Here is a 114,462-nt window from a genome sequence, read left to right as displayed (position 1 = left end):
CGAACGGTTCGAAGGCGTTAGTATCGGCGGCGGCGATATCAAGAACATTGAAGAGGCGCGGGAATCGCTTGGCTTGTTCCTGGCTACACTCATTTTTGCTGGTTTAGCCCTGTCTGGCAATTACAAGTCTCGCCGCACCTCCACCCAGACACAACACCAGAAAACAAAATGAGCTAACCGATCTGAGATCCGCTAGCCCACCTGCTTATACTTTATACTTCTCTACAGTTGCACGGCCTCAAAGCCTGCTCTTTCCACAGTGCTTTTGATTGTCGCAGCATCAGCGGAGTCAGCTTTTACCTCCAGCACTTTGTCCGGGTTATCGGTATCCACTTTCCACTCCTGTACACCCTCCAGTTTGTTAAGGTGAGGGGTTACGGCACGTACACAGTTTCCGCAGTTAATGTTGGTTTTAAACTTATAGGTTTCCATACTATTCTCGATTTATTTATTTAACATATTAATTAAACTTTTAACTTCTTAGACCTTAAACGCAGGCTGTTGGTCACAACCGATACTGAGCTTAGGGCCATGGCAGCGCCCGCTATCATAGGGTTCAGCAGGAAGCCCGTGAACGGGAACAGGACGCCAGCTGCTATCGGAATACAGATCACGTTGTAGAAAAAAGCCCAGAACAGGTTCTGGTGTATCGTCTGCACAGTGGCCCGCGACAGTTTTACGGCCCTGGCAACCTGTGTGAGGTCAGAGCGCATCAGCGTGATGCCAGCCACCTCCATGGCCACATCAGTGCCCTGGCCCATGGCTATACTTACATCGGCAGTGGCAAGCGCCTGTGCATCGTTTATACCATCGCCTACCATGGCCACTACTTTGCCTTCCGCCTGTAGCTTCTTCACAAAGTCCGCTTTATCAGTAGGCAGCAACTCTGCCTGGTAATGCTCTACCCCAACCTGGCGCGCCACGGCTGATGCAGTCTGGCTGTTATCACCGGTGAGCATGTATACTTCTAACCCAGCCTCGTGCAAGGCTTTTATACCTTCGGCAGCAGCGGGCTTTATCGGATCGCTCACAGCGAACACAGCCAGTGCCTGGGTGGCATTAGCAAAGAAGATAACGGTTTTAGCGTCTTCCTGCAGCTGCCTTGCGGCCTGCAACAAATGCTCCGGCAGTTCTACGCCTTGCTGGCGTAGCAGTTTCTCGTTACCGGCCAGGTAGCGGGTGTTATGATATGTTGCCTCAATACCCAGCCCGGTAAGGCTGTTAAACGTGTCTGGCTGTAAGGCCCTTTGCCCTTTCTCTTTGTAAAAGGTGTAGATGGCCTGCGCGATCGGGTGCTCCGACTGAGCCTCCATGGAGAAGAACAAGGTTTCGAGCTGCTCCTGCTCAGTGGTATCCAGCGCCCACACTACATCCGTTACAGAGGGCTTACCCAGCGTGATGGTTCCAGTCTTATCCAGTATAACGGCGTTTACCTTATGTGCGTGCTCCAGGCTTTCGGCATCTTTTATTAGGATTCCGTTTTCCGCGCCCCGGCCCACACCCACCATAATGGCGGTTGGCGTGGCCAGACCAAGCGCACAAGGGCAGGCGATAACCAGCACCGAGATAGTAGACAGCAGCGCCTCCGTCAGGTAAGCCTGCCCGCCGAAGACGAACCAGGCAGCGAAGGTAAGTACAGCAATCACCAGCACCACCGGCACAAAAATCCCCGCTATCTTATCCACCAGCTTCTGTACCGGGGCCTTGCTGCCCTGCGCCTCCTGCACCAGCTTAATAATGTGCGCCAGCATGGTCTCGCCACCGGTTTTCTGGGCAATTACCTGCACGCTGCCCTTCTGGTTAATAGTACCGGCATACAGGGCGTCGCCCGGTCTTTTCTGCACTGGCAGCGGCTCGCCACTCAGCATACTTTCGTCTACGTAAGTAGTGCCTGCGGCCACTTCCCCGTCCACCGGTACGCGCTCACCAGGCAGCAGCACAACCCTATCGCCTATCTGTACTTCCTCGATCTTGATTTGAAGCTCGGTACCATCGCGCAGCACACGCACTGTTTTCGGCTGCAGGCCCATCAGCTTTTTAATAGCCGACGAGCTGCGGTCTTTGGCGCCCTCCTCCAGGTACTTGCCCAGAAGTATAAACGCGATGATCACGGCCACAGCCTCATAGTACACATGCGGCATCAGGCCACGGTTCAGGAAGAACTCCGGGTACACGGTATTAAAGACGCTGAATACAAAGGCGATGCCCGTGCTGAGCGCCACCAGCGTATCCATATTGGCGCGCCCATGCTTGGCCTGTGCCCAGGCTCCCACAAAAAATCGCTGCCCTGCCCAAAGCAGCACCGGCGCAGTAAGTATAAGCATCGCCCAATTGCCCCAGATAAATGTATCGTGGAAGAACATGCCAAGTATAAACACCGGCAGTGCCAGCACACCCGCAATAATGGTTCTGCGTTTCAGGTTAGCCAGGGCTTTTGCCTGCCGCTCTTCCAGTTCCTCCTGTGTTGTTTGCTCAACAAGTATGTCAAAGCCAATCTCCTGCACTGTTTCGCGCAGCTGAACTGGTGTTACCTCGTTCTCATCGTAGGCCACCTGCAGGGTTTTGCCGGCAAAGTTCACGTTGGCCTCCGCTACTCCCTCACGCGCCATCAGCATGCTCTGTATGCTGTTGGCACAGGAGGCGCAGGTCATACCCTCCACCGGGAAGGAGGCTTTGGTAAGTTTTCTATTTTGTACGGTTGCCATCTTTTTCATTGTTTTATCTGATACAAAGATACGGTGCCTTTGCCCCTTATGTCTTACACAATTTCGGATAAGGGTTATATGTTTTACAGACAACCTTGGTTCACGCGGCCTGCTTCCCGAGTGCCACAGGTGCAGTTAAGGTGAATTTTGCAGCGTCCTTACAGGTGTCCTTCCTTGCGGATAGTTCAATTATACTTCAAGGGGAAAAACATTAAATAATAAGGGTTTCTCAGAACTAATATTGTTATTTATCTGTCAGTCTTTATTTTTAGAGGATTAAGAATTCAATATCCAGTTAAAATAAATCTATAAGAGACGTTTTTTACCCCGGTTAAGCCAGCCGTATACACCTTGCCAGACCAGGAAGCCCACCTATGACAGAGAAGAAGATAAATCAGGGGTATGAGCGCATCATACGGTACATTGGAATCTCCTTCTTAAGTATGCTGGCAGCCATACTGCTGGTTTGTGTATTTTTTTATGTACAGGCCAGGGAGGTACAGGACAAGTACAACACAAGCGTACAGCGTAATTTTAAGCAGCTGGAACTGGTAAACCAACTTTTCGAGAACAAGGAGCTCTCCCGTAACCTGCTAAGGGCGCATGTGCTGGCCAGCACCACCGCCGCCCAGGATAGTGTAAGAAAGGAGCTTGCAAGGGCCTTCAAAGCGAATGAGGTCATTATTGGTGAGCTGCACCAGCTTCTGAGGCGACCGGAACAACTTCATAGACTCCATAGCCTGAGCGATGACCTGAAAACTTACCACACCCATATAGATAGTGTGCTCCAGCTGTCTTATGGGCAGCAGCAGGAGGCGGCAATGGCTTATACTACGGCTTACCTAGCCCCCTTTTACTTGCGGCACCAGGCCAATCTTATCAGCCTCAACAACGAACTGACCAACTCCGCCCGCAGGAATACCAACGGTATCTTCCCGGCTTTCACAAACCTGGTGGATGAATACCTTTTCCTTCTCCTGCTGGTTGTCCCGTTCATTCTATGGGCTGCATTTGCATTTAACAGAATAACAAAGCGTCTGCAGCGCGAGAATCAGAGGTTAAATAAGGAGGTAAGAGAGCGGGAGCAGCTGCAGGCGACCTTGGAGGAGGCCCAGCTGCACTTTAAGCGGCTATTTGACGGAAACCCCATCCCAATGTGGGTGTATGACCAGCATTCCCTCAAGTTTTTGGAAATAAATGAGGCTGCCATACAAGAGTATGGCTTCTCGCGCGAGGAGTTTCTGCTGATGACCGTACTGGACATCAGGCCTCAACCTGAGATGAAAAAGACCAAAGAACACCTCAGGCAGCTGAATAAAGCCTCTGATGCAACCACCGATGGGGCTTTACACCAGCGTAAAGACGGCACTGTGTTCCGGGTGAAGCTCCGCTCGCATGCCATACAGGAGAAAGATGGTGTTTACCCAAGGTTGGTGACTTCTGAGAACATACAGGAGCGGGAGGAATTTATAGAGCAGTTGGCAAAGCGCGAGAAGCAACTGCGCGAGATAAGCTCCAGCATACCCGGTGCCGTTTACCAGTTTCAGGTAGATAGCCGCAAAAACATGGCATTCCCTTTCCTGAGCGATGGTATAAATAGCCTTTTCGGGGTAACGCCGGAGGATGTGTATAACAACCCGAACGTACTTTTTGAAGCGGTACACCCTCACGATATAGGTGATGCAGGCAAAAGCATTGAGGAGTCGACCCGCAATATCCTGCCCTGGGTGCAGGACCTGAGGATCTGGAATAAGAAACAGCGAAAATGGACCTGGGTACGCGGTCATGGCCTTCCTTCATTACAAAAAGACGGCACCCTGCTCTACAATGGTACTTTTATCGATATCACAGACCAGAAAGAAGCACAGGCAAAGCTTGTGACAAGCGAAGCTAACCTGCGCGCCCTCCTCGACAGCTCATCCCAGTCTATCTACTTGCTCGACAAAGAGATGAACATCCTGCTATTCAACGCAGTAGCCGCCTCCGAGGTAAGAGAACTGGCACTAAACGAGCTGCAGGCAGGGCAAAGCATATTGCACTACACAGCTGAGGACCAGAAGGTTATTTTAAGGGAAAGCCATGCGCGTGCACTGCAGGGTAAGCCAACTGTCTACGAAACCGGCAACAGCGGACTTTGGTTTGAGGTAGCATTCAGGCCTGTGTTCACCTACGAAAAGGAAATAATTGCCGTTGCCCTGAGTATACATGATATCTCGGAGCAGCGCAATACGGTGGTAGCCATAAAAGACAGCCAAATGAAACTGACCAGGGCACAGAACCTGGCTAAGATCGGTAACTGGGAGTACGACCTGCAGAAGGACACCTTGACTCTCTCAGAGTATATTTATACCATCTATGGGCTCTCCCCGGCAACGTTCACGGCCACCTTCAACAACCTGTCAGCCTTCTTCCACCCAGACGACAAGGAACGGGTGCTTGAGGATTACAAAAAAGTGGTGGAGACAAAGCGGAAGGTCGTGACAGAGCATCGTGTGGTATTGGAGAGCGGAAAGCAAAAGTACCTGCACCAGATCATGGAGCCGGTGGTAAACTATGAAGGCCAGGTGCTGAGAATAATAGGTACAACACAAGACATAACACAGCAGAAGGAGAAGGAGCAGGAGATTAGTGAAACAAAGGACCGTTTTCTTTCTACTATCGAGAACATACCGGAAATCATACTTTCAGCAGACACGCAGCTCCGGATCTTCTATATCAGCCCGCAATGCAGGGAAATCACGGGGTACACCGAGCAAGAGTTTATGCAGGACCACCTGTGGCCTGCCATCATCTACCCGGATGACCTGCCGCTGCTACAGGAGAAGCTGAAGCAGCAAGTGCTCACGGGGCAAAAAGTGCTGCACGAAACACGCATTCTAGCCCGAGACGGCAAAGTTAAGTGGGTACTGCTGCGCCTGTCGCCTATGCTGAATGCGAATGGCGACGTGATCAGGGTGGACGGATCGGTGGCGGACATTACCGAGCGCAAAATGGTGGAAGCAAAGCGTACAGTGTTAACCGAGCAACTACAGGTTCAGAACCAAAACCTGCAGCAATTTGCCTACATCGTGTCGCATAACCTGCGTGCCCCTATTGCCAACATACTGGGTCTTACCTCCATCTATGACCGTGACCGTCCGCAGGCGGCGCTGAACAAGCATGTTATCGAGAACCTGGCCAGATCGGCACAGCACCTGGATAACACGATCCGTGACTTGAACGATATCCTGACGGTGCGCGGGCAGATACTGAATATTTCAGAGGAGATTTTTTTTCAGGACCTGCTGAAGGACATCCTCAAAAGTATATCCATGGAAGTAGAAAACGCCAAGGCTACCATTGATTGGGACTTTAGCGAAGTTCCTTCTACCGTTTCTCTTCGGAGTTATGTGCACAGTATCCTGCAAAATCTGGTTACAAATGCATTAAAGTACAGGTCCCCTGAAAGGAAGCCGCACATTAGTATAAGGAGTTATAAACAAAAGGATTATATTTGTATCAAAATTTCCGATAATGGCCTTGGCATAGACCTTTCCAAAGAAAAAGGCAACCTGTTTGGTCTCTACAAACGCTTCCATCACCATGTAGAGGGCAGAGGCTTAGGTTTGCATCTGGTAAAGACTCAGGTGGATCTTCTGGAAGGGAAAATTGAGGTAGATAGCCAGGTTGGAGAAGGCACTACATTTAAAGTGTACATATAACAGACTTAGTCAATGGATGTGTTAAAAAAGGTAGTTCTTATTGATGATGATCAGATCAATAACTTTGTGTGTGAGACGATCATCAAAAGTGAAAACTTCGCGGAACGGGTAATAAGCTTTGAGTGGGCTGAGGACGCGCTAAACAACCTGAAGCAGGTGGCAGAGGAGAGTCCTGAGGACTTTCCAGATCTTATATTCCTGGATATTAACATGCCCGGCATGGATGGCTGGAGGTTTCTGGAGGAATACAGAAAGCTGCCCGAGGCTGCCACCCGAAAGTGCTGCCTGTTTATGCTGTCTTCGGCCGTGGACAGGGAGGATATTATCTGCGCCAAAACACACGCTGAAGTACGCGACTTCTTCTCAAAGCCGCTATCCCCCGAGATTCTGAACCTGATCCGGGAAGACTATATTGTCTCCTAGCCTTCCCGCTGCTCATAACTTTATACTTAGCCACTGCAAAACAGTGGCTTTTTTAATTCTCACCCTCACCTAAAATGCCTTACCTCCGTATTAAGGAAAGAGAAAAATCTCTATATATTAAAATATAAATATTAAAATAATAAATTTACTTTTCCTGAATATATTTTATATTTAAAATAAATAATACATAACATATCCTTTATAGGGCGCGTAAAGTTAAATATCTTCCTTGGGAGCTATATAGCTATATAGTATAACACAGGAGGCTAACCATTTAACTTATAATTTAGCTTACAAACCCTATGAAAAACGTTTTACTAGTTATTGCCGCTTTCCTAATAAGTACAGCATCCTTTGCACAGTCTCCATTTAAGCTTAGCCGCGAGGCAGAGGAGCGCTGCACCCAGATTACCCGCGAAATGGCCCAGGAGCTTCGCCTGAACGAGCTTGGTTATATAAAGCTGAAAGAGCTGAACCGCGAACGCATGCTTACCACACAGAACATACTGAGCAACTACAGCAACGATGCACACCTTCTGGAACAGAAACTGGAAGAAGCAGCACAGGCGTATGACCAACAGGTTACCGCTTTCCTGAACCCAAACCAGTTGCAGGCCTATGCCAACTTTAAGAGCCAGCCAACGCCTAAGGTTCGTTTCGTAGCCGTTGGCAGCGAAGAATAACCCCGGACACCCAAGATGAAGAAGGCCGTCACACCTGCCGGCCTTCTTCGAACGGAACAGTCATAAAACAGAAGAGGGAGCCAGCTTTGGCTCCCTCTTCTGTTTTATGTATTTATACTTTGTTTACCTGCGGCTATAGTCCGCGTCGTCCGGTCTCTTTTCATCTTTACCCAAGGGCTGGTCCCCTCTTCTGATCCCGGCCACATCATCATCCATACCGGTATCGCTGCCTTCCGATGCAAACCCGGGGCCCGGAGCGAACGACTCCATGTTGGTGGGGTCATTGGCGCCATAGCCGGTTGATTCGTTTCCCTCGATGTGCAGGTTTTTCAACTTGTCTTTCTGGCCTGCACGTTCGGTATAGCCTTCAGGGCCAATGTTTCGCTTGGCCGATGGGTCTGGTTTGTTCCCCATCGTCATACGCTTGTTGTATTCGTTATTTAAATTATTCTCCTCTGATGGAGCTTTCTTTTTATCTTCTTCTTTGCTCATGGTTTCAGTTTGTTAGTTATACCAGGGTATACGCTCCGCAAGTACTCTTGTTTGATCCGCCCTTCTTATACTTAACATAATTTACCAACTGAAGCCATGCTTACTCCTGCAGCTGGTTTAGCCGCCAGTCATAAGTATAGTAGCCTAATTTATAAGAAGCAGGTAAAGGCAGGTTGCGATACCGGTTTATGTAGGCACGTATGGAAGGGGCCGCTTTCAGGAAATCATCCTTATACCATTTAAATATCTCCGACACCAGTACGCGTTTATTTTTTGGCTGTACCCGGATGAAGGCTTGGCTTTGCAGTGTGCGCTTTGCCTGCTCCTCCAACTGCTGCTCCACCCGCTCCGGGGTATAGGCCTCGTTGAGCAGCGGCGGGCAGGATTTAGCCGCACAGACCAGGGCAAAATGGATTCGGGCATCCTGATAAGGTGCCAGCAGCTTCTGCTTCTCCAGTTGGTTAAGTGTTATACTTTGTCCCGCCACTTTATACTTCTGCCGGTCAAAAAAGCCCTCTACCTCCGTTACAGAGTGTAGCGGGTAATTAGCCAGCACCTGGTGCAGTACCAGCAGGTTATAAGCGTTCAGGTAAAAGGCCTTTTTCTCGGCAACAGAGGCCGTGCTTACATCATAAGCCGCCACCTGCCTCACCAGTTCCTCTAGCTCAGCCTGCTCCTGCCGGAGACTTTTATAGTTTACCAGCCCCTGTTGCACATGGTGCTGCAGCAGCTGCGTTACCGAAGTATAAAAACCAGGATTCTGGGCTGAAGCGGAAGTATAACTGCAAATCAGCAACATCAGCATCCCAAAGTATAAACCAAGCTTTTTCATGTTGCGCGATTGTCGGGTTTAAACTGCGGCAAGTATAGCCTTGTTCTCTTATCTTTGCCAAAAATAATCTACATGGCACCTCTCTTGCTTCTAAAGCGTTAGCAAGAAAGAAACCAAAGTATGCAGCGCATGAAGCTATCTAAAATATATGACCCACGGGAGATGAACTCCTACCAGTTTGTGGCCACTACCGGGCTGGTAATGACCATTGTAGCCAACCTGATTCTGCTGCTACTGGGGAAAACCGTGGAGAATTTTAACGCGCTGTACATCTGCTGGCTCGTGTTCTTTACCCTCGGCACCATTGCCAACTACAACAGCAAACCGGATGACCACGACCACCACCACCATCATTAACAGGCTTACTGCTTCAAAAATTGCAGCAGTGCAACATGGAACCGCTGCGTAGCCTCCAGGTGCGGTATGTGGCCTACTTTTTCCAGCTCAACTAGTTTAGCATCGGGTATGGCTTTGGCTGTTTGTTTTCCTAACTGCGGATACTGCCCGTGCTCCTCCAGTTTTTGCTTGTCATCTATAAAGCCCTTGCCCACAATGGTGCGGTCCTCCTGCCCTATCACAACCAGCATAGGCACTTTTAGCGCACCGAACTCATACACTACCGGTTGTTGGTAAATCATACTATAGGTTAAGGCCGATATCTTGGCCACTTTCGGAAAATCGGGGTGGTTGACCTGGGCGGCCGGCACTTGCACCCACTCATCGTAGGCGGGTTTCCAGGAGGTGTAGTAGGTCTGGTGATAATTTCGGATGCCCTCGGCCGTTTGCTTAAGCTCCGACTGGTACAGCTCCTGCAGGTTCTTGTAGGGCACAAACAGCCGGTAATCCTCCAGCCCGATCGGATTCTCAAGCACTAGCTTCGTAGTCATGTCAGGGTACATCAGCGCGAACCGTGTGGCCAGCATCCCACCCATAGAGTGCCCCACCACCGCCACCTGCTTTACGCCAAGCTGCTGCAAAAGCCGTTGCGTGTTCTGGGCCAGCTGATGGAAAGTGTAGTTTATCTCCGGCTTTTCTGATTTGCCAAATCCTATCTGATCCGGCACAATTACCCGAAAGCCGTTCTCTGACAGGAACCTGATGGTTTGCCGCCAGTAAGCCCCCATAAAGTTTTTGCCGTGCAATAGCAGCACCGCCTGCGGGCTCTGCACCTGCTTTGCCGGCGCCACGTCCATGTAGGCCATTTTATACTTCTGTCCTTCTACCTCCGCCTCCACATATTTCACTTCATAGGGATATTTATAGTCATCCAGCGTTGCATTTAGCCTGTTGGGTACTTCTTGCGCCTGTACGGCCCAACTGAAGGCCAGCATGATCCATAGCAGCAGGTTTGGTTTTTTCATAACGAAAGTGTTTGGTACAGCTATACTTAACTGCTTCAGCGGCTAATTGTTCCGGAGTTGCTCTTCTGTACCTACCGTTACCTTGGGTATAACTAAATTATTATTGCCTTGTGTTACTTATCAATATGTTTATTTATCTATATTTAAAGCTCAATATTATACTTCAACTTATAATTTTATTATTAAACAAACTTCTAGCCATGAGAAAACTTTACCTCTTAGCGTTCCTTTGCCTTAGCCTTGCCTTCCAGGGTTGCGGACCACAGATTTACCAGGCTGCCTCTTTTAACGAGGTAAAGCAAAACCACAAAGTACTGGCCATCCTCCCGTTTGATGTGACCATCGAGTCCAGAAGACTGCCGAAGGGTGTTACGGCTGAGATGATGCTCGACCAGCAACGCGACTACGGTTACGGCATGCAGGGTGACGTATACGGATACTTCCTGCGCCAGATGAGCAAAGACAAGTATACGGTTAACTTTCAGGATGTGAATAAGACCAATGCGCTGCTGAACGAGGCCGGCCTGACGTATGAGGACCTCCGCACAACATCTAAGGAGAAGATCTGTCAGATACTGGGTGTGGATGCTATTGTTTCCGGCAATGCCGTTATGTCCAAGCCGATGTCTGACGGAGCTGCGGTGGCTGTTGGCCTGCTGGTAGGCGCCTGGGGCCCCACCAATTCTGTGAATACTTCCATTACGGTGCACGAAGCACAGGCAGGTGACCTGATGTGGAAGTATGATTACGAGGCCTCCGGCAGCGTTTTCAGCAGCCGCCAGTCGCTTTCAAATGCCTTGATGAAAAACTCTTCTAAGAAATTCCCTTACAAGAAATCGTAAGTATAGATTTAGATCAATCACTCAAAAAGAGCCCGTTGCGAAGTATAGCGACGGGCTCTTTTTATATGCTTGGATGCTGTTATACCTGTGGTTTATACCTGATGCTGTTATTTGGCTTACCTTAAACTATAAAAAAACCCACCGCAGCTGCGGTGGGCCTTGAGTAAATTACCAAACACTAAACTTTAATCTTTATCATTAAAAAGTAAATCCAACGGATGCCTTTATCACGCGGTTAAAGGTATCGAAGTTGTTATTGCTGTCGATGGAGTTAAGGCCGTAGTCGTAGCCGGCACTGATGTTAAAACCGCTGGCGAACTTATACCCTAAACCGCCTGTCACGGCCACATCCACTTCTCTAAAACCGTTTTTCATGTCCCATTCCTGATTCAGGGCCTTGTAGCCCAGGGCGCCCGCCTCAGCAGATACTTTATTGGAGAGCAGGTACGATACCTGCGGACCAGCAAAAATATGGAAGCCCTCGCCTACGTATACTTTGGCCAGCACCGGCAGGTCCAGGTACTCAGCCTTGTTGGTGAGCGTCACGTTGGCATTCAGGAAATCAACCTCTTCAATCGGGATCTTGCCCCGCAGCACCATACCTTTCTGGGAGTACTGCAGCCCAGGCTCTATCTCAAAGCCCGGCGCCACCGGTATGCTCAGGTACGTGCCCACATGAAAACCGGTGCGCATTTCGCGGCTGGCGTATCCCCCCGACATTTCCACCAGATCCTGCACACTCTGCATGGTCTCGCCTTCCCAATCGGCCAGGTTTACGCCCGCTTTAATGCCAAAGCGCAACTGGCTCGGGTTGCTGTTTTTATAAGTAGATTGTTTGTTGTATCGAACAGGCTGCTGCTGGGCCTCAGCGCTCGCGGCGGCCAGGCCTATAGCTACAGCTATAAGTAGAAAAATCCTTTTCATGGTAGTAGTAATTAAGTTTTCTCATTCTTTTCCGTTAAGCTGGCCTGCTCAATCCGGTTGAATGAAAGAACCGTGCCAGAAAGGGAACTTTTTTAGCACATGCTGCACCACAAAACACACAACACATTAACAGTCAATAAAATAAAATTTTAATATTTTTATACTTCATACTTTAACAAGTATAAAAACGGAAAAGCCCGGGCTGGTAAAAGCAGATTTTGAAGCGGCAAAAAGCAGGTAATTGCGTAGCTTTGCCTGCTCAACCAGAAGCCAAAAGCAGAGATGAAAGACAGAACGCAGGTGCGCCTGAAAAGACTGGCCGTGCACAGGGTAGGAAACAAATCGAAGGACGAGGGGGTGGTTGCCAGCAAGGAACTGGTGGACCTGCGCGATGAGCAGCTGTACGACCTGCTGGTGAACTATTTTCTGTCGCCGTTTAAGCAGGAGGAGTTTTTTCGCTTTACCCATACTTCGGATGTGGCCCTGAACGAGATGTTTGCCTACTCGGCGCTGATATTTGCCGAGCCGCATAATTTCCAGCAGTACTCGGTGCACATCCTCAACCACCTTTACGAGCAGTCGGACCACCCGAAGGTGAAGAGCGGCGAGCTGTACGTGGTGCATTTTGAGGGCTGCGTGATGGAGGATGAGGTGGTGGAGGCCATCGGCATCTTCAAGTCCGAGAACAAGGATACGTTCCTGACTTTCCAGGATGAGGAAGATGATTTGAACGTGAACTACCACTTCGGCGTGAACCTAAAGGGCGTGGACAAGGGCTGTATGATCTTTAACACACAGGCTGAGGATGGCTTCCGGGTAAAGCTGGTGGATGTAAACGGTAACGATGCGGTGTTCTGGAAAGAGGATTTCCTGAACGTGACGGAGCTGCAGGACACTAACTATAACACCAAAACCGTTCTGAACCTGTGTAAGGATTTCTCGGAGGAAGTATACGCCCGCACCGAGAGCAAGAAGGCGCAGGTGGATTTTATCAGCCGCTCCGTGGATTACTTCTCGAAGAGCGAGACCTTTGACCTGGAGGAGTTTACCAGCAGCGTAATTGACGAGCCGGAGACAAAGGAGCGCTTTATGCACTATAGCCAGACCTTTGCCGAGGAGCGCGACATTGAGGGCTTCAATGATTTTGCCATCAACAAGAACACGGTGCGCAACATGAAGCGCAAGTTCCGTAACTTTATAAAGCTGGATACGCAGATAGAGATCAAGTTCAGCGGCTACAACCCGGAGCAGAGCGAGCAGTACGTGGAGCGGGGCTTTGACCAGGAGCGCGGTATGCACTTCTACAAAGTATATTTTTATAACGAGAGCTAACCGAAACTATAGCCGCCGGATGGCTGTTTAATTAAATCCTGTCTGAACCGGAACGATAATTGCCTGCACTACAGGAGAAAAAAATAACGACACGACCACATGAAGAAGATCGTATTTGCCATAGCTTTTGCATTTGCCGCCCCGGCTGCTTTTGCGCAAGTCCAACAGCCACAAGCCAAAGCAGCGCAGGCCCAACCAAGCCTGGAGCAGCGCGCCGAGGCCATTACCGCAGGCTTTACCAAAAACCTGCGCCTTTCGCCGCAGCAGACCCAGAAAGTATATACCATTAACCTCACCAGCCTTAAAAACGCAGAGGAGGCCAAGCTAAAGTATAAAAACAACCCCAAGAAGCTGGTAAACCAGATGGATATGATCAGCCAGACGCGCCTCTCGCAGTTGAAGGATGTGCTGACACCGCATCAGTTCCAGCAGTACCAGCAGCGCCGCGAAGAGAAAATGGGAGTGCCGAGCCAGATGCAAAGCAACCCGGCGGCAAGGCAGCAAAACGCAGCCTACCAAGACAGTTACTAAGAAAAAAGCATGGCCTATGAGCCATGCTTTTTTGTTTGGGCCCTTCTACATCACTTTCCGCCCTCCCCCCAAATACCCTTTACCCGGTAAAAATGTCCGTTCGACACTCAATCTTGCACTTTTAAAATCCAATCCACACTTTAGGTAACAAATCAAGGCGCCAACACGAAAAACAAGAACCTAACAACCAAACACTTACACCCTAAAGCATGGTTGTACAATTTTTAGAGTAAAGGCTTTGAGTACTATGGAGGCAGCGGAGGAGAAGATACTTGTTTTGAGAGAGGATGAGCTTTGCACGATAAAGGTAGACCTATCGATTTCAGTGCTGTTTGTAAACTGCAAGCAACATATGGAGCAACAGGATCTACGCGAGAGATTTTTGGAAATGCTGGTCATTGTGGATACTTACCAGGTAAAGTACCTGTTGTCGAATGTGCGTGCCATGCACTACATGAAAGTGGAGGTTACCAACTGGCTTAGTGGAACCATTATTCCTTGTATAAAGTCCTCTCCGCTCTTAAAATGGGCTCGCATAGAGCAACCAAGCTCCATGATGGAGCTTAACTCTATACAGCTAAAGAAGGAGTGCGGGAATGACTTTCAGTTCGAATCTTTTTTAGAAGAGGAAAGCGCACTGCACTGGCTGCTTTCCGCAGATTAGGTAAGGATACACAATTTGTTTATAACAAGCCAGCCGCATCTGATGATAGGCTTACCTCAGGCTCCCTTTCTGCCTTCTGCTCAACCTGTTTATGCTCCCCGTTCTTCCACTGGTGCTCTGTTACCACTGTTCCCGGTGGTTTGTAAAGAATAAGAAACTTCTCCTTCCATGTTTTCGCATGCTTCATGTCCTCCCAAATGTCCATCCATTCATGAAATACCAGATAGATCGGATTAAATGAGGTAACTGGTTTCGTTAGGCCATACTTTACCTGCTCCCGCTCCGGCTCAAAGGTTCCAAACATCCTGTCCCAGATGATAAAGGTGGATCCGTAGTTTTTATCAATGTAGCCCGGGTTGGAGCCATGGTGCACCCGGTGGTGCGATGGGGTAACAAAAATATACTCTATCGGCCTGGGTAGCTTGCGCACCAACTCTGTGTGCACAAAAAACTGGTAAAGCACCGCCACCTGGTGGCAGATAAAGAACGTGAACGGGTCGATCCCCAGAAATGGCACCGGTATAAAAAAGATAAACTTGATGTGCTGTGTCCAGCCGGTGCGAAACGACACCGAGAAATTCATGCGCTCCGAGGAGTGGTGCGTGACGTGGGTTGCCCACCAAAACCGCTGCTCGTGCGCCACCCGGTGCGCCCAGTAGCGGCAGAAATCAATGGCCACAAAGCAGATCACAAAAGCCCACCACCCTCTTGGAATAGCCCATGGCACTGCGTTGTAGACCACCAGGGCAACGCCAAACAACCATACTTTCAGTAATGCCCCCAGCACCGTGTTTACAGCCCCAATAGCCAGCGCCGACAGAAACTCAGTTTTGTGGTATGTATTCCGATTTTTATAGACACCATACAGCCACTCCCCCACCACAGACAGCACAATCACCGGAATGGCATAGTGCATAATAGTCAGGTCATCCAGCCTCTGAAGCTCCTCAAATGAGTATAACTCTTTCTCCATACAGTAAAGTTTGTAGCCTATAAGAACGTCCAAAGCTTTAAAGGGTTAAGCCGCAACAGGTGCTGGCAAGTATAAAGTTGGCTTGCAAGTGGCCAGAAAAATCAACCAGAGGGCAGAAGAAGTATAAACTCAGGTATGATTTACAGCAGTCTTCGTAAATTTGGAAAAATTACTAAACCATGAGAATTCGGAAGAAAGTTAAAGCTAGCATACCTGAGCAAGGCTCCCGCTTTGCAGCCCTCGATATTTTTGTAAAAGCCGCCGAAAAAGAAAACTGGACAGAGCAGGAAATTCAGTTTGTAATTAATGAGGTGGTAGAGGCCCGAGATGATAAAGAAGGGTTTGAGATACTGCAGGATTATACTTTGTAGCTGCTGCTGATAGTTTTCCGGCTACACTTCCGGTTGTTTCGGTTATCCTTGTCTGGAATTATAAAGAGGGTCCCTCTCCCCATTAGCCGCCGATTTCCTAATCCGCTTGTTTATACTTGTAAGCTTCTACTTCATATTCCCCTTTTTCTGACGCAAGTCCCCTCTGGCGCAAGTCTTCAGACTTGTGTCCTATAATGGGTTGAGTTTGTAACGCAACTGTAGCCATATTTTGTACTTGGGCTATCCTCTTATACCTGTCAATTTCGCTGTTCCGGACATCCCTGTCCGGAACCTTTCTGCCGCGGATTTCCCAATCCGCATACTTTATACTTCCATAGCCACTGCTTCCTGCAACTGGATGTAAGCTATCCTTACTAGCTGCTGCTGATCCTCAGTCTTACACACCTACCGTTGCACCTCCCGCCTTGGCTCCCTCAAGCCCGGGAGGGCTCGTCTTCCCACATCGCGCTGGGACCTTTTCCTTTGCTCCTGCGTCGCAATGCCTCGCTGCCGCTCGTCACCGGAAAAACTCTAAAGGCACTCTTTGTCGAGGGCCCCTACCCCCACGGAAAGACTGGGATCAGTTTTCGATAGCCACCGCTGACGGAGGTAGAACCAAGTCCCTCTTCTAAGGTAAGGCCGTTAAATTCTAAGAAAACGTGCTAAAAATTTACTGTCATTCTGTAAAGAAACTTGGTTGATGGGAGGTTAAGCCTATGCTATCTGCTACCAAGATCCTTTCAGGATGACAAAAAAAGAGAGTGAACCAAGTCCCCCTTCGAAGGGGGCAGGGGGATGTAATCGCCTGATAAAAACTCCCCTCCTTCCACAAAGAGAGACCAGGGGGCATTGGAGCCGTCTGCAAAAGAAGAGCGGCAGCTACTATACCAGCAGCTGCCGCTCTTCTTTTTATACTTTTGTTATGCCTGTGCCTCTATAGGCTGCAGCTGGGCACAGGCTACTACAAAACCTGTTATCTCATCGCAGGCCAGCAGCGCCTTGTCCAGCAGCGTATTATAAGGCACACCCCATTTCGTGTAATGTGCTGAAATGGCATGGGCAATTTCCTCCTCCCCACGTTCACGCAATTGGCTTACAATAACGTTCGGGTGTTGGTCGGGGTATGCCTCGTAGTCAGCATCGTGCAGCAGGCCCGTAATGCCCCAATACTCTTCGTTCTCCCCTAGCTTTGCGGCATAAGCGCGCATTACCAGTTCTACGGTGCGGGCGTGGCGCAACAGGCTGTCGCTTTTAGTCATGTTTTCCAGTATGGCTCTGGCTTCCTTGTGTGTTAGCATCGTCTTTTACTTCTTGTTATCTGAAGATCTAAAATAACGATAATCCCGCATGACACAAAAGCCACTGCTCTATAGCCGATAGGAAAACCATACTTTCTTATTTAAACTAATCCAGCCTGGCAATCTGTACATTATCCCAACGGCCCATAATCGGGTCCTGCCGGCCTACCAGAATATCAATTTTCTTACGCATACGGCGGTTCATGATGTCGCGCACAATGTAAAGGCCGTCCAACTCCTCTGAAATGCCTGTTACCCAGAGCGAGTCACCAAACTCCATCTGTCCGCCCCACCTGCTGTGCAGGTCGCGCGATACGGCAATCCAACGGTGTTTTTTGGGGTCTTTTTTGTTGATGCGGGAGCCATCGGCGGTGATGTATGGGGAGGCGTCGGTTTGGCCTGGCTCGGGATGGTAAATTGAAGCGGTAACAGTAAGCGTTGTGGGCGGTTCGGGAGTTGAGGTAGCTTCGGCGGCAAGTTCCTCTGTTTCCAGTGGGGGCCACTCAAGTGGCGGTTGCTGAAGCTGGTTTTCGACTTTCGTAGCGGGGGAGTCAGCCTTAAAGAAGGATAATTCTTCAGCCAGCGCTATAACAACATAGAACACGGCTGCGAGTACTTTAACCCTAAACATGAGCAGTCCTTTTCGTGAAACATCGATTTTCTAAACAATAACCCGCTTAAACGGCAGATTTTTGGAAGGGTTTTACAATGTTGCATGAAAAGTAAAGTAAGGCTGTTTTACGGCTAATTTCATGTCATTAAAATTTTACAATTAAAACTAAAATATAATCAAAATATTTTCTTCCCATTATTTTAGCACATTGGTAGTAAAAGCGACTGAATACCAGGAAGTAGAAGTATAAAATAAGGAAAGCAAGCGCTATACCTTGGAGAGGCCGCAAGAACCCTCCAACAAGAGGTAATTATTTTTTCCGGAGATACTTTTGGTAGATAACGTAGCCTATGAATACCGCCAAACTGACGGCAGAGACCCAGATAAGCCCGGACTTGAGGCGCTCGTTGTTCTCACCAAGCCAGGCAAGCAGCACCGTGAGCGGCACTATGCCCGCCAGTGTGGCGCCCATAAACTTAAAGTATCCCATCCTGGCCAGGCCCGCCACCAGGCTCACGGCATCGTTGGAGAGAAACGGTGAAATACGTGCTATAATGATGGCCCACACGCCATACTGGTCCATAAAGCCTGCCACCTTCTGCTGCGATTTCTGGCCAATCAGTTTGCTCACTCCCGCCTCACCTAAGCCGCGGCCAATCCAGTAGCCAATAGTAGAAGCCACCACCACTGCGCAAATAGCTATGATTGCCCCCCAGAAAGACCCGTATGCCAAGATAGCCACCAGCATCAGCGCCACCACGTTTATCACCAGCAAAAACATTTGGGCGACCATGGCTGCCACTATAAAGAATGGCCCCCAGAAGCCAAACTGGCTTACCCAGTCCGAAATGCGTTGTTGGTCACCGCTCGTAAGCACTTCCCAGCTTTTATCCATCTCCTGCTGAAAACCCGGAAACACAAAGTATGCCCCCACCAAGGCTGCGATAAGTATGGCTGTAATGATGAGCGGCCATTTGCTTTGCTGCACTTCTTCCTGTTGCGGACTTTCCTTATGTCGGTCTGGGTTTAACAGTTTAGGGTCCAGATGCTTCTGCCCTTCCTTCACCCGGCTGTGGTGTTGCTTTATATCTTTCTGCTTCTCGCTCATACGTCAGGCTTAGTCTTTTCTTTAGACGAGGTAGCAGTAGTCTTGGTTAATATTTTAGGGGATATATTACCGGCATCAAAAGTATAAGTATAGCTGTTATGGGGCTGGTGCGGTGTAACAGTATAGCTGATGTGCATATGCCGGTAGTGCGGCCCAGCAGTGGTGCTCATGTGCCGCTGCACCACATCCGGCTCCAGAGGTTTGGTGGTGGATTGCTGCGGATTGCCGTCGCCGTAAACGATGGCTGCCACCAGCCCGCTTAACAGGCCGGCCACATGCCCCTCCCACGACACCCGCTCCTCTCCCGGAAACAGGCCGTAAAAAAGCCCGCTGTACAGAAACAGCACCGCCAGCGACACAGCCATAGCCCCGCGGTTCTGCCGCAGGAAGCCGTTAAACAGCAGGAAGCCTGCCAGGCCGTAGACCACGCCGCTAGCCCCAATGTGGTAAGACTGCCGACCGATAAGCCAGGTAAGCAGGCCGCTCAACAAGTATACCAGCACCGTTACGCGCAGCGCCACCTTGCGGTGAATGTAAAGTATAAAACCCGAAAGCAGCACCAGCGGAAACGTGTTTGAAAGGAGGTGCAGCAGGTCACCGTGGATCAGGGGACCGAAAAAAACACCGATCAGCCCCAGGAAACTGCGCGGCATAATCCCCAGGAAAGCCAGGTTGGCCCCCGTCAGGTAGCTCAGCAGGCTGATCAGCCAGATCAGCGCCACGAATAGCAGCCCGGGCAGGAAGCTGTAGCCAAAATGGGGACCTTCCTCGGCTAAGGTATAGGCGTTATCTCTGGAGGTGAAAAAGGACATAAACAAAGGTGCGTTTCTTTAAAGATAAGGCAAAATGAACAAAAACCGCCTCAGAACCCTTTATCTAATCAGCACTTTTTAACGTAAAGAATCGCTGACGGGGCCGGTGAAAGTATAATGCTAGCTCCGACTGCAGCTATGGAGGCACCTGCCATAGGCAAGAAAGTACAAATAGGTGCGTTAATAGTTTATCATGCTACGGACTTTATATAAAGCGAAATACCTCAAAGTATACCGGTTATGGTTGCTGCCACTCCTGGCTGTAGCGCTGTACTCCTGCGAGGGCTCCGATGCCCAGCGGCAAAGTTACTCGGAGCAGCAGCGGCAGTTTTTCCCGGTAGAGCGCACCTCGGAGTATGACCGTCCTTCCTCGCTCATTGCCGCCCTCGAAGACAGCTCTTCCTATTGGGTTGATTCCGTGTTTAACACCCTCACCCCGGACGAGCGCATCGCGCAGCTGATCATTATTGAGGCCTTCTCTAACAAAGGCCCAAAGTATGAGGCCGATGTCATGCGCCTGATAAAAGAGTATAAAGTGGGCGGCATCATCTTCTTTCAGGGAGGACCGGTGCGCCAGGCAAAGCTCACAAACCAATACCAGGCAGCCTCTAAGGTTCCTTTATGGATATCGATGGATGCCGAGACCGGTGTAGGCATGCGCCTGGACTCCGCAGTGGAATACCCCTCTCAGCAAATGCTGGGAGCCCTCACAGACAACGAACTGATTTACCGCATGGGCGAAGAAGTGGCGCAGGAGTTCAAGCGCCTGGGCATGCACATCAACTTTGCACCCGTGGCCGACGTGAACAACAACCCTAAAAACCCGATCATTAGTTACCGCTCCTTTGGCGAGGATAAGTATGACGTGGCCGCCAAAAGTATTGCCTACATGCAGGGCATGCAGGATGGCGGTATTATGGCGGTGGCGAAGCACTTCCCCGGCCACGGTGATACGGATGTGGACTCGCACTACGACCTGCCCGTTATACCTTTTGGCCGCGACCGACTGGACTCGCTGGAGCTTTACCCTTTCCGGGAGATGATCAGGCATGGTTTGGGCGGCATGATGGTGGCGCACATGAACATCCCTAAACTCGACCCTACCAAAAATGTACCCTCTACCCTCTCAGAGCCAATTGTTACAGGCCTGCTAAAGCAGCAGCTCAACTATAAGGGCCTTATTTTTACGGATGCCATGGTGATGAAAGGGGTAACGAAATACTTTGAGCCAGGCGAGGCCGAGGCACGTGCCCTGATGGCTGGCAACGATGTGCTGGAGCGCCTGAATAGCGTACCCAAAGCCATCAGGGCTGTAAAGGCCGCTATCGAGAGCGGAGACCTGACGCAGGAGGAGATAGACAGGCGATGCAAACGCATACTGGCGGCCAAACAATGGCTGGGGCTGGACAAGTATAAACCTGTTCCGTTGGAGAACCTGTATGAGGACCTGAATCCGCCTATCGCAGACCTCATCAACAAAAATATTGCGGAGCATGCCATCACACTGCTCAACAACAGGAAGAAAATGCTCCCGATCCGCCCAAGCAGCCGTATGTCCATTGCCACGGTTTCTATTGGGGCCAGCCGTGTGACAGCCTTTCAGCGGCAGGTTGGCCAGCTGACGGAAAAAACCGATGATTTTTATATCTCCCGTAAGGCCGATGGCAAGGAGACCAAGAAGCTCTGGAAGAAACTGAAGAAGTATGATGTGGTACTGGTGGCTCTTTACGGCCCTTACAACCGCCCGAGCAATGATCTGGGTTATTCTGAGGGCGCCACTAAACTGGTACACCAGCTGTCAAAATCCAACAAGGCCGTGATCACACTCTTCAACAATGCCTATACTTTAAACCAGTTTCCTGATATAGAAGATAGCCGGGCACTGCTGGTGGGGTACCAGGCATACTTCCATGCGCAGGCAGCAGCGGCGGCTGTTATCTTCGGCAAAGTGCCTGCCCGGGGTAAGCTGGCTGTAACCGTAAACAAGCACTACGCCTTCGGGGATGGCATTTACCTGAATCAGCCATTCATTGCAGGGCCTTAGTAAATCCTGTAGCGGCAAGTTTCGTACTATAGCATCAAACATAAAGCTATAAGAAAAATGCTGATGAAAAAGGCCCCATATACCCTGAGAATATCCTTTGTAGTTTGCTTTGTAACCTTACTGTGGAGCTGCGATGGCCGCCGTGAGGTGGAGGGCGAAGACGAGGTTGCAGTAACCACTGTAGAGGAAGACACTGCTACGGTGGTGCGTTCCGGAGAGTCGGCTGAGGAGGAGTTGGAGGAATTCAGAGGCTGGCTCAACAAACAGGCGGCAAAAGGCGACACGGCCATCCGGCGTGAGTGGCCGGGCGTAAAGGAGGAACTGCGCCGCCGCAATGCCCGACTGGAGAGCAAGTTCGACAGCCTCTCCGAGGAATCTAAGGCGGAGTACAGGGAGTTGCAGAACCGCTACGAACAATGGGAGGAGCGCCAGAAGCAACGCATGCAGCAACCCCTCGATGCTAAACAGGTTGCGCAATGGCAGGAACAGCTACTTCGCGAGTACGATGACCTGAGCAAGTTGCAAGCTTCGCAAATGCGCGAGGCATACCTGACTTTTATGGGCACTGTGCGCACCAAACGCAGTAACTGGACACAGAACGACTGGGATTATGTGGACCACGTATACAGCCAGCTTAACCAGCGCCGCCGCCAGCTGGAGAGCCAGATCAGTACTTCCGATAAACTTAAGATCCGCACCCTACAGGCCGAATACCTGACGCTAGAAGGCGCCGCCGATACACAAGATATGTTCCGGGAGGTGGAGGAATAGAGAGGTAAAGGGTTTACGAGCCTACCAACGGCCGCTGTACCCTGGTAATCCATTTCTTACCTTCAGCATTTTTAGATTGCTCTGTTTACACCCTTAGCGCGCCGCGGAACGCCCTGGCACTATAGTAAGATTGGGCACCGTTGTGGTATATAAATACATGGCCGTAGCGGAAATCAGCAAAAAGAGCGCCACCGAGTTTTCTTATGTCAGAGGGAGTTTTCACCCAGCTCGATGTTTTTGTGTCAAAATCACCTAGTTGCTGCAAATTCCGGTATTGTTCTTCTGTTAAAAGCTCAATGCCCATGGCAGCAGCCATGTCCATAGCGTTATTCTGTGGTTTGTGTTCTTTCCTCGACTCCTGCGCTTCACGGTCGTAACAAACACTTCTGCGGCCTTTGGGGCTTTCCGCTGAGCAATCATAAAAAGTATACTCGCCTGTCTTTTCATCGTGGCCAACAACATCCGGCTCACCTCCGGTTCTTTCCATTTCGTTGAGCGACCACAGTTTTTCAGTGTTGGCTTCCAGCTTTGCCTGCACCTCTGCCCATGCAAGGTCTTTGTGGCGGCGCATGTTTTTCTCGAAACGGGCTTTTAATGCGCTAAGTAGTTCTCCACGTTGTGCTGCCGACAGTTCCTTTGTATATACCATAGTCATAGAGTGATCTTTTGGCTAGTTTTCGGTGTCTTGAGATAAGTTTTGTGCCACGTCTGGTTTAGTGCTCTTTTAAGCTTACTGTAACGGTACTCGTGCATAATGTGGGTGAGGGGTACCCGAAGCCTTAGTTATGCACCATGTTGGTTTGCTCTAAATCGGCAGCATAAAGTTGTCTCTTTCTTCTTGTAAGCAGCAACACTATCCCTAAAATAATAAAAGGGATGCTAAGTAACTGGCCCATGTTCAGAAGCATGCCCGATTCAAAATCAGATTGGTTGGCCTTAAAGAATTCTATAATAAATCTTGTTGAAAATAATAGTACGAAGAAAAGCCCAAAAATAAATCCAGGCTCTCTTTTGGCCTTTCTATCTAAGGTAAATAGCACAGCAAAAATAGCAAGATAAGTAAGGACTTCGTAAAGTTGGCCAGGATGGCGGGGAATTGAATCAACCCTCACAAAAGTAAATGCCCATGGAACATCAGCTGGCTTTCCGACGATCTCAGAATTCATAAGATTTCCAAGGCGGATGCAAGCGCCTGCTAGTGCGCCTACGACAGAAAGCTTGTCAAAAATCCACAAAGCCTTTATATCATATTTTTTGGAAAAGAGGATTACAGCAACCACAATAGCAAAAATTCCTCCATGACTTGCAAGCCCTTGGAAACCTGTGAATTCAAATTCTGGATAAAAACGAAAGGGAAGGAAAATTTCTAAAATATGACTTGAATAATAGTCCCAATCGTAAAAAAGACAATGCCCTAGTCTTGCACCAATCACTGTGGCGGCGGCGATATAGCCTGTTAGTTTATCAAGTAATCTCACACCAAACCCTGTCTCTTTAAACTGCACATTTAGAACAGTATAGCTCAGTACAAAACCTAAGGCAAAGAGAAAGGAATACCATCTAAGTTCGTAGAATCCTAAGTCTACGATTACAGGACTAGGGTTCCAATGGATATAGGTCATATTTTTTTGGGATAGGTGATGTCAAAGGGTATGTAACAAACCAATCTATTAAACCGCACAGCCGCCATCAAGGCACAGAAGCAAAAAAGTGAAGATCAGGCTATTTTGGGCTGCCCTTTTTGACAGGGACCAGAAAGGCTTACTGATATGCTCAGGCTCAATAATTGAGAGAATTTCTGCTTCTTCAATGTTATGGAGGCCATGCAGGACCTTTTGCTTCTGCCAGCCAGATTTTAGATTATCTAGATTCATATTGTTTTGTCTTAAACACTCTTTGGAGTTGGAGTTTTATCCTACTGAAGCGAGTACTGATGTTCGTTTCTGTTAAAAACAAAGTGGCTGCAATTTCCCTGTGGCTGTAGCCTTCCAAGTAAAGGATCACGATTGCTTTGTCAACATCCTGAAGTAAGTTAATAGCCTGTTGCAGTTGCTGTACTTCATCATCTGCAAAAGCTGGTGCTGCAGGAGTGTTAAAATCTGTACAAGAGAAAGGGGCTGTGGGTACGCGCCTTTTTTCCTGTTTGCTTTTTGAAAGGATGGTGTTTAGGGCAACTTTATACATCCAGGTGCTTATCTTGGATTCGTTTCTAAAGCTCGGGTAAGCCCTCCAGAGCTGCAGTATAATATCTTGTCGGCAGTCTTTTCTGTCTTCTTCGGAATGATAATAAATATTGCAAAGGCCGTTTATCAGCCCTTGATTTTGCTGGATTAGTTTAACAAACTCCTTCTTTGAAATCGGATTCATTTCTGCATAGTCTTCTTAAAGTATTAGTAGCCTGAGATGATTTTTTATCACAAAGGATTATTTTTTTTGATACTACCCAACTTCTGAATATATGTCACTATGACGTTTAGCCAACCAACAGTAGACAGCTAAACAGAACCAGCCTAACGAATATACTATATAGTAGCCTTACTAAAAAAATACCAGCCATACTTTAGGCATGGCTGGTACAAATTTTTGAATCACGTTATGCCGGGCTATCTCCTTTTCAGCTTTGCCCACTGCTGTGCAATGATGGTTTTGGCATCAGGGGTTTCGAGGGCATCCAGTTCTTCAGAGGTTAGATGCAGAATCTCGATGAACTCGTGCTCGTGTGCGTTGCCGCCGCCTTCACTATTCTGCCGCGTTACCTCGGCATAGTATAGCATCACCCGCTCTGTGGTGCCGCCCGGCGAGGAGTAAAACGTGTGCAAATGCTCCAGCTTGTCCACGTGGTAGCCGGTTTCTTCCTCGATCTCGCGTTTTATACTTTCCTCGGGCTGTTCGCCCTGGTCTACCATGCCGGCCACCACCTCTACCAGCTCCGACTCCGAACCCACCCGAAACTGCTTGGTAAGGATGTACTGCTGCTTTTCGGTGTCAAATACGAGCGCCGCAACGGCATCGCCGCGGTCAAACTGCTCTCGGGTAAAGGTATGGCCCTCCTGCTCTACGGTTAGTTTATAGATCTTGAAATAACCGTTGTAGGCCTTCTCTCTGTTTTTTATTTTCATAAGGGTGGTGTCTTTGTTGGTAAGTATAAAGATAGTGATTCTGGATATATAGCTGCAGCCATAACAGGACCAAGTATAAAATTATACTTTGCTACTCATTGTTGCGCATGGCGGCTTTCTGGGTTTTCTCCGTCCACGTTGACTGCGAAAGTGGCGTTTCGCTTTCATGGCCCGTGGCCCTATTTTTACCAATTCCGCCTTCGCCAGGCAGCAGGGCGTTTACCAGCGCCAGTATATCGGTGGTAAGGCCAGGCGAAACCCGGTGGAGCAGCTCCCCCACCGTGGCAAAAAGTGTGGTGGTTACCGCTGCATCGCCATGGCGCAAGGCATCCAGCATCTGTTTAGCAGAATCCTCTGCAGAAATAGAAGTTAACGAACTGGAGTCCATAAGCTTGAATAGCGTGTACTCCTTTTTATTTTGGCCTTTTATAATGGCATGGCGTGGGCTACCTGTCTGCATCAGGCCGGGGGTAGCAGTGGTTACCAGGATGTTATACTTCTTCAGCTCCGCCCGTAACCCTTCCGACAGCCCCACCAGTGCAAATTTACTCGCGCTATAAGGCACCAGGTGCGGCACGCTCACTACCCCACCTATGGAGGCAATATTCAGGATGCGGCCACCACCACGGGCTTTCATGGCTGGCAATACGGCCAGCGTAGTATAAACCGGCCCCCAGAAATGTGTTTTGATCGCTTCGTCAAACTCCTTTACCGTCATCTCCGCCACTGGCCCGGCATGTATAACTCCGGCATTGTTAATGAGTACATCAATTGGGTTAAACTCATTCTGCACATTCGTGATCATGTCCTCTACCTGCTGCCGGTCTGTTACATCGCATTTCTGCACCAGCACCTCGGCGCCCTTGCCTGCCAGTTCCATGCGGGCATTCTCCAGTTCGGTTTCATCGCGGGCGCACAGCACCAGCCTGGCTCCCTCCTTTGCCAGCTGTCGCGCCAGCACCAGCCCCAGGCCGCGGCTTCCTCCCGTTATCAAAATGGTCTTCCCATTAAAGTCGTAGGCATTCAGCTTTCGGCTTACCGCCCGAACCGCTGCCAGAGCACCAACGCCTGCAGCTAACCACATGAGGGTATTTTTATCTTTTGTTTTCATAGGTAGAAGTATAAAAGTAAAGGCAGGTACATTAATGCACCTGCCTTTACCTCTACGGCTGTAGAAATTAAGGGGTTAAGTATGAGATTTTGCTTAAGGCTTTTTGGAGAATATCTTGTTTTTGAGCACTGGTGTATACTGTAGTTTGATAGCCACTACGCCATACTGGTCTTTTGTTGTGGGGTTGCCTTGCCTAGGCCCAACATTATCTAAATAATCTGTATTAGTTACTCTATAAACAATTTCAGATGCAATGCTAATCTCATCATTTATATAGAACCGAAGTCCCCCGCCAAGCGGAACAACAGGAGCAATGGCAGGATACTTTCGCTCAGGATCATAAGTAACCTGAGATTCATCTAAACTACGATCACGTGGAAATGAAACCGGGTTATAGTAAACAAATCCAGCCCCTAACCTTACGTAAGGCACTACAAACCTCTTCCGCTTAGAACGGTAGTTACCTGACCCGGCATAACTGTCAAGCAAATTTAATAAAACCGAACCAGTCACCTCAATTACCTGCGACTCAAAAGCCAAGTTCAACTGAGAACGACGATCTTTGTCACTCGCACCCAATTTCACATAGTCAATCGTGCCGCTCACACCTAAGTAGGGCGAGAACTTGTAAAGTCCGCCCACACTCACATTCGGGCCAAAGTCGTTACAGCCCCAGCTACCGCAAATATCGCTTCGCACAGCGGTTACACCACCACCAAGCAAAATCACCCAGCCCCGCTCCAGCACATTACTGCTCTTGCTGTTTCGCTTAAAACGGTACTGCTGCTGTTGCGCCAGTGTATCCCAGGGGTAAAGTAAGAGAAGAGAAAAAAGTATTAATAAATAGTATGGTTTCCTGTTCATATCCTCAGACAGGTTTAACATCATTTAATGGCAGGTGAGTTTGAAAACTGTTTCTGCCGCCAAGCATTTCAAGCTGCTCTAAACTTCTTCTTCTCTACGGTTTATCTGTAAGAAAGATGATGGTTTACCGATAAATATATTGGAATATCAGAATAGTCAAAGTATAAAATATACCTTGAGCCTAGATGGTTTGTATTTTGGCTCAAGAAAAAGAAACAACCAGACTCAATTTACTCAGGTTTGGCTGCCTGATTCTTTAAGGGCAGGCGCTGTAAGTCAGTGTCTATCAACTCCAGGAAATCAATCACTAAAGCGGCCGCGTCAGGGTAAAAAGTATGGTTGATGTTCTCGAAGTCATCTGAAGGTTTGTGGTAGTGCGGGTGGTCTTCCACGCCAAAATACACATAGGGAATGCCACGCTCATGAAACCTGAAATGGTCTGATTGGTTTGTCCAGTCGTCGTGGCCCTGGTCTGGCTGGTCGTGGCCCAGCACTAAACGGGCTTTTTCCCGCGGCTTCACTTTCAGCAGGTACGGCTTCAGTTCGGGGTTATGAAACGTGCCGCTGGCGTAAAGTTCTCCTTTGCCATTGATACCCAGCATATCCATGTTCACGTTCAGGAGAATTTTGTGCAGTGGCACCGGTGGGTTATCCAGAAAAGCTTTTGCCCCCTGTAGCCCCAGTTCTTCGCCATCCAGTGCGGCAAAGATGATAGTATGCTTTGGGGGGTGTTTTGCAAAATAGGCCGCCGCCGCCAGCAGTGCCCCTACACCGGATGCATTGTCGTCGGCACCGTTATATACTTCGCCATCCCGCTGACCTATATGGTCGTAGTGGGCCGTTACAATAATGGCCTTATCCGATTTTCCGGGAATGTAACCTATAAGGTTCGTCGCCTCCGGCACCTTCGCCCGCTTTGTGTCTATCTCAAAGTGCTGCTTGTAGCTGTTGTTAAACGGCTTCAGTCCAATCTCCCGGAAACGTTTCAGGATATACTCCTGCGCCATCAGGTTACCCTCAGAACCGCTTCTACGGCCCTGCATCGAGTCGGCTGACAGCACCTTTACATCCCGCAACAGCAAGGCTGCATCAGGCTTACTTCTTTGTGCCAGCCCGAGTAAAGGTGTGGCAAGTATAAAGGCAAGGACGAGTGACTTTTTCATAGAGCAAGAAAAGCGTAATGTAGTAGATACAGGTGTTTTTAGCAAGTTTTGGGAAGGGAGCATAACCCTTTGCGACACAGGCGTTTTTTTGCGTCAGCGACACATCCAACAGTTTTAGCCTTTTTACCTCTCCCTAGCCCATTCCTTTTCTCGAGAGCCCCTACCTCTAAAACAGGAGAGGGAGTCCGGTTCAAGTGGTATAGCGATGGCTATCGAATCTGATCCCAGTCTTTCCGTGGGGGTAGGGGCCCTCGGCAAAGAGCGCCTTGTGAGATCCGGTGCCCGGCAAGGGCAGCCGCAGCGCAGCGGAGGCAGGAGGGAACACAGCGCGATGCGGGAAGACGAGCCCTCCCGGGCTGGAGGGCGCCAAGGCCGGAGGTGCAACCCTAGGTTTGTAGGACTGAGGATCAGCAGTAGCTAGAAAGGATAGCTTGTTTCAAGTTGCGAGAAGCAGCAGCCACTAAAGTATAGCCAAAGTATCAGATATGGCTTTTCAAGCCAGTCGAGTCATAGACTCGACACTATTGTTGGACACAAGTCTGAAGACTTGCGCCAGGAAGGATAAAAAGTGGATCAGCAGCGGCTAAAGTATAAACGAGGAAAGTATATACCACGCAGCAGCAACCATCAAATTTAATCTGAAAAGTATAAAACAAATCAGCTCCTGTTATACTAGCAAAAGCCGGCACAACAAGAGCTGATCCTATATTAAAATTTTACTTTACGCAAACTTAGGCCACTCAATCCAGCTGCGCTGCCTGGATGCGTACTGCACGTTTTGCTCTTGTGTTGCCGGGGCCTGGTCTCGGTCCTGTACATAGGTATCGCGGTAGCTTACTACTTCTCCACGGTTTACCCAGCCTTCCTGGCGCATATAAAATCTGATGGCGCTTGCCTCTACAAACAGTTCCTGGTCTTTTAAATCGTTGTAGTTCATCTTCTTCGTCAATAATACTTTGGCTAAAAAAATCTAACAGAAGAAGTACAAGGAACGTGCCACTACGGCAGCATTCCCTTAAAAGTTACAAACGCATCTGGATATTTTCAGAAAACTTTAAAGTCCTAAAGCAAAACAAGCCAGGTGGTGTACCTGGCTTGTTTTGTTATCCTTTGATTTTAATAAAGGAGGGCAGCTCAAAAGGCCCTACCGATGTTTGTATAGTCGGTTTTATCTGTAGCGTTACTTTTGGCCGGTTGGCGCTGTCCTTGTTCAGGAGTGTAGCCAGCCGCAGCAGTTTTTGCAGGTCAGGCTGGCTGCCATTTTCGCTGGCGAAGGTAAGTGGCGAAGCAATGGTGATCGTGTTCAGTCCGTTCTTCAGCTCCACGGGCTCGCTCACCAGACCATTTAAGGTATGCTGGTCGTCCACTAACAGTTGCCATTTCAGCTGTGTTACGGTCATGGTGCGGTCCTGGCTTCCTTCCGGCAGCTCCACCTTCAGGCCAATGGTTGATACAGCACTTAAAGCATTATCAGAAAAAGCACTGTACAGCGTGGCCGCATCGTTGAAAGAAAAGTCTTGTGGACGTTTCTTCTTCAGCAGATCAATCCCGTTCAGCTCCATCTGGTTTATACTTTCCAGGCTATACTCGGCCTCCTTAAAGGCCTCCACATCATTCTTGGTTTTACACGCAAAATTGAATACCAGCAGCATCAGCAGCAGTGTGTAGTTCCCTATTTTCCTTGTCATTGGCATATTTTATTTCTTAACTACTTTTCCGGACCCGGAGACATTGGAGTTAACGCTTGGATCACCGCTGTAGTGCACCCTCCCGCTTCCGCTTATCTCCACATCCAGCCTATCAGACACCTCTACCTCCGATTTGCCGGAACCGGAGATGCTGATCTCAGCTTCACGGCTATTCAGGTCGTAACCCAAGTACTTACCGGAACCCGAGATGGAGACATCCTGCACGTCGGCCACACCAGCTGCACGAATTGTGCCAGAGCCGCTGATTCGAGCGTTTAACTCGCGCGTGGCCAGCCGCAGCAGCACATCACCGGAGCCGGACACGCTGGTTTCAAACGAACGGCCTTTAAAAACATCCTCCAGCTCTATCAACCCGGAGCCCCCTACACTGGCTTGTTCCAGTTGTGGCACCGTAATGTATACTTCCACGGGTTCATGGTTACGCAGGCAACGGTCAAACCCAACGCTCCAGACCCCGTTCTCCATCTCCGTCTCCAGCTCGTCCAGAATATTTGCCTGTCCGCGCACCTCCACGTGCTGCTCATCGCCGCGTTTTATGTACACTTTGGTATCGCCGCTTACATCAACACCCCTCAACTTGGAGAGCTCCAGTGTACGGCTTTCTACTTCGCCCTCGCCCTCCAGGCAGTAGCCGCCTTCGTCGCAGGACGAAAATGTAGTTAAAAGAGCCACCGATGCCAGCAGCGTGGCCAGTTTCTGTACTTTCATAGTTTTACGGGTTTAGGAAGTATACTTCTGCAATATATTAAATTCATAAACAAAGGCCACACCGCCTGTTGCGATGTGGCCTTTGCTCTGCCCGCTGCTTAACTTATGACAGGTGCCCTACCTGCTGCCCCTCCCGGTTTACAAGTATGCCCCTGTCCGTGATGAACACCGTTTTCAGGTACTCGCTCTCGAAGTAGTAAGGATAGTCCGGGTTGCCGGTTTTTGCCAGCTTGCCAATTACCTTCGGACCATCTTTGGTGAGGTGCACCAGGTGCAGGCGCGATGTCAGGTAAAATTGCTCGCGCGGTGCCTGGCTGAAAACAACCTTGGAAAGCACCATGCGGCTGTTGAGGGAGCCAGTTGGGGCAACTGCGGCACGCGACTGCTGTTCCTGTTGCTGCTGCTGCACGATGCGCGGTTGCCGGCGTACAGGTTCTATTGAGCGCTGGTCAGGCTGAGGCCCGTTGGCACTAGCTAGCAACTGATCATTTGCGCTGCGCCAGCCCTTACTAATGGCGGCCAAACGGTAGCTGCGGCCAGGGTGTGAGCGGGAAGTTTCCTCCTCCGACAGTAGGTTTATGGCAGCCTGGGCCTCGGCCATACTTGCCCCCATCTTACGCAGCACAAAGCCGGAGAACTCATCGGCCTCCAGTTCATCAGCCGGGTTGCTGCCGCTGCGGCTCAGGGTATGGCCATTCAGGTGATGTCCAATTTCATGGGCAAGTATACTTACACCGGCCCAGTCGGTATGCACGGCATTATTGATGGCGGCCAGGAAACGCTCACTGTACAGGATGTAGCGTTTTCCGTTATAGACTACAGCTGCAGCATTATCGATATCGGCGGCGCGAAGCTCGAAGCGAGGTTTCAGGCCCACCACGTTAATAATCTCCTGCACAATGTCGCGGGTATCGGAAGAGGCTGTAACAGTGGCGGGAGGCGCAACCGCAGTAGCTGCCCTGGCCACCTGCCCCAGCACCGGGGCAAGTATAAGCCCCAGCGCAACAGTAAGTTTTCTGAAGTATGGCATCGTATAAATTCTTGAGGGTGATCCGGCTATACCTTATAAAACGCAGGTGCAGCGGCGGGTAGTATAATAGCAAGTACTTTGCCAAAAATGCAATTTATACTCATGAGCCTGGCAAACCCTTGTATTTGAAAATTATGCGGCTCCCATACTTTCATCAGTACAACGCAAAGCCTTATTTTAGCTGTTAAAACCGTTTGCCATGCTTATACTTTTTGTGCTGCTTTACCTCCTCTTCAATATTGGGGTGGGGTTCTGGGCCTCCAGGCGCGTCAAAAACACCACAGATTTTCTGCTGGCGGGCCGTCAGCTGCCATTTTACATTTCTACCACAGTAGTGTTCGCCACCTGGTTCGGCTCCGAAACATTGCTGGGTGCCTCTTCTGAGTTCGCCTCGCATGGGCTGCTGGGAGTGATAGAGGACCCTTTTGGCGCTGCGCTGTGCCTGGTACTGGTGGGCCTGTTTTTTGCCAAGCGCCTCTACCGCATGAACCTGCTAACCCTGGGCGATTATTACCGTTTGCGCTACAACCGCGTAACAGAACAGATTGCCGGCTTCTTTATGATCATCTCCTACTTCGGGTGGATTGCGGCGCAGATGGTGGCACTGGGCATTGTGATGAACCAGGTATTCGGCATTTCCACAGTTGCTGGGATAGTAGTAGGGAGCATGATTGTGGTGGCCTATACTTTTATGGGCGGCTTGTGGTCTGTCTCTATCACGGATTTTGTGCAGACCCTGATGATAATCGGCGGTCTTTTCTACATCACCTGGGAGCTGCTGCACCAGGTGCCGCTGCAGCAGGTAACGGCTACTTTGCCAGATGGTTTTTTCCGGTTTGTGCCACAGGAGCGGGACAGCGTGAGCTGGCTCAACTACTTCGGCCTCTGGATCACGATCGGGCTTGGCTCCATTCCGCAGCAGGACGTTTTTCAGCGGGTGATGTCGGCACGCTCGGAGCGGGTGGCGGTAGCCTCCTCGGTGGCGGCCGGCTTTTTGTACCTGACGGTGGCCTTTATGCCGCTGGTGCTGGCCCTGTATGCCAAACTCCTGCACCCCCACCTCATGCAGGAAGATGCGCAGTTGCTGGTGCCGGGCCTTATTCTTCGCTCTTCTTCGCTACTGGTGCAGGTGTTGTTTTTCGGTGCGCTGGTATCTGCCATTATCAGCACAGCCAGCGGCGGTATACTTGCGCCAGCCGCCATACTTAGCGAGAACATGCTAAAGCCCTTTATCAGGAATATCTCTGATAAAAAGCTTCTCCTACTCTCCAGGGTTAGTGTGCTGCTGGTGGCGGCAGTCTCTTTGGGTATGGCCCTGATGCGCAGCAACATTTATGAGTTGGTAAGCGAGTCGTCGGCGCTGAGCCTGGTCAGCCTGTTTGTGCCGCTGGTGGCGGGCATGTTCTGGCGCAAAACAACTTCTGCTGCCGCTATTTCCTCTATGCTGGCAGGTATGGGTGTGTGGTTGCTGGCGCTTAACCTGGGCACAGCCGTAAACCCTATGCTCTATGGCCTGGCCGGAAGTATAGCCGGTTTTTTTGTGGGGCAGCTGTTGGGCAAGGCTACAGAAACCGCAGGAGTTAAGGCAACACCAGAGAGTAATATATTAAAATCATCCGTTCACTAAAATATTTTGTGTAGCTACAGCTAAAATCGTAATTTAAGGAAACTGTCTACACAAATGGTTGCCATGCCTGCGTCTAAAGTTATACTTCTGAGCGAACCCAAGTTGATGATCTATACCGAACCGGAGCATCAGCTGATGGTGGTACAGGCAAACGGGGAAGTGCCATCCGCCACGTACCGGTCGGGCTTACAGCTAGCTACGGATGAGGCCATTGAAAAGGGGCTGCAGTACTGGCTGGTAAACAATAAAGCAGGAGGTATTATTACCCCAGCCGATCAGAATTGGGCCAATGAAGTGATAGCACCCTTACTGGCTCATAAATCCAGGATCAGGAAAATGGCTTTAATAGAGCCCGAAGACGTAGTAAGCCACCTGATATTGGAAAGCATGATGGACAGTGCCAGATCCATTTTCCCGTTCGAGATGCAGTTCTTCGGGAAAGTAGAGGATGCCTATGAGTGGTTTAGGGACTCGGAAGTATAAACCATGAAGCAGCACGAACTGTACTGTATTAATCTTACTATACAGAAAATAGAAAGCCCCCAAAGCAAACACTATGGGGGCTTTTATAATAGCAGGTTGCTTACTTCAACCTTTGCTAAACACTTCCTAATTAATGAATCTAGAAGGATATATTCACCGGAATTGTAACGCCAGCCTGCAGCACAATTTGCTTCATCGGTGTGTTGTATTTCAACTGGCCGTTTAAGTTCAGCTTCTCATTTAAAGGATACATCAAGCCAGCTCCCAGATTTAACCCGAACTCGCTGGCGGATGCATCCGCCAGGGTTCTGTTGGTTTCCTTATTGGTTACTTTAGCTGTTCCTGAAGCAAGGGAAAGCCCCAGTAAACCGTAGAAAGAAATGTTTCCTTCGCCAAAATAATACCTGCCATCAACATTAAGCTCTGAGTTTTTCACACTGCTTACATAAGTATCGTTGTTGTAACCAGACGAAAACTCAATCTCAGATTTAAAGAAGTGGGTATAGCTTGGGGCTACGCTGATATTGTCCATAAGAAAGTACTCACCACCGAAATTCAGACCAACTCCGCCGCTTTCACCATCATCAGAAATACCAGACTTTGATCCAAAAGCCAAACCGGCTCCAACCCTTATAGTACCTTTCTCAAGGCCTGTGGCAGAATCACCTTGTTCTAAAGTAGTTTCACTTTGTGAGGCAGCAGTTGTTTCTGTAGCCTGCTCCTGGGCCAAAGCTGCACCTGCAGCCATACATGCAAAAGACAAAGAGAGTAAGAGTGTTTTCATAGAATGAATTTTAAGTTAGTTAAACATTTATGGTGCAAAACTAACACATATATATAATTATCAAAATATAATAGTATTACAATATTAAGAAACCGATCTAACGTATCCTTAACCACATAAAATCAACTATTTAACTCATGCTAGCTCATCATCACAAGTATAAAGTACAATCATACATACTTTAACTATTTGATTTATTGGCTAACTACACAGGATTTACTGTGCAATAAAAAAGGCGACTCCCGCTGGTGCAGGAGCCGCCTTCTAAGTATAAAGTCATTTACTTTTACAGACTGAACAAGTATGCCAGGGAAACGCCAAACACACGGTTTCTTGTTTTAGCCTCACCATCTTCAGCTTCATAAAGACTTGTGAAGCCAAGGCCATAGCGCACATCTAAGTTAAGCTCTCCCTGGCCCATTTTATAGGCCGCGCCAATGCCAAAGCTTGCACCTAGTTCTAAACGATTATCTGTGTCATCAAATTCGTAACTTTCGCTTGCTTCAGAGTCTCCCATTTTCATGGAGTTTTCGCCGCTTGCCCAGTAACCTATACTTGGGCCGCCTGTCGCAAAACCATGCAGTTGCTCAGTTCCGAAGGATACCTTAGCCAAAACAGGCACCTCAAGGTAATTCGGGCGGCCTTTTATATGCATATCATCGTCGCCGATTTTGAAGCCCTTCTGAACGTAAAGCAACTCAGGCTGGACAGAGAACATATCATTGATCATGAAATTTGCCACAGCGCCAAACTGCATGCCGGGGTTCGATTTAATATCATCGTTTGATATGCCATCTTCCTCCTCAGACAAAGCTACCTTTGCGAAGGTAGCCCCTACTCGAGGACCGATAGAAATGGATTGTGCTACTGAAGTAAAGCCTAGAGCAACCACAAACAGCAGAGTGAGCAAAAATTTGTTTTTCATAAAAAGGGTTTTAGTGGATAATTGGATGCGGTAAATATCAGCAATAAGATTCTCAGTATACCACTATTTATATATAAATATTTTCATTTTCTCCATAATGCAGAAAGCCCCCGCTATACTCAAGCAGGGGCTTTCTGTTTTATTTATACTTGTTTATTTATACTTCAGGCTACTTAAACATGCCTTTCAGTTTGGCCAGCTTTGCCTGGAAATCATCCATTGGCTCTTCATCGCGTTTGTTGCCGCCTTTGCCACGGTTGCCGCCGCCTGCTGGCTTGGCTGCCGCTGGGTCGCCTTTCATACTTAAAGAGATGCGCTTGCGGGCCTCATCCACCTCCAGCACGGTTACCTCTACCTTCTGCCCTACTTTCACCACATCGTGCGGGTTGCTTACAAAGCGGTCAGAAAGGTGGCTTACATGCACAAGGCCATCCTGGTGCACCCCAATATCCACGAAAGCACCGAAGGCAGTGATGTTGGTTACGATACCCGGAAGCTTCATGCCGGCACGCAGGTCCTTGATCTCGTTTACGCCTTCTGTAAAGCTGAATGCCTCAAAGGTTTCGCGCGGGTCGCGGCCTGGCTTGGCCAATTCGCTTATAATGTCCTGCAAGGTCGGCAGACCAACGGTATCGGTCACATAGTTTTTCAGGTTGATCTTTTTGCGCAGTTCTTCCTTCTGCATCAGGTCCTGCACGGTTACGCCCAGGTCTTTAGCCATCTGCTCTACGATCGGATAGCTTTCCGGGTGCACGGCAGAGGCATCCAGCGGGTTTTTCGCATCCCGGATTCTCAAGAAACCTGCCGCCTGCTCAAAGGCCTTATCACCTAAACGGGCTACTTTCTTCAGCTCGGTGCGGGTTCTGAACGGTCCGTTTTGGTTTCTATACTCTACAATGTTCTGAGCCAAAGCAGGACCAAGACCGGAAACGTACGTTAGCAACTGCTTGCTGGCTGTGTTCACTTCCACGCCCACGGCGTTCACGCAGCTCATCACCACGTCATCCAAAGAGTGCTTCAGGGCAGATTGGTCCACGTCGTGCTGGTACTGGCCAACGCCTATACTTTTCGGGTCTATCTTCACGAGCTCAGCCAGCGGGTCCATCAGGCGGCGGCCGATGGAAACAGCGCCACGCACCGTCACATCCTGGTCCGGAAACTCCTCGCGGGCAACCTCTGAGGCAGAATAAATAGAAGCACCGCTTTCGTTTACCATCACCACCATCACGGAAGATGGTAGTTTCAGACTCTTCACAAAAGCTTCTGTTTCGCGGCTAGCCGTACCGTTTCCAATGGCGATGGCCTCTACCTCGAAGCGGGTTACCATATAGCGCACCGCTTGTGCCGCCTCCTGCTCTTTATGCTGTCCGGTGTGTGGGTAAATCGTTTCGTTGTGCAGCAGCTTACCTTGCTTGTCCAGCACCACCGATTTCACACCGGTTCTGAAGCCAGGATCCAGGGCCAATACCGTTTTCTGCCCTAGTGGCGACGACAACAGCAGCTGGCGCAGGTTATCGGCAAACACACGGATGGCTTCCTCGTCGGCACGCTTCTTAGAGCTCAGGCGAACTTCTGTTTCCATGCTTAGCTTGAGCAGGCGCTTGTAGCAGTCCTTGGCAGCCAATTTCACTTGCTCTGAGGCTGCGTTATTGCCCTGCACAAACATATTCTCCAGCTTTGCCAGCGCGGCCTCCTCGTCCGGCTGGGCCGTCAGCATCAGCACCATCTCGGTTTCGCCGCGGCGCATAGCCAGGATTCGGTGTGAAGGGGCTTTCTCGATCGGCTCCTCCCACTCAAAGTAATCCTTAAATTTCTGGCCTTCCTCTTCCTTGCCCATCATCACGCGGCTCTTGAACACGCCCTGCTTCTCAAATATCTGGCGCATGGTGGCGCGTGCCTCCGCGTTCTCATTCATCCACTCGGCCATAATGTCGCGGGCACCGGCAAGAGCCTCGTTCACGTCCTTCACCTCTTTCTCTTCCGAGATAAAGTTGGCGGCCTCTGCCTCCACATCGATGTTCTCCTGGGCAAAAATGCGCTCTGCCAGCGGCTCCAGCCCTTTTTCGCGGGCGATGGTGGCCTTTGTTCTGCGCTTTGGTTTGTATGGCAGGTAGATATCTTCCAGCACGGCCATGGTTTCGGCAGCCATGATCTGCGCCTCCAGCTCCGGCGTCAGCTTCTCCTGGTCGCGGATAGACTTGAGTATACTTTCGCGGCGCTTTTCCAGCTCACGCAGCTGCTCCATCCTGTCTCGGATGCCGGCAATCTGCACTTCGTCAAGCGAGCCCGTAACTTCTTTTCGGTAGCGGGATATAAACGGCACAGTAGCGCCCTCGTCTAGCAAGCGGGCGGTGGCCTCTACCTGCTTAATGGTGATAGACAGCTCCGAGGCTATCTTTAAAAGATGGTCTAAATTAGGTTCCATATAATGCTTTAATCCAATTTCTGGTTTTGCGCCCGGGCAAAAGGTGGCAAGTAAGTATAAACTGAACGTGAAAAGGCGCCTGCTCCTTCCCCCTCCTGCCAACATTGCCGGTGCGCTTACCCTAAAGTATAATCCGGGACTTTAGAAACGCCAAATTTAACCCTTATTGCCTAACCTGAAAACTTTATCTGCTGAAATGGCCGGATAGTAAAGTATAAATTTGAGGCGCATATATACTGGTCTCTAGCCTCGCGCAGGAGCCGAACAGCGCGAGGCAATGACGGACACCCCCTCTCCTACCCTTTTATTTTCTTACATTTGCACCGCGATCCATCAAACTACTCTAATCTTGTACCATGGAAACTGCCAACCACTTTTCCTCTATCAACCACTGGACATACAATCACCTTATAAGCTGGGGCGTATCGGAGGGCACGGCTGTGTACCTGAACATGCTGCTCTTACTGTCTATTGTGCTGGTGCTTATTTATGCTGCCGATGCCCTCGCAAAGCGCCTTTTGGTGGGTGCGGCGCAGAAATTCTCCACAAAAACATCTACCCAGCTCGATGACCTGCTCATCCATAACAAGGTGTTTCATTACCTGGCCAAGGTTGTACCGCTCACAATTGTAGTACAGGCTCTGCCGGTGGTTTTCTCAGACTTCCCGGCCTGGGTTAAGCCGCTCCGCACTTTAACGGATGTATACACCGTGCTACTTTCCATCTGGGTTACCCGCTCCTTTCTGCGTGCCCTGCGCGACTTTATGAAGACCACTGCCCTCTTCCGGGATAAGCCCGTGGACAGCTTCCTGCAGGTAATCTCTATCTTTTTATACTTTGTGGGCGGCCTGCTGATCTTCTCACTGCTTACCGGCAAAGAGGTATGGGCATTCATCACGGCCATGGGTGCGGCTTCGGCCATACTGCTGCTGGTTTTCAAGGATACCATACTTGGCTTTGTGGCCAGCATACAGGTTTCTACGAACGACATGGTACGCATCGGCGACTGGATTACGATGGAGAAGTATGGCGCAGACGGCGACGTGGTAGAGATAAACCTGACAACGGTAAAGGTGCAGAACTTCGATAAGACCATCACCACCATCCCAACCTATTACCTTATCTCAGACTCGTTCAAGAACTGGCGCGGCATGCAGACTGCCGGCGGGCGGCGCATCAAACGCTCCATCCTCATTAAAATATCAAGTATAAAATACCTTTCGGAGGAGGAAATAGAGCGCTTCAGTAAGATCCAGCTCATAAGCGATTACCTGCAGGAGCGGAAAGCTGAGATAGACAAGTACAATCAGGCCAAGCAGGTTGACAAAAGCCTGCTGATCAACGGGCGCAGCATGACCAACGTGGGCGTTTTCAGAAGGTACATTGATGCCTACATCGCACAGCACGAGTTTACCCATAAACACATGACCATGATGGTGCGCCAGCTGGAACCGACCACTACCGGCATGCCGATTGAGCTTTACGTGTTTACCAACGATGTGCGCTGGGAGCGCTACGAGCAGATTATGGCCGACATATTTGACCACCTGCTAGCCGCCGTGAAGTACTTTGACCTGGAGGTGTTTGAGTACCCTGCGGCAGATGACATGCGCCATATTTTACCAAAGCCCGATACTGACAGAAGCAGCCTGTACTCAGCCATGGAGGCCATGAAAAACTAAGGCAGGGAATTTGCTAATGCAGCCGCAGCTTTTGCTACCGAACCGAATGAACACGAAAAGTCCGAAACGCACCCGTCGCTATACCTACCTGTATGTGCTGCTCTTCCTGCTGCTGCTCACGGCCTGTGTGGTGCGCCCCCTCGACCACACGCCGTACCAGCAAACTGATTATTACCAGGAAACCATCAGCGACCTGAACGAGAGCCCGGCCATCATCAGCCACGGCGATACCGTGCAGGTGGGTTGGGCCAGCATTAACATAACACCACCCGTGGGCACGCCGCTGGCAGGCTACGGTAAGCGCATGGGTATGGAGTATGAGGAAGTGCACGACTCGGCCTGGGCACGCACCTTTGCCTTTAGCAATGGCCAAACGGAGGCATACTATGTGGCACTGGACTTGCTTATTGTGCCGATGCAGGTGCTGCAGGAGCTGGAGAAAGTATACCCGGAGCTGGGCCTGAAGCCGGAGCAGGTATACCTCACCGCCACTCACAGCCACACCAGCTTCGGGGGCTGGGGCAAAAAGCTGGGTGTAAGGTTTATGTCGGGCAAGTATGATCCGGAACTGGTGGAGCAGCTGGCACAGCAGATCGTGCAAAGTATAAAACTGGCCCGCCAGAACCTGCAGCCTACCAAAATCGGCTTTGGCAGCACCAGCGCCGCCAGCCTGGTAAAAAACCGCCTGCTCAAAGACCCTGACAACCCTTACTACAAAGACCGTCAGCAGAACCGGGATACGGAGTTGCGCTTCCTCAAGTTTGAGCGCAAGGATGGTACCACAGCCATACTTTCCGTTTTCTCGGCACACCCCACCATACTTCCCTCCAACGCCCCCACGCTCTCCCGCGATTACCCGGGTGTGCTGGTGGATGAGCTGGAGGAGCGCGTGGGTTTTGCGGCCTTCTCGGCGGGTGCGGTGGGCAGCCACAGCGCGGTATACTTTAAAGGAGACACTTACGAGAGCACCGAAAACGTGGGCGACCGGCTGGCCAAACTGCTGCGCGAGGAGCTGCGGCAGGTAAAAACCGACTACATGTATACTTTGGGATACGGCCGTGTGCCGCTGGAGCTGCCGGAGCCAAGCTGGCGCATCAGCAAGGGCCTGCGTTTGGCCCCCTTCCTCTTCAATAGCATTTTCGGGGAGCACCCGGCCCACATCACCAGCCTGCAACTGGGCGATGTGGTTTTCCTGGGAGCCCCGGCTGATTATTCCGGGGAGTTTGTGGCGCAGATACGGCAGCAGGCGCTGGCACAGGGGCAGCAGGCCATCGTTACGAGCTTTAACGGCGGCTACATCGGCTACATTACCCCGGATAAGTATTACAACCTGCAGGAGTATGAAACCCGCAGCATGAACTTCTTCGGCCCCTACAGCGGCAGCTACCTCACCGAGATCATGCTACGCCAGCTGCAACAGCATCTGAGCAAGTAATTATAGCCTGCGGTTGTTGCCTTTACTTCTATTCCGTAACAACGGGCAAATTTTTTCACAACGGTTTTATCCTATAAAACACACATCCAAATACCACCTCACCTAGCCTACCCCATCCGCATTCTACAGGAAAAACACAATTACAACAGCTTGCTATATTTATACTTTTTATTTGATAAAAAGCATTACCCCTCTTCTTAGCACAAAGTATAAATTATGATTTTAAACAGCTGAGCCACAAATCACACTAAAGTTTAAACACTATATTTCTGTAAGAGACAATCATTTACACCTGCCATTAAAGACTTATAAAGCAGTTTTACAACCTCTCCAAAAAGTTCTACCTATCACTTTTGCCGAACTGCAAGTATAAATCCAAATTTCACCACACCCCGTAATTATACTTTTAACAGCAGAATCGGGAACCGAAACTTGTATACTTATATGACAATCCATCCCACTCAAAGGCTGACACAACCAATCACCATACCACTAAACTACCATTTGCGCCAGACACCCACAGTTACAACCCAAAACAGAAATATTATATGTAACACTTCTAATTAAAACACCATTTATGAAACACATCTCACCTTACCAGTTGCTTTACCTCCTGAGCTTTCTGCTCTTCCTGTCCCCCGGTTACAGTCGTGCGCAATCGGCTTTAGACGTAGCCCTGCAGCACATAGACCAGACCAAAGCCGAGTATAACCTGACCCCTGCTGATATCTCAGATTATGTGGTAACCGACAAGTATACCAGCACCAACAACGGCATCACGCATATTTACCTCCGCCAGCGTCACAATGGCATAGAGGTGGTGGATGCCAACATCAACATAAACATTGATAAGGATGGCAATGTGATAAACATGGGCAACCGGTTTATACCTAACCTGCGGGCAGCTATTAAAGGCAGTGCAGCAGGAATGGCACCGGAACAGGCCGTACGGGCCGCCGCAAGCCACCTGAAACTGCAACCAAACAAACCGCTGGAGGTAAAGGAGCGCAAGAAGCCCACAGACAGGCTACCAGCAGCGGCAAAGGCAGTAGTGCTGAGCGACGGCGGCATCTCCCTCTCTCCTATCCCGGCCAAACTGGTGTTCCAGCCCATGCCCGACGGCTCCGTTCGCCTCGCCTGGGAGGTATCTATTTACCAGAAGGACGCACAAAACTACTGGAATGTGTATGTAGATGCAGCCGATGGCAAGGTGCTGAAGAAAGAAGACCTGGTGATTCATGACAACTGGGGCCTGCCAACCGTAACCGACGCCCCCGGCGAAACCATGCGCTTTACCCGAAAGGCAGCTGTTGCTCCTAATGCCGATGCTGCTGCCATCGCTGAGGCAAAGCAACTACAGCAGGAGCAGTTAGCCAAGTCCATTGCGCCGGGTAGCCTGTCGGCGGCAGCCGCCACCAGCATCGCCTCCAGTGGCACTTATAATGTATACGATGTGCCTTTTGAAACGCCAAGCCACGGCGAAAGAACCATTGTTACGGGCAAGGAGGACCTGACAGCCTCGCCGATGGGCTGGCACAACGACGGTGTAGCCACCTTCACCATCACAAAAGGCAATAACGTGCATGCCTACGAAGACCGTCTAGGAGCCAACGCAGGCATCAGCCCGGATGGTGGCCTGGGCCTTAATTTCGATTTTGAGCTGGACCTGACCAAGGAACCAACCACGTACGTGCAGGCCGCCACTACTAACCTGTTTTATTGGAACAACCTGATGCACGATGTGTTCTACAAGTATGGCTTTGATGAGGTGAGCGGAAATTTCCAGCAGACCAATTTTACAGGAGCCGGCGTGGGACTGGATGGTGTGATGGCCGAGGCGCAGGACGGCGGCGGAACCAACAATGCCAATTTCCTAACGCTACAGGACGGCGTACCGGGCCGCATGCAGATGTACCTCTGGACCTCCTCCGTGCCTGCCGAACTGCTGCACATTACGGTACCTGCTGCTGTTGCCGGTTCCTACATCGGCGTGCAGGCGGCTTTCGGACCTGAGGTCAATGAGACGGGCGTAGCTGGCAGCATTGTGCTGGCAGACCCAGCCAACGGCTGCAGCGGCACTCCTGCCCTGCCAGCTGGATCTGTTCCGGTTCCGTTTGCTAACCAGGCAGAGATCACAGGCAACATTGCCCTGGTAGACCGCGGCGAGTGCAGTTTTATAGAGAAAGCCCTGAATGCACAGGCCTCCGGTGCTACGGCAGTTATCGTGGTAAACAACGTGGATGGTCCTGCCATGGCGATGGGCGGCGATGAAACAGGAACGGCTGTACTGATTCCGGCGATCATGATCAGCAAGGCCGATGGTGAGAAATTGAAGTCGGCGCTTGGCCAGGATTTGGCAGGCACCCTGCGAAGAGAAGGCGGCGTACCACCGTTGCGCGACGGCGATCTGGATAACGGCATCATTGCCCACGAGTACGGCCACGGCATTTCTACCCGCCTGACCGGTGGCCCCAGCACACAGTGCCTGTCTGGAGCCGAGCAGGGTGGCGAAGGCTGGAGCGATTTCTTTGCCCTGTTCATGACCATGCGCCCAGGCGATACAGGCCCGCAACGCCGTGGCATTGGTACTTACGTACAGTCGCAGGGCACCGACGGCGACGGCATACGCCCCGCTCCCTACAGCACCGACATGGGCGTGAACCCCTATACCTATAGTATGATTTCAAACCCTGAGATATCTGTTCCACACGGGGTTGGTTTTGTATGGGCAACCATGCTTTGGGAAATGACCTGGAGCCTGATTGATGAGTATGGCTACGACCCTGATATCTACAATGGCAAAGGCGGCAATAACATTGCCCTGCAACTGGTGATGGATGGCCTTAAACTGCAGCCTTGCAGCCCTGGCTTTATAGATGCCCGCGATGCCATACTTGCCGCCGACAGAATCAACAACGGAGGCGCAAACCAGTGCTATATCTGGAGAGCCTTTGCCAAGCGCGGCCTGGGTTACAGCGCCACGCAGGGCAGCAACAACGACCTGACAGACGGGGTAGAAGCCTTCGACATGCCGCCATCCTGCACACCGCAATTCGCCATTTCATTAGGTGCCAACCCATCGCCGGTGGTAGACGGCGGCCAGTTGACCTACAACATTACGGTGACCAACAACACGGGCAGCAGCATGAGTGGTGTTACCATCAGTAGCCAGATTCCTGAAAACACGGCTTATATAGCTGAATCAGGCAAAGATGCACCTAAGGTAGCAGGCGGCGTGCTAACCTATAAGCCTGTGAAAATGGCAGAGGGCGAAACCATCTCCCGTTCCTTTAAAGTGAACGTGCAGAAGGGCACCGGCACCACCGTATACTTCCAGGACGATATGGAAAGCGGCGGCAGCAAATGGAAAACCTCACACGGGCTAGGCCTCAGTGACTGGAAACTCAGCACGAAGAACCCTTACAGCGGCACCACCTCCTGGTTTGCCGCAGACCCGGATGCCTTCAGCGACCAATACCTGATGACAGCCTCGCCGATTACAGTTAGAGAAAACGCCCTGCTCCGCTTCTGGCATAGTTTCGCCACAGAGGCCGGCTTTGATGGCGGTGTGGTAGAGATAAGCACCAACAGCGGCCTAACCTGGGCAAACCTGGGTGATAAGATGATCCAGAACGGCTACAATAGCACCATTCCGCTGGAAAATGCCTCCACTATCAATGGGCCTGCCTTTACCGGCAACAGCAACGGCTACATTCAGACGGTGGTGGACCTGAGCAGCTACAAGGATAAAAAAGTGCTCATCCGTTTCCGCATGGGCTCTGATGTGCTGACCGGCGCCACAGGCTGGTATGTAGATAACGTGGATATTGTCTCGAACCCGACTACGGTCGTAAATACGGCTACGGTAACCTCTAAGTGGGGCGGTGACACCACGGCTACTGCCGAAACGATGGTACTGAAAGCCGAGGCGCTATCGGCAACCGCCACCTCGGCTGCCATTGCGCCGGCAAGCCAATCCATACTTTACCCGAACCCGGCACAGCACACGGTAAACCTCCGTCTGGCGCACCAGGCTACTGGGGTAGTAGCGGTAAGCGCCGTAAACATGCTGGGGCAGCAGGTGCTGAACATGCAGTTGGAGGCAAGCGAGGCACAAGCTGGCTTAGCCATACCTGTAGGTAAGCTGCCAAACGGTATTTATTACGTCACGGTAACTGCCGGCGGCAAAACCGAAACCCACAAACTGCTGATTGAAAAGTAAAAACCATTAATTTAATAAGGAAAAGCCACCTGTAATGGGTGGCTTTTTTGTTTTTGGGAGGAAGTTGCTACACCGGCTCCAACCACCCCTGCCTCTCCTTGACTAAGGAGGGGAGTTTGTAATTACTGATGTTGAAGTGTAAGTTTCATCGTTGGGGATGGCTGTCATCAGCAAAAGTGTTAACCCACCCCTAGAGCTACGCTCGCTAGCTCAAAACTCTCGTTTTGGCTAGTCCAGAGGAGGGGAATTTTCAGCAGGCGATTACATCCCCCTGCCCCCTTCGAAGGGGGACTTAGACCTCCTTTCATAGCAAAGGCAGCAGCTATCGAAACCGATCCCAGTCTTTCCGTTGAGCGCCTTTGGAGTTTTTCCGGTGACGAGCGGCAGCGAGGCATTGCGACGTAGGAGCAAAGGAAAAGGTCCCAGCGCGATGCGGGAAGACGAGCCCTCCCGGGCTGGAGGGAGCCAAGGCGGAGATGCAACGGTAGCCTTTGTAAGACTGAGGATGAACGGCGGCTAGTAAGGATAGCTTGTTTCCAGTTGCAGGAAGCAGCGGCTAGGGAAGTATAAATCGACAAGTATAAAGTATAGCCAAGCATTTACACATGCGCCAGAAGGGGCAGGAAACCGTGCCCAAAGTATAAATAGAGATCCAACTCCAGCTAACAAACACAGCCAAAGTACAAACTGTGATTCCACAGCCTATCCTATTAAGTATAGATAAAAAATCATACCACCCAACTGCTTTACCCAAAACCTGGAAATCAACTTTTGTTTAAGCGATACAACCTCTTAAGAATAGTCCTTACTCTCTCAATATTCCACAATACAATAATCTCCTCTAAATTACCTTACAATCCTATAGTATTCTTCTTAAAGTGATAAACTATAATTCCTGAAATCGGTTTAATAAAGTATAACAGGGGCAGGTATACCTCTGAGCAAGTGCAATTTAGATATGGAGTTATGGAACTGATGATAATAGATTTAACCAATGTGCTTTTCCTGATGTTGATCGGGCTTTACCTGGTGCTGCTGGGGATGATTTTAGCATATGTATACTTTGATGCCGAGCAGCGCGGCCTGAACGGCTGGGTAATCGCCGGGATGACCTTCTTTTCGGGTACTATCGCCGGTGCCCTTGCATGGCTGCTTCTCAGACCAAAGCTGAAGCCCCAGCCTATACCGGTCAGGAATTAGCTATAAACCTCAGACGATGTAAGAAATACAGCTAACGGCATTCGGTGTTGTTAGCTGTTTTGTTTTGCACCTACTTAAGCAACCGGGAGAAGTTGAGCAGCCTATGGCAAGTAGGGCAAAGTGCTTATATTTGAGGTGTATAAATCTACCCGTGTATGAAACCTTTGCTCTTTGGCCTTTGCCTTCTTCTTAGTTTAACTGTTGTGGCGCAGCAGCAAGCGTATCGTAACCTGGTGCTGGAGGGCGGCGGGATCAGGGGCATTGCCTACGGTGGAGCCTTAAACGAGCTGGACTCGCTGGGTATACTACCACAGATTGAGCGTGTGGCCGGCACTTCGGCCGGAGCCATACAGGCGGCGTTTCTGGCCGTGGGCTATACTCCACAGGAAATAACAGAAATTACCTTTTCTACCCCGGTGCAGAAGTTTAACGACGGGCGCTTTATCTTTTTTGGCGGCACCAGCCGGCTTTTTAAGCAGTATGGCTGGTACCGGGGAGATAAATTCACAGACTGGCTTGGCCAGCAGATAAAGGCCAAAACAGGAAATGCCGACCTCACCTTCGCTGAGCTGCACAAGCTTACCCTGCAAAACAAAGCCAAAGACCTGTACGTGACCGGCACCAACCTGACAGACCAGTGCGTGATGGTGTTCTCCCACGAAACTTTCCCGAACATGCAGCTAAAGCATGCGGTGCGCATCTCCATGTCCATTCCATTATACTACCGCGCCGTACTCCTGGACCAGGAAGGGAACGTAGTGACCAACCCGCAAAAGGGGCAGCAGGTGGATGTGCTGGTTGATGGTGGTGTACTGGCAAATTTCCCTATCACGCTGTTTGATGATCCTAAATACCTGGACTCCACTGCCCTGTGTAAGGATACAGCGGAATCCTATTACAACCACCAGACGCTTGGGCTCCGGCTAGACCGCGATGAGCAGATTACGTTTGATGAGCAGCAGGCAGGGCTCGCCCCTTACAGCATCAACGGGTTCAGCGATTACATGGGCGCGTTTTATACGATTGTAAAGGAAAGCCTGAACCGGCAGCACCTGCAACCACAGGACTGGGACCGAACCATCTCGATCAGCACGGCCGGCTTCAGCCCGCGCGTACGTAAACTAAGCGAAGCGGAAAAAGGCACTTTGCTGGCGAGCGGCCGCAAAGGCGTGCAGGCGTTTATGAGCAGAATCCAACCCATCAAGCATGACTAAACACCAGGACATCCAACAGGAGTCTATATTTATACCTGTTACCCCCACCGATACCCTCCATCTCAAGCGGTTTAGCCAAGATCGGCATGGGCCGCCGGTTTTCCTGGTGCACGGCTCCATCGAAAATGGCCGCATCTTCTACTCCAACTCCGGTAAAGGCTTTGCGCCTTGGCTGGCACGGCAGGGTTACGATGTTTTTGTGGCCGACCTGAGAGGCCGTGGACAGAGCAGACCGGCCATATCAGCCAAATCCAAATTCGGGCTGAGCCATACCTTGCAGGAGGATTTCCCCGCTTTCATCCGCAAAATAAAGGAGCTGAAGGGCGATGTGCCGCAGTACTGGATAGCTCACTCCTGGGGCGGTGTGCTGATGCTGGCTTACCTAGCACGCCCTGTGCTGCCGGTGCAGGTGCAGGCGATGGCCTTTTTCGGGAGCAAGCGCCGCATCAGCATCCGCAGCCTGAAGAAGTTTATTATGGTGGATGTGATGTGGAACTGGTTTGCCAAAGCCACGGTGGCTGTATCGGGCGCTTTATATGCCAGGCAGCTGAAAATGGGCTCCGATAGCGAGACAAAGCACACACACCGGCAGACACACCAGTGGGTGGTGCAGCGCCGCTGGCTAGACTGGCACGATAAGTATGATTATGCCAAAACCCTGCAAAAAATGCAGCTGCCGCCCACTTTATACTTAACTGGCGCCAACGACGATGTGCTGGGCCACCCTGTGGATGTGAAGCAACTGATGCAGGAAACGGGCTGCAGCCGCAGCGAGTTTCGATTACTTAGCACAGACAACGGCTACCGCCACAACTATGGCCACATCAACATACTTACCCACCCCGACGCTGAGCAGGATCACTTCCCGGAGGTGGTGGCGTGGTTAAAAAATGCGGCAGCCATGCAACCCTCTCCTACCCAATAGGGGTCTGTCTGATACATATCAATTATATATTTGATAACTTACGAACACTAAACCCATTTTCCGACCACAATGAAGACTACCGTTAAATCTTTCTTTTTACTGATGTTTGCCTCCGCCACTCTGGCAGCCTGCGACAACTGCGGAGACATAAGCATTACTGAGCCTAGCACCGAAGACAGCCAGTGGCTGGTATACGGCACCGGTGATACTGCTCTGTTCCGTAACGAGGCTGGCGCCACTATTACCTATCTGCGCACCGGCATCTACGCCCAGAACGTGCCCGGCGATGGCTACTCTATCTCCGACGACTGTATCGACAAACGCAACACGCAGGTAACCAACATCATTGAAGACAAGGAAAGAAAAATGCCGTACCTAGGCACCTACATCCTGAAAAAGCCAGACTCACTGATTGTGAAAATCGGGGTGGGCAATAAAAACGCCTGGGATATTAAAGACACCGATCAGACACAGACCGTAACCGTGGGCGAGGGAGAAAGCCAGATCACGTACAACAACGCCTATGTATTCGAGGCCGACAGCACCGCCGCCGACAGCCCGAAAGAAGTATACTTTAGCAAAGACAAGGGCTTTTTGAAGGTAGAACTGTACAATGGCAAAAAGCTTGAGCTGGTAGAACTGAAAAGCAAGTAATGGAGTATAGCAACAGCCACAAAGCAAAAAAGGGGCAGCCGTAAGTATAACGGCTGCCCCTTTTTTGCTTCTGTTTAAACTAACTATGCTTTCTTAAAATGCGTCTCTTCGCTGTTGATCTCTTGCAGCACTTCCAGTGCCGTGCTAACGTGCTCCAGCGGCTTAGTCATGGAGTTGAAAACGTAGCGCACCACTCCCTCATGATCAATAATATAGGTAACACGGCCTGGCAGCAACCCTAATTTTTTAGGCACCCCGAAAAGCTTTCTGACGCGTCCGCCTTTGTCGCTTAACAGCTTGAAAGGCAGTTTATAGCTCTTCTCAAACTTCTGATGCGACTCCACGCTATCAGAACTGATGCCTACTACCTCAGCCCCATGCTCTTTAAAAACCTCGTATTGGTCGCGGAACTCGCAGGCTTGCTTGGTGCAGCCCGGAGTGCTGTCTTTCGGGTAAAAGTATAGCACAACGTTTTTCTCCCCTAACAGATCATACAGGCGAAAAAAACCACCATCCTGGCGCTCCAGCTCAAAATCAGGTGCTTTATCTCCTACCTTTATGGCTTCCTCTTTCATACTTGTTGTGTTGTTTTAAAATAACTAACCTGCTCACAGGCATAAAGTTTACCGCAAAGGTAGTGCCGCACATGCCAGAATTTCAAAGAAAAAAACCAATATTACGTAGGTGTGACGGATTTTGGGCATCTTTGTCCCCGTATGTTACCTATGCCCCGAATTAACGTCATTATTCCTGCCTACAACGAAGAACAATCCATTGCCCACGTGGTGCAGGACATCCCAAAAGATATGGTAGCCGAGGTGATTGTGGTGAACAATAACTCCACAGACCTCACCCCGCATGTTGCCGCAGATGCTGGTGCTACCGTGCTGCACGAGCCAAATCCCGGCTACGGCAACGCTTGCCTGAAAGGTATCGCCTACGCCGCCGCCAAGCCCGCCTCGTCTCGCCCCGACATCATCGTGTTCCTCGATGGCGACTACTCCGACTACCCTCAGGAGATGGTGCAGCTGGTGCAGCCCATTGTACAGGGCCAGGCTGATATGGTGATCGGCTCCAGAGCGCTGGGGAAACGGGAGAGCGGCTCCATGATGCCGCAGCAGATTTTCGGCAACTGGCTGGCCACCACCTTGATCCGCATACTTTATGGCGCCCGTTTTACCGACCTTGGGCCGTTCCGGGCCATAAAGCTGGACACGCTGCTGGCCCTGGGCATGCGCGACCGCAACTATGGCTGGACGGTGGAGATGCAGGCAAAGGCGGCAAAGCAGAAAGTAAAGTATACCGAACTGCCCGTTTCTTACCGCAGGCGCATCGGCGTTTCCAAAGTATCTGGCACGTTAAAAGGCACCGTGATGGCGGGTTATAAGATCATCCTGACTGTATTTAAATACCTGTAGGCAAAGTTTTCGTATCGGGTAAAACCAGATGAAAGCAGCATAAGCACCACCCTAGGTATGGCACCCTCAAAGCATAACATACTCAGCTACGCAGCGCTGGCTGTTTCGGCAGCGGCTTATGCAGCCTTGGCTTATGCCACGCCCCGTTCCAACTTTACGCAGCTGCTCCTACTCTACGCGGTGGTGTTTGTGGCTTACCTTTACGTAACTAACCAGCGCTTTAACCTGTGGCACGGCATAGTGGCAGCCATATTTTTCCGGCTCATTTTCCTTTTTGCCACCCCTGCCCTATCCGATGATTATTTCCGATTTGTGTGGGATGGACGGTTGCTGGCGGCGGGGCAGAATCCCTACTTATACTTGCCGCAGTATTTTATGCAGCCGGAAGCGCCGCTGGTGCCAGGCCTTACACAGGAGCTGTTTGCGCAGCTGAACTCGCAGGGCTACTACAGCGTGTATCCGCCGGTGTCGCAGGCGGTGTTCTGGCTGGCGGCACTGCCCTCGCCGCAAAGTGTAACAGGCAGTGTGGTGGTGATGCGGCTTATACTTTTGCTGGCCGAGGCAGGAAGTGTACTGCTGCTCTGGCGCCTCCTCCGCAAAATGGCCCTCCCCGAAAAGCACGTGCTGCTCTATGCCCTAAACCCGCTGGTGATCCTGGAACTGGTGGGGAACCTGCACTTTGAGGCCCTGATGATCTTTTTCCTGCTGCTGGCGCTGTACCAGCTGTTTTACCACCGGCTGGTGTGGTCGGGGTTTGCGTTCGGGCTGGCCATAGGCACCAAGCTGCTGCCGCTCATGTTCCTGCCCTTCGTGCTCCGGAGGCTGGGTTGGCGCCAGTTTATACTTTACGGCACGGTGGTCTTGATTACAGTAGTGGCCCAGTTTGCGCCGCTTATAAACCAGGATGTGCTGCAGCACATTTTCCAGAGCCTGGATCTATACTTTCAGCGTTTTGAGTTTAACGCCAGCGTTTATTACCTGCTGCGCTGGCTGGGTTTCCGGTTGGCGGGCTATAACCTCATTTCCATACTTGGCCCGTTGCTCTCGCTCGTTACACTGGTCACTATCTTAAGTATGGCCTCAGTAAAAAAGCTTGGCTCCGTAAGAAGGCTGGCTGGCTACATGGCGGCCGCCCTCACGGTATACCTGCTGCTCTCCACCACCGTGCATCCCTGGTACCTGTCCACGCTGCTGGCCCTAACCGTGATGAGCCACTTCCGCTTCGCCATCACCTGGTCCGGACTGGCCATGCTTTCGTATGCCGCCTACCGCACCCCCACCTACCACGAAGACCTGCTGCTAGTTACGCTGGAGTATACCATGGTACTGCTCTGGCTGATGGTTGAGCTGTACCTCTACCGCCAGCGCCGCCATCATGCCAACTTGAATGAGTAAAGTATAATTAGAATTTACTATATTTAGAGAAAGCTATTTCGGGTAGCTACAGAATAGGGGTGGTAGAGGGAGTAGTGTTCTTCTTGTAGCCTCGTTAGCTGCAGTCTTTAAACAAATGAATCGACTACTAAAAATTCTGTTGATAATCCTTGGAGTCTTTATAACAGTAATTGGCGGACTTTTTCTTTTTATTCACATTGCATTTAACGGAATCTTCACCGGCCCTTTTTATGACAAGCAGGATCTGATTGAGAATTTCCAAAGCAAGAAAAGTGAAATAATTGAACTTAGTAACTATATCAATTCAAAGGTGCCGGCTGATACTTACGTGGATATTGAATTCGAGAACGGAGAGCTTGGTATATTTCACGTTGAAAAGGGCGGAAAGCATGATAGCAACTGGAACTTGGATATCGATTCACAAAAAGCCGATTCCCTTCTAAACATCATTGGCTGGAACAAACAGGACTTAAAACTTCTGGAAGATAAGTTGGACAACGCAAACTGCATTTCAGTAGCAAGTGGAAACCCTGTCAGGATTGGTTGGCAGCGAAGTGGAATGGGCAAGTTCTTTTATAACATTTTTACCCAAAACTTAAATGACAGTTTAATAGCAGAGTATAATGGTGGATGCATGTACATTTTTTATAAGGACAATGTTGTTTTAGAATACGGTGGTGGTGCGATTGGCCCTCAGTGTTTTCCAGAATTCGAAAGAAAATGAGAAACTTGCATATAGCCCTGACCTACTGCATCGCAGCCGTTTGGTTAGTAAACGGATTATTTTGTAAGGTTCTTAACCTGGTTACCCGACACGAGCAAATAGTATCCGGGATTCTCGGGAGCGGTTATTCGCGGCAGCTAACCTTATTGATCGGTCTTTCAGAAATCGGTATGGCTCTATGGATTTTAATCGGTTTTAAGTCACGCCTGAATGCTATAACCCAAATCTTTATAGTAGCCACTATGAACATCCTTGAGTTCATACTTGTGCCTGATCTGTTGCTGTGGGGCAAGCTTAACTTACTTTTTGCGGTTTTGTTTATACTTATTGTATACTACAACGAGTTTGGGCTGAACAAAGAATTACCTCAGGAAGTGTAGTATGCTTGCCTCACTTAAAAATCACCCATTTGCCGTGGAAGCCTTTTTTGAAAGGTCGCTTGTCTTAACGTACGCTGTTCCCAAAAATCAGCTTCAGAGTCTTATCCCGGAGTGCCTGCAATTAGACACATTTAACGATACGTGGGCGTTTGTGGCCGTTGCGATGGTCAGGACAAATGGTCTTAGGCCGAAGGGGCTGCCGAAATTTATGGGCAACGATTTTTTCCTGATCGGCTATAGAGTGTTTGTAAAATACACCAACAAGGCTGGAAAAAGACTGCGCGGTTTATATATTCTGAAATCTGAAACAGATCAGAAGAGAATGGAGATCATGGGCAATGTTTTCACCCACTACAACTACACTACAACAGACATAGAGCAATCAGACCAGGGACATTCAACAGAAATACGCTCAAACCATTCCGGGTTTAAAGTTACAATTGACAACTCTGAAGAAGCCGCTCTCCTTCCCAAGCAATCACCGTTTGCTGACTGGAAAGAAGCAAGACGTTTTGCCGGCCCCCTGCCTTACACCTTTACCTATAGTCCTGACACAAAAGAAGTACTGATCATTGAGGGTGTAAGACAAAACTGGACTCCAAAACCGGTAAGGGTGGTAGCCCACAGTTTCCCATACCTGCATTCACTAGATCTCAGCAACCCTGTTCTGGCGAATGCTTTTATACTAGAAAACATCCCATATTACTGGAAAAAGGGCAAAATTGAGAAATGGGAGCGATGAGAAAGCCTTTTCAGGGAGTAACCAACATCATCAGGTTCAACTGGCATTTTTATGCCATCGCCCTAATGATGGTTATACTTTTAATGCTCACGGCCACTTACCTCGATAGCTCTCTACAGCCAATCATTTATACTTTTTGCGGGCTGGTTTCAGGCTCAATAGTACTTTCCCTGCTGGCATCGCTCTATGTTTATGACCTTTCGGGACTGTACAGGCTGAATTGGATAACCCCACAAAACACAGAAAGCCAGATACTAAACATCCATGCCGGGTTTGACGAGACCAGCGCCCTGCTGAAAGACAAGTTCAGGAACAGCGCACTAGAAGTGCTTGATTTTTACGATCCACAAAAGCACACGGAGGTTTCTATAAAACGGGCAAGGAAGGCCTATCCCCCTTTCTCAAAAACAAAACAGGTAGAAACCAGTGATTTGCAGCTGCAAACCTGTTCGGCTGACAAGATATTCGTAATTTTTTCGGCCCATGAGATAAGGAATATAAAGGAGCGGGCCCTGTTCTTCCAAGAATTGGCCAGAGTTCTAAAGCCGCAAGGGCAGATCTATATTACCGAACACCTGAGAGATTTGCCTAATTTCGTTGCCTACAACATTGGCTTCTGTCACTTCTATAGCAGGGGCTCCTGGCTTAAAGTGTTCCGTAACGCAAACCTTAACATCAGGCAAGAAATAAAACTCACGCCCTTTGTATCAACCTTTATACTTGACAAAAATGGAAATACACTTTAAGATAATCGGTGTACTGCTGATTCTGTTGGCACTGGCTCACGCTATATTCCCCAGGTATTTCAATTGGGGTGAAGAGCTGAAGCGTTTGAGCCTGGTAAACAGACAAATGATGACCGTGCATACTTTCTTTATTGCCCTAGTGGTTTTCCTGATGGGCGTACTCTGCCTGACTTCCTCCTATGAGCTGGTTACATCAGACCTTGGTAAAAAGGTGTCCCTGGGGCTTGGAGTATTCTGGGCAATCCGGCTTTATTTTCAGTTTTTTGGTTACTCTTCGGACCTCTGGAAAGGCAAGATATTTGAAACGGCTGTGCATGTGCTTTTCGCTTTCATGTGGTCATACTTAAGCTTTATTTTCCTGGCAACTTACTTTGTTAACATGCAAGTAACTTCCTGAACCTGAAAACCACTTCCAAAGAAGACCAGATTTAAAACTAACTTCTAGTACCCATACTTTCTCACCCCGAAAACAAAGAATAAAATGATCGACTACACCCTGCTGCTTGCCGTTATTGCTGGTATTGCCCTGCTGCTCTTCCTGATTTTATACTTTAAACTGCAGGCTTTTCTGTCGCTGCTCATAGCCAGTATTGCGGTGGGTTTGCTGGCGGGTATGCCTGCCATGGATATCATCCTGAACATCCAGAAAGGCATGGGGAGCACGCTTGGGTTTATAGCTGTGGTGGTGGGTTTGGGAGCCATGTTCGGCGCTATTTTGGAGACTTCAGGAGGAGTGCAGTCTCTGGCGGCTTTTATACTTCGTAGGACCGGCGAGAAGCGTGCTTCGTGGGCGCTGGCGGCTACGGGCTTTCTGGTCAGCATACCGGTTTTCTTTGATGTGGCCTTCGTGATTCTGGTGCCGGTGGTGTATGCCCTGCAGAAGAAAACTGGTCGCTCTCTGCTGTTTTACGGTATACCGCTGCTTACCGGTTTGGCCGTCACGCATGCATTCATCCCGCCCACGCCGGGCCCTGTGGCCGTAGCTGATATACTCGGTGCAGACCTGGGCATGGTGATTGCGGCGGGCTTTATGGCCGGTATACCCGCTACCATCGTGGGCGGGCCGCTGTTTGCCAGCTTCATCTCCAAAAGAATCCATGTCGAGACGCCTGCTTCTTTTATGGAGGCAGAGGCCACGGCGCAGAAACTTCCATCCTCAAGTATGATCCTGGGCCTGGTGGGGCTCCCGCTGCTGCTCATCCTGATGAACACGTATCTCGATAGTCCGTTGGGAGCCGGCATTCCCCTTTCTGAAAGAGCAATAAGCTGGATCAAGATGCTGGGGCACCCGTTTGTGGCGCTGATTCTGGCGAACCTGCTGGCCTGGTACCTGCTGGGCGTGAGGAGAGGCTTCAGCCGACAAGAGCTGCTTTCCATCACCTCCAGTTCGTTGGGTCCGGCTGGCCTGATCATACTTATAACCGGTGCGGGCGGGGTGTTTAAGCAGATACTCACCGAAACCGGGGCGGGCCAGATGCTGGCCGAGGTGATGACGGGTTACGGCCTCTCCGCCTTCTTCTTCGCCTTTCTCACGGCAGCCGCTATCCGCATCATGCAGGGCTCCTCCACGGTGGCCATGATCACGGCCGCCGGCATGACGGCCGCTTTCCTGGAAGGATCTGCCTTTACCGACATGCACCGCGCCCTGGTAGTGATCGCCATCGCGTCCGGGGCAAGTATACTTTCGCACGTAAACGACAGCGGCTTCTGGCTGGTGAGCAAGTACTTCGGCCTCACCGAGCGCCAGACCCTCCGCTCCTGGACCGTCATGACCACCCTGATCGCCCTCACCGGCTTCGGGATGGTGCTCCTGCTGAGTGTGGTTTTGTAAAAGGAAATTCTGAAAAAACGGGACAACAATGATTGGCATCTTAGTGACCCTGACTATCTCCTGGATATTGCTTTATCTGATTGAGAAGAGAAGTATACTGTCATTAGGGTTTTTACCACTCATCAAACGTTTAAAACAGTTTGTGATCGGATTCCTGATTACAGCTGTACTTTGTATCGGAGTACAGTCTTTAGAGGCCTTGCTGACATCTTCGCACTTGTTTCTGAATAAGAAACTGAATGCCAGTTTGCTGTTAAGTATGTTCTGGTGGGATTTTAAATCAGTACTTACTGAAGAACTGATTTTTAGAGGAGCCCTGCTGTATATTTTGTTAAGAAGATTCGGTTCCGAGAAAGGCATTGTGGTTTCTGCAGTTGCATTTGGTATTTACCATTGGTTTTCGTTCGGTATTTTCGGGAATATTATACCCATGCTGTTTGTGTTTATCGGTACAGGGTTGATGGGGTATGCATGGGCTTTAGCGTTCTCAAAAACTCACTCCATTTTCATGCCCATAGGTCTCCATCTTGGCTGGAACTTTACATTCAACACCATTTTTTCCAAAGGGCCATTGGGTGACGGATTGTTAGTCTCAAGTGGTGGAAACATGATAAGCGATTGGTTTTCTTTGATCAGTTTATGGGGCGTACCGATAACCGTACTTCTTATTGTAAAGTATTTGGTACGATTAGATAATGGCGAATTAAAGGAAACGCAACTGTCAAGGAGATATAGCCTCTGGAGGTAAAGTGGTCCAGTAAGAAGTTTACTTTGCATAAGCAGGGCGGGAGGCCTACGGCTGATGATAAAGTGCTTCAAACAGAAGTATGGCCTTTTCCAAACGAAAACTATCCCCAAAAACCGCCCTCACCTTTCAGAAAAATATCCTAAATTCGCAACCACAACCGGCAATGATGTCTGCCTGGAACCGCTCTGCCACAGAGCTGATGACGTCTACTTAACTGGCTTCCAAAAGAGGCTGAAGTAGAATCGTTTTATACTTGCTAATATGAACCTCAGGGAAATAAAAAGACATCTTGCCTCCATCGAACAAATTCCTGCATTAGTTTACCTGCTGAAGTGGCTGCTGATATGCGCCGGCCTGGGGTTATTCGTTGGCACGGCCTCGGCCTTTTTCCTGTTCTCATTGCAGTGGGCCACCGACTGGCGCGAAAGCCATATCTGGATTATTGCCCTGTTGCCGCTCGGTGGATTTATCATCGGCCTGAGCTACCATCTGTGGGGCAGCAGCGTTATAAAAGGCAATAACCTGCTGCTGGAGGAACTGCACCAACCCAAAGACATTATCCCATTCCGGATGGCCCCACTGGTGCTGTTCGGCACCATACTTACCCATTTGTTCGGAGGCTCGGCCGGTCGTGAGGGCACTGCCGTACAGGTAGGCGGCGCCATAGCCGACAGGCTCACCAAACTGCTACGCCTGAAACCCCGCGATCGCAAGGTGCTGCTGATAGCAGGTATCAGCGCCGGCTTCGCCTCTGTGTTCGGCACGCCGCTGGCCGGGGCCATCTTTGCGCTGGAGGTGTTGGTGCTGGGCCGCATCCTGCTTGATGCCGTTATCCCAAGTTTCCTGGCGGCCATACTTGCCAATTACGTCAGCCACCTCTGGCATGTGCCGCACACAGCTTATGGCATTGACCTGGTGCCTGAGCTAACGCCGGTAAACCTGCTATGGGCCCTGATGGCAGGTATACTTTTCGGGCTGGCGGCACTTACCTTCTCCAAGCTCGCCCACTTCTGGACCGACCTGTTTAAGGCTAGGATCGGCTACCCGCCGCTGCGCCCTGTGGTGGGCGGCGTGGTGCTGGCGGCGCTGGTGTTTGCCATGGGCACTACCAAGTATATCGGCCTAGGCGTGCCTACCATCGTGGCCGCCTTCAGCCAGGATCTGCCCAGCTATGATTTCTTGCTGAAAATCCTTTTCACCACGTTTACCCTGGGCGCTGGCTTTAAGGGAGGCGAGGTAACACCGCTCTTCTTTGTGGGGGCCACCCTGGGCAACGCGCTGGCCTGGTTTATGCCGCTGCCGGTGGCGCTACTGGCGGGCATGGGCTTTGTGGCGGTGTTCTCGGGAGCTACCAACACCCCTATCGCCTGCACAGTCATGGGCATTGAGCTTTTCGGGATAGAGGGCGGCGTTTTCATCGCCATCGCCTGTGTTACGGCTTACCTTTTCTCCGGGCACACAGGCATATATTCGTCCCAGATTGTGGGCAGCCCCAAGCATTTGCTGTTTGGCAGGCATAAGGGTTTGCCCCTGTCCGAAATAAAGTATAAACGGCAGCAGTAGTCTTCTAAAAAACACCCGGACTTATACTTTGTACCTGCTGCAAACGGCACCCTGACGAATAAACCCAGGCAGCTATACTTTATCCTTCCTCTCCCCCGATATCCCTGATCGGCTGCGTCAGAAAATCATTCAACGGTTTCAGTGCCTGAAAACCATCCAGCACTACCTGTAGGAAGTCCGGGCGAAGCACGGTCTCATCCGGGAGGGGCATTACGGCGTTCCAACTCTTGAAGCGCAGGTAATAGATGGCCGGGTTGTCCCTGTCGTAGCCTTTGGGCGTGGTTTTCAGCTGCTCCCCCTCTATGCCCCCGAACTTCTTCCGGAACTCCTCCGACTCCACCAGCGCCTTAAACGCATCCAGATTATAGTCGATCTCCTGCCGCACGGCCTTCAGCTCCGGAGCTGGCGGGTACCACAATCCCCCAGCCAGGAAAGACTTATTGTTACCGGCCAGGTGCAGGTAGTAGCCCGGAAGTATGGATTTTCTACCCCCCTCGGCCACATACGCCCCGAAATGGTCTTTGTAGGGCCGCTTGTCGCTGGAGAAGCGCACATCGCGGTAAATGCGGAACACCGTTTCCTTACCATGCTGGCCTCGTGCGGCAGGCTCAAAGTGCTGCATCTCCTGTAGCAGCTCATCCAGGAAACTGATGTAGTTTTTACGTGCTTTCTCGTAGCGGGGCTTGTTATCAGCGAACCACTCGCGGGTATTGTTTTGGGCCAGATCAGCCAGGAAACTCAGGGTATTCTTATCAATAGTGGATGGCATACTTGTGTGATTTATCTACAGCGATAAATGTCATTTTTTAGAGTGAACAAAGCTACTACCTTAGCCGGTGATGAAAAATAAACAGCCTACGGCTAGCAGCAGTTTTGCTTCGTATACTAGTATATATACTTTACAGTTCTCCATGCACCGCTTTGTACACATACTAGTACTCCTTTGTTTCTGGGCGATGGGGGTGTATGCGCAGGAGCAGCCAACTTACCAACCCTACAGCAAGGAGCGCCTGGAGCAGGCCGTACTTCAGTATGAGGCTATTGCCCACTCCAACCACTGGCATACTTTCCCCGCCACGCTCCTGCTCCGCCCCGGCGACAGCAGTCAGTTTGTGCCGCAACTGGAGGAAAACCTGCTTCTCACCGGCGACCTTTCGGTAGACGCCGCCACCAACGCCACCGATTATACTTTAAAAATAACTACGGCTGTACAGCGGTTCCAGGCGCGTCACGGATTATCCGCCGATGGCGTGGTTGGCCCTAATACGGTCTCTGCCCTTAACGTGTCGCCGGACAGGCGTTTGGAGCAGTTACGCATCAACCTCACCCGCTTCGACTCTGTTTTTACGGAGAAGCAGGAGCCTTACGCCATCATCAACCTTCCGGAGTTTTTGTTGCAGGTGGTGGATAGCGGCAAAACGTACCTGCGTATGCGCGTGATCGTGGGCAAGCCCGGCCTTAAGACCTACCCCATTCGCTCACGGCTCGATATGGTGGTGCTGAACCCGTACTGGTACGTACCCACCTCCATTGCCGTAAACGAGATTGTGCCTATTCTGCGCCGTAACCCGGGTTACCTTTCCAAAAAGAACATGGTGATGGAGACGTTTACGGAGCAGGGATGGGTGCGCGTCAACCCGTGGAGCGTGGACTGGCAAAGTATAAACAGATCTAATTTTAACTACCGCATTGTGCAGCTCAGCGGTCCGGAAAATGAGCTGGGACAAGTGAAGTTTCCTTTTCCAAACCACTTGCCGCAGTACCTCCACGACACGCCCTCTAAATCATTGTTTAACCACGCGAACCGTGCCTTCAGCCACGGCTGCATCCGGCTGGAGAAACCTGTAGAACTGGCATACTACCTCCTGAAAAGAGGCTCTGGCTATACTACACAACGGGTGGATGAACTTTGGCAAGCGGGCAAGCCCAATCATTACATTCGGGTAAAAAAGCCCGTACCCCTGCACATAGTATACTTTACCTCTTGGGTTACCGAGCAGATGGAGGTTCATTTCCGGGATGATGTGTATGGATACGACGCCTTGTTGGACATGACGCTGCAGCAATAGCGGAGACCACTTGCCTACCCTCTCTAAACAAAGAGGAGAAGCAATGATGACTTAACGAAGTTTATACTTTGCGGCTCCTGCTATCCCTTACTTATCGCAAACATCTTTCAGGAGGACAGGAAGAGGGGGTTGGCCTTAAGGTGATAAGTGCCAGGAGTTACAAGCTTGATTAAACCCCTGGCGCAAGTATGAATCGACTATAAACCCAAATTGCCCAGCATTTCTTCGTCTAGGTCCTCGGCGTGGTCTACGTCTGAGAGGCTGGGCAGCAGGGCATACGATAGGCGCATGCGCTTTACATCCTCCAGCGTGTCCGGAAAGACATGCTCGGTGCTCCAGCGTTTGTCCTGGAAGAGTTGGGGGTACAGGCAGTTCATCCCGATCAGGTAATAGCCCCCGTCCAGTGCCGGACCAATTACCACGTCATGCGTCTCCAGTTCCTGGTAAGCCCTCCTAATGATTTCAGGAGTGAGCTGCAGGCAGTCGCTCCCGATGATCACTACCGAAGTATAACCTTCCAGAAATGCGGCGGCGAAAGCAGCCTGCATGCGTTGGCCGAGGTCGCCGCTTATCTGCTCGCGCTTCTCATAAATATCGTTGGGCCAGATGTCATCCTTGTTCACGCCGCCCACATAGTACACCAGCTTATCTACAGGCAGCCCCTCTGTTACCTGCCTGGTGTGCCGCAGCAGGTGAAGGTATACTTCCAGGGCCACCTCTGGGCCTACTGTGGCGGCCAGCCGGGTTTTTACCTTACCCAACTCCGGGTTGCGCACAAAAAGCAGCAGTAGTTTATTCTTTGCCATATACTTTATCTCCTTTCTGTAACCACACTCCCCATGATTTGGAGTAAGCGTGCACCTTGTTCGTTTTTCCGTTGCTATCGTAAACAGGTTGTCCCTGGTTTACCCACTCAAAAATGCCCCCGTACAGGTTCCGTACGTTCGTGTAGCCGGCCTCCCGCAGTTGCTCCCCCACCCGCTCACTGCGGTAGCCCACCGAGCAGTAAAGTATGATCGGGGTATCTTTGGGTATCTCGCGCAGCTGCTCAACTTTAAAAGCTTCATACTCGACGAGCTTTGCACCGCTCAGGTGGCTGATGTTGTACTCCTCCGGTTGGCGCGTATCGAGCAGCAATGGCTGCACCGTATCAGCAGTAAGTATGGCTTTCAGTTGCGCGGGCTTTATTGTAGGCACGGTGTTTTTGTATAGCCCCTTCAGCATCAGCGCATAAGCTTTGTCTGTGGTTTGGCCACAGGCCTGTAGCAGTATGAGCCAGCAGAAGGCGCTTAAAAGCAGTAGTTTTTTCAATGTGATCGTGTATAAAAGTATACTTGGTTCTGGCGTGTCGTCTCTTAACTTACTGCCTGGAGCGCAGCAGGTTCAAACACACACCACCAAATTAAAAAATATTATAGAGAACCCATTCAAAAACCAAGCCTTAGTTTAGATTGTTTCCTTTGGGGCAGGAGAAAGCAAAACCTCCATGCATAGCCCACGTGCGGCTTGTTCCGTATATTTACAACGCAACCTGAAATCATAAAACTATGGCCATAGAAACAGTGAACCCAGCCACCGGAGAGGTGCTAAAAACCTTTACCCCGCATACCCCTAAAGAAGTAAAACAGAAAATCGAGGCTGCCGAGCAAGCCTTCCAGAGTTGGCGCGACACTAGCTTTGAAGAGCGTACCAGGTACATGAACAGGCAGGCTGAGATTCTGGAAAATGAGGCTGAGAAATATGGCCGCATTATTTCACTGGAGATGGGAAAACCGCTGAAAGATGCCATAGCCGAGGTAAAGAAGTGCGCCCTTGCCTGCCGCTACTATGCCGAGAACGCGGAAGATTTTCTGGCCGACGAAGAGGTAGAGACCAAGGCTGAGCGCAGCCTGATCGCTTTTGAGCCACTGGGTGTGGTGCTGGCCATTATGCCTTGGAACTTCCCGTTCTGGCAGGCCTACCGTTTCCTGGCCCCTGCCCTGATGGCTGGCAACGTTGGTCTGCTCAAGCATGCCTCTAACGTGCCGCAGTGCGCCCTGGCTATTGAAGAGATCGTGCGCAAGGCCGGCTTCCCTGACAATGTGTTCCAGACTTTGCTGATTGGCTCCGGTGCGGTAAATGCCGTAATAGAGCACCCGCATGTGAAGGCCGTTACTTTAACAGGAAGTGAGGGCGCAGGCTCTAAGGTAGCTGAAAAGGCCGGGCAGGAGATAAAGAAAACGGTGCTGGAGCTTGGCGGCAGCGACGCCTTTATTGTGCTGAACGATGCCGACCTGGAGAAAGCCGCCGAGACTGCGGCAAAATCGAGGATGGTGAATGTGGGCCAGAGCTGCATTGCCGCCAAGCGCTTTATAGTAGAAGAAAGTATAGCCGATGCCTTTCTACAGAAATTTAAGGCGAAAATGCAGAACCTAAAGACAGGCGACCCGCTAAAGGACAAGATCGACTACGGCCCCCTGGCACGCGTTGACCTGGCCGAGGACCTGGAGAAGCAGGTACAGGAGTCTATAAAACAAGGGGCTGAGGTGGTGCTGGAAGGTGGCCGCGAGGATAAAAACAGCGCCTACTTTAAGCCGATGATCCTCAAAAACGTGAAGCCCGGCATGCCAGCCTACGAAGAAGAGATGTTTGGCCCGGTAGCAGCCGTGATGGTGGTAAAGGACGAGGAAGAGGCCATAAAGGTAGCCAATGACTCACGCTTCGGCCTCGGTGGCGCCGTCTGGACGCAGGACAGGAAGCGTGGCCTGCGTGTGGCCCGCAAAGTAGAAACAGGCGCCATGTTCGTGAACGCTTTGGTAGCCTCCTCACCAGAGATGCCTTTCGGCGGCATCAAGAAATCCGGCTACGGCCGTGAGCTATCTTACCTGGGCATTCGTGAGTTTGTAAACCAGAAGAGTATCTGGGTGGAGTAGATTATGGTAGGCGTAAATTTTTAACCTCTTAATAGGGCGGGATTTCAGCAATATCGTATCCAATCACCCCTGCCCCTTCTTGTCCAAGAAAGGGAGTTTTGCAGATCTAAACCCACCCCAAGAGCTACGCTCGCTAGCTCAAAACTCTCGTTTTGGCTAGTCCAGAGGAGGGGAGCTTCTGCAGTTGTAAACCCACCCCTAACCCCTCCGAGGAGGGGAATCATACTTGTTCCATAGCAAAGGCAGCAGCTATTGAAACTGATCCCAGTCTTTCCGTTGAGCGCCTTGTGAGATCCGGTGCCGCGCATGCGGCAGCGCCCTGGCGCAGGAGGGAACACAGCGCGATGCGGGAAGACGAGCCCTCCCGGGCTGGAGGGAGCCAAAGCCAGAGGTGAAACTTTGAGCTCGTAAGACTGAGGATAAGCAGAGGCTAGAAAGGATAGCATGTGTCAAGTTGCGGGAAGCAGCGGCTATGGATAAGTATGCGGTTTTGGAAATCCGCGGCAGACAGGTTCCGGACAGGGATGTCCGGAACAGCGAAATTGACAGGTGCAAAGTGCAGCCCAAGTATAAAGTATGGCTACAGTTGATTTACAAACTCAACACCATAAAAAGACACAAGTCTGAAGACTTGCGCCAGAAAAGGAAGAGGGCTAGAGAAAATTATACCTCAATGTCATACTTTAAGTCTTCATCCCAACAATTTAACAATGCAGCCATTTAACAATACCCTAACACCTTATACACCACATACCCCGCTACCTCATGTATCAGGTGGTGCCAGGCCTCGAAAGCGACAGGTGTAGGCATGAAAGTATAATCAGGGGTTAAAACAGGCTCGGAGGAGTAGAAATCAGTAGGATAACTATCGAAAGTGACTCCTACTTTCCGGAAGCAGCCTTCGGAGCGGCGCATGTGGAAGGCCGAGGTAACTAGGAGCACCTTTTTCCAGCTTGGGTGCTGGCGCAGCACTTCGGCTGCGTACAGGGCATTCTCACGGGTGTTTACAGCACCGGTCTCGATGACCAAATCCTCCTCGGGCACCCCGGCCATGAGCATGATACGCTTCAGCTGCTCCGCCTCCGGTGGCATTTCGTCCAGCAGAAAACCTTTGCCTCCGGTTATCAGGATCTTTTCCACCTTCCCCATCCGGTAGAGTTGCAGCGTGTGCAGAAAACGGTCTGCGCCTTTGTTGGTGTGCACACGATCTTTAATATCAGGCTTAAAGGATGTGACCCCAGTAAGCACCACGGCCACGTCATAGTTGCCTACCTCACTCACGGGCACCGGTTTTGCCTCCCAGGCACGCCAGGCCAGGTTGCTGATGAACGGATTGGTAAAGAACAGCAGCATTGCCAGCGCACTGATCAGGCTGATGCGCCGCCACTTGGCTGACTTCAGAAAAACTGCCAGAAACAGCAGCAGCAGCACCCACACCAGGGGCATCAGCAGGAAATCGAGGGTTTTGGAAAGTATAAAGAACATGGCTCAGAACAAAAGCCAAAGCATCAGGAACACCAGCACCATTGCCAGCAAAGCATACAGGTCTTTGTGGATTTTAACTTTCATCAGGGGTTTAGACTTTGGCGGCGGCAAGTTAGGAAAGTATGGCCAAAGTATAAAAGCGGCCTAAAAGAACTTCCGCAGCAGCCACAGCACCAGCGAGAGCAGGATACTGAGCAGGATCATGCTGGTGATGGGTGCGTAGAAGCGCATGTTCTTCTTCTCCACACGTATATCGCCGGGCAGGTGGCCAAACCAGTTGAACTTATCGCCTGCCATCCACACCACCAGCCCAATCACGACAAGTATAACCCCAAGTATAACAATCGTTTTCCCGATCGGTTGCATCTGTTCTGTGTGTTGCTTATACTTTACGATATTCCTAAAAACCTGCCCGCACGCCTACGGCAAAACTCATGATATCCCAGGCAGTAAGGGTTGGGTCTTTTACGGCGGAGGTCACGATCAGGTCATAGGTACCCACTTCGCCATATAGCGTCAGCTGCTTTATACTTCGGCTGTTGGAAATGGGGCGGTGCAGCTCTGCCCCCAGCCCTCCTGTTACGCGCAGGCTGCTGGTCCACCAGTAGTAGTTTTTGGGGTAAGAGCTGTCCCAGGAGGTGGAGAACTGGTCACGGAAATAATAGCTTAGGCCCAGGTTCATGCGCAGGGGCGTGAGTTTATACTTCTCGCTCAGTTCAAGTTTCTTAACTGGCTTGTAGATACCTCGGATAGTGAGCACGTGCAGCACCTCCTCGGCATCAAACTTAGGCACGAAACCATAGAGAAGCTCCGCGTTTACCTTGTCGCGGGCAAAGCTGTAGTTGGGGCCAAATGCAAACATGCCCACGTTGCCGGCAAACTGCAGCGTTAGCCCATCAGGGGCATACCATTTGCGGTCATCGGCATCCTGCGCAAAAGTATAAAATGGCAGGCTGAGGAGGCAAAATATGGGTATCAGTAGTTTTAGCTTCATGGCTGGATTTTTACACGCTCAAAATTCACCTCATCCCTCACCACCGTAAACACGATGTACTCCAGCTTTTCGGTGGCGGCTGTCTCCAGCACCGGCACCCCCTCCCCGAAAGGAAAGTGGAATTTATGGTTGTGGTTGTGGCCGTGCAGCGAGTAAGTAACGTTATATTGGTTCATCAACTGCCCATAGCGCACCGCGTTCTCCTCCCCGAACTCGGTGTTGGTGGGCGGGATATGCGAGATCACAAAAATGTTTTCATAGCCTTCAGAAGCCTGCAGCTCCGCCTCCAACCAGCCCAGGTCGGGCACCTGCTCGTCAAACTCCAGGTAGTTGGTGTTCAGAAGTATAAACCGGGAATTGCCCACAGAAAAGCTCACGTCGTAGTCGCCGTACATGGCCGTGAACACCTGCTTGCCGTTGTTGATGGCGTCGTGGTTGCCCACCACCGCCACATACGGCACTTTAAGCGTCTTAAAATCCTCGTGCACCAGCTTAAACTCCTTGGCCAGGCCAAAATCTGTCAGGTCGCCCCCAATCAAAACAAAGGCAATGTCGTTGCGCTGGTTGATGTGCGCCACCACCTGCTCGTTCTCCTCATAAAAGCCCTGGGTGTCGGCGGTAAGTATAAAACGGAGGGTGTCTGTGGGTGAGATATTGAGGGCCTTTATCTTTTCGATGTTGCGGCTGTTGATGTTCTTTTCGTCCTCGCTCAGCCTGATCTCGTAAGGGCTGTACTCGAACTCCTCGCAAGCCTGGCTTAGCAATGCCAGCGAGCATATACCCGCAGCCAACAAGGCCCGGCTATACCATTTTTTTATAGGCAGCATGTTTTATAGTAGTCGTCTTTCTTTAGTGTTTTTTACAGCATCAACCTGCTTTATGTTTAGCACTTAATCCTTAATATTTTAGCTTATACCCTAAATATCAGAATATAATATTAATGCCATACTTGTATAGTGTTAGCCGCTATACTTATTATAAGATTGTGATAATCTAACAGGAGACTCTTATAAATGTTTCTGCTTCGCTGAGGTGAAGCGGCAAGTATAAGTATAGATTTTATTCGCAGATGAGGCGCAAAAACGTTAAATTTGAATTCTGTATCACACCCATTTAAATCCTTAAGAGCTTGAAAGTCTGCATTGCTGAGAAACCGAGCGTAGCCCGCGAGATAGCCATGGTGCTTGGTGCCAAAACCAAGAAAGACGGCTATTTTGAGGGCAATGGCTACCAGGTAACCTGGACCTTCGGCCACTTCTGCACCCTGCGTGAGCCCGATGATTACCGCCCCGAGTGGAAGCGCTGGAGCCTCTACGACCTGCCCATGCTGCCCGAGAAGTACGGCATCAAGCTGATGAAGGACAGTGGCGTGCAGAAGCAGTTCGGCATCATTAAAAAGTTGCTGGATAATGCCGAGGAGGTGATAAACTGTGGTGACGCCGGCCAGGAAGGGGAAGTGATACAGCGCTGGGTACTCACGGAGGCCAAGTATAGAAAACCCTTTAAGCGCCTCTGGATCTCCTCGCTAACTGAAGACGCTATCCGCCAGGGCTTTGCCAAGTTAAAGGAGGGCTCAGAGTTCGACTCGCTGTACCAGGCGGGCAAGAGCCGCGCCATCGGCGACTGGCTACTGGGCCTGAACGCCACGCGCCTGTTCACGCTGAAGTATGCCAATGGCAGCCGCCAGACGCTCTCCATCGGCCGGGTGCAAACGCCTACGCTGGCCATGCTGGTGAACCGCCACCACGAGATTGCCAACTTTGTGCCGCAGCCTTTCTGGGAGCTTAAAACGGTTTACCGCGACACCACCTTCTCCAGCACCAACGGCCGCTTCCAGAAAGAAGAGGAGGCGCAGAAGATCATGGAGGCCATCAAGCAGGATGAGCTGACCATTACGGACGTGGAGACGAAGAAAGGCACCGAGTCGCCGCCCAAGCTTTTCGACCTGACCTCGCTGCAGATCGAGTGCAACAACAAGCTTAGCCTCTCTGCCGACGAAACGCTGAAGACGGTGCAGAGCCTGTACGAAAAAAAGGTGGTCTCCTACCCGCGCGTAGACACTACCTTCCTACCGGATGACATCTACCCCAAGATACCTGGCATTCTGCAGGGCCTGAGCAACTATAGGCAAGAAGTAGAGCCGCTGCTGCAAAGCAAAATCCGCAAAACGAAAAAGGTCTTTAACAACAACAAAGTAACCGATCACCACGCCATCATCCCGACTGGCGCTTCGGCTGGTAATTTATATGGCCGTGAGGCAGATGTATACGACATCATCACGCGCCGTTTCATCGCCACCTTTTACCCGGACTGTATCGTGAGCAACACCACCGTAATGGCGGAGTCGGCAGGCTATACTTTCCGGGTTCGGGGCAAGCAGATCCTGGAGCCGGGCTGGCGTGTACTGTACGGGGCTGAGGATATAAAATCGTCAGATGCGCCAACTGGCAAGGATGGTAAGGAAGAGGAAGAAGCCGCCGGTGTATTACCGCACTTTGAGAAAGGAGAGCATGGTCCGCACGAGCCGCTGCTGGAGAAGAAAATGACCAACCCGCCCAAGGAGTACACCGAGGCCACGCTGCTGCGCGCCATGGAAACTGCCGGCAAGCAGGTGGACGATGAGGAACTGAAAGAAGCGCTGAAAGAAAACGGCATTGGCCGCCCCTCCACCCGTGCCGCCATCATCGAGACGCTGTTCAAGCGCCAGTATATCCGCAAGGAGAAAAAGAAGATCGTGCCGACGCAAATGGGCATAGACTTAATCGGCGTGATCAAGAACGAAACCCTGAAATCGGCGGAGATGACGGGCCAGTGGGAGCGCAAGCTGCGTCAGATAGAGGGAGGTGAGTTCAAGGCGTCCGCATTTCTGCAGGAGCTGCAGGAGTTTGTGATGAGCCTGGTGCAGGAGGTGAAGTATGACCGCGCCACCGTAACGCTGGAGCCGCAGCAGGAGGAGAAGCCAGCCGCAAAGGGCAAGAAGAAGCCTGCAAGTATAAAACCAACTGAAAAAGTAGTGGCTGCCCCAACAAAAGGCCTTGGCCCCTGCCCTGCCTGCAAAGAGGGCCACATCCTGAAAGGCTCTAAAGCCTATGGCTGCATCCGCTACAAAGAGGGGTGCCGCTTCCTGATCCCGATAGAGCAGCATGGGAAGGAACTGACTGAAAAGCAGGTGCAGGCGCTGCTAAGCAAAGGCAAGACGCCTATTATCAAAGGTTTTAAAAACGAGCAGGGCGAAAGTTTAGATGGCATACTTAAACTCGACAGCAACAACCAACTGGTAGTAGAGCAGGTGGAGAAAGTCGTTGCCAAAGACCCGTTTGCCCAATGCCCGCGCTGCAAGCAAGGTAAACTCCTAAAGGGCAAGGCTGCTTACGGCTGTAGCAGGTTTAGAGAAGGCTGCCAGTTTGTGGTGCCGTTCGAGATGGGCGGCAAGCAGCTAACAGACAAGCAGCTAGCCTCGCTGCTGCTAAAGGGTAAAACTCCGAAGATCAAAGGTTTTATTTCCCAGAAAACAGGGGAGCCTTTTGACGCTGCCCTCTCATTAAACGAGCAGTGGCAGGTGGTATACCAATTCTAACCTAAACTACCAGGCCCAAAAAAGGCGGCTATGATTCCTCATAGCCGCCCAGACAGGTAAGTATGTCTTATTAAAGCTTACTTTACGTTCACCGTCACCTCCTGAGTGCTCAGGTTAGCGCGCTTATCAGTAGCAGAGATCAGCAGTTTGTACACTCCGGGTGCTATACCGGCTACACTAAGAGTCGTATCGTACTCTACAACTTTTCTGCCGGGCTCTGTGCTGAAGTTGATTACAGCTTTTTCAGCCTCCTCTCCTTGCAAGGCTACGTTAAGTCGCTCTACGTTGTCTTTGTCAACAGCCGTAATATTCACGCGCAGTCCGCTGGTAGCAGTAACAGACTGATTTTTACTTGGGTTGTTGATGGTTAGACTAGGGTTAGAACCATCGGGCTGCAGGTCTCCACCTTCAAAGATATCCTCACAGGCTGTAAACATTACTACAGCAACCAAAGAGGCCAGCATTGTTCTAAGTTTCATAGGTAATTTAGCTAAAAGTTTATTGCAGTTATCCAGTGGCACGCAATAAGAATTGTACTTTTAAGCAAGCAATTACCGCAGCCACACATAATCAACAGCCTCAAAATTATAAAACGCAAAACAATTAACCAAGCACCTCTCTATAAAAAATCATAATCCAGCAATAAAAGATGGACAAACATCCATCTTTTCACTCAGCACAATATCAAGCAATTGCGAAATATTTAAAATATAATATATAAATAAACCCAAGGCCTTAATCACAACACGTATAAACAAAATACAATTTAATAAATAAAACTACTGAAGCATCAGCTTCAACCTGGCAGAAGTATAAATTGTACTGCCTCTAAACGCGCTGTATACAGTAATATAGTATGATGTAGTGTGTAATCCAGAAGCTAGGTGAATAGCGCAGGAAACCACGAAAACCTGCCGATATATAACATATCAGTCTTACTACCGTAAAAAAACACGTCGAAAGGATATTAAAGAACCCTTTTAACAAACGTTCTTAAATACTGTAAACATCTTTAAATTAAAAACAAATAGAACCTATGAGAAGCTATGAGAACTCGGGTTATAACCCGTACAATGAAAATGACAGGTCCCAGACAAGAGGATCTGCCAGGAATTACTATTCAGGTGATTACGATATAACTAACAGAAACCGCCGCACAGGTTACGACAACACTTCGAGTGGCTACGGCAGCCGTAACTCAAGCTTAGGCACCGGCACCGATGCCTATTCCAGTTCAGGCTATGGCAATACTTCTTCCTATGGCCGTTCTGCCGGCTCTAACTATGGCTACAGTTCAGACTATGACAGAAGCCGCCGTGGCGACCGTGATGCATGGGACCGCTCAAAAGATGAGGTAAAATCTTGGTTTGGCGATGACGACGCAGAGCGCCGCAGAAGAAGAGATGAGATGCGCGACCGCGACAGCGACCGTTGGGGTAGCAGCGGCTACGGCTCTTCAGGCTATAAGTCAGGATCTTCTTATGGCTCCGGCTCGTCTTACAGCCCAGGCTCGTCTTACAGCAGCGGGTCTTCTTATAACCCAAGCTCATCATATAGCAGCGGCTCCAACTATAGCGGAAGCTATGGAAGCGGCGGAAGCGGCAGTAGCTACGGCATGGGCACCTACGGCACTGGTTATACTACCAGCGGCTATGGTGGCACATCTGACAGAGACTCTTCTGCTTACAGATCATCAGGTTACGGCAACAGCAGCTACGACAGAGACCGTTACTCTTCGAACTACGACAGAGACAGAGACCGTGATCACGAAAGAGGCTTCTTTGACCGCGCAGGAGACGAAGTAAAATCCTGGTTCGGTGACGAAGAGGCAGAGCGCCGCAGAAGAATGGACGAGATGCGTGACCGCGACAGAGACCGTGAGCACAACTATGGATCGCGCAACCGGTATGGGAGCAGCTCTAGCTACGGAAACACCTATAGCGGACCTCCCTACTCTTACGGATCATCTTCGAGAAGAGACTATGAGTGGTAGAAACACCTATAGGCAACCGTTTTCAAGCGGCTACTATCGGTAAACCTACCTAAGGATAGTGGATGTAACTCCACACAAAAGCCCTGCTACCTAAGTAGCAGGGCTTTTTATATTTACGCTGGCTATATTCAAAGCTTTTTATACTTTTGCGGGTAGGCAGGCTGTTATCCTTACCCCTAGCCTCTTATTTAAAGCTTTAAATTTATACTTTACCATGAAGAAATTGATACTAGGCGTAGGCCTTGCCTTATTGGCCGGCACCGCCAGCGCCCAAACGATGGGCATAAAAGCCGGACTTAACTACACCACCCTCAGAGGTGCCGATGCTGACAATTACGATTACCGCCCCGGCTATACAGCAGGCATAACCGCCCGCTATGGCTTTAACGACATGATCGGCATACAAACGGAAGCGCTTTATACTTCTAAAGGATCGAAGCGCACGTACCACACCAGCGACATTGAAACAGAAGAGCGCCTGCGCCTGAACTACCTTGATATTCCCGTACTGCTGCACCTACAGGTAAGCGGCTTGTTCTTTGAAGCTGGCCCACAGGTATCTTTCCTGCTGAAGGGAAATCAAATTGTAGAGGTAAGCCGGGCTAACACCACCACTACTACCGAGCGCGATATTACGGACAATCCCTACCCTATCGACTTTGGTTACGCTGCGGGCCTGGGTTACCGTGCACCAAGTGGCATCGGCTTGGGTCTGCGCTACAACGGCGGCCTAAAGAATATCGATGATGAAGGCGGGTTTGAAGGGAGAGAGCGCCGAAACACCTCTTTCCAGCTTACCCTAAGCTATGTGCCGAACTTCTAAGGTACCAGTAACTAAAAAGTGCCTCCTGTGTTGCAGGAGGCACTTTTTAGTTAAAAGCATATAAGCAGTACTTAAGCAGTAGTCGTTGCTTCGCCGGTTACGCTGTAGATGTGGTCGAACTGTTTAAAGCTGTTCACATCCACTTTCAGGTCGCGTAGCAGTCCCTCTTTAATATCATACACCAATCCCCAAAGCCTCGGTGGCGTATCGGTAAGCATGGCATTCTGGATAATAGAGGTCTTGGACAGGTTATGCACCTGCTCAATTATGTTCAGCTCCACCAGGCGGCGCAGACGCGCCTCTTCGTTATCTATACTTGTAAACTCCCGCTCGTGCAGGCGGATCACATCTTTAATGTTGCGGAGCCAGTTGTCAAGCAGACCGAACTGGTCGTTACTAGCTGCCGCAGCCACACCGCCGCAACCGTAGTGGCCGCACACAATAATATCTTTCACTTTAAGCACCTCCACGGCATACTGCAGCACCGACAGCATGTTTATATCCGTATGCACCACCATGTTGGCGATGTTGCGGTGCACGAAAATCTCGCCCGGGCCTGTGCCTGTAATCTCATTTACCGGCACACGGCTATCGGAGCAGCCAATGTAGAGGTAACGTGGCTTTTGCCCGTTGGCCAGTTTCAGGAAGAAGTCGCTGTCTTCGGCCAGTTTATCTGACACCCACTTCTTATTGTTCTCAAATATCTTTTCCATGTACTTTTATACAATTACACTTCTTAGTCTGTACTTCTGACAAGGCCTCGCTTAGTGCAGGTCCATCACCTCTACATCCTTAATATTAACCAGCTCTACCTGAATATTGCGCTCGTGGGCAGTTTTCTTAAACTCCTGTATCGCCTCCAGCACATCGTAGTCTATAAAGGCTGAGTTCTCCCCATCTATTATGACGTGGCTATTCTCCGGCATATGGTCCAGCGTAAGCACGATGCTCGCCTTGTTCAGGAACGAAACGTGCTCGCTTAGCCTGATGCGGATAATCTCCCGCTCGCGGTGCTCCTCCTTGTGGAAGAAGTATGGCGATTTGTAGTTAGCCTTCAGGATGTAGAATACACCTACCGCAAGGCCCACGCAGATACCGATCAGCAGGTCCGTGAACATGATAGCCACTACTGTTACAATGAAAGGTATAAACTGCTCGGAGCCAAGTTTTAACTGCGACCTGTAGAGAGATGGTTTGGTAAGTTTGAAACCCACCACCAGCAGCACGGCTGCCAGGGCCGATAACGGGATTTGGTTCATCAGGGATGCCAACAGGAAGACAGAAAGCGCCAGGAACGAGCCGTGCACAAAACTTGACACCCTGGTCTGTGCGCCAGCGGCTACGTTTGTAGAGCCACGCACGATTACGGCAGTCATGGGCAGGCCGCCAACCAGGCCGGCCACCATATTTCCCACGCCCTGCGCCTTTAACTCACGGTTGGTGTTGCTGCGTCGCTTATGAGGGTCAAGCTTGTCTATCGCCTCTATACTTAGCAGCGTTTCCAGGCTGGCCACAATGGCGATGGTAAAGGCAACAATATAAACAGACGGGTTCGTGATAGCCTCCAGGTCCAGGAACTGAAGCTCGGTGCTTAAATCGCTGAAGCCATTTATGATCGGAATGCTTACCAGATGGCTGGACGCCACGGCAAGCTCAGGCATAAAACTGGCAAAAAATGCATTTATCGCGATGGAAAGCACCACGGCAACCAGCGCACCAGGTACAAGGCTAAGTATTTTATTGTTCTTGATTTTAGGGTTATCCCACAACAGCAGTATGGCCAGCGAGATAATGCCTATCAGCAGCGCGCCCACTTCTATACTTGAAAAGGCATGGCCGATCTCCGAGAACGTGTTGCGCCCGTTTGCCTGGAAAAACTCCATCTCCCCAAAAAAATCCTCATCGGCGCCCAGGAAGTGGGGTATCTGCTTGAGAATAAGTATAAGGCCGATAGCGGCAAGCATACCTTTAATAACAGAAGATGGGAAATAAAGGCCGATAACGCCTGCCTTCAGAAAGCCCAGCACCAGTTGTATAAAACCTGCGATGACCACAGCCAGCAGGAACGCCTCAAAAGTACCCAATGTCTCGATGCCGTTGAGCACGATAACGGTAAGGCCGGCTGCGGGCCCGCTTACCGCCAGTTCAGAACCGCTAAGCCACGATACAAGCACACCGGCTACTATACCTGTTACAAGCCCGGATAAAAGCGGGGCTCCCGATGCGAGGGAAATACCCAAACAAAGTGGCAGAGCCACGAAGAACACGACCAAACCTGAAGGGATATCTTTCTTAAGGTTGGCTAAATAATTTGGTTTTACTCCTGTCATATGTCGATTTAATCTTAATCTCTGTTCTCAAGCTATTACGCCTGCATCCGCCTCAGCTAAAATGCAGGCGTAGCTAAACCTGTCTCACCTAACTTCTGCAAACCTACAATGGCAAGATTAAGGTGGAATTAAAACGACATTAAAAAGAGATTAAAATTATAGTTAAGCAGGCACTGTGAGGTAAGCCTGCGGCAGCGAAATAGTAACCTCGGTGCCTTTGTTGATCTGGGAGTGTACCGCAATGCTACCTTTGTGCAACTTAAGTATACGCTCTGTAAGCGGCAAGCCTATGCCATGGCCGGTAATGTTGCGTACGTTCTCTGCCCTGAAGAAAGGTACGAAAACATGCTTCAGGTCTTCCGGGGCAATACCCAGGCCGCGGTCCTGCACGCGTAGCACCACATCATACTTTTGCACTTCTATCTGCCCCATGGCCACTTGCCCGTTCGGGGAGAACTTAAGGGCATTCTCCAGCACGTTTACCACCGCTATCAGCAGCAGGGCTTCGTTGCCGCGTACCATCAGGCGGTTCTCATCATCCGGAAAGCTGGCAAAGTCTATATCGATCCGGGCTTTCGGCTGGCGCTTCAGGGCTTGGTCGCGGGCCATCCACACCAGTTCATCAAAACGCAGCAGCGACAGCTTGACTTTAGAAGGATCTATACTTGCCTGGGCAATTTGCAGCAGGCCATTGGAGAGTTCGGTAAGCAAGCGAGCATCCTCCAAGGTGCTTTGCAGCACCCGCTGGTACTCTTCCGGTTCGCGCGGTTTCATCAGAGCCACTTCCAGTTCCCCTATCATGGTGGTGAGGGGTGTACGGAGCTCATGCGAGGCATTGGAAACAAAGGTGCTCTGCATCTCAAAAGACTGCTCCAGCCGGTCCAGCATCTTGTTAAATATTTGGGCCAGGTGTGATAGCTCGTCTTTGCCATCAGCATTGCTTAGGCGCAGGTGCAGGTCGCTGGCGCTTATCTTCTCTACCTCGCTCACCACCTTGGTAATAGGCCGCAGCGCCTGCTTGGCAAACACCCAACCAGCCAGCACCACCACTACCATAGAGCCCAGGAAGCCCACTATAAGTATGATTTTCAGGTTTTGGAGCTTGCGCAGGCTGTAGGCATCTATACTGGAGGCAAGCACCACAAATTCATGCCCGTCATCCAGGTAACGCATTCCCACCACCTGCCGCACGTCGTTGTCATACTCCATGGAGCCTTGCCGGCGTATGCGCTCCAGGGTGGCAGGGGATACCCCCAGGTCTCCCTCCCCATGCGCGAATACAAGGTCGCCGCCGCTGTTGTAGATCCGCACGGCCTCGTAAGGTAACTCATGATAAAACTCTATCAGGTTCTGCCGCCGGTTCGCCTCTCCTACTTCATCAGCCTCCAGCACATGCCGGGCAGCCACCTCCGCTCTCCGCAGAATGCGCTTGTAAAAGTCGTCCTGCCGGTAAAGGGAGGTAAAGTAGTAGACCACGAGCGAGAACAGCACCAGCAATAGGGCAAAGATGCTGGCAAACTGTAGCATCAGCTTAGAGCGTATTTTCATACTTCTTTTTGTTCTTTCAGTACATAGCCCATGCCCACTAGCGTATGGATCAGCTTAGCAGCATAGCCTTTGTCCACTTTTTTGCGGAGAAAGTTGATGTAGACGTCAATCACGTTGCTGCCGGTGTCAAAAGAGGTCTCCCACACCTGCTCTGTTATATCAACCCTGGACAAAACCCGGCCCTTGTTACGCAGCAGGTAATGCAGCAGGGCAAACTCCCGCGCAGTCAGGTTAAGGGGCTTGCCGCCGCGCGTCACGGTCTTCGCCACCACATCCATCTCCAGGTCGGCTATACTTAGTTTCTCTCCTACACTGCTCTCACTGCTCCTCCTGGATATGGCGCGGATGCGGGCCAGTAACTCCTTAAACTCAAAGGGTTTGGTCAGGTAATCATCGGCCCCGGCGTCCAGGCCTATGATCTTGTCATCGGTGGTGCCCAGCGCCGTAAGCATAAGTATGGACACGGTGGTGTTGTGTCGCCGTATCTCGCGGCAAACATCCAATCCGTTCATGTTTGGCAGGATGATGTCGAGGATGATCAGGTCATACTCCTTCTGAAGCGCCAGCCTGATGCCAAGGGTGCCATCATAGGCCTGATCCACTTCATAGCTCTGCTCCTCCAGCCCTTTCTTTATAAAAGAGGCAACCTTGGGTTCGTCCTCAATAAGCAGTATCTTCATGGGTGATTGTGTTTGCGTAATCGCTCTAAGGTAGTAGTACGTGAGCACGACTTACAAATGTACAACCTATACGCTAAACAGCAACTGCACCTCAGGCTGGTATCCTTATAACCTGTTTACCGTTCTAGATTTATACTATGGCACACGATCATAACCACCACGGCGGACATGGCCACCATCACCACGGGGCCGGCAGCAATATAAAGGTCGCATTTTTTCTGAACCTGGGGTTTACCCTGCTGGAGATAGCGGGTGGCATCTGGATTAACAGCGTTGCCATACTTTCGGATGCGCTGCACGACCTCGGCGACTCCCTCTCACTGGGTCTGGCCTGGTACTTTGAGCATGTGGCAAAACGTGGCCGCGACCAGAAGTACACGTTTGGTTACAAGCGCTTCTCACTGCTTGGAGCTGTCATCAACTCGGTGGTGCTGCTGGTAGGTTCCTTTATTATACTATCGGAGGCGGTACCCCGCATCTGGGACCCGCAGGAAGTACACGCTCCGGGCATGATAGGCTTTGCCGTGTTAGGCATACTGGTTAATGGGGCCGCTGTGCTTCGCCTCAAAAAAGGCGAATCGCTGAACGAGCGTGTCGTGCGCCTGCACCTGATGGAGGATGTGTTGGGTTGGGTAGCCGTGCTGATAGGCGGTATCATACTTTACTTCTTCGACCTGCCATGGATTGACCCGCTGCTGTCGGTGGTGATTACCCTTTACGTGCTCTACAACGTGGTACGTAACCTGCGCGAAACCATGAACATCCTGCTACAGGCCTCTCCCACCCACATTAAGCCCGAAGAGGTTGAGGCAAAGCTACAGCAGATACCGGACATCGCATCGGTGCACGACCTGCATATCTGGACATTGGATGGCACTTATAATGTACTGACCATGCATGCGGTTGTTGACACTGCGTTGCCCGTAAACCAGGCGGCGGAACTGAAGAAAAGAGTGCGCAGTGCCATGGCAGACATGGACATACAGCATGTTACCATGGAGTTGGAAAGCCCGGGCGAGGAATGTACCCACGAGGGTAGCCTGTAAGCCTTAGTTCTGGTTCAGAAGCACTGCCTCGCGTACCAGATCAGCAAAGTACGTCTCGTCAATATCAGCGATGGTACGGATCTTAACGTGCGGATACTGCCCGTTGCGGCTTACCAAACGGCGGTGCGGATCTGCCAGCTCCTTACCCCGGAAAAAACCCAAATGAATACCGCTGCGCGAGGAGGCAAAGTAGCATACCGGGCCGTAGAAGAAGTAACAGGCGCAGTCCCAGCGCACGCACTCCTCCAGGTGGGCTACGGAGGCATTAATGATGCGGCGAACTTCCTGAGCCAGTAGCTGCTTCTCCGGGGACAGCTTGTCTACATACTCATCAACTTGGTTTGTGGTTGTTTTGCTTCTCATAGGGGTCTGGTTCTCTAACTTGATTAAACTCAAGAACACTTAAATATACTGAAGTTTTAATATACGTCAAATTAAGCAAACGGGTTGTTATAGATGCTTAAAAAGGCCTATATATTGAGTAATATATATTGATAAAGTATAAAACTTCGGCAAAGTGCCTACAGAAGCTGCAGCATGCGCTGCTCTAGCTCTTCGAGGTCTACGTAGCCGGCCGTAAGGCGCTGCGGACCATCCTCGGTGTTCAGGAAAATGCTGGGGAAGGTGGTGGCTCCGATACTGTCTACGAATGCAAACTCATCCTCGAGCTGCTGCATAATCTCCTCAGACTCAAACAAGGTGAGGAAAAGATTCTCCGGAATACCAAAAAGCCCCACAAGCCGTACCAGTTCGCGGGTGTCCTTCAGGTCAATGTTATCTACGAAAAAGGCGGAGTGCATGGCCCGCAGCACCTCCAGGGTAAGCACGGGCCGCAGTAGCCGCACACAGAGCATGGCACGGCAGGCAGGTTCTGTGTTGTACACAAAGCTCCGCTGAATGAAAAAACGGTACTCAAAAGGCAGGTAAGTCCGCTCCTGCACCCGATGCCAGCTCAGGGCAAGCTGCTCTTTCTGGCCGTGCTCCAGTGGCTGTGTTTCGTGCGCCTGCAGATCGCCGAATAGCACCTGCACCTGTACCTGCCCCTGCCACAAAGCCCGCAAACGACGCACCACTGGCGTAAAACCATAGCACCAGGCACACATGGGGTTAGTTACATAAAGCAGCGAAAGGTTATTTTGCAGGTCTCTCATCTTGGTTCAACGCTATTCCTATACTTCTACGAGCGGCGGGGCATTGGTTGTTAGCTTTCGGATAGGATTAACTTTTAAGCGTTCCAGCGCTATGCATAGATCATCTTTACGGTCATGCCCCCGTCTATGGTCAGGCTCTGGCCCGTAATAAAACCAGCCTTATCGGAGCAGAGGAACAAAGCGGCTTCGGCTATATCCTGAGGTTCTCCCACCCGGCCTACGGGATGCTGCTCCTTGTCTTCCTGCGTGTGCTGTGGGGTATACTTTTCGCTTGCCCTCTTCCAGTTGCCTGTCTCGATCCAGCCGGGGGCAATGGCATTAACCCGCACCCGCTCCCTGGAAAGACTAACAGCAAGGGAGTGTGTAAGCGCCTCAAGTCCGCCTTTGGAGGCAGAGTAAGCAAATGTTTCAGGCTCCGACATAAAGGCGCGGGTGCTGGAGATATTCAGAATTGCAGGGTGCTCCGCCTCCTGCAAAAGCGGAAGGGCATACTTGGCACAAAGCAAGGGCCCGCGCAGGTTCACGGCCAGCACCTTATCAAAAGCAGCCACATCCAGCTCCTGCAGCGGCCCCTGAAACGGGTCAGCGATTCCGGCGTTGTTGATGAGTGCGTCTATACATTTATACTTCTCCCCCACCTGCTGCATCAGCGCCTGCACCTCGGTTTCCTGGCTTACATCGCAAGGTATAAATGCTACTTTCAGGCTCTGCCCCTGCAGCCACTGCTCCGCCTGCTGCCCTGCTTCTTTGTCTTTATCGGTTAGCACAACGTTGGCCCCTGCCTGTGCAAAAGCCAGCGCCATACCCAGGCCAATGCCCTGTGCCCCGCCAGTGATCAAAACAGTTTTATTATGGTAATAGAAGTTATCCATGGTTTATACTTTAGTAAATGTACTGCAGGTACTAAACTGCGTGTTTGGATTCTTAGACTCAGATCAGCGGAAGTATAAATTTGTGCTGTCGGAAAAGTACTCGGTATAAAAGAGAAAACCCACAGCCTTAGCAGGATTTCCCCTGAAAGTGCTGTGGGTTTGCCCTGCGTTTCCGCCCGGAGTTTATCGTTTCTCGAGCTGGCGCTTCAGTTTTTCCTCCACGTTTTTCAGCAGTTCGTACCAGTTGTCGCCTTCGTCCTGTGCAAACACATCGTTACCGGGTATACCCACGCGCATGTGCACGCTCTTAGATTTTGTGGCGTGGCTGGCCTCCTCCTTAAAGTATACATCCACGGAGTCTATCTTTTTGATGTGGCGTTTGATCTTGTTGATCGTGTCGCGCACGCTTTGCTGGATGGCGTCTGAAATCTCTATATCAACGGCCTGTACGTCTAATTTAATGCCTTCGTAATGCTCTGTGTAGTTCATAGTCTGTTTGTTTCTGATTAAGATGAAAGGGAAGCTATACTTTGTACTTCCCGTTTCAGGTACTGGCATTTAAACGTAAGGCGGGGGCTTTGGTTAGGCTCCCGTTTTATGAAAGCGCGCGGCTTCAACGTCATTCCCATGTCTAAACTCTGAAATGCTTGCTCAAAAATTGTCTCCATAATTTTAATCAAAACACTTGACTTTCCGTAAAGCAATATTAACTTTGAAACTCAAAGTACTTTATAAATGAATCAGCAGCACGAACAGTTAGCCGACCTACGCGAGATCCGAAACATCATGGATCGCTCTTCCCGCTTTATCTCCCTGAGCGGATTGTCCGGAGTTTTTGCAGGCCTCTCGGCGCTTGCTGGCGCAGCTGTGGTGAAGTGGTACTTTACACAACACAACATCAACTATTATAATAACCTGGGTAGCCAACTAACCCGCGATAATGTACTTTTTATGGTAGCGGTTGCGGCGGCTGTTCTTATACTTGCCTTTTGCACGGCTACGTACTTTACTGTTCGCAACACCCGCAAAAAGAACCACCGCACCTGGGACAACCAGTCGAAACGCCTGCTTGTGAACCTGGCTATACCTTTAGCCGCCGGAGGTGTTTTTTGCGCGATACTTATTTACCATAACCTTTTATACCTGGTGGCCCCTGCCATGCTCCTTTTTTACGGTCTGGCGCTGCTAAACGGCAGCAAGTATACCTTGGGCGATATTCGCTACCTGGGTATTTTTGAGATTATACTTGGTTTGCTGGCAAGCATATTTGTTGGCTATGGTTTGCTGGCCTGGACACTAGGCTTTGGAGTGCTGCACATCGTGTATGGCGCGTTGGTGTACTTTAAATACGAACGCTAGCAGACCTGTGAAAGAGTATCTTGAAAATATAAACAAAGCCTTCGAGAGCAGGGCGCGGCTTGGCATTATGTCGGTACTGATGGTGGAAGACAAGGTAGACTTTAACACCCTGAAAGAAACCCTGCAACTGACGGACGGTAACCTGGCCAGCCACCTGCGGGCACTGGAAGAAGCAGAATACCTGCGCGTAGAAAAGCAGTTTGTTGGCCGAAAACCAAACACTACGTACCATGCAACTGATGCTGGCCGCGAGGCATTTAAAAGCCATTTAGATGCCCTGGAGCAGCTAATTTTGAACAATCGGCCAAACGACTAATTTTTTTATACATACACTTTGAACTTCAAAGTACTTTAAAAAAAACCAAAAGCTATTAACCTAAAAAAATGATGATGGTACAGCAAAACGAAATACAAAACCAGCCAGTGAACATGGCTGCATCCGGGAAACGCATGTTAGCGGGCGCAGTGATAGGGGTAGTCCTGATCTCACTTTTTCTGGTCGGCGTTGGAGCACCAGACCCAGGTTGGGAAAAGTTATGGACGATAAGGCCGTTGGTCATCGTTCCCTTTGCCGGAGCAATCGGGGGCTTGTGTAATTACTTCTTTGTTCGTTTTCACCACAAGGCAGGTGTGAGCAAGGCTGTTGCTGTGATTTTAAGCGTAGTTGTATTTATCCTTGGTTTATGGCTTGGATTTGTTTTGGGTTTAGACGGCACGCTGTGGAATTAAACGGCATCGGTTTTTAATGTATTTACCACGACACTTTAAAGTATAAAACCATGCGAGAGCAAATACTTTCCCAGCTAAACAACCCCGGCCAACTCGAAAAACTGTACAGGGCGAACAAGGCACTCTTTAAACAGGAATTCAGTGGCATCTACCCACAACTTAGCGGTAATGTACTGGCTGAGTTCTGGAACGAGCGCCTGAACTACGAATCCGATGCTATTTCATGGGGCTCCAGAAGCGAGTTGCTGTTTGTAGCGTTGGCAGCTATACTTGCCGGCATACTTGCCAAACTGCCAGCCTTCTTCCATATCAGCGAGGAGTTCTTTTACCCGCGAAACATCAGCTTTCTGGTGTTCCCGTTTTTAACAGCATACTTCGCCTGGAAAAACAAATTACCGGTTACCATACTAGCCTTTATCGGTGGGATTATAGCCGTTTGCCTAGTGTACATCAACATCCTGCCAAACGACACTAGCAGCGATACCCTGCTGTTAGCCTGTATCCATTTGCCTTTGCTGCTGTGGGTTATACTTGGAGTTTCGTTTGCGGGCGATGAACTCGGCAACTACACAAAGCGCCTTGACTTCCTTCGCTTTAACGGTGACCTGGCCGTGATGTCTGCCATGTTGGTCTTAGCTGGAATACTGATGACAGGCATAACAATCGGGTTGTTTGAGCTGATCGGTTTCCAGATCGAGCAGTTTTACTTCGAGTATATAGTGGCTTTCGGTTTACCCGCAGTACCCCTGGTGGCTACTTCCCTTACCCAAACCAACCCGCAACTGGTTAACAAAGTATCGCCGGTTATTGCTAAACTCTTCAGTCCGCTGGTTCTGGTTATGCTGGTTATTTACCTGGGCGCCATCCTTTTTTCGGGCAAAGACCCCTACAACGACAGAGAGTTCCTGCTGCTTTTTAACGTGCTCCTGATCGGGGTAATGGCCCTGATTTTCTTCTCCGTTGCCGAAAGCTCTGCCAAGTCAACCGCTGCTTCTAGTGTGTGGGTGCTGCTGCTGTTATCTGTGGTTACCATTGTGGTAAATGGCATTGCACTCTCTGCTATTTCTTTCCGGATATCAGAGTGGGGAATCACGCCTAACCGCGTGGCTGTGCTCGGCGCCAATGTTTTGATCCTGATTCACCTGCTACTCGTGACAGTGATGCTGTTTAAAGCAGCCACGAAGAAAGCAGCCTTAGGTGAAGTCGGCAGGTCCATTGTACTCTACATACCTGTTTACTTTATCTGGACAATCGTGGTGGTTTTCCTCTTTCCCCTGCTGTTCGGCTTTAGATAATTCACTCTATGGGTATTCACAAATTTTAAGTTTACAAGAATAAGATCATGGAAAGAACACTCAACATCGGAAGTATCATCGGTTCACTAGTTGGCTTAATTGCTATGGCGATAGGCATCATAAACACATTCTGGGTGAATGACCCGGGTTACGGAATCTTCATCTTTTTACTTTCGCTGGTATACTTTCCCCAGGCAGCAAGCTTATTCAAAAAAGTAACTGGCAGATCCATTCCCCTGCTAGTAAAAATCCTGTTGGGCCTATTTATACTTTGGACTGCATTAGGTGTGGGTGAATTATTTGATAAGATAGACCTGATGGTGAATAGCTTTTAATTTTTCGACTACTATAATAAATCATTCATAACCAAAACACAAAACCTATGATTACGCAAAACAAAAGACTTATCGGCATTTTGCTCACAGTAGCGTTTCTTTTGCTTATACCTCTAATGGGTATGCTGTTAACTAACCAAGTAGACTGGAGTCTGTTCGACTTTATAGTGATGGGGATCCTTCTGCTAGGCACTGGTCTCACAGCTGAGTTCGTGATGAGAAGAGTAAAGAATAAGGATTACCGCTTGCTGATCATCGCAGGTATTCTGCTGGCATTCTTCCTTATTTGGGCTGAGCTTGCAGTTGGCATTTTCGGAACCCCTTTCGCCGGAAGCTAAGGAGGCATAACCATGAAAAGCCAGTTCTTACCATCGCAAATAGTCAGCTGGATATTTGGTACTGCTGTTTTTGCAATAGGGATACTGAATCTGTTTTTGGTGCATGCAGTTCCGGGTACGGTTTTTCTAATGCTCTCTCTGCTCTATGCTCCGCAGACAAATGTATTTCTCCTGAACAGGTTCGGGTTTACCGTCCCGCCAGTAGCAAAGGTTATGCTGGGCATTGCTGTAATTTGGTTCACCTTAGGTGTAAGCGATCTTGGAGATATGATTGATTAGCCGAACCGCTACCTAGAAGTTGAGCTAAAACTTAATACAGCTTAACAAAGCTGCCGGGAAACCTACCGCTTAATACCTTCAGTTTTTCCTAAACCGAACTCGAGTAACAGATGAAAGTAAAGCTCATTTTACCCGCACTCGCAGAAGCTGAGAGCCCATTTTGGAGGCCGATCAAATATTCCTTATTCCCTCCTCTTGGGCTGGCTACTTTAGCCGCTTACTTATCGCCTGATGATGAGATTGATTTACAGGACCAGCACGTAGAAGAATTAAACCTGAATGACCATCCCGATCTGGTGGTTATTCAGGTATACATCACAAATGCGTACAGGTCCTATGCGATTGCTGATCATTACAGAAAGCGAGGTGCTTACGTTCTGTTGGGCGGCCTGCATGTTACGTCTCTTCCGCATGAGGCTGCCCCACACGCAGATACCATTTTTCTTGGTCCCGGCGAAGAAACTTTTCAGCAGTTCCTGAAGGACTTTAAGAACAAAACACCGAAGAAAGTATACAGCTCCAGCATCAGAACACTTGACAAGATCCCGCCAATCAGAAGGGACCTCATCAAAAGAAGTAAATATTTGGTGCCAAACTCCATAGTTGTTACAAGGGGTTGCCCTCACCATTGTAACTTCTGTTATAAAGATGCATTTTTTGAAGGTGGAAGGGGCTTCTACACCCAAATTGTGGATGATGCCTTAGCCGAAATTGACAGACTGCCAGGCCGACACCTCTACTTCCTTGATGACCACCTGCTAGGCAACGCAAAGTTTGCTTCTGAGCTTTTTGGAGGGATGAAAGGGATGAACAGGGTATTTCAGGCTGCGGCCACCGTAGACTCTGTGCTGAGGGGGAACCTGATCGAAAAAGCGGCAGAGGCAGGACTAAGAAGCCTGTTTGTTGGCTTCGAGACCTTCTCGCCGGCTAACCTGAAACAAAGCAACAAAAAGCAAAACCTGCAAAAAGACTACGTAAAAGCTGTTAACAGGCTCCATTCGTTAGGCATCATGATCAACGGCAGTTTTGTTTTCGGACTTGATGAAGACGATAAAGATGTTTTTAAAAGAACCGTTGACTGGGGAGTGCAGAACGCCCTCACCACTTCTACCTATCATGTTTTGACTCCTTATCCAGGCACGCAGCTTTTCAAAGACATGGAGCAACAGGGGCGCATCCTGACAAGGAACTGGGACCTGTACGACACCAGAAACGTAGTTTACCAAACTACTAACCTGACTGCCGAAGAGCTAAAGAATGGATATGACTGGGCCTACAAAGAGTTTTACAGTTGGTCCAATATCTTTAAGTCTAGTCTCAACCATCAATCTCACAAACATAAGCTAAAGCACTTCTTCTATACTGGAGGCTGGAAGAAGTTTGAGCCGGTTTGGAACTTCCTGATTAAGACGAACAGTTTGAATAGTATGCTTCCTGTGCTGGAGTCCATTTTGTCGAAAGTTAAAACGGAAGGCAAAGGTGTGCCAGCAGCGGATGTAGAAGAAATTCAGTCAAATACGTTTGTGCAACAGTTGCCTATCTTACAGGACTAGAGAGCAATGTATGCAAATTTAAAAAAAAAATGAGCTTCTCCCATTATTAGCCCCAGACAAAGGCAGAGAATTCAGAAGAGGATTTTATACTTTAAATCTCTGAAATCAAATCACAACAACAGGTCAAAGAACAGAAGAGCAGATACAATATACTAAACTTTAAATTATCTTCTAAGTAATAAATTTAAATGCCAAACGAACCACTACATGCCCCTCTCTGACGATCTCAAGAAAGCCATTGGCAGCCTGTCACACAAGGAAAAGGACAAGCTGCTTTTCCGGCTGCTGCGTAAAGACCCAGACCTGTGCGAGCGGCTGCAATTTGAGCTGGTGGAGCAGGGCGATACGCTGCAGCAGCGGCGCGAGCAGGTGGCAGAGGCCATTGAGCGGCAGGTGCAGTTTGAGCCATACTCCCCGGGCTACCTTATGATGGACATGCGCGCTGTTAATGGCATGATTACGCGCCACGTGAAGTACACCAAAGATAAAGAAGGCGAAGTGCAGCTCACACTGCTGTTGCTGCGCCGCTTCCTGGAGGAGCACTTGGTATTTATAGTGGCACACCTCTTCCGAGCCGACACGCTGCAGGACTATCTGGTAAAAAGGATGCTGTTTGTGCTGCAAAAGCTGGATAAACTACACGAAGACCTCTATGTGGAGTATGAGGAGGATGTGAATTATGTGCTGCAGCAACTTCACGGGAAGGTAGCCATCGTTCAGGCACAGAAGGCGAAAATGCCCAGAAACTGGCCCAAATAACTTTAAACCTCTTAGATCAAATCACTATCCAGTAGTGGCTCTACTTAGTTGTAATAACTTTATGTCATAGGGCAAAGTCTGTATTTATATTTAGTAAAGCGTTCATTCTACAGAGACGCAAACCTACACTTTCCGTCAGTCCACATTACGCGTTTAAACCAGAAGAGGCTTCTCTCACGAAAAGCCTCTTCTGGTTTATGGGAAAATAAAGTATACTATTGCCTGCTTAACGATTTACCAACTGCAGGTATAAACCGCACCGTTTTCAGGACGTGGTTTTGACCGGTTGTGCTGCTGGTTTTTTGAAACACGAGGTACACGTCGTGCAGTTTGCTGTCCGGCAGCTTCTGGAGGGTGACAGTGCCGGTGCCCGGTTTTCTTTCGCCACTAAGGGTCAGTTTTCCCTCTCCAACCTTAGTGCCATCTGGCGCATCAAGCCGCACCTCTACCTGATAATCGGCGGCCTCACCGTTTCCGATGCCCATCAGTTCCAGGCTACCAAGGTTAGCCAAGTCCAACTGCTCAGCTTTCACCCAACCACTGGTGCCAGGGAAGATCAGGTAAGTAGCACCGCCGAACTCAACACTGTTAAAGCCCTTCAGCGAAGTAAAATCGGCCGCATCCATCGCATTGTTTCGGAGGTAAGCAACCCCGGTGCCGGCAAGCGGTTTTATACCTGTGGCGCCCTGGTCGGTGTATGTGGCAGTAAGTTTCAAAACAGTGTTGTCTTTCTGCTTTTCATCCAGCTTTGGCATAACCTCCCCACTGGCAGGCAAAGACTTCCTGGTGTTCGCGCTGTTGCCCAAAGACAGGATCCATTTTACAATCTGCCTGGCATCAGACTCCGGCATATTCGGGTGTGCAGGCATAGAGGCGGCACCCCATACGCCGCTACCACCTTTAATTATCTTGTTGGTTAGGTGGCTCGTCGCTTCACGGTCTTTCTGGTAACGCTCTGCCACTTGCATATACGTTGGCCCGATCGATTTCTCGTTGATCGCGTGGCAGGCCTTACAGTCGGAGCTCAGCATCAGGTTTTTGCCCAGCATCACCTCCGACACAATCTGGTGGCCTCTGGAAGCGCCTGCCAGGTCTGTGCCTTCCACATAATCCGCAGAAACAAAGAGGTTGGCCATATCCACCGTACCATCCTGGTCGGTTACCTTCACGTTATACTTTACGGGTTGCCCCTCAAAGTAGAAGCTGCGGTTGCCTTGCAATGCTATATTTACCTGCGGCTGCTCATTGCCTGCATACAGTGTTAGCACCTTGCTCTTGGTTGAGGCATCTTTATCATCATACACAGTAACACTGATATTCTGATCGCCTGTGCTGGTGAATGTATGCTGCAGAGTAGGTTCCGTGGTCTCCTTTGTTTTGCCGCCCACATTCCATACATAGCGCATTTTATCGTTTTCGGGGTCTTTCGCCTCTACTGTGGCCGTAACCGTAAGTGGTGTTTTACCGCTCATTTTGTCTACGGTTAGGTCTGTAACCTTTGGCGGACGGTTGCCTGCCAGGTAATCGATCCGGGCCAAGCCCGAGTCATCGTTTTTGGCAAACCAGCCGGAGCCATACTCCAGTACATACAGCCTGCCATCAGGCCCCACTTCCATATCGATGGCTCCTGTCAGCTTGATGTCAGGCATAAAAGGCTCCATCTTATCAAAACTGCCATCCTCCGTCATCGTTACAACCTTTATCCAATTACGCATCCAGTCATAGATAAAGAGTTTGCCATCGTAGTAAGAGGCGTAGCGGGTTTCCTCCGGGAACATCTCAGAATAATAGACTGGGCCAGCCATAGCATTACGCCCCCCAGTGCCTACCTGCGGAAAATCTGGCGACTCGGCGTAAGGATACCAGATCAGGGCCTGCTGCACCGGCGGCAGCTCCTGCAAGCCTGTGTTGTTGCGCGAGTCGTTTACAGGCTTTTTCGGGTCAAAAGCAGGGCCGGTGAAGCCTTTTCCGTAGTCGTAACGGTTATAGGCGTAGTTTTTACCAATAAACATCGGCCAGCCATAGTTACCTGCTTTACGCGCCTGGTTCACCTCGTCATACCCTCTGGGGCCACGCACCTCAAGGCTATCGCCTGCAGCATCCGGTCCTACCTCACCCCAGTACAGGACTCCCTTTTTCTGATCTACGGAGATGCGATAAGGGTTACGGTGGCCCATCGTGTAAATTTCAGGACGTGCCTTTGAGTTCTCGCCAGGGAATAGGTTCCCCTCCGGTATCTCGTAGGTACCGTTTTCTTTTATTTTGATGCGGAGGATTTTACCTCTCAGGTCGTTTGTGTTAGCAGAAGTTCTGCGGGCGTCATACTGCTCATGCCCCGGGCGATCATCGAGTGGTGCATAACCGTTGTTTACATAAGGCTGCCCTTTCTCGTTGAACGGTGTGGAGTTATCACCGGTGGATAGGTATAAAATGTTATCAGGGCCAAAGGCAATGGAGCCGCCGGTGTGGCAGCAGATATTACGCTGGGAGTAAAACTGCAGCACAATTTTCTCGGAAGCTTTATCCAGTTTGCCGTTCCTGAACACAAACCTTGAGAGGCGGTTTACAGAGGTATCTGCCGGGCTGTAGAACAAGTAAATAAAGTTGTTCTTGCTAAAGTCCGGATCAGTAGCCAGGCCCATCAGGCCTTCCTCTGCGTTTACATCGGGCACTGTTGTTTTATGGTACACATCCAGGGCGCCTACCTCCTTCACATCGCCAGTTTCGTGGTTATACAGCATCAGTTCGCCCCTTCGCTGGGCTACCAGGATGTCCAGGTTCGGGAGAATGGCCATTTCTGTCGGTTCAAAGAAGGCTCCGCTGTTCAGTTGTACTTTTACAAAACGGTCGGCTTCCGGCACACGCTGAACTGTTGCTTTCTCGTAATCCAGTTCCTTGTTCTCTCCTATCGCATATTTTATACCACCCAGCACATGCTTCAGGTACTGCGGGTCCTGGTAAGACTCGTCGGTATGCCCCAAAGCGGTGTAAAAAGCACGGCCACCATCATACTCCTTGTACCACGACATCGGGTGAGACGCACCATTGGTGCCGCCCTTGTAGCTTTTCTCATCAATAGTGAGCAGCACTTTGTTATCCTTGTTCAGGTTTTTAAAGTTATACCACTCGTCCTTCCTCTTCCACTCATCCGGCAGGTGCTCTGTAGCACCATGCGTTTTATCTACCACGTTTAAGGTAGCCTCCTGCGGCTCCGGATGACTTTCAAAGTAACCGCCAACCAGCCTGCCATACCAACCCCAGTCATACTCTGTATCTGAGGCAGCGTGTATGCCTACATAGCCACCACCGGCCTGTATGTAACGCTCAAAATCGGCTTCCTGATAGTTGTTGAGCACATCGCCGGTAGTGTTCAGGAAAATTACGGCCGAGTACTGCTTCAGAGAATCCTCGTGAAACATGCCGGCATTGGTCGTGGTATCCACCTCAAAGCCATTCTCCTGCCCAAGCTTTTGGAGGGCAGCGTTACCGGCTTCGATAGAATTGTGGTGAAAGCCGCTGGTCTTGCTGAACACGAGTACTTTCGGGTCGCCGGAGCGTTTGTCGCTACAGGAAAAGAACGTAAAAAGGCCCGCTGTTAACAGGAAAAAGGCCTTTTTGAAGGGAGCTTTCGATGTCATTTAGTCTTAGTAAAGGTGATTGTTAGTGTATCCATCATGGTGAAACTGTACCTTAATGCTGTGTTGTAAGGCAGTGAAAAAACAGGGGGATAGCGGTGCTTATTCTCTGTCTAATGTGCCAACAGCAATCACTAATATAAAATAAAATACTTAAACTACATTTTATTTAGACACTTATATACAAGATTTTATATCTAATCAACAGTTGAGCAAGTTACAGCACAAGTAGCAACTGGTTTCTATGCCCGGCTTTCTTGTATAGCTTATGCTGAAAGAGTTGCAAGGCCAGAGGAGCAGAACAGCCCCAAGCCCGGTTTAAGGCTAATTTCATACTTTCTTCTCCAACCCTCCCCTTCCCCTGTTTCGTTTAATACCAAAAGTATAAATCATTAGCGTTGAAGGCTTATGAACACCCTACCCGTCAACTGGCTTACCGAGGGGCTTCTGGATTTTGAGTATAAAAAATACCTCCTGCTGGCGTACCTGCAAGCTGCCAAAACTGAGTTTGGGAAGCAGCGCCTTTACCCTATCTTCTCTGATTTGATCATGCACTACCGTAACTTGATGCAGGTGAAAGAGCACAAGCAACTGGTGTACGAGTCTTTTCCGCAGCGCATCAGCCGGGCCGACTTTGAGAAACTGGAACTGGTGTATAAGAAAATCGTGCAGGACGATGAAACAATGGAGCAGATCGAAGAGATTATACAGTATGCCACGCCACTCTTCAGCCAGGCGCTGGAGGAGGGTAAGGAACTGTATGACTTTGTGGAGCGCCACCTCGAGATCAGCCCGGTGGGCATCACGCCGATTTACCATAACGAGGGCTACCTGTTTCTGGAGAGCTACCCGGGCAAGGAGACGCGCGTGTACGTTTACCACATCACCGTTTTTGAGAATACCTACGAGAAGTACCGGGGAATCAGCACCCAACACCTGCAGACGGTACGCCGCGGCCTTACCCTTACGCATGAGCACCTGAAGGCACAGCTGATAAAGGAACGGAAGGAGTTGCCAAACCCTGCCACTTTTGCCGCCGTGTCCAGCTACCCGGTGCCGCTGGAGCAGTCGCTGCTGCCCATTGCCAAGCGCTCGCTGGTAAAGTATGTCACCCGGCTGGCTGCCTGAAACGCCCTCCTTAAGAATAAATTTTACTCAAAATTTACACAACTCAGAAAAAGCTGTAATTTTGCACCGATAGTAAAAGACGGAAACGTCCGTAAAAATTTATAGAGAAGAGGCGAGAGAATAGGCTCCCTGACCCTCTGGCAACCATCTGGTTTAGAAAGGTGCCACATCCTAGCCCGGTTAGTTCGGGAGATATAAATAGACAACAACATGCAAACCTACCAACACATACCAGCACCAAGTATAGCCGGCCGTGGATTCGCCACTGCTCAGGCTACCCTTATTCTCGACAGCGCCCACACCACACACGGGTACTGTTGTTGCTGCTGTTGTATGTGCTAATCCAGCACTTCTACATTTTGCACTGTCCTGAACTTTAACTCAGGCATTGCTGCCGGTCAGCAGCATTAAAAGGGCTTTCTTTACCGCTCTACCTGCAAAAGGTGGAGCAACGGTTCTATTTTGCCAGAATCCGCTTATGGTACGCTGGCTTTACCTTGCATCACTATTTTTAGTTATATGGATTTATCACAGGAATTACTAACCAGGTTGGACTCCTTGCGTGCCTCTCTGGCTAGTTTACCGGCTGCAGCGGGGCTTCGCCGCCTGACTCAGGAATTTGAGGGAAACATTGCTTTCTCCTCTAGCCTAGGTGTGGAAGACCAGCTCATCACGCACCACATCTTTGAGCAGGACCTGCCCATCCGCGTGTTCACGCTGGACACCGGCCGCCTATTTAACGAGAGCTATACGTTGCTGCACAAGACCAACAACCACTACGGCAGGAAGATAGAGGTATACTTCCCGAGGCACGAGGCCGTGGAGCAGCTGATGAACGAGAAGGGCCCAATGAGCTTTTACAACTCCATCGACGACCGCAAAGCTTGCTGCTTCATCCGCAAGGTGGAGCCCCTGAACCGCGCCCTGCACGGTGTGCAGATCTGGGTGACCGGTATCCGCGCCGACCAATCGGGGGCGCGCCAGGACCTGCAGCTGCTGGAGTGGGACGAGGCGCACCAGCTCATCAAGTATAACCCGCTGCTGGACTATACTTTGGAACAGGTAAGAGCCGATGTAAAAGCGCTGCACATCCCCTACAACCCACTGCACGACAAAGGATTCGTAAGTATAGGATGCGCCCCTTGTACCCGGGCCATAGCCGAGGGTGAGGACTTCCGCGCCGGGCGTTGGTGGTGGGAGGATAACTCCAAGAAAGAGTGTGGGCTACACGCAAGATAAGTTAGAAAGTTAAAATTTAGAGAGTTACAAAGTGGTTCCCTCATTCGCACAATCACTCATCCACTCATTCAAAATTATATGACAAAGAGATATCTGGATTACCTTGACCAACTGGAGGCGGAAGCCATCCACATCATGCGCGAGGTGGCGGGGCAGTTCGAGAAGCCGGCCCTGCTTTTTTCAGGAGGCAAGGACTCAATCACGCTGGTGCGGCTGGCAGAGAAAGCCTTTCGTCCGGGCAAGTTCCCGTTTCCGCTCGTGCACATAGACACGGGCCACAACTTTCCGGAGGCCATCCGCTACCGCGATGAGCTGGCTGAGCGCTTGGGCGAGAAGCTGATCGTGCGCCACGTGGAGGACACCATCCTGCGCAAAAACCTGTCGGAGCCGAAGGGCCGCTACGCCAGCCGCAACGCGCTACAAACCCATACCCTGCTCGAAACGATCGAGGAGTTTGGCTTTGACGCCTGCATCGGCGGGGCCCGCCGCGACGAGGAAAAGGCGCGTGCCAAGGAGCGCATTTTCTCGGTGCGCGATGAGTTTGGCCAGTGGGACCCGAAACGCCAGCGCCCGGAGCTCTGGAACACCTTTAACGGCCGCATCAGCAAAGGCGAGAACGTGCGTGTGTTCCCGATCTCCAACTGGACAGAGCTGGATGTGTGGAACTACATCAAGCGTGAGGAAATCGCCTTACCCAACATCTACTACACCCACGAACGCGAATGCCTGGTGCGCGACGGCAAACTGATGGCCTGGTCGGACTTTATCTACCAGGAGCCAGACGATGAGGTAGTGACCAGGCAGGTACGCTTCCGCACCGTGGGCGACATGACCTGTACGGCTGCCGTGGAAAGTATAGCCCATGACATTGACGGTGTAATCGCCGAGATTCTGGAGTCTAAAATAAGTGAACGTGGCGCCACCCGCATCGATGATAAACTGTCGGAAACGGCGATGGAAGACCGCAAGAAAGGAGGATATTTTTAATGGACATACTACGATTTATCACCGCCGGCAACGTCGACGACGGCAAGAGCACCCTCATCGGCAGGCTGCTCTACGACACCAAGCAGATCTTTGCAGACCAGCTGGAAGCCATCGAGAGCTCCGGCCGCGTGAACGAGGACGGCCAGGTAGACCTGTCGCTGCTAACGGACGGTCTAAAGGCGGAGCGCGAGCAGGGCATCACCATCGATGTGGCCTACAAGTACTTCTCTACTGAGAAGCGCAAGTTCATCATCGCCGATGCGCCGGGCCACATCCAGTACACGCGCAACATGGTAACGGGTGCGTCCAACTCCAACCTGTCCATCATACTGGTGGATGCCCGCAAAGGTGTGCAGGAGCAGACGCGCCGACACTCCATCATCTCCTCGCTGCTGGGCATCCCGCACCTGGTTATCTGTATCAACAAAATGGACCTGGTGGGCTACGATGAGCAGGTGTACAACCAGATTGTGGAGGACTACAAGCAGTTCGCCAGAAAGCTGCAGGCCAAAGACGTGACCTTCATCCCTGTCAGTGCGCTGAAAGGCGACAACATTGTGGAGGGCTCTGAGCTGACGATGCCGTGGTACCAGGGGCCTAGCCTGCTGGAGCACCTTGAGCAGGTGCCGGTTTCGCAGGACTTTAACCTGGACGATTCCCGTTTTCCGGTGCAGTACGTAATTCGCCCGCTCACAGCAGAGCACCAGGATTACCGTGGCTATGCCGGCAAAGTGATCAGCGGCACCTACAAAGCAGGCGATAAAGTAACCGTACAGCCATCCGGGCAGATGACTACGGTGAAATTCGTGGAGTTAGGCGGCAAGGAGCTGGAGGAGGCGTTTGCGCCGATGTCGGTGGTGCTGCAGTTGGAAGATGAAGTGGACATTAGCAGAGGCGACGTGATTGTGAAGGCTGCTGACGGGCTGGAGGCAGCGCAGGAGTTTGAGGCCGAGATATGCTGGATGCACAACAAGGCCCTGAAGCCGGGAGCCAAGCTGCTGCTTCGACACAACTCTACCGAGACCCGCTGCGTGGTGCGCCACATCGAGTATAAGATCGACATCAACACCCTCGACCACCTGGAGGATGTGGACCAGGTACAGCTGAACGACATCTGCCGCGTGCAGATCAAAACGGCCTCCCCATTGCTGCTGGACAAGTATGCCGACAACCGTTCCAACGGCGGCTTTATACTTGTGGATGAAACCTCGTTCGCCACGGTAGGCGCGGGCATGGTAGCCGAAATCGAGTACTAGAACCCAGACGCTCACAGGCCTGGAAGACACTGTGAGGTCATTATAGCAAAGGCCGCTGCAAGTATAAACTGCAGCGGCCTTTGCTATTTCACACCTGCTTCAGGCTTTCAACATGGAGCACAGATACGGCAAGCTTTCAGCTAGCACAAGTATGACTTTTTATGTTGCCCTCTAACGCAAGCTGCAAGCTTGCCCCATGCAGCGCCACAAGCTGAAAGCTTGCGGCAGGCACCAACTACATCAGCACCACTTCGTAGCTGTAGGAAATGCTGGCCGTTTTATAAAGTATAGCTGCCACCGAGCAGTACTTATCCATCGATAACTTGATGGCCTGCTGCACCTTTAGCTCCTCCAGCGGTCCGCCAAGTATAAAGTGCACGTGTATCTGCTTAAATAAGGAAGGAATCTCCCCCTCTACCCGCTCTGCTTTGATATTGATGTTGAAGGAGTCGATCTGCTGCCGTTTCTTTTTCAGAATCTGAATCACATCAATGGCGCTGCAGCCGCCCAGGCCCATCAGCAACAACTCCATAGGGCGCGCCCCGGCGTTATGGCCTCCTATGGCTGGTGAACCGTCAATATTAATTTCTACGCCTGAGGCTCCTGCCGCCACAAAGTGGTAGTCCTGGTCTACGCGTATAAGGTTAACTTCCATGAATCATTATCTTATACTTGCAAACTACACCTGAAGGCGGTGCGAAGCAAGTTTATACTTACTGTTTATGTTAAAGCGACAGCCGAGGCTAATTGTTCAGAACACGTCATCCCCCCTTCCAAGGCCTACGGTTCGGGCAGGGCTGTTAAGTTCCTGTTAAAAACTTTAAATAACCTCTGTCATTCTGTGAGGAACCTTGGTCGAAGGGAGGTTAAGCTTATACTACCAGCCAACAAGATCCTTTCAGAATGACAAAATGAAAGTGGGCATGCCCCGAAAAAGGTGACTTGAACAGATCAAAATATTCGGCCCTAATGCAGGCTTACACCTGCAGAACCGAATACCTACACTCGCTCCAGCGCCTGTTTTATGTCTTCGATGATGTCGTTTATACTTTCCAGGCCCACCGAAACCCGTACCAGCCCCGGCGTGATGCCCGTGGCGGCACGCTCTTCCTCCGTCAATTTGGAGTGCGTGGTAGAGGCCGGGTGCGTGACGATGGTGCGGGTATCGCCGAGGTTGGCGCTGATGCTGGCCATCTGCAGGTTATCGATGAAACGCTTGGCTGCGTCATAGCCGCCCTTCACCTCCAGCGTCACGATGCCACCGCCCTGACGCATCTGCTTTTTAGCCAGCTCATATTGCGGGAACGACGGCAGGAACGGGTAATTCACCTTCTCCAGCGCCGGGTTTCCTTCCAGTGCCTCCGCCAGCTTCAGGGCATTTTCACAGTGCTTCTCCACCCGCAGGCTCAGCGTCTCGAGGCTCTTTGACAGCACCCAGGCATTAAACGGCGACATGGCCGGGCCGGTATGACGCGCAAAGTACCGTACCTGCGCGATCAGCTCCTTGCTGCCCACGGCAATTCCTCCCAGCACGCGCCCCTGCCCATCGATAAACTTCGTGGCGGAGTGCAGCACCAGTTCAGCGCCGAAATCGGTTGGGTTCTGCAGTACAGGCGTGGCAAAGCAGTTATCCACCAGTAACAGTAAATTATGTTTACGTTTCAGCTCACCCAGCCAGGCCAGGTCGATCAGCTCCAGGCCCGGGTTAGAGGGCGTTTCGATAAGTATAAGTTTGGTCTCCGGCTTGATCAGGCTCTCCCATTCCTCCGGCTTGCTAGCATCGGCGTAAGTATAGGTTACCCCCCATTTCGGGAAAATATTGGTGAGCAACTGATGGGTGGAGCCGAACAGCGAACGGCAGGCCAGCACATGGTCGCCGGACTGCAGCAGCGCCCCCAGGCTGCCGAAAATAGCGCCCATCCCGGAGGCGAAGGCAAAGCCATCCTCAGCCTTCTCGAGGTGGCACATCTTTTCCAGCAACTCGTCTACGTTCGGGTTGGCATAGCGGGAGTATACCTGGCCCTGCTCCTCCTCGGCAAACACGGCGCGCGCCTGCTCGGCATCCTCAAAAACAAAGCTGGAGGTTAAGTATAAAGGCACCGAGTGCTCCCGGTAGTGTGATCGTGGCGTCTGGAGGCGTATAGCCCCGGTGGTGTTGTCACTCATGAATTATTGGTTTTCTAGTTAGGTTAGATAATGTATTGTCTGAATCAGGATTTACAGGATTTAATGATGGACAAGATTTATAAAGAGCAAGCTAGCATTACTTAGCCGGTATTCTGATACTTTTTGGCTGTTCGCTCGGACAGGTCGCGACCTGTCCGAGCGAGCGCTATTTCATATTTATAATTCCTAATTCTTCATTCATCATTAAAAAGGCAGTGTCATCACGATCAGCCTAAGGCTCACGATGATCACCACGATGCCCACAATGATCATCATGGTTTTAACCGGCAAGCGACGCGCCATTATGGCCCCGATGGGGGCTGAGATAGAGCCGCCAAGTATGAGTCCTACTATAATCTGCCAGTGCGAGATACCTGCAAAAGCAACAAAAGTGGATGAACTGGCAATCGACACAAAAAACTCTGCCAGGTTCACCGAGCCAATGGTATACATCGGATTACGGCCTTTGGCAATCAGCGTGGATGACACGATCGGGCCCCAGCCCCCGCCGCCAATGGCATCCAGGAAACCGCCTGCCGTAGCCAGAAAGCCCAGCCGCTTCACCGGTTTTTTCTTTACTTTCTTGCGCAGCACTTTCCGCAAAATAAGTATACCCAGCACCAACGTATAAGCCGCTACAATAGGCTTGATGATGTACAGATACTCCTCAAAACTGAACAGCAGGTAGGCCCCAAGTATGGCCCCCAGAACGCCGGGCAGCACAATGTTCTTAAACAGCTTGCTGTTCACGTTACCGAACTTCAGGTGCATCCAACCCGACACGCCAGAGGTAAAGATCTCCGAAGCGTGCACGCTGGCGCTGGCCGCCACAGGGCTAACGCCAAAACTCAGCAGGAAAGTGGTCGCGCTCACCCCGTAGGCCATCCCCAGGGCACCGTCAATCAGCTGCGCCACAAAACCGGCAAGTATAAAAATCAGGATATCGGAGTCTACCTGCCCAGCAAGGTTCAGGGCGGTGTTACCAATGGTCCGGAACGGGATGTAGGTGAACAGCAGATGGCCGGTTACCATTAGCGCGATGGCGGCAAACACCATCACCAACACCGACGTCATTTTATACTTTGGTTTCTTCTGCTGTACGGGTGCCACCAAGCCTTCCGTCAGTTCATTCAGCCGCTTTACCTTTTCGGCAAAGTCGCCGTTGAGCTGCGCCCTTATCCTGCCCATTTTGCCCAGCACCTGGTCTATCTCTTCCGGGAATGCTTCGTTCAGCACCTCCTTCACGCGCTTGGCCACCGTAGGCGACTGCCCGTTGGTGGAGATACCCATTTTCAGGCTGCCTTTCTGCACCACCGATCCCAGGTAAAAATCACACTGCTCGGGCGTATCGGCCACGTTGGCAAGGATCTTCCTGGATTTTGCCAGATCTCGGATAGCCTTGTTCAGCACCTTATCGTCTGTGGCGACCAGCACCAAATCCCTATCCGCCAGATCCTCCTCCTGAAACTCGCGCACCACCAGCTCTACGTGCGGGTAGTTTGCTACCAAAGCCCAGATCTCCGTTTCTATCTGCGGGGCAACCAGCCTAACCTTTGCCCTGGGGCTGTTGGCAAGTATGGCCGATAGCTTTTCCAGCCCTACAAAGCCGCCACCCACCACCAGCGTCCGCAGTTGCTCCAGTTTCAGAAAAACCGGGAATAGCGGGTTAGCTGAGGCGGAGCGGCCCTGAGGGATGGCCTCCGAAGTATACTCTTCCCGAATGTTATCCATGTGGCTAATACTTAATTATGCGCTCAGTGCCACCAGCTCCTGCTGCTTCTGCAGACCAAGCGTGTAGCGCAAAGCCGGATGAAAATTCACCACCTCTCCTATCACGATGATGGCCGGGGCACCAACTTGCTGCGCCTCCACGCGCTCCACGATGTTGTGCACATTGCCCAAGGCAATCCGCTCGTCGGGCAGCGAGCCGTTCTGGATCACCGCTACGGGTGTGTCGGCCTTGCCTGCGGCGCTGAAGATGGCTGCTATCTGGGCCAGTTTGCTCACCCCCATTAAAATGATCACGGTGGCATTGGATTGCGCGCCCAGCACCACGTCAGAGGAAATCTCCCCGGAGCTGGTGGTACCCGTAATCACCCAGAAACTCTCGTTCACGCCCCGGATGGTAAGCGGAATCTGCTGCAGCTCGGGCACCGCAATGGAACTGGAGATGCCTGGCACCACCGCCGTCTCGATGTTGAACTTGTCGGCATGCTCCAGCTCCTCGTAGCCCCGGCCAAACACAAAGGAGTCGCCGCCTTTGAGGCGCACCACGTGCCCGTGCGAGAAGGCAAAATCCACGATCAGGTTGTTAATCTCGCCCTGCTTCAGGGAATGCGCCCCGGCGCGTTTGCCTACATAGATCTTCGGCACACCGGCCGGCGCATACTTCAGCAGCTCCGAGTTTACCAGCGCGTCATACAGCACCACGTCGGCCTGCTGCAGTGCCTTCACCCCTTTCAGGCTGATCAGGTCCTCATCGCCGGGGCCGGCGCCCACAAGCGTCAGTTTTGGCAGTTTATACTTTGTTATAGATGGCTGCTGTGCTGCAGCGGTTGTTCGTATTTCTTTTCTTCTTGATGCCATTTTTGCAAAATTTTGAATGAGTGAATGACTGAATGAGTGCGCGTGTATGGTGAATATTCTGGCTGTAGTTATTTCCTGAAAATTCACTCATTCACTCCATCACGCATTCACGACTTTCTCTTTCCTGTAGCGGTTTGCCTCCTGTAGGAACACCAGCGCCTGGCTCAGGTAGTCAGTAGCAAAAGTCTGGCTTGGCTCGTTCTGGTTTATTTGCAGCACCCTGCTCGTAAAGTCAGGCTCAAACCTGAAGATGCCCGGTGCCACGAAGTGCGCATCGAACTCCTGCAGGATGTTGTGCTGCGTGTTGGTGCTCACGTTTTTATCGAGCAGCAGGGCTTTGGCCGTGCTCACGAAGGCGGCATAGCTGTAGTAGGCAGAGTCCGCGTAGCGTTGCTCCTCCAGTGCTTCGCCGGCCCACTCCAGCTTCTCGTCGGCCTCGTAGAGCAGGGTGGCCACCAGGTCTATCATCACGCCGGCACACTCGCCCACCCCGATTTCCGGTTGGAAGCCATCTTGATGGCCCCAGTCAATGAAGTCATCCGGTGTCAGGGTGGTCAGGTCAGTGAGCGGCTTCAGCAGCTGGTAGAAATAGTCCTTGCCGTTGCGGTCGTAGTAGGCATTGAAGTGCTCGTTTTCCTGCCTGTTCGCCAGGTAATCGTTCAGCACAAAGCGCAGCACCTCCGGCCCGCGCTTGCTCGGCACCTTCAGAAGTTTCTGCGCGATGCGCCCCTGCCCGTTGCTTACCGTGCCGCCTCCTAAAAGCACCTGCAGGGCCGGAAGCACGTTCTTGCCGCTTTTCAGAGAGGACCCATGAAAGCCCAGGCTCGCCATGCCATGCTGCCCGCAGGAGTTCATACAGCCGCTGATCTTGATCTTAAAATCGGTGTTGAACAGCATTTCCGGGTACTCCTCCACGATCACCTGCTCCAGCACTTTGGTAATGTTGGTGCTGTTGGAGATGCCCAGGTTACAGGTGTCGGTGCCGGGACAGGCAGTGATGTCGGCCAGGCTATTAAAGCCCGGCTCGGCAAGGCCAATCGCATCCAGTTGAGAAAACAAGTATGGGAGTGCCTCCTGGCGCACGTACTTCAGCAGCAGGTTCTGCCCCTGCGTCACACGTATATCGTTGGCGGCAAACCCCTGCACCAGCGGCACCAGTTCCCGGGCGGTGTCGCTGCTGATGTCGCCAAGCTGCACTTTCAAGTAGATTCCGTAAAATCCTTCCTGCTTCTGCCTGAATACATTCGTCCGGAGCCATTTATCATACTTATCCGTATCCTCTATCACGTAATCCGGAATCTCCCCCGGCGCAGGCGCGGCAGGATCAAAGTTTATACTTTTGTCTATCCCGAAAGCCTGTGATTTAAGCGCCTTGTACTCCTCGTTCACCAAGCTCAGAACCTTCTCCAGGCCCAGTTTGGCGATGAGGTATTTGAACCGGGCTTTGTTGCGGTTGTTGCGCTCGCCGTGGCGGTCAAAAATCCGAAGCACGCCCTCGATGAAGGGGATTACTTTGTCCTCTTCCAGAAACTCGAAAGCCGTGTGCGCCAGGGCAGGCTGTGCGCCCAGCCCTCCACCGATCATCACTTTAAAGCCACGCTTACCGTCTTGTAACTTCGGGATAAAGCCCAGGTCGTGCATGTACGACAGGGCCGTATCCGCATCGCTGGAGGAGAAGGACATCTTAAACTTGCGCCCCATTTCCTGGCAGATCGGGTTGCGGAGAAAGTATCTAAACACCGCATCTGCATAGGGCGACACGTCGAAGGGTTCATTCGGGTTGATGCCTGCCTCCGGCGATGCCGTAACGTTACGCACCGTGTTTCCGCAGGCCTCGCGCAGGGTAATGTCGTCTTGCTCCAGCTTGGCCCAAAGCTCCGGGGTTCTGTCCAGTCTCACATAATGGACCTGGATGTCCTGGCGCGTGGTCAGGTGCAGGTTGCCGGTGGAGTACTCGTCGGAGATGGCGGCGATGCGCAGCAGTTGTTGCGTGGTCAGTTTACCGAACGGAAGCTTGATGCGCACCATCTGCACTCCCTGCTGGCGCTGCCCGTACACGCCGCGGGCCAGGCGCAAGCTCTTGAACTTATCCTCCTGGAGCTTTCCTTCGCGGTATTCCCGGATCTTCCGCTCCAGTTCAATGATATCTTTTTCTACTATGGGGTTTTCTATTTCTGTTCTGAAGCTTTGCATGTTGTTTGAAGTATGAGTAGCCGGCAAGAAGCGGCTTCGGGTAAAATAAAGTATAAGGGCGCCCGGCACGGCCAAAAGCGGCAGCGCTGAGGAAAGGCTCAAAGTATAGGCTAAACCTAACAGGCGCGCATGCCCGTGAACTGGTGCAAACAGCAACAGCAGGCACCTATCGGCATAAAAGAAGTATAGGCATTGGCAGTTGTTGTAGCCAGGTTACCGGAGAAGTATAAAGAAGGAGATTTTGCTGCTGTACGCATACTGTTGTTGCTAAGCGCTCTGCCACCAGCACAGGTATACTTTACCTTACTGATGCCTCGAACGCAAGAATTGAAACCGGGATAAAACGGCCGGATGGGCTACTCCGGGAGCAGCGACATTAGTTTAGGCCAGAAACGGGATGGGGGGCTCCCTTAGCAGGAACAACAGCAACAACAACACATCACAGCAGTAGTGGCGGCACTGTGTGGGGCAAAGCTTACGTTAGCGTTTGCAGATGCTGGGATGAGATTTGTTGTGTTCATGGTTTTGTAATTTATATTTTCCCTTCGTTGGGCAGGATGTGGCACCTTTCCATGAGGATGGTTGCCAGAGGGTCAGGGAGCCTGTTCTCTCGCCTCTTCGTCTATAAACTTCTTGCGCGTGGCAATACTATTCGCTGCAAACTTACTAAAGAACAGGAGAAAAGATACTAACCTTCCTTTATTTTTTTGATCCGCCCCTAAAACCTGTTCTGGCGCTACGGTATACACATACCTGAAAACCAGCTTAATTCTGAAGCCTGAAACGAAGTATGGACCCGCCTACAGATTATACTTTTCCATCCCCTTCTTCTAAAATTTTCTACTGTTATCTGCTTTAAAATGGCTTTTAGCTTCTTTTTTCTTGCACTGCTTCCCCCATGTTGTACGCTGTTCCCGACCAAGCCCCGGAATACACCTACCAACGGCTAATCGTCCAGCATTGCCTATTCATATAGAAATGGGGTGCATTGGTATATTCTGTTTTAGCAGTACAAAACTTCAGTATTACTTTGTAGTGTAAAGAACTCGCTAAAGCACTTATGAAGGATTCACCTAGTATAAAAATTACCGTCTACCATATCGCATAAACTATGAAGAAGCATTTACTATTGATTCTACTGGGTCTGAGCACCCAGGCAGTACTGGCGCAGGCGCCACAGCAGGCAAGTCCGCAACAGCAGCAGGCAAGCATGCCGGCTCCGAGGGGGAACGCTAAGATCAGTGGCGTGGTAGTGGACTCTGAAACGAAACAGCCTATTGAGTTTGCGACAGTGGCGCTTATTAACCTGAACACCGGCAAACCAATCGATGGGTCTATGGCCGATGACAAAGGCCGCTTTACCATCCAAAAAGTGGCGGCTGGCAAGTATAAACTCAACATTTCTTTTCTGGGATACGTGCAGCAGGCGGTGGAGAATGTAACCGTTGCCTCCGACAATGCTGAGGTGAATGTGGGTACAATTTCCCTGGCCACAGATGCCAAAAAGCTCAGCGAGGTTGTGATTACAGGCGAGAAGCCGCTGGTGGAGGAGAAGATAGACCGCACGGTATACAACGCCGAGAAAGACATTACCAATGCAGGCGGAAACGCGGCCGACGTGCTGCAGAAAGTGCCCTCACTTAGTGTAGATACGGACGGAAACGTACAACTGCGCGGCAGCAGTAACGTGCGCGTGCTAATCAACAACAAGCCCTCCTCTATCATGGCGGGCAGCGTGTCGGATGCCCTGAAGCAGATCCCTGCAGACATGATCAAGTCTGTGGAGGTGATCACGAGCCCTTCTGCCAAGTATGACGCTGAGGGAACGGCCGGCATCATCAACATCATTACCAAAAAAGACAGTGGTCTGGAGGGCGTGAGCGGCTCTGTGGCACTTACCGGCGGTACACGCGCCAGTAATGGCAATGGCAGCCTGAACGTGCGCAGGGGCAAATTGGGCATCAATGCCAGTGCCAGCACCTTCCAGTTCTACAACCACGGCGACATGTCTAACATCACCCGGTTCTATCAGCCAAACCAGGCTGTGCGCGACCAAAGCGGCAACACCGAGATCAGAGGCGGGTTCTATAACGGGCTATTGGGCTTCGACTACGAACTTTCACCGAAGAACAGCATCTCAGGCAGCGTACGACGCAACGGAGGTGAGTTTCGTATGGAGAATAACCAGCGTCAGCTTTACCTTGTAAATGGTACCGAGGATCCGCAGGGCAGCTTTAACACCGACATCGAGAACCGTAACCAGCGCGTTGGCACTGACCTGAACCTGGACTTCGTGCATACTTTCGAGAAGCCCGGGCAGGAGCTGGCCATCCTCTCGCAGTACACCATGACGGACGCCGACACCCGCAATAACCAGGACCGCTATACCCTGGGCGAGGCCCCTTTCCAGTTACAGCGAAACAACAACGATGGCGTAAACAACGAGTTTACCGTGCAGGTAGACTATGTGCATCCGTTTGAAAATAAGACAAACCTGGAACTCGGTGCCAAATCGATCCTGCGCGATGTGAAAAGCGACGGTTTATCACGTGATATTTTCGAGGACTTTCAGGAGGAGGAGGTACTCAACTTTGACTATGGCCAGGATGTGTACGCTTCTTATGCCACCTACGGCTTCGCCCTGAAGAAAGTGAACGTGAAACTGGGCGCGCGCTTCGAGCAGACGGAGATCGACGCTACCTATTACAAGGAAGATGTGGAAGGAACTCCTTCGCGCACCTCCTTCTCAGACAGCTACAACAACCTGATTCCGAGCGTGGCTTTCTCTTATACCCTGAAGGAGAAGCATACCCTGAAGGCTAACTTCACGCAGCGCATCCAGCGGCCGTCGCTTTTTTACCTGAACCCTTTTGACCAGGAGCAGGCGCCAGGCACGGTGGTACGCGGCAACCCTAAGATCGACGCGGAGCTTACCAACCTGCTGGAGCTGGGCTATAGCACGTACTTCAAAACCTCGTCCATCAGCGCCAACCTGTACATGCGCCAGACTGACAATGCCATTGAAACGGTTACCGACAACAGCCAGATCAGCGAGGGCGTTACCATTCTGACCTTCGACAACGTGGCCAAAAATAAAACCTACGGCATGAGTCTTTACGGTTCGGTGAAGCCCGTGAACAAATGGACAGTGGGCGGCTCAACCAATGTATACTTCGTAGACCTGAAAAGCGACACCGTTTCCAACAGCGGCTGGATGTACAACATCAACCTTAACTCATCTTACGACTTTGGGAAAGGTTTCAGTGCGCAGTTTAACGGCGGCTTTAACTCGCAACGCATTAACCTACTGGGCTCCTTCGCCTCTTTCTCTTACCACAACCTGGCATTTAAGAAAGAGCTGTTCGGTGGCAAGGGCGGCCTGAGCGTCGGCTTGGACAACCCGTTCCGTAAGAGCATGAAAATGAAGAACGATGTGGCGGTTTACAACAAGGAGGGCGACCTGGAGTATCAGCAGAACATCCGTATCAACAACTACAACCGCGGCGCCCGTGTTACCTTCGATTACCGCTTCGGTAAAATGGAGAAGCAGAAGCCTCGCCGCAAGCGCAGCATCCGCAACGACGATACCAAGCAAGGCGACAGCAACGGCGGTGCCGGCGGCATGTAAGTCTCAAAAGTATACACTACTACCTACTACTCTATCTACCGGAAATCCCTACCAGCTTGGCGGGGATTTCTTTTTAGCGGCAACACGTGTTTTTTAGCAAAAGGCAATGGCCGAATGGGCAGATTTGCTTAAGCTTGCAGTATGGCTTTGTCTACTAATTCTGATACCCTGCGCAACTGGGTGATTCGCTATACTTTCTTTTTCCTGGGCTTGATACTGTTTGGCCTCGGCATCGCGATTTCGGTAAAGGTACGCCACCTGGGCCTGCACCCCTGGGACGTCCTGAACGTGGCCTTCTCGGATAAGTTTGGGCTCAGCATCGGCACCTGGAGCGTTATCGTGGGTATGGTGCTCATACTTATCTCGCTCTTCATCAGCAGGAAGTACATCAACATCGGCACCTTCCTCAACGCCCTGCTCATCGGCCCCTTCATGGACTTCTTCCTGTGGCTGGATATACTTCCAGAGGCCAGCCATACCTGGTTCGATTACGTGTGGCTATTGTTAGCGATCCTGATCATCGGCATGGCAGGCGGCCTCTATGTGGCGGGTGGCATTGGCGCCGGCCCGCGCGACGGCTTTATGCTGACTATCTCCGACCGCACAAAACTATCGGTAAGCAAAGCCCGGATTGCCGTGGAAAGTATGGTTTTGGTGATCGGATTCCTGCTGGGTGGGCCGGTACATGTGGTAACGTTTCTGTACACGTTTATCCTGAGCCCTGTTTTCCAGGTGTCGCTTAATGTATTTGTGAAACTGCGGGAGGCGCTGAGCGAGGAGAAGCCGGAGAAGGTGAACGTATAAACCGCTATAAAAGCGAAAAAGCAGCCGGTGGGCTGCTTTTTTGTTACTTGAGGGTTTCGTAAAGCTTTTTCGTTTTCACGTGCAGCGAAAACCAGTCATAGTTATTGCGGAGCATATTGAAATTACTTCCCTCCACCACACCATTCATGCCCTTTTTGGTAAGCGCATCGGCAATCACATGGTCTTCGATCACAAAAGAATCTACTACCAAGCCCCCGTTCACAAAAGAGCATGCTAAGCCTTTGTCATCAGTTTTGTACAGCAATGTGTTGCTTTTCTTTAATCCTTTCTCGATTCTTTCTAATTCTTTCATAGTATTAAGCTTCTACAGGATATACATCCCGGCAGTGATTATAGTTCAAGTATAGAAAAGAATATCACAATAATTTACCTGAAAAGGGTAAATGACTCTAAAAATAATGTGAATGCAGCCTAGATAGATGCAATTAATTTTCTGCTATACCTGGTGGCTCCGGAAGAACCCATTTTCTGATCTTGTTCTGGAGCAGCAGCTTTGTTACAACGGCAGCAGCAGACCAACGCAGAATTGCACCGGTTCAGGCTACGTACTGGGCAGTCATACAGCTATTGGCAACTTTAGAAGAAATTTTCGGCGTGTTTATACCAGATCGAAGGTATAACATACAGCCTTTCAGAAATAATAATATATATTGCAGTATGTACTGCTGTAACTTTTGCTGTAAGAGCCGCAGAGGCATGAACATTCTTCTTGTAGGCTCGTAAAAGTTCAGGTAGCAGTAGAACAAAACTATATAGCGGTTTCTGCATTAATTTGTTTCAGGCTGGCAACTATTTTTTCGGTTTTCCGGGGAAGGCGCCGCTTTTAGCTATTATACCAAAGCAGAAGGCCGGATTGTCTTACTACCTTAACCCTTATACACACGTGTACCAGGCAGACATCCACGCAACAACCACCTTCCTGAAAGAACTGCTGGAGCGCAGCACCACCAAACAGGGTCTGGAGTGGCTCACGCAGAAAATGGAGCTGATAGGCTCTGAGAAAGCACAACCCAAAGATTTATACCTTGCCTTTAGTGCCGCACCGCGCTTTATCGGCAAAGAGCAGCTGCAGCTATCGCAGCAGGAGCAGGAAAAGGCTGATACCATAAGGCCGGGCTTTAACCCGGGCCATTGGAGCGCCGCCCAGGCCGCACGTACCCTGCTTCTACTTTCGCTGCCCCACCAGGATGCCCAGGCTTTCCAGAAACAGATAGAAACGCTGTTTAACACCGCCGATATGGGGGAACAGGTGGCACTGTATGCGGCCCTGCCACTGCTGCCGCACCCTGAACTTTTCAGGATGCGCGCCGCCGAGGGGTTCCGCACCAACATGGGCGATGTGTTTGAGGCCGTAGCGCTCAACAACCCCTACCCTGCCGATTACATGGAAGAGGATGCCTGGAACAACATGGTTCTTAAAACGCTGTTTGTGGGCAAGCCCATCTTCCGCATCTATGGCATAGAGAAACGCAGCAACGCCAAGCTGGCACGCATACTTTCTGACTATGCCCACGAGCGCTGGGCGGCCGGTCGGCCCGTGTCACCGGAACTTTGGCGCCCTGTCGGGCCTTTTATAGATGAGGTGCTGCTTGCCGATATTCAGAAACTTTTCTCGCAGCCTAATGAGTTGGAGCAGGAAGCAGCCGCTCTGGCCTGTGCCCAAAGCAACAGCTCCACAGCCAAAGAACTACTTAATGCGCACCCGCAGCTGAAGGCACGGGTAGAGAACGGGGAGATAACCTGGAACCACATCGGCGAAAAAAACCTGCAACTGGCTTAGAAGCCATACTTTTTCGCGCTAACTTTACTTGTAGCTCGTTATAGGTGCATGGTTAACTCCACGCATAGTATAAATCACATTCCAACCCAAACCCATTACTATATGAACACGCATAACCTGATGCTCATAGATCCGCATATCCACATGACCTCCCGCACCACCGACGATTATGAGCGTATGCGCCAGGCAGGCATTGTGGCCATAATCGAACCCGCTTTCTGGCTGGGCCAGCCACGCACCGAGGCCGGGTCTTTTAAAGATTACTTCAGCAGCCTGGTAGGTTGGGAGCGCTTCCGGGCAAGCCAGTTCGGCATTAAGCACTACTGCACCATCGGCCTGAACTCTAAAGAGGCCAACAACGAGCCGCTGGCGGAGCAGGTGATGGAGCTGCTGCCGCTGTTTGTGTGCAAAGAGGGTGTGGTAGGCGTTGGTGAGATCGGCTACGACGACCAGACGCCAATTGAGGACAAGTACTTCAGGGCTCAACTGGAATTGGCCAAGGAGGTGAACATGCCGGTGCAGGTACACACCCCGCACCGCGATAAGAAAGCCGGCACGATCAAAAGTATGGAAGTGTGCCTGGAGCACGGAATTGCCCCGGATATGGTGGTGATTGACCATAACAACGAGGAAACCGTGAAAGATGTGCTGGACAGAGGCTTCTGGGCCGCCTTCACCATCTACCCGAACTCCAAAATGGGCAACGAGCGCATGGTGGAGATCGTGAAACAATATGGCTCAGAGCGCATCATCGTGAACAGCTCTGCCGATTGGGGCGTAAGTGATCCGCTGTCGGTTCCTAAAACCGCTTCCCTGATGCTGGAGCGCGGCATCAGCCTTGAGAATGTGCGCAAAACCTGCTACCAGAACGCTCTTGACTCCTTCGGCAAAAGCGGCCAGATGCATGAGTCGGACTGGCTGCAGGGAACTACCGTAGATCAACGCGAGAAATTTTCAGATAACTCTGTGCTTAGAGGCGGCCAGACACCAGTGGTTGGCGATGTGGCAGCCTCCGGCGACCTGGAGTCTAATATTGTTCGCTAAGGCATGAGTACACTTAAAGCTTACCTGCGCCTGATGCGCCCGGCCAATATCGTGACCGCTGTGGCCGATATCATGCTGGGTTACGCTGCCTCAGGCGCTCTGCTGTCGCTGCAACTCTGGGAGAATGGGTTTGAGTCTGGCAATTTATACTTGCTGGGCTGGCTCGTACTGGCTACTATCGGCCTTTACGGGGGCGGCGTGGTTTTCAACGATGTGTTCGATGCCGACCTGGACCGCGTAGAGCGCCCGGAGCGGCCCATCCCGAGCGGAAAGGCAAGTATAACCGGCGCTGCCATACTTGGCGCTGTACTGCTGCTGGGGGGTATTTTAGCGGCCTGGCAGGTTTCGGTTGTCAGCGCCGTTATTGCGCTGGCTGTGGCCCTGCTCGCCCTTCTTTACGACTGGAAAGGCAAGCACCATACTTTACTGGGGCCGGTAAACATGGGGGCCTGCCGTGGCGGCAACCTGCTGCTGGGCGTTAGCGCCATACCCGCCGCTGTGGAGGAACTCTGGTTTATCGCCCTTATACCTATCGTGTACATCTCTGCCATTACCATGGTAAGCCGTGGGGAAGTGCACGGGGGAAACACCGCCGCTTTAAAAGGCGCCGTGCTGATGTATGTGCTGGTGTTTGCCGGCATCATGAGCCTGGCGCTGCTGCCGCAGTTTAACCTGCTGTACAGCCTGCCGTTCCTGGTGCTGTTTGCTTTCCTTATCTTTCCGCCGCTCATTAAAGCCATGCCGGCCAAAGAGCCCAGGCTTATTATCAAAGCTGTGAAGGCCGGCATCCTGGCCCTGATCGTGATGAACGCAAGTATAGCCGCTGGCTTTGCCGGTTGGCAGTACGGCCTGGTTGTACTGCTGCTGTTGCCGGTTTCCATCTACATTGCTAAAAGCTTTGCGGTTACCTGATGCGTATATAGAAATACGGCATAACACTTACACTTATTGAATAATATTTGCCCCCGGTTATGAAGACGATAGAACAGAATTTTGCAGTACCGTTCAGGTATGGGGTATACTTTACAGAAGGGCTTTTTAGCCCGGAGAACAACCTGCTACCGGAGGTGCTGGCCCAGGATAAGGCCACTTCGCCACGCAAGGCCCTGTTTGTGATAGACAGTGGCGTGGCCAAGGCTCACCCGCAGTTGCTGGAGCAGATCCATACTTTTGCCGCAGCCCATGCCGATACCCTCCAACTGGCAGAGGAACCGCTCATACTGCCCGGAGGCGAGGAATCCAAAAATAACCCGGAGCACCTGCAAACCATACTTTCCGCTGTCAATGCGTTTGGTGTTTGCCGCCACTCCTACCTGATAGCCATTGGGGGCGGTGCCATACTTGACCTGGCCGGTTTTGCCGCTGCCGTTGCCCATCGGGGGATCCGCCATATCCGCATCCCCACTACCGTACTTTCCCAGAACGATTCGGGAGTGGGTGTGAAGAACAGCGTGAATGCGTTTGGCAAAAAGAACTTTTTGGGCACGTTTGCCCCGCCGTTTGCCGTGCTAAACGACAGCGATTTTCTGCTCTCCCTGGAAGACCGCGACTGGCGCTCCGGCATCTCGGAGGCTATAAAAGTGGCCCTCATCAAAGACATCCATTTTTACCAAAGTATAAAACACGATGCCCGAAAGCTGGTTAGCCGCGACATGGCTGCCATGCAAAAACTTATCCACCGCTGCGCCGAGCTGCACGTGGAGCACATCGGCGGCCTCGACCCGTTTGAGATGGGCTCTTCCCGGCCTTTGGACTTCGGGCATTGGGCCGCACACAAGCTGGAGCAACTAACCAAGTATAGCCTGCGCCACGGAGAGGCGGTAGCCATCGGCATTGCCTTGGATGTGATTTACTCGCACCTGAAAGGAATGATCCCTGCCACGGAGCGCGATGATGTGCTCTCCCTGCTGCAGGAACTGGGCTTCCGCCTGTTTGTGCCGGAGCTGGCACAGCAGGAGGCTGATGGGCAACTATCGGTAGTGCAGGGCCTGCGGGAGTTCCGGGAGCACCTGGGCGGGCAACTCACCATCATGCTGCTGAGCAAACTAGGCGTAGGCCAGGAGGTGCACGAGATGGACGAGGAACTGGTGCGGCAGGCGGTGAGCTATCTGCAGAAAAAACACCAACCACAACCGCTCTCACAAGTATAAACATAGAGATGGCAGCTCGCTTGTGGGCTGCCGATGTCTCACCTAATACACCTGAACATGTTTCTGGACAAAGGGTATCATCTTACTTACTGCACCAACATCCATCCCGGCGAAAGCTGGAATGAGGTTTTTCAGAACCTGAAAACATACTTCCCGCCGCTAAAAAAGGAAATCTCACCGGATAAACCACTTGGAATAGGTCTGCGCCTTTCAAATAAGGCGAGCGAGGAACTACAGGAGGATACAAGCCGGCTGCAGGAGTTTAAGCGTTGGCTGCAGGATCAAGGGCTCTATGTGTTTACCATGAACGGCTTCCCGTACGGAGGCTTTCACCACCAGGCAGTGAAGGACCACGTGCACAAACCCGATTGGACGACCCAGGACCGGCTGGATTATACTTTGCGGCTGGCCCGCATCCTGGCTGAGCTGCTGCCCGAGGGCATGGAAGGCGGCATTTCCACCTCCCCTCTCTCTTATAAACCCTGGCTGCTGGAGGAGGATGAGCAGAAAGTAAAAGCTACGTATACACAAGCAACCCAAAACCTGGTGAAACTGGTGGCGGAGCTCGTCAAGCTGAAAGAGGAAACCGGTAAGATCATCCACATCGACATAGAGCCGGAGCCAGACGGGCTGCTGGAAAACTCGAGGGAGGTGATCAACTATTACCAGGAGTGGCTGCTGCCGAAGGGCATGCAGCACCTGCAGGAGGAGCTGAGCCTGCCAAAGGAGGAGGCGACTGAAGCCATATACAGGCACCTGCAGCTGTGCTACGATGTCTGCCACTTCGCGCTGGCTTACGAGAAGCCTGCCGAAGCATTTGCCAAGTTGAAACATGCTGGCATTAAAATTGGCAAGATTCAGCTCAGCGCCGCACTTAAAAGCACACTTCCCGAGGACGTGGAGACACGCAGTGAGATAGCTGAGACCATGGCTACTTTAGCCGAGGATACTTACCTGCACCAGGTGGTGGAGAAAGACAAAGACGGCAAGCTGACGCAGTACCCCGACCTGACCTTTGCGCTGCAGCACATCCGCAAGCCCGGTGCCGAAGAGTGGCGTACGCACTTCCATGTGCCGCTCTTTACCGAACAGTACAACGGTTTGCAGTCTACCCAGGAGGATGTGGCAAAAGTGTTGCTTTTGCTGCAGCAGGACCCGGTAACCCAGCACCTGGAGGTCGAAACCTATACCTGGGAGGTACTCCCTAAAGAAATCAAGAAAGATTTGTCAACATCCATCCAGCGGGAGCTGGAGTGGGTTCTACAAAACATTAACAACTCCAACAATGCAGAAAACGGTAGTCCTGAACATCGTCGGGCTGACGAAATCGCTGATCGGTAAAAACACGCCTTTTCTGGCAAAATGGGCCGCTGCGGCACAGCAGACAAGTATAAAACCGGTGCTTCCGGCGGTAACCTGTACGGCGCAGTCTTCTTACCTCACCGGCAAGTGGCCCGAGGAACACGGCATAGTAGGCAACGGCTGGTACTTTAGGGATGAGGATGAGGTGAAGCTGTGGCGGCAATCGAATAAGCTGGTGCAGGCACCCAAAGTATGGGAAATAGCGAAAGCGGCCGACCCAAACTTTACCGTGGCCAACATGGGCTGGTGGTACAACATGAACACCACTGCCGATTATACTTTAACCCCGCGCCCGCAATACCTGGCCGACGGCCGTAAACTGCCCGACTGCTATACCCAACCCGCCGACCTGCGCGACAAGCTGCAGGCAGAGCTGGGCACTTTTCCGCTGTTCAGCTACTGGGGCCCAAAAACATCTATTAAATCCAGTAAGTGGATAGCCGATGCAAGTAAGATAACCGATAACCTGTACAACCCCACGCTCACGCTCATCTACCTCCCCCACCTCGACTACAACCTGCAACGCATCGGCCCGTCGGACCCGCGCATTGCCAAAGACCTGCAGGAGATAGATGCGGTAGCCGGCGACCTGATTGCCTTCTATGAGGCCAAAGGTGCGCAGGTAATGGTGCTGTCGGAGTACGGCATCTCGGACGTAAACCAGCCGGTGCACCTAAACCGGGTGTTGCGCGAAAAGGGCTACCTGCACGTGCGTGTGGAACGCGGAACGGAACTGCTGGACATGGCCATGAGTAAAGCTTTTGCTGTAGCCGACCACCAGGTGGCGCATGTATATGTAAAAGACGCTGCTAAAGTATCGGAGGTAAAACAAATGCTGCAACAGGTTGATGGGGTGGAAGAAGTACTCGAGGGTAAAGAACGCTACAAATACAGACTGGCGCACGAGCGCTGCGGCGAGCTGGTAGTGGTGGCCAAAGCCAATGCCTGGTTCACGTATTACTTCTGGCTCGACGATAAAAAGGCACCAGACTACGCCCGCATGGTAGACATCCACAAAAAGCCTGGCTACGACCCCGTGGAGCTGTTCA

110 protein-coding genes and 3 riboswitches (2 of these 113 running past the window's edge) are annotated in these 114,462 nt (G+C 50.9%); of the genes, 59 read left to right on the top strand and 51 right to left on the bottom strand.

What is annotated here, in order from left to right; all coding sequences use genetic code 11:
* On the top strand, positions 1-172 hold the end of the coding sequence (locus tag OO017_RS14365; RefSeq protein WP_266053248.1) for a transmembrane 220 family protein. 212 nt of this gene lie to the left of the window's left edge; the window shows 172 of its 384 coding nt (coding positions 213-384); its start codon lies off the left edge, out of view; it ends in the stop codon at positions 170-172.
* Between the two features lie 50 nt (positions 173-222).
* Here OO017_RS14365 and OO017_RS14360 read toward each other — a convergent pair whose 3' ends face one another.
* Positions 223-432 (bottom strand): heavy-metal-associated domain-containing protein, encoded by a 210-nt coding sequence (locus OO017_RS14360; protein WP_266053247.1) that lies wholly within the window; start codon positions 430-432, stop codon positions 223-225.
* Between the two features lie 32 nt (positions 433-464).
* Entirely contained in the window at positions 465-2,705 is a 2,241-nt protein-coding gene (locus OO017_RS14355; protein WP_266053246.1) for a heavy metal translocating P-type ATPase, read from the bottom strand.
* 374 nt (positions 2,706-3,079) lie between these two features.
* Between OO017_RS14355 and OO017_RS14350 the strand changes: the two genes are divergently transcribed.
* The 3 genes from OO017_RS14350 to OO017_RS14340 all read left to right on the top strand — a co-directional run bounded on the left by OO017_RS14350 (position 3,080) and on the right by OO017_RS14340 (position 7,512).
* Positions 3,080-6,406, top strand: coding sequence for a PAS domain S-box protein (locus tag OO017_RS14350; protein ID WP_266053245.1), 3,327 nt, complete (start codon positions 3,080-3,082; stop codon positions 6,404-6,406).
* A gap of 12 nt (positions 6,407-6,418) precedes the next feature.
* On the top strand, positions 6,419-6,829 hold the full coding sequence (locus tag OO017_RS14345; RefSeq protein WP_266053244.1) for a response regulator: 411 nt from the start codon (positions 6,419-6,421) through the stop codon (positions 6,827-6,829).
* Between the two features lie 302 nt (positions 6,830-7,131).
* On the top strand, positions 7,132-7,512 hold the full coding sequence (locus OO017_RS14340) for a hypothetical protein (RefSeq protein WP_266053243.1): 381 nt from the start codon (positions 7,132-7,134) through the stop codon (positions 7,510-7,512).
* Positions 7,513-7,635: 123 nt separating this feature from the next.
* Here the strand turns inward: OO017_RS14340 and OO017_RS14335 are convergent, their stop codons facing one another.
* Positions 7,636-8,004, bottom strand: coding sequence for a hypothetical protein (locus OO017_RS14335; RefSeq protein WP_266053242.1), 369 nt, complete (start codon positions 8,002-8,004; stop codon positions 7,636-7,638).
* A gap of 100 nt (positions 8,005-8,104) precedes the next feature.
* Entirely contained in the window at positions 8,105-8,836 is a 732-nt protein-coding gene (locus OO017_RS14330; RefSeq protein ID WP_266053241.1) for a DUF547 domain-containing protein, read from the bottom strand.
* Positions 8,837-8,965: 129 nt separating this feature from the next.
* On the opposite strand from OO017_RS14330, the gene OO017_RS14325 reads away from it, so the two are divergent.
* Positions 8,966-9,193: a hypothetical protein gene (locus OO017_RS14325; protein WP_266053240.1), complete on the top strand. Its 228-nt coding sequence runs from the start codon at positions 8,966-8,968 to the stop codon at positions 9,191-9,193.
* Between the two features lie 5 nt (positions 9,194-9,198).
* Here OO017_RS14325 and OO017_RS14320 read toward each other — a convergent pair whose 3' ends face one another.
* Positions 9,199-10,197, bottom strand: a complete 999-nt coding sequence (locus OO017_RS14320; protein ID WP_266053239.1) for an alpha/beta fold hydrolase — start codon at positions 10,195-10,197, stop codon at positions 9,199-9,201.
* A 200-nt stretch (positions 10,198-10,397) separates the two neighbouring features.
* Between OO017_RS14320 and OO017_RS14315 the strand changes: the two genes are divergently transcribed.
* Positions 10,398-11,039 (top strand): hypothetical protein, encoded by a 642-nt coding sequence (locus OO017_RS14315; protein WP_266053238.1) that lies wholly within the window; start codon positions 10,398-10,400, stop codon positions 11,037-11,039.
* A 198-nt stretch (positions 11,040-11,237) separates the two neighbouring features.
* Here the strand turns inward: OO017_RS14315 and OO017_RS14310 are convergent, their stop codons facing one another.
* Positions 11,238-11,963 (bottom strand): porin family protein, encoded by a 726-nt coding sequence (locus tag OO017_RS14310; protein WP_266053237.1) that lies wholly within the window; start codon positions 11,961-11,963, stop codon positions 11,238-11,240.
* Between the two features lie 282 nt (positions 11,964-12,245).
* Between OO017_RS14310 and OO017_RS14305 the strand changes: the two genes are divergently transcribed.
* The 3 genes from OO017_RS14305 to OO017_RS14295 all read left to right on the top strand — a co-directional run bounded on the left by OO017_RS14305 (position 12,246) and on the right by OO017_RS14295 (position 14,490).
* Positions 12,246-13,295 carry a nucleoid-associated protein gene (locus OO017_RS14305; RefSeq protein ID WP_266053236.1) on the top strand — a complete coding sequence of 350 codons (1,050 nt, stop codon included), beginning with the start codon at positions 12,246-12,248 and terminating at the stop codon, positions 13,293-13,295.
* Between the two features lie 99 nt (positions 13,296-13,394).
* Positions 13,395-13,826 (top strand): DUF4890 domain-containing protein, encoded by a 432-nt coding sequence (locus tag OO017_RS14300; protein ID WP_266053235.1) that lies wholly within the window; start codon positions 13,395-13,397, stop codon positions 13,824-13,826.
* Between the two features lie 247 nt (positions 13,827-14,073).
* Positions 14,074-14,490, top strand: coding sequence for a hypothetical protein (locus tag OO017_RS14295; protein WP_266053233.1), 417 nt, complete (start codon positions 14,074-14,076; stop codon positions 14,488-14,490).
* A 19-nt stretch (positions 14,491-14,509) separates the two neighbouring features.
* Here the strand turns inward: OO017_RS14295 and OO017_RS14290 are convergent, their stop codons facing one another.
* On the bottom strand, positions 14,510-15,463 hold the full coding sequence (locus OO017_RS14290) for a sterol desaturase family protein (protein ID WP_266053232.1): 954 nt from the start codon (positions 15,461-15,463) through the stop codon (positions 14,510-14,512).
* Positions 15,464-15,642: 179 nt separating this feature from the next.
* Here OO017_RS14290 and OO017_RS14285 point away from each other — a divergent pair, with 179 nt between their 5' ends.
* Positions 15,643-15,834 (top strand): hypothetical protein, encoded by a 192-nt coding sequence (locus OO017_RS14285; RefSeq protein WP_266053231.1) that lies wholly within the window; start codon positions 15,643-15,645, stop codon positions 15,832-15,834.
* Positions 15,835-16,754: 920 nt separating this feature from the next.
* On the opposite strand, the gene OO017_RS14280 is transcribed toward OO017_RS14285, so the two are convergent.
* From OO017_RS14280 to OO017_RS14265, 4 genes are all read right to left on the bottom strand, one after another.
* The gene (locus OO017_RS14280; RefSeq protein ID WP_266053230.1) at positions 16,755-17,132 is read right to left on the bottom strand and encodes an HD domain-containing protein; all 378 of its coding nucleotides are present in this window, start codon (positions 17,130-17,132) and stop codon (positions 16,755-16,757) included.
* Positions 17,133-17,238: 106 nt separating this feature from the next.
* Complete coding sequence (locus tag OO017_RS14275; protein ID WP_266053229.1) at positions 17,239-17,763, bottom strand: RlpA-like double-psi beta-barrel domain-containing protein; 525 nt, start codon at positions 17,761-17,763, stop codon at positions 17,239-17,241.
* A gap of 292 nt (positions 17,764-18,055) precedes the next feature.
* A complete protein-coding gene (locus tag OO017_RS14270) occupies positions 18,056-18,853 on the bottom strand; it encodes a TVP38/TMEM64 family protein (protein ID WP_266053227.1) in 798 nt (265 codons plus the stop codon).
* Positions 18,850-19,665, bottom strand: a complete 816-nt coding sequence (locus tag OO017_RS14265) for a rhomboid family intramembrane serine protease (RefSeq protein WP_266053225.1) — start codon at positions 19,663-19,665, stop codon at positions 18,850-18,852. The genes OO017_RS14270 and OO017_RS14265 overlap by 4 nt, the downstream gene beginning before the upstream one ends.
* A 193-nt stretch (positions 19,666-19,858) precedes the next feature.
* Here OO017_RS14265 and OO017_RS14260 point away from each other — a divergent pair, with 193 nt between their 5' ends.
* A complete protein-coding gene (locus OO017_RS14260) occupies positions 19,859-21,709 on the top strand; it encodes a glycoside hydrolase family 3 protein (protein WP_266053224.1) in 1,851 nt (616 codons plus the stop codon).
* A gap of 63 nt (positions 21,710-21,772) precedes the next feature.
* Positions 21,773-22,480: a DUF6565 domain-containing protein gene (locus OO017_RS14255; RefSeq protein ID WP_266053222.1), complete on the top strand. Its 708-nt coding sequence runs from the start codon at positions 21,773-21,775 to the stop codon at positions 22,478-22,480.
* Between the two features lie 85 nt (positions 22,481-22,565).
* On the opposite strand, the gene OO017_RS14250 is transcribed toward OO017_RS14255, so the two are convergent.
* The 12 genes from OO017_RS14250 to OO017_RS14195 form a co-directional block, all read right to left on the bottom strand.
* Positions 22,566-23,135 (bottom strand): DUF4256 domain-containing protein, encoded by a 570-nt coding sequence (locus OO017_RS14250; RefSeq protein ID WP_266053220.1) that lies wholly within the window; start codon positions 23,133-23,135, stop codon positions 22,566-22,568.
* Positions 23,136-23,259: 124 nt separating this feature from the next.
* The gene (lgt, locus tag OO017_RS14245; RefSeq protein WP_266053219.1) at positions 23,260-24,102 is read right to left on the bottom strand and encodes a prolipoprotein diacylglyceryl transferase; all 843 of its coding nucleotides are present in this window, start codon (positions 24,100-24,102) and stop codon (positions 23,260-23,262) included.
* A gap of 48 nt (positions 24,103-24,150) precedes the next feature.
* Positions 24,151-24,354, bottom strand: a complete 204-nt coding sequence (locus tag OO017_RS14240; protein ID WP_266053218.1) for a hypothetical protein — start codon at positions 24,352-24,354, stop codon at positions 24,151-24,153.
* Positions 24,341-24,847 carry an RNA polymerase sigma factor gene (locus OO017_RS14235; RefSeq protein WP_266053217.1) on the bottom strand — a complete coding sequence of 169 codons (507 nt, stop codon included), beginning with the start codon at positions 24,845-24,847 and terminating at the stop codon, positions 24,341-24,343. The genes OO017_RS14240 and OO017_RS14235 overlap by 14 nt, the downstream gene beginning before the upstream one ends.
* Before the next feature lie 236 nt (positions 24,848-25,083).
* On the bottom strand, positions 25,084-25,599 hold the full coding sequence (locus OO017_RS14230) for an NUDIX domain-containing protein (protein ID WP_266053216.1): 516 nt from the start codon (positions 25,597-25,599) through the stop codon (positions 25,084-25,086).
* Positions 25,600-25,690: 91 nt separating this feature from the next.
* Positions 25,691-26,710 carry an SDR family NAD(P)-dependent oxidoreductase gene (locus tag OO017_RS14225; protein WP_266053215.1) on the bottom strand — a complete coding sequence of 340 codons (1,020 nt, stop codon included), beginning with the start codon at positions 26,708-26,710 and terminating at the stop codon, positions 25,691-25,693.
* 93 nt (positions 26,711-26,803) lie between these two features.
* Complete coding sequence (locus OO017_RS14220; RefSeq protein ID WP_266053214.1) at positions 26,804-27,574, bottom strand: putative outer membrane beta-barrel protein; 771 nt, start codon at positions 27,572-27,574, stop codon at positions 26,804-26,806.
* A 230-nt stretch (positions 27,575-27,804) separates the two neighbouring features.
* Entirely contained in the window at positions 27,805-28,737 is a 933-nt protein-coding gene (locus tag OO017_RS14215; protein ID WP_266053213.1) for a M28 family peptidase, read from the bottom strand.
* A gap of 721 nt (positions 28,738-29,458) precedes the next feature.
* Positions 29,459-29,686: a hypothetical protein gene (locus tag OO017_RS14210; protein ID WP_266053211.1), complete on the bottom strand. Its 228-nt coding sequence runs from the start codon at positions 29,684-29,686 to the stop codon at positions 29,459-29,461.
* 154 nt (positions 29,687-29,840) lie between these two features.
* Positions 29,841-30,425 carry a hypothetical protein gene (locus tag OO017_RS14205; RefSeq protein WP_266053210.1) on the bottom strand — a complete coding sequence of 195 codons (585 nt, stop codon included), beginning with the start codon at positions 30,423-30,425 and terminating at the stop codon, positions 29,841-29,843.
* Positions 30,426-30,434: 9 nt separating this feature from the next.
* The gene (locus OO017_RS14200) at positions 30,435-31,154 is read right to left on the bottom strand and encodes a head GIN domain-containing protein (RefSeq protein ID WP_266053209.1); all 720 of its coding nucleotides are present in this window, start codon (positions 31,152-31,154) and stop codon (positions 30,435-30,437) included.
* A 103-nt stretch (positions 31,155-31,257) separates the two neighbouring features.
* Positions 31,258-32,184, bottom strand: a complete 927-nt coding sequence (locus OO017_RS14195) for a M48 family metalloprotease (protein ID WP_266053208.1) — start codon at positions 32,182-32,184, stop codon at positions 31,258-31,260.
* Positions 32,185-32,383: 199 nt separating this feature from the next.
* On the opposite strand from OO017_RS14195, the gene OO017_RS14190 reads away from it, so the two are divergent.
* Together OO017_RS14190 and OO017_RS14185 are read left to right on the top strand one after the other, a co-directional pair.
* Positions 32,384-33,811 (top strand): high affinity choline transporter 1, encoded by a 1,428-nt coding sequence (locus OO017_RS14190; RefSeq protein ID WP_266053207.1) that lies wholly within the window; start codon positions 32,384-32,386, stop codon positions 33,809-33,811.
* A gap of 63 nt (positions 33,812-33,874) precedes the next feature.
* Entirely contained in the window at positions 33,875-34,294 is a 420-nt protein-coding gene (locus OO017_RS14185; protein WP_266053206.1) for an STAS/SEC14 domain-containing protein, read from the top strand.
* Between the two features lie 139 nt (positions 34,295-34,433).
* On the opposite strand, the gene OO017_RS14180 is transcribed toward OO017_RS14185, so the two are convergent.
* From OO017_RS14180 to OO017_RS14170, 3 genes are all read right to left on the bottom strand, one after another.
* Positions 34,434-35,078 carry an outer membrane beta-barrel protein gene (locus OO017_RS14180; RefSeq protein WP_266053205.1) on the bottom strand — a complete coding sequence of 215 codons (645 nt, stop codon included), beginning with the start codon at positions 35,076-35,078 and terminating at the stop codon, positions 34,434-34,436.
* Positions 35,079-35,364: 286 nt separating this feature from the next.
* Positions 35,365-36,003, bottom strand: a complete 639-nt coding sequence (locus OO017_RS14175) for a porin family protein (RefSeq protein ID WP_266053204.1) — start codon at positions 36,001-36,003, stop codon at positions 35,365-35,367.
* Positions 36,004-36,172: 169 nt separating this feature from the next.
* Complete coding sequence (locus OO017_RS14170; protein WP_266053203.1) at positions 36,173-38,428, bottom strand: Tex family protein; 2,256 nt, start codon at positions 38,426-38,428, stop codon at positions 36,173-36,175.
* A gap of 356 nt (positions 38,429-38,784) precedes the next feature.
* Between OO017_RS14170 and OO017_RS14165 the strand changes: the two genes are divergently transcribed.
* From OO017_RS14165 to OO017_RS14135, 7 genes are all read left to right on the top strand, one after another.
* Positions 38,785-40,110 (top strand): mechanosensitive ion channel family protein, encoded by a 1,326-nt coding sequence (locus OO017_RS14165; RefSeq protein ID WP_266053202.1) that lies wholly within the window; start codon positions 38,785-38,787, stop codon positions 40,108-40,110.
* Between the two features lie 46 nt (positions 40,111-40,156).
* Positions 40,157-41,545 (top strand): neutral/alkaline non-lysosomal ceramidase N-terminal domain-containing protein, encoded by a 1,389-nt coding sequence (locus OO017_RS14160; RefSeq protein ID WP_266053201.1) that lies wholly within the window; start codon positions 40,157-40,159, stop codon positions 41,543-41,545.
* 577 nt (positions 41,546-42,122) lie between these two features.
* A complete protein-coding gene (locus tag OO017_RS14155) occupies positions 42,123-45,767 on the top strand; it encodes a T9SS-dependent M36 family metallopeptidase (RefSeq protein ID WP_266053200.1) in 3,645 nt (1,214 codons plus the stop codon).
* Positions 45,768-46,742: 975 nt separating this feature from the next.
* Entirely contained in the window at positions 46,743-46,967 is a 225-nt protein-coding gene (locus OO017_RS14150) for a hypothetical protein (protein WP_266053199.1), read from the top strand.
* 155 nt (positions 46,968-47,122) lie between these two features.
* A complete protein-coding gene (locus OO017_RS14145; RefSeq protein ID WP_266053198.1) occupies positions 47,123-48,181 on the top strand; it encodes a patatin-like phospholipase family protein in 1,059 nt (352 codons plus the stop codon).
* Positions 48,174-49,106: an alpha/beta fold hydrolase gene (locus OO017_RS14140; protein WP_266053196.1), complete on the top strand. Its 933-nt coding sequence runs from the start codon at positions 48,174-48,176 to the stop codon at positions 49,104-49,106. The genes OO017_RS14145 and OO017_RS14140 overlap by 8 nt, the downstream gene beginning before the upstream one ends.
* 69 nt (positions 49,107-49,175) lie before the next feature.
* Positions 49,176-49,760, top strand: coding sequence for a hypothetical protein (locus tag OO017_RS14135; RefSeq protein ID WP_266053194.1), 585 nt, complete (start codon positions 49,176-49,178; stop codon positions 49,758-49,760).
* Positions 49,761-49,843: 83 nt separating this feature from the next.
* Here OO017_RS14135 and OO017_RS14130 read toward each other — a convergent pair whose 3' ends face one another.
* Positions 49,844-50,335 (bottom strand): peroxiredoxin, encoded by a 492-nt coding sequence (locus OO017_RS14130; protein ID WP_266053192.1) that lies wholly within the window; start codon positions 50,333-50,335, stop codon positions 49,844-49,846.
* A gap of 150 nt (positions 50,336-50,485) precedes the next feature.
* On the opposite strand from OO017_RS14130, the gene OO017_RS14125 reads away from it, so the two are divergent.
* The 10 genes from OO017_RS14125 to OO017_RS14080 all read left to right on the top strand — a co-directional run bounded on the left by OO017_RS14125 (position 50,486) and on the right by OO017_RS14080 (position 59,307).
* Positions 50,486-51,178, top strand: coding sequence for a glycosyltransferase family 2 protein (locus OO017_RS14125; protein ID WP_266053190.1), 693 nt, complete (start codon positions 50,486-50,488; stop codon positions 51,176-51,178).
* Between the two features lie 57 nt (positions 51,179-51,235).
* The gene (locus tag OO017_RS14120; RefSeq protein WP_266053188.1) at positions 51,236-52,573 is read left to right on the top strand and encodes an MptA/MptB family glycosyltransferase; all 1,338 of its coding nucleotides are present in this window, start codon (positions 51,236-51,238) and stop codon (positions 52,571-52,573) included.
* A gap of 115 nt (positions 52,574-52,688) precedes the next feature.
* Complete coding sequence (locus OO017_RS14115; RefSeq protein ID WP_266053187.1) at positions 52,689-53,297, top strand: hypothetical protein; 609 nt, start codon at positions 52,689-52,691, stop codon at positions 53,295-53,297.
* Positions 53,294-53,677: a DoxX-like family protein gene (locus tag OO017_RS14110; RefSeq protein ID WP_266053186.1), complete on the top strand. Its 384-nt coding sequence runs from the start codon at positions 53,294-53,296 to the stop codon at positions 53,675-53,677. The genes OO017_RS14115 and OO017_RS14110 overlap by 4 nt, the downstream gene beginning before the upstream one ends.
* Position 53,678: 1 nt before the next feature.
* Positions 53,679-54,419, top strand: coding sequence for a DUF2071 domain-containing protein (locus OO017_RS14105; protein WP_266053185.1), 741 nt, complete (start codon positions 53,679-53,681; stop codon positions 54,417-54,419).
* Complete coding sequence (locus OO017_RS14100) at positions 54,416-55,165, top strand: methyltransferase domain-containing protein (RefSeq protein WP_266053184.1); 750 nt, start codon at positions 54,416-54,418, stop codon at positions 55,163-55,165. The genes OO017_RS14105 and OO017_RS14100 overlap by 4 nt, the downstream gene beginning before the upstream one ends.
* On the top strand, positions 55,149-55,562 hold the full coding sequence (locus OO017_RS14095) for a hypothetical protein (RefSeq protein ID WP_266053183.1): 414 nt from the start codon (positions 55,149-55,151) through the stop codon (positions 55,560-55,562). Before OO017_RS14100 ends, OO017_RS14095 begins: the two co-directional genes overlap by 17 nt.
* An 84-nt stretch (positions 55,563-55,646) precedes the next feature.
* Complete coding sequence (locus tag OO017_RS14090) at positions 55,647-56,996, top strand: GntP family permease (protein ID WP_266053182.1); 1,350 nt, start codon at positions 55,647-55,649, stop codon at positions 56,994-56,996.
* A gap of 28 nt (positions 56,997-57,024) precedes the next feature.
* On the top strand, positions 57,025-57,744 hold the full coding sequence (locus OO017_RS14085) for a CPBP family intramembrane glutamic endopeptidase (protein WP_266053181.1): 720 nt from the start codon (positions 57,025-57,027) through the stop codon (positions 57,742-57,744).
* 150 nt (positions 57,745-57,894) lie between these two features.
* A riboswitch (Fluoride riboswitch) is annotated at positions 57,895-57,960 on the top strand.
* 45 nt (positions 57,961-58,005) lie between these two features.
* On the top strand, positions 58,006-59,307 hold the full coding sequence (locus tag OO017_RS14080) for a voltage-gated chloride channel family protein (protein WP_266053180.1): 1,302 nt from the start codon (positions 58,006-58,008) through the stop codon (positions 59,305-59,307).
* Between the two features lie 79 nt (positions 59,308-59,386).
* On the opposite strand, the gene OO017_RS14075 is transcribed toward OO017_RS14080, so the two are convergent.
* Complete coding sequence (locus tag OO017_RS14075) at positions 59,387-60,076, bottom strand: DUF2461 domain-containing protein (RefSeq protein ID WP_266053179.1); 690 nt, start codon at positions 60,074-60,076, stop codon at positions 59,387-59,389.
* Positions 60,077-60,218: 142 nt separating this feature from the next.
* Here OO017_RS14075 and OO017_RS14070 point away from each other — a divergent pair, with 142 nt between their 5' ends.
* Positions 60,219-61,376 carry a L,D-transpeptidase family protein gene (locus tag OO017_RS14070; protein ID WP_266053177.1) on the top strand — a complete coding sequence of 386 codons (1,158 nt, stop codon included), beginning with the start codon at positions 60,219-60,221 and terminating at the stop codon, positions 61,374-61,376.
* A gap of 197 nt (positions 61,377-61,573) precedes the next feature.
* Here OO017_RS14070 and OO017_RS14065 read toward each other — a convergent pair whose 3' ends face one another.
* Both OO017_RS14065 and OO017_RS14060 read right to left on the bottom strand, forming a co-directional pair.
* On the bottom strand, positions 61,574-62,182 hold the full coding sequence (locus tag OO017_RS14065) for a TIGR04282 family arsenosugar biosynthesis glycosyltransferase (RefSeq protein WP_266053175.1): 609 nt from the start codon (positions 62,180-62,182) through the stop codon (positions 61,574-61,576).
* A complete protein-coding gene (locus OO017_RS14060; RefSeq protein WP_266053174.1) occupies positions 62,169-62,687 on the bottom strand; it encodes a rhodanese-like domain-containing protein in 519 nt (172 codons plus the stop codon). Before OO017_RS14060 ends, OO017_RS14065 begins: the two co-directional genes overlap by 14 nt.
* A 236-nt stretch (positions 62,688-62,923) precedes the next feature.
* On the opposite strand from OO017_RS14060, the gene OO017_RS14055 reads away from it, so the two are divergent.
* A complete protein-coding gene (locus tag OO017_RS14055; protein WP_266053172.1) occupies positions 62,924-64,288 on the top strand; it encodes an NAD-dependent succinate-semialdehyde dehydrogenase in 1,365 nt (454 codons plus the stop codon).
* A gap of 720 nt (positions 64,289-65,008) precedes the next feature.
* Here OO017_RS14055 and OO017_RS14050 read toward each other — a convergent pair.
* Positions 65,009-65,773 carry a YdcF family protein gene (locus tag OO017_RS14050; protein WP_266053171.1) on the bottom strand — a complete coding sequence of 255 codons (765 nt, stop codon included), beginning with the start codon at positions 65,771-65,773 and terminating at the stop codon, positions 65,009-65,011.
* Here OO017_RS14050 and OO017_RS14045 point away from each other — a divergent pair.
* On the top strand, positions 65,772-65,921 hold the full coding sequence (locus OO017_RS14045; RefSeq protein WP_266053170.1) for a hypothetical protein: 150 nt from the start codon (positions 65,772-65,774) through the stop codon (positions 65,919-65,921). The genes OO017_RS14050 and OO017_RS14045 overlap by 2 nt on opposite strands.
* Here OO017_RS14045 and OO017_RS14040 read toward each other — a convergent pair.
* The 3 genes from OO017_RS14040 to OO017_RS14030 are packed head-to-tail and all read right to left on the bottom strand — an operon-like array spanning position 65,918 to position 67,594.
* Entirely contained in the window at positions 65,918-66,139 is a 222-nt protein-coding gene (locus OO017_RS14040; RefSeq protein WP_266053169.1) for a DUF2905 domain-containing protein, read from the bottom strand. The genes OO017_RS14045 and OO017_RS14040 overlap by 4 nt on opposite strands.
* Before the next feature lie 34 nt (positions 66,140-66,173).
* Positions 66,174-66,767, bottom strand: a complete 594-nt coding sequence (locus OO017_RS14035) for a hypothetical protein (protein WP_266053168.1) — start codon at positions 66,765-66,767, stop codon at positions 66,174-66,176.
* On the bottom strand, positions 66,764-67,594 hold the full coding sequence (locus OO017_RS14030) for a metallophosphoesterase family protein (protein WP_266053166.1): 831 nt from the start codon (positions 67,592-67,594) through the stop codon (positions 66,764-66,766). The genes OO017_RS14035 and OO017_RS14030 overlap by 4 nt, the downstream gene beginning before the upstream one ends.
* 302 nt (positions 67,595-67,896) lie before the next feature.
* On the opposite strand from OO017_RS14030, the gene OO017_RS14025 reads away from it, so the two are divergent.
* Entirely contained in the window at positions 67,897-70,344 is a 2,448-nt protein-coding gene (locus tag OO017_RS14025; RefSeq protein WP_266053165.1) for a type IA DNA topoisomerase, read from the top strand.
* Positions 70,345-70,421: 77 nt separating this feature from the next.
* Here the strand turns inward: OO017_RS14025 and OO017_RS14020 are convergent, their stop codons facing one another.
* Complete coding sequence (locus tag OO017_RS14020) at positions 70,422-70,823, bottom strand: Ig-like domain-containing protein (protein ID WP_266053163.1); 402 nt, start codon at positions 70,821-70,823, stop codon at positions 70,422-70,424.
* A gap of 557 nt (positions 70,824-71,380) precedes the next feature.
* Here OO017_RS14020 and OO017_RS14015 point away from each other — a divergent pair.
* Positions 71,381-72,337, top strand: a complete 957-nt coding sequence (locus tag OO017_RS14015; RefSeq protein ID WP_266053162.1) for an SWFGD domain-containing protein — start codon at positions 71,381-71,383, stop codon at positions 72,335-72,337.
* A gap of 214 nt (positions 72,338-72,551) precedes the next feature.
* Positions 72,552-73,160, top strand: coding sequence for a porin family protein (locus OO017_RS14010; RefSeq protein WP_266053160.1), 609 nt, complete (start codon positions 72,552-72,554; stop codon positions 73,158-73,160).
* A 71-nt stretch (positions 73,161-73,231) separates the two neighbouring features.
* Here the strand turns inward: OO017_RS14010 and OO017_RS14005 are convergent, their stop codons facing one another.
* The 4 genes from OO017_RS14005 to OO017_RS13990 all read right to left on the bottom strand — a co-directional run bounded on the left by OO017_RS14005 (position 73,232) and on the right by OO017_RS13990 (position 77,718).
* Positions 73,232-73,873 (bottom strand): carbonic anhydrase, encoded by a 642-nt coding sequence (locus OO017_RS14005; RefSeq protein ID WP_266053159.1) that lies wholly within the window; start codon positions 73,871-73,873, stop codon positions 73,232-73,234.
* Between the two features lie 51 nt (positions 73,874-73,924).
* Positions 73,925-75,490 carry a SulP family inorganic anion transporter gene (locus OO017_RS14000; protein WP_266053158.1) on the bottom strand — a complete coding sequence of 522 codons (1,566 nt, stop codon included), beginning with the start codon at positions 75,488-75,490 and terminating at the stop codon, positions 73,925-73,927.
* Between the two features lie 162 nt (positions 75,491-75,652).
* Positions 75,653-77,038: a HAMP domain-containing sensor histidine kinase gene (locus OO017_RS13995; RefSeq protein WP_266053156.1), complete on the bottom strand. Its 1,386-nt coding sequence runs from the start codon at positions 77,036-77,038 to the stop codon at positions 75,653-75,655.
* A complete protein-coding gene (locus tag OO017_RS13990; RefSeq protein WP_266053155.1) occupies positions 77,035-77,718 on the bottom strand; it encodes a response regulator transcription factor in 684 nt (227 codons plus the stop codon). The genes OO017_RS13995 and OO017_RS13990 overlap by 4 nt, the downstream gene beginning before the upstream one ends.
* Before the next feature lie 137 nt (positions 77,719-77,855).
* On the opposite strand from OO017_RS13990, the gene OO017_RS13985 reads away from it, so the two are divergent.
* Complete coding sequence (locus OO017_RS13985) at positions 77,856-78,764, top strand: cation diffusion facilitator family transporter (protein WP_266053154.1); 909 nt, start codon at positions 77,856-77,858, stop codon at positions 78,762-78,764.
* 3 nt (positions 78,765-78,767) lie between these two features.
* Here OO017_RS13985 and OO017_RS13980 read toward each other — a convergent pair whose 3' ends face one another.
* The 4 genes from OO017_RS13980 to hpf all read right to left on the bottom strand — a co-directional run bounded on the left by OO017_RS13980 (position 78,768) and on the right by hpf (position 81,276).
* Entirely contained in the window at positions 78,768-79,127 is a 360-nt protein-coding gene (locus OO017_RS13980; protein ID WP_266053153.1) for a DUF1801 domain-containing protein, read from the bottom strand.
* A gap of 158 nt (positions 79,128-79,285) precedes the next feature.
* Entirely contained in the window at positions 79,286-79,915 is a 630-nt protein-coding gene (locus tag OO017_RS13975; protein WP_266053151.1) for a DsbA family protein, read from the bottom strand.
* Positions 79,916-80,004: 89 nt separating this feature from the next.
* Complete coding sequence (locus tag OO017_RS13970) at positions 80,005-80,787, bottom strand: SDR family NAD(P)-dependent oxidoreductase (protein WP_266053150.1); 783 nt, start codon at positions 80,785-80,787, stop codon at positions 80,005-80,007.
* 183 nt (positions 80,788-80,970) lie between these two features.
* Positions 80,971-81,276, bottom strand: coding sequence for a ribosome hibernation-promoting factor, HPF/YfiA family (gene hpf, locus OO017_RS13965; RefSeq protein WP_266053149.1), 306 nt, complete (start codon positions 81,274-81,276; stop codon positions 80,971-80,973).
* A 246-nt stretch (positions 81,277-81,522) separates the two neighbouring features.
* Here hpf and OO017_RS13960 point away from each other — a divergent pair, with 246 nt between their 5' ends.
* From OO017_RS13960 to OO017_RS13920, 9 genes are all read left to right on the top strand, one after another.
* A complete protein-coding gene (locus tag OO017_RS13960; protein WP_266053148.1) occupies positions 81,523-82,146 on the top strand; it encodes a hypothetical protein in 624 nt (207 codons plus the stop codon).
* Positions 82,147-82,153: 7 nt separating this feature from the next.
* Positions 82,154-82,462: a winged helix-turn-helix domain-containing protein gene (locus tag OO017_RS13955; protein WP_266053147.1), complete on the top strand. Its 309-nt coding sequence runs from the start codon at positions 82,154-82,156 to the stop codon at positions 82,460-82,462.
* A gap of 68 nt (positions 82,463-82,530) precedes the next feature.
* Positions 82,531-82,875 (top strand): potassium transporter KefB, encoded by a 345-nt coding sequence (locus OO017_RS13950; protein ID WP_266053146.1) that lies wholly within the window; start codon positions 82,531-82,533, stop codon positions 82,873-82,875.
* Positions 82,876-82,925: 50 nt separating this feature from the next.
* Positions 82,926-84,170 (top strand): hypothetical protein, encoded by a 1,245-nt coding sequence (locus tag OO017_RS13945; RefSeq protein WP_266053145.1) that lies wholly within the window; start codon positions 82,926-82,928, stop codon positions 84,168-84,170.
* A gap of 47 nt (positions 84,171-84,217) precedes the next feature.
* On the top strand, positions 84,218-84,505 hold the full coding sequence (locus OO017_RS13940) for a hypothetical protein (RefSeq protein WP_266053144.1): 288 nt from the start codon (positions 84,218-84,220) through the stop codon (positions 84,503-84,505).
* A 47-nt stretch (positions 84,506-84,552) separates the two neighbouring features.
* Positions 84,553-84,843: a hypothetical protein gene (locus OO017_RS13935; RefSeq protein ID WP_266053143.1), complete on the top strand. Its 291-nt coding sequence runs from the start codon at positions 84,553-84,555 to the stop codon at positions 84,841-84,843.
* Between the two features lie 12 nt (positions 84,844-84,855).
* A complete protein-coding gene (locus tag OO017_RS13930) occupies positions 84,856-85,122 on the top strand; it encodes a hypothetical protein (protein ID WP_266053142.1) in 267 nt (88 codons plus the stop codon).
* A 110-nt stretch (positions 85,123-85,232) separates the two neighbouring features.
* On the top strand, positions 85,233-86,675 hold the full coding sequence (locus OO017_RS13925; protein WP_266053141.1) for a B12-binding domain-containing radical SAM protein: 1,443 nt from the start codon (positions 85,233-85,235) through the stop codon (positions 86,673-86,675).
* Positions 86,676-86,882: 207 nt separating this feature from the next.
* Positions 86,883-87,434: a hypothetical protein gene (locus OO017_RS13920; protein WP_266053139.1), complete on the top strand. Its 552-nt coding sequence runs from the start codon at positions 86,883-86,885 to the stop codon at positions 87,432-87,434.
* A gap of 215 nt (positions 87,435-87,649) precedes the next feature.
* Here the strand turns inward: OO017_RS13920 and OO017_RS13915 are convergent, their stop codons facing one another.
* A complete protein-coding gene (locus OO017_RS13915) occupies positions 87,650-91,072 on the bottom strand; it encodes a ThuA domain-containing protein (protein ID WP_266053138.1) in 3,423 nt (1,140 codons plus the stop codon).
* A gap of 405 nt (positions 91,073-91,477) precedes the next feature.
* Between OO017_RS13915 and OO017_RS13910 the strand changes: the two genes are divergently transcribed.
* The 4 genes from OO017_RS13910 to OO017_RS13895 all read left to right on the top strand — a co-directional run bounded on the left by OO017_RS13910 (position 91,478) and on the right by OO017_RS13895 (position 95,679).
* On the top strand, positions 91,478-92,197 hold the full coding sequence (locus OO017_RS13910) for a hypothetical protein (protein ID WP_266053137.1): 720 nt from the start codon (positions 91,478-91,480) through the stop codon (positions 92,195-92,197).
* A gap of 96 nt (positions 92,198-92,293) precedes the next feature.
* Positions 92,294-92,398, top strand: a riboswitch (SAM riboswitch).
* Positions 92,399-92,716: 318 nt separating this feature from the next.
* The gene (locus OO017_RS13905) at positions 92,717-93,436 is read left to right on the top strand and encodes a phosphoadenylyl-sulfate reductase (RefSeq protein WP_266053136.1); all 720 of its coding nucleotides are present in this window, start codon (positions 92,717-92,719) and stop codon (positions 93,434-93,436) included.
* Positions 93,437-93,514: 78 nt separating this feature from the next.
* Positions 93,515-94,423: a sulfate adenylyltransferase subunit CysD gene (cysD, locus tag OO017_RS13900; protein WP_266053135.1), complete on the top strand. Its 909-nt coding sequence runs from the start codon at positions 93,515-93,517 to the stop codon at positions 94,421-94,423.
* Positions 94,423-95,679, top strand: a complete 1,257-nt coding sequence (locus tag OO017_RS13895) for a sulfate adenylyltransferase subunit 1 (protein WP_266053134.1) — start codon at positions 94,423-94,425, stop codon at positions 95,677-95,679. Before cysD ends, OO017_RS13895 begins: the two co-directional genes overlap by 1 nt.
* A gap of 235 nt (positions 95,680-95,914) precedes the next feature.
* Here OO017_RS13895 and OO017_RS13890 read toward each other — a convergent pair whose 3' ends face one another.
* The 6 genes from OO017_RS13890 to OO017_RS13860 all read right to left on the bottom strand — a co-directional run bounded on the left by OO017_RS13890 (position 95,915) and on the right by OO017_RS13860 (position 102,881).
* Positions 95,915-96,334 (bottom strand): OsmC family protein, encoded by a 420-nt coding sequence (locus OO017_RS13890; RefSeq protein WP_266053133.1) that lies wholly within the window; start codon positions 96,332-96,334, stop codon positions 95,915-95,917.
* Between the two features lie 344 nt (positions 96,335-96,678).
* On the bottom strand, positions 96,679-97,845 hold the full coding sequence (locus OO017_RS13885; RefSeq protein ID WP_266053132.1) for a trans-sulfuration enzyme family protein: 1,167 nt from the start codon (positions 97,843-97,845) through the stop codon (positions 96,679-96,681).
* A 204-nt stretch (positions 97,846-98,049) separates the two neighbouring features.
* Positions 98,050-99,576: a TSUP family transporter gene (locus OO017_RS20055; RefSeq protein ID WP_369426435.1), complete on the bottom strand. Its 1,527-nt coding sequence runs from the start codon at positions 99,574-99,576 to the stop codon at positions 98,050-98,052.
* Positions 99,577-99,591: 15 nt separating this feature from the next.
* Entirely contained in the window at positions 99,592-100,431 is an 840-nt protein-coding gene (cobA, locus tag OO017_RS13870; protein WP_266053131.1) for a uroporphyrinogen-III C-methyltransferase, read from the bottom strand.
* A 99-nt stretch (positions 100,432-100,530) separates the two neighbouring features.
* Complete coding sequence (locus tag OO017_RS13865) at positions 100,531-102,624, bottom strand: ferredoxin-like domain-containing protein (RefSeq protein ID WP_266053357.1); 2,094 nt, start codon at positions 102,622-102,624, stop codon at positions 100,531-100,533.
* A gap of 116 nt (positions 102,625-102,740) precedes the next feature.
* A complete protein-coding gene (locus tag OO017_RS13860; protein ID WP_266053130.1) occupies positions 102,741-102,881 on the bottom strand; it encodes a hypothetical protein in 141 nt (46 codons plus the stop codon).
* A gap of 272 nt (positions 102,882-103,153) precedes the next feature.
* Positions 103,154-103,255, bottom strand: a riboswitch (SAM riboswitch).
* A 480-nt stretch (positions 103,256-103,735) separates the two neighbouring features.
* Between OO017_RS13860 and OO017_RS13855 the strand changes: the two genes are divergently transcribed.
* Both OO017_RS13855 and OO017_RS13850 read left to right on the top strand, forming a co-directional pair.
* Positions 103,736-106,252, top strand: coding sequence for a TonB-dependent receptor (locus OO017_RS13855; protein WP_266053128.1), 2,517 nt, complete (start codon positions 103,736-103,738; stop codon positions 106,250-106,252).
* A gap of 141 nt (positions 106,253-106,393) precedes the next feature.
* Complete coding sequence (locus tag OO017_RS13850; RefSeq protein WP_266053127.1) at positions 106,394-107,056, top strand: YczE/YyaS/YitT family protein; 663 nt, start codon at positions 106,394-106,396, stop codon at positions 107,054-107,056.
* 43 nt (positions 107,057-107,099) lie between these two features.
* Here OO017_RS13850 and OO017_RS13845 read toward each other — a convergent pair whose 3' ends face one another.
* Positions 107,100-107,369: a hypothetical protein gene (locus OO017_RS13845; protein WP_266053125.1), complete on the bottom strand. Its 270-nt coding sequence runs from the start codon at positions 107,367-107,369 to the stop codon at positions 107,100-107,102.
* A gap of 561 nt (positions 107,370-107,930) precedes the next feature.
* Between OO017_RS13845 and OO017_RS13840 the strand changes: the two genes are divergently transcribed.
* The 6 genes from OO017_RS13840 to OO017_RS13815 form a co-directional block, all read left to right on the top strand.
* Positions 107,931-108,857 (top strand): EboA domain-containing protein, encoded by a 927-nt coding sequence (locus OO017_RS13840; protein ID WP_266053124.1) that lies wholly within the window; start codon positions 107,931-107,933, stop codon positions 108,855-108,857.
* Positions 108,858-108,959: 102 nt separating this feature from the next.
* Positions 108,960-109,901 (top strand): TatD family hydrolase, encoded by a 942-nt coding sequence (locus OO017_RS13835; protein ID WP_266053122.1) that lies wholly within the window; start codon positions 108,960-108,962, stop codon positions 109,899-109,901.
* Positions 109,902-109,904: 3 nt separating this feature from the next.
* Positions 109,905-110,813, top strand: a complete 909-nt coding sequence (gene eboC, locus OO017_RS13830; RefSeq protein WP_266053121.1) for a UbiA-like protein EboC — start codon at positions 109,905-109,907, stop codon at positions 110,811-110,813.
* A gap of 59 nt (positions 110,814-110,872) precedes the next feature.
* Positions 110,873-112,051: a 3-dehydroquinate synthase gene (locus OO017_RS13825; RefSeq protein ID WP_266053120.1), complete on the top strand. Its 1,179-nt coding sequence runs from the start codon at positions 110,873-110,875 to the stop codon at positions 112,049-112,051.
* A gap of 33 nt (positions 112,052-112,084) precedes the next feature.
* On the top strand, positions 112,085-113,392 hold the full coding sequence (eboE, locus tag OO017_RS13820; protein ID WP_266053119.1) for a metabolite traffic protein EboE: 1,308 nt from the start codon (positions 112,085-112,087) through the stop codon (positions 113,390-113,392).
* Positions 113,337-114,462, top strand: the 5' portion of a protein-coding gene (locus OO017_RS13815; RefSeq protein WP_266053118.1) for an alkaline phosphatase family protein. Its footprint extends 272 nt past the window's final position; 1,126 of the gene's 1,398 nt are visible here — the first part of the coding sequence; its start codon is at positions 113,337-113,339; its stop codon lies off the right edge, out of view. Before eboE ends, OO017_RS13815 begins: the two co-directional genes overlap by 56 nt.

Origin of the sequence: Pontibacter anaerobius, assembly GCF_026241195.1 — a bacterium.
Taxonomy (GTDB): domain Bacteria; phylum Bacteroidota; class Bacteroidia; order Cytophagales; family Hymenobacteraceae; genus Pontibacter; species Pontibacter anaerobius.
The sequence above is the reverse complement of the archived record's forward strand: the minus strand, read 5'-3'. Positions and strand labels throughout refer to the sequence as shown.

What these genes read in the sequence shown, in the direction of transcription:
- OO017_RS14360 (WP_266053247.1), bottom strand. Translation starts at nt 432, where the DNA reads ATGGAAACCTATAAGTTTAAAACCAACATTAACTGCGGAAACTGTGTA.
- OO017_RS14355 (WP_266053246.1), bottom strand. Translation starts at nt 2,705, where the DNA reads ATGGCAACCGTACAAAATAGAAAACTTACCAAAGCCTCCTTCCCGGTG.
- OO017_RS14350 (WP_266053245.1), top strand. Translation starts at nt 3,080, where the DNA reads ATGACAGAGAAGAAGATAAATCAGGGGTATGAGCGCATCATACGGTAC.
- OO017_RS14345 (WP_266053244.1), top strand. Translation starts at nt 6,419, where the DNA reads ATGGATGTGTTAAAAAAGGTAGTTCTTATTGATGATGATCAGATCAAT.
- OO017_RS14340 (WP_266053243.1), top strand. Translation starts at nt 7,132, where the DNA reads ATGAAAAACGTTTTACTAGTTATTGCCGCTTTCCTAATAAGTACAGCA.
- OO017_RS14335 (WP_266053242.1), bottom strand. Translation starts at nt 8,004, where the DNA reads ATGAGCAAAGAAGAAGATAAAAAGAAAGCTCCATCAGAGGAGAATAAT.
- OO017_RS14330 (WP_266053241.1), bottom strand. Translation starts at nt 8,836, where the DNA reads ATGAAAAAGCTTGGTTTATACTTTGGGATGCTGATGTTGCTGATTTGC.
- OO017_RS14325 (WP_266053240.1), top strand. Translation starts at nt 8,966, where the DNA reads ATGAAGCTATCTAAAATATATGACCCACGGGAGATGAACTCCTACCAG.
- OO017_RS14320 (WP_266053239.1), bottom strand. Translation starts at nt 10,197, where the DNA reads ATGAAAAAACCAAACCTGCTGCTATGGATCATGCTGGCCTTCAGTTGG.
- OO017_RS14315 (WP_266053238.1), top strand. Translation starts at nt 10,398, where the DNA reads ATGAGAAAACTTTACCTCTTAGCGTTCCTTTGCCTTAGCCTTGCCTTC.
- OO017_RS14310 (WP_266053237.1), bottom strand. Translation starts at nt 11,963, where the DNA reads ATGAAAAGGATTTTTCTACTTATAGCTGTAGCTATAGGCCTGGCCGCC.
- OO017_RS14305 (WP_266053236.1), top strand. Translation starts at nt 12,246, where the DNA reads ATGAAAGACAGAACGCAGGTGCGCCTGAAAAGACTGGCCGTGCACAGG.
- OO017_RS14300 (WP_266053235.1), top strand. Translation starts at nt 13,395, where the DNA reads ATGAAGAAGATCGTATTTGCCATAGCTTTTGCATTTGCCGCCCCGGCT.
- OO017_RS14295 (WP_266053233.1), top strand. Translation starts at nt 14,074, where the DNA reads ATGGAGGCAGCGGAGGAGAAGATACTTGTTTTGAGAGAGGATGAGCTT.
- OO017_RS14290 (WP_266053232.1), bottom strand. Translation starts at nt 15,463, where the DNA reads ATGGAGAAAGAGTTATACTCATTTGAGGAGCTTCAGAGGCTGGATGAC.
- OO017_RS14285 (WP_266053231.1), top strand. Translation starts at nt 15,643, where the DNA reads ATGAGAATTCGGAAGAAAGTTAAAGCTAGCATACCTGAGCAAGGCTCC.
- OO017_RS14280 (WP_266053230.1), bottom strand. Translation starts at nt 17,132, where the DNA reads ATGCTAACACACAAGGAAGCCAGAGCCATACTGGAAAACATGACTAAA.
- OO017_RS14275 (WP_266053229.1), bottom strand. Translation starts at nt 17,763, where the DNA reads ATGTTTAGGGTTAAAGTACTCGCAGCCGTGTTCTATGTTGTTATAGCG.
- OO017_RS14270 (WP_266053227.1), bottom strand. Translation starts at nt 18,853, where the DNA reads ATGAGCGAGAAGCAGAAAGATATAAAGCAACACCACAGCCGGGTGAAG.
- OO017_RS14265 (WP_266053225.1), bottom strand. Translation starts at nt 19,665, where the DNA reads ATGTCCTTTTTCACCTCCAGAGATAACGCCTATACCTTAGCCGAGGAA.
- OO017_RS14260 (WP_266053224.1), top strand. Translation starts at nt 19,859, where the DNA reads ATGCTACGGACTTTATATAAAGCGAAATACCTCAAAGTATACCGGTTA.
- OO017_RS14255 (WP_266053222.1), top strand. Translation starts at nt 21,773, where the DNA reads ATGAAAAAGGCCCCATATACCCTGAGAATATCCTTTGTAGTTTGCTTT.
- OO017_RS14250 (WP_266053220.1), bottom strand. Translation starts at nt 23,135, where the DNA reads ATGACTATGGTATATACAAAGGAACTGTCGGCAGCACAACGTGGAGAA.
- lgt (WP_266053219.1), bottom strand. Translation starts at nt 24,102, where the DNA reads ATGACCTATATCCATTGGAACCCTAGTCCTGTAATCGTAGACTTAGGA.
- OO017_RS14240 (WP_266053218.1), bottom strand. Translation starts at nt 24,354, where the DNA reads ATGAATCTAGATAATCTAAAATCTGGCTGGCAGAAGCAAAAGGTCCTG.
- OO017_RS14235 (WP_266053217.1), bottom strand. Translation starts at nt 24,847, where the DNA reads ATGAATCCGATTTCAAAGAAGGAGTTTGTTAAACTAATCCAGCAAAAT.
- OO017_RS14230 (WP_266053216.1), bottom strand. Translation starts at nt 25,599, where the DNA reads ATGAAAATAAAAAACAGAGAGAAGGCCTACAACGGTTATTTCAAGATC.
- OO017_RS14225 (WP_266053215.1), bottom strand. Translation starts at nt 26,710, where the DNA reads ATGAAAACAAAAGATAAAAATACCCTCATGTGGTTAGCTGCAGGCGTT.
- OO017_RS14220 (WP_266053214.1), bottom strand. Translation starts at nt 27,574, where the DNA reads ATGAACAGGAAACCATACTATTTATTAATACTTTTTTCTCTTCTCTTA.
- OO017_RS14215 (WP_266053213.1), bottom strand. Translation starts at nt 28,737, where the DNA reads ATGAAAAAGTCACTCGTCCTTGCCTTTATACTTGCCACACCTTTACTC.
- OO017_RS14205 (WP_266053210.1), bottom strand. Translation starts at nt 30,425, where the DNA reads ATGACAAGGAAAATAGGGAACTACACACTGCTGCTGATGCTGCTGGTA.
- OO017_RS14200 (WP_266053209.1), bottom strand. Translation starts at nt 31,154, where the DNA reads ATGAAAGTACAGAAACTGGCCACGCTGCTGGCATCGGTGGCTCTTTTA.
- OO017_RS14195 (WP_266053208.1), bottom strand. Translation starts at nt 32,184, where the DNA reads ATGCCATACTTCAGAAAACTTACTGTTGCGCTGGGGCTTATACTTGCC.
- OO017_RS14190 (WP_266053207.1), top strand. Translation starts at nt 32,384, where the DNA reads ATGCTTATACTTTTTGTGCTGCTTTACCTCCTCTTCAATATTGGGGTG.
- OO017_RS14185 (WP_266053206.1), top strand. Translation starts at nt 33,875, where the DNA reads ATGCCTGCGTCTAAAGTTATACTTCTGAGCGAACCCAAGTTGATGATC.
- OO017_RS14180 (WP_266053205.1), bottom strand. Translation starts at nt 35,078, where the DNA reads ATGAAAACACTCTTACTCTCTTTGTCTTTTGCATGTATGGCTGCAGGT.
- OO017_RS14175 (WP_266053204.1), bottom strand. Translation starts at nt 36,003, where the DNA reads ATGAAAAACAAATTTTTGCTCACTCTGCTGTTTGTGGTTGCTCTAGGC.
- OO017_RS14170 (WP_266053203.1), bottom strand. Translation starts at nt 38,428, where the DNA reads ATGGAACCTAATTTAGACCATCTTTTAAAGATAGCCTCGGAGCTGTCT.
- OO017_RS14165 (WP_266053202.1), top strand. Translation starts at nt 38,785, where the DNA reads ATGGAAACTGCCAACCACTTTTCCTCTATCAACCACTGGACATACAAT.
- OO017_RS14160 (WP_266053201.1), top strand. Translation starts at nt 40,157, where the DNA reads ATGAACACGAAAAGTCCGAAACGCACCCGTCGCTATACCTACCTGTAT.
- OO017_RS14155 (WP_266053200.1), top strand. Translation starts at nt 42,123, where the DNA reads ATGAAACACATCTCACCTTACCAGTTGCTTTACCTCCTGAGCTTTCTG.
- OO017_RS14150 (WP_266053199.1), top strand. Translation starts at nt 46,743, where the DNA reads ATGATAATAGATTTAACCAATGTGCTTTTCCTGATGTTGATCGGGCTT.
- OO017_RS14145 (WP_266053198.1), top strand. Translation starts at nt 47,123, where the DNA reads ATGAAACCTTTGCTCTTTGGCCTTTGCCTTCTTCTTAGTTTAACTGTT.
- OO017_RS14140 (WP_266053196.1), top strand. Translation starts at nt 48,174, where the DNA reads ATGACTAAACACCAGGACATCCAACAGGAGTCTATATTTATACCTGTT.
- OO017_RS14135 (WP_266053194.1), top strand. Translation starts at nt 49,176, where the DNA reads ATGAAGACTACCGTTAAATCTTTCTTTTTACTGATGTTTGCCTCCGCC.
- OO017_RS14130 (WP_266053192.1), bottom strand. Translation starts at nt 50,335, where the DNA reads ATGAAAGAGGAAGCCATAAAGGTAGGAGATAAAGCACCTGATTTTGAG.
- OO017_RS14125 (WP_266053190.1), top strand. Translation starts at nt 50,486, where the DNA reads ATGCCCCGAATTAACGTCATTATTCCTGCCTACAACGAAGAACAATCC.
- OO017_RS14120 (WP_266053188.1), top strand. Translation starts at nt 51,236, where the DNA reads ATGGCACCCTCAAAGCATAACATACTCAGCTACGCAGCGCTGGCTGTT.
- OO017_RS14115 (WP_266053187.1), top strand. Translation starts at nt 52,689, where the DNA reads ATGAATCGACTACTAAAAATTCTGTTGATAATCCTTGGAGTCTTTATA.
- OO017_RS14110 (WP_266053186.1), top strand. Translation starts at nt 53,294, where the DNA reads ATGAGAAACTTGCATATAGCCCTGACCTACTGCATCGCAGCCGTTTGG.
- OO017_RS14105 (WP_266053185.1), top strand. Translation starts at nt 53,679, where the DNA reads ATGCTTGCCTCACTTAAAAATCACCCATTTGCCGTGGAAGCCTTTTTT.
- OO017_RS14100 (WP_266053184.1), top strand. Translation starts at nt 54,416, where the DNA reads ATGAGAAAGCCTTTTCAGGGAGTAACCAACATCATCAGGTTCAACTGG.
- OO017_RS14095 (WP_266053183.1), top strand. Translation starts at nt 55,149, where the DNA reads ATGGAAATACACTTTAAGATAATCGGTGTACTGCTGATTCTGTTGGCA.
- OO017_RS14090 (WP_266053182.1), top strand. Translation starts at nt 55,647, where the DNA reads ATGATCGACTACACCCTGCTGCTTGCCGTTATTGCTGGTATTGCCCTG.
- OO017_RS14085 (WP_266053181.1), top strand. Translation starts at nt 57,025, where the DNA reads ATGATTGGCATCTTAGTGACCCTGACTATCTCCTGGATATTGCTTTAT.
- OO017_RS14080 (WP_266053180.1), top strand. Translation starts at nt 58,006, where the DNA reads ATGAACCTCAGGGAAATAAAAAGACATCTTGCCTCCATCGAACAAATT.
- OO017_RS14075 (WP_266053179.1), bottom strand. Translation starts at nt 60,076, where the DNA reads ATGCCATCCACTATTGATAAGAATACCCTGAGTTTCCTGGCTGATCTG.
- OO017_RS14070 (WP_266053177.1), top strand. Translation starts at nt 60,219, where the DNA reads ATGCACCGCTTTGTACACATACTAGTACTCCTTTGTTTCTGGGCGATG.
- OO017_RS14065 (WP_266053175.1), bottom strand. Translation starts at nt 62,182, where the DNA reads ATGGCAAAGAATAAACTACTGCTGCTTTTTGTGCGCAACCCGGAGTTG.
- OO017_RS14055 (WP_266053172.1), top strand. Translation starts at nt 62,924, where the DNA reads ATGGCCATAGAAACAGTGAACCCAGCCACCGGAGAGGTGCTAAAAACC.
- OO017_RS14045 (WP_266053170.1), top strand. Translation starts at nt 65,772, where the DNA reads ATGGCTCAGAACAAAAGCCAAAGCATCAGGAACACCAGCACCATTGCC.
- OO017_RS14050 (WP_266053171.1), bottom strand. Translation starts at nt 65,773, where the DNA reads ATGTTCTTTATACTTTCCAAAACCCTCGATTTCCTGCTGATGCCCCTG.
- OO017_RS14040 (WP_266053169.1), bottom strand. Translation starts at nt 66,139, where the DNA reads ATGCAACCGATCGGGAAAACGATTGTTATACTTGGGGTTATACTTGTC.
- OO017_RS14035 (WP_266053168.1), bottom strand. Translation starts at nt 66,767, where the DNA reads ATGAAGCTAAAACTACTGATACCCATATTTTGCCTCCTCAGCCTGCCA.
- OO017_RS14030 (WP_266053166.1), bottom strand. Translation starts at nt 67,594, where the DNA reads ATGCTGCCTATAAAAAAATGGTATAGCCGGGCCTTGTTGGCTGCGGGT.
- OO017_RS14020 (WP_266053163.1), bottom strand. Translation starts at nt 70,823, where the DNA reads ATGAAACTTAGAACAATGCTGGCCTCTTTGGTTGCTGTAGTAATGTTT.
- OO017_RS14015 (WP_266053162.1), top strand. Translation starts at nt 71,381, where the DNA reads ATGAGAAGCTATGAGAACTCGGGTTATAACCCGTACAATGAAAATGAC.
- OO017_RS14010 (WP_266053160.1), top strand. Translation starts at nt 72,552, where the DNA reads ATGAAGAAATTGATACTAGGCGTAGGCCTTGCCTTATTGGCCGGCACC.
- OO017_RS14005 (WP_266053159.1), bottom strand. Translation starts at nt 73,873, where the DNA reads ATGGAAAAGATATTTGAGAACAATAAGAAGTGGGTGTCAGATAAACTG.
- OO017_RS14000 (WP_266053158.1), bottom strand. Translation starts at nt 75,490, where the DNA reads ATGACAGGAGTAAAACCAAATTATTTAGCCAACCTTAAGAAAGATATC.
- OO017_RS13995 (WP_266053156.1), bottom strand. Translation starts at nt 77,038, where the DNA reads ATGAAAATACGCTCTAAGCTGATGCTACAGTTTGCCAGCATCTTTGCC.
- OO017_RS13990 (WP_266053155.1), bottom strand. Translation starts at nt 77,718, where the DNA reads ATGAAGATACTGCTTATTGAGGACGAACCCAAGGTTGCCTCTTTTATA.
- OO017_RS13985 (WP_266053154.1), top strand. Translation starts at nt 77,856, where the DNA reads ATGGCACACGATCATAACCACCACGGCGGACATGGCCACCATCACCAC.
- OO017_RS13980 (WP_266053153.1), bottom strand. Translation starts at nt 79,127, where the DNA reads ATGAGAAGCAAAACAACCACAAACCAAGTTGATGAGTATGTAGACAAG.
- OO017_RS13975 (WP_266053151.1), bottom strand. Translation starts at nt 79,915, where the DNA reads ATGAGAGACCTGCAAAATAACCTTTCGCTGCTTTATGTAACTAACCCC.
- OO017_RS13970 (WP_266053150.1), bottom strand. Translation starts at nt 80,787, where the DNA reads ATGGATAACTTCTATTACCATAATAAAACTGTTTTGATCACTGGCGGG.
- hpf (WP_266053149.1), bottom strand. Translation starts at nt 81,276, where the DNA reads ATGAACTACACAGAGCATTACGAAGGCATTAAATTAGACGTACAGGCC.
- OO017_RS13960 (WP_266053148.1), top strand. Translation starts at nt 81,523, where the DNA reads ATGAATCAGCAGCACGAACAGTTAGCCGACCTACGCGAGATCCGAAAC.
- OO017_RS13950 (WP_266053146.1), top strand. Translation starts at nt 82,531, where the DNA reads ATGATGATGGTACAGCAAAACGAAATACAAAACCAGCCAGTGAACATG.
- OO017_RS13945 (WP_266053145.1), top strand. Translation starts at nt 82,926, where the DNA reads ATGCGAGAGCAAATACTTTCCCAGCTAAACAACCCCGGCCAACTCGAA.
- OO017_RS13940 (WP_266053144.1), top strand. Translation starts at nt 84,218, where the DNA reads ATGGAAAGAACACTCAACATCGGAAGTATCATCGGTTCACTAGTTGGC.
- OO017_RS13935 (WP_266053143.1), top strand. Translation starts at nt 84,553, where the DNA reads ATGATTACGCAAAACAAAAGACTTATCGGCATTTTGCTCACAGTAGCG.
- OO017_RS13930 (WP_266053142.1), top strand. Translation starts at nt 84,856, where the DNA reads ATGAAAAGCCAGTTCTTACCATCGCAAATAGTCAGCTGGATATTTGGT.
- OO017_RS13925 (WP_266053141.1), top strand. Translation starts at nt 85,233, where the DNA reads ATGAAAGTAAAGCTCATTTTACCCGCACTCGCAGAAGCTGAGAGCCCA.
- OO017_RS13920 (WP_266053139.1), top strand. Translation starts at nt 86,883, where the DNA reads ATGCCCCTCTCTGACGATCTCAAGAAAGCCATTGGCAGCCTGTCACAC.
- OO017_RS13915 (WP_266053138.1), bottom strand. Translation starts at nt 91,072, where the DNA reads ATGACATCGAAAGCTCCCTTCAAAAAGGCCTTTTTCCTGTTAACAGCG.
- OO017_RS13910 (WP_266053137.1), top strand. Translation starts at nt 91,478, where the DNA reads ATGAACACCCTACCCGTCAACTGGCTTACCGAGGGGCTTCTGGATTTT.
- OO017_RS13905 (WP_266053136.1), top strand. Translation starts at nt 92,717, where the DNA reads ATGGATTTATCACAGGAATTACTAACCAGGTTGGACTCCTTGCGTGCC.
- cysD (WP_266053135.1), top strand. Translation starts at nt 93,515, where the DNA reads ATGACAAAGAGATATCTGGATTACCTTGACCAACTGGAGGCGGAAGCC.
- OO017_RS13895 (WP_266053134.1), top strand. Translation starts at nt 94,423, where the DNA reads ATGGACATACTACGATTTATCACCGCCGGCAACGTCGACGACGGCAAG.
- OO017_RS13890 (WP_266053133.1), bottom strand. Translation starts at nt 96,334, where the DNA reads ATGGAAGTTAACCTTATACGCGTAGACCAGGACTACCACTTTGTGGCG.
- OO017_RS13885 (WP_266053132.1), bottom strand. Translation starts at nt 97,845, where the DNA reads ATGAGTGACAACACCACCGGGGCTATACGCCTCCAGACGCCACGATCA.
- OO017_RS20055 (WP_369426435.1), bottom strand. Translation starts at nt 99,576, where the DNA reads ATGGATAACATTCGGGAAGAGTATACTTCGGAGGCCATCCCTCAGGGC.
- cobA (WP_266053131.1), bottom strand. Translation starts at nt 100,431, where the DNA reads ATGGCATCAAGAAGAAAAGAAATACGAACAACCGCTGCAGCACAGCAG.
- OO017_RS13865 (WP_266053357.1), bottom strand. Translation starts at nt 102,624, where the DNA reads ATGCAAAGCTTCAGAACAGAAATAGAAAACCCCATAGTAGAAAAAGAT.
- OO017_RS13860 (WP_266053130.1), bottom strand. Translation starts at nt 102,881, where the DNA reads ATGCGTACAGCAGCAAAATCTCCTTCTTTATACTTCTCCGGTAACCTG.
- OO017_RS13855 (WP_266053128.1), top strand. Translation starts at nt 103,736, where the DNA reads ATGAAGAAGCATTTACTATTGATTCTACTGGGTCTGAGCACCCAGGCA.
- OO017_RS13850 (WP_266053127.1), top strand. Translation starts at nt 106,394, where the DNA reads ATGGCTTTGTCTACTAATTCTGATACCCTGCGCAACTGGGTGATTCGC.
- OO017_RS13845 (WP_266053125.1), bottom strand. Translation starts at nt 107,369, where the DNA reads ATGAAAGAATTAGAAAGAATCGAGAAAGGATTAAAGAAAAGCAACACA.
- OO017_RS13835 (WP_266053122.1), top strand. Translation starts at nt 108,960, where the DNA reads ATGAACACGCATAACCTGATGCTCATAGATCCGCATATCCACATGACC.
- eboC (WP_266053121.1), top strand. Translation starts at nt 109,905, where the DNA reads ATGAGTACACTTAAAGCTTACCTGCGCCTGATGCGCCCGGCCAATATC.
- OO017_RS13825 (WP_266053120.1), top strand. Translation starts at nt 110,873, where the DNA reads ATGAAGACGATAGAACAGAATTTTGCAGTACCGTTCAGGTATGGGGTA.
- eboE (WP_266053119.1), top strand. Translation starts at nt 112,085, where the DNA reads ATGTCTCACCTAATACACCTGAACATGTTTCTGGACAAAGGGTATCAT.